Raw genomic sequence first — 113,810 nt, forward strand, 5'->3', positions numbered from 1 at the left:
GTCAGTGTTACTTCTTCTTCGACGAGACCGAAAAGACGAAAGCTCCACTCGGTGGACAGGTCTGTATATTCAGGAACCTCCCCGTAGTGCAGGACAGGAAAACCTGTCGTCTGCTTCTGATTAGGGGGAATACGGTCGCGTTTGGTGTCTGATGATGGATTAATAAACATGTTGTTTCCACTCCCCTCGCTGATCAGTGTTCTCGATTATTTCCCAACCCGCAGCAAGGCGTGATCTACCTTGATGCACATGTCCTGCACAACCTCAATGCCTTGATCGGCAACCAATTTAGCCGCTTCTTCGTTGGCAATGCCTTGTTGCATCCAGAACACTTTTGGCTTGTTCTGCATTTTCAATGCATCCTCGGCAACAGGCATCATGTCTTCGCTGCGACGGAACACATCGACGATGTCGACTGGCTGATCGATTTCAGACAGGCTGGCAACCACTTTTTCACCCAAAACCGTTTCACCCGCGATGACAGGATTGACCGGAATGATCTTGTAGCCCGCGTTCTGCATGGCTTGCGATACCATATAGCTGGTGCGGTCCGGCTTGTTGGACAGACCTACTACTGCGATCGTTTTTGCATCCTCCAGCAGTTGACGACGTACTTCATTGCTTGGATTTTGTGCCATGTGAAAACACTCCTCTTTTATATTGAAATGAAATATTGAACTACCTTTTATTCACTACGGCTGGAAACAAACTCAACAACGGTGCGGGTCATCGCTCCGGTACCGCCAGACGGTTGCATGTCGCCAGCACTTGCTGTGTACGCCGTACCCGCGATGTCCAGATGTACCCATGGTGTGTCACCAACGAATTCTTGCAGGAAAACACCGCCGATGATGCCGTGGCCATAACGTCCACCAGAGTTTTTCAAATCGGCAAAACGGCTCTTGTTCAGGCTGCGGTACTCATCGAAGGTCGGGAGTTGCCACAAACGCTCACCCGCCACGTCTGCTGCGTTCATCAGCTCATCCAACAGTGCTTTGTCGTTGGTCATGGCGCCAGAGCAGAAATGACCGAGTGCGACCACGATACCACCTGTCAAGGTAGCAGCATCCACCAGGCAAGACACTCCTTGCTCTTTTGCATAGGTGATGCAATCAGCCAGTACGAGACGACCTTCTGCGTCTGTCGTAATGATCTCTACCGTTTTGCCGCTCATGGTTGTGATGACATCGCCCGGACGGAATGCCGTTCCGGATGGCATGTTTTCCACGGTACCGACGACAGCCAGTACGTTTACTTTTGGTTTAATCTGTCCCAGTGCCTCCAATGCTCCGATCATCGTTGCCGCTCCACCCATGTCCGACTTCATGTCTTCCATGCCTGCTACTGGTTTGATGGAGATCCCACCTGTATCAAATGTCACGCCTTTACCGACCAAGCCAATGACATCGTCCCACGTGTCTCTTCCTTGATATTTGACTGCGACTACATAAGGCTCAAGCTCGCTGCCTTTTGCTACAGAGAGCACTCCGCCCATCCCCAGCTCTTCCAGCTTCGCTTTCTCCATTACTTCCACAGTCATGCCATGTCGCTCTGCTACCTCGACCATCGCATCCTTCAAAGCGCGTGGAGTCAAGTAGTTGGCTGGTTCATTGACGAGTGTACGAGCCAGATTCGTCCCGGATACGAGCGCTGAACCACGTGCAACGCCTGCCTGTACCAATGAAGTATCGGCATCTGCTGCCAAAATTTGCACCGTCGCAATTGGGTCAAACTCACGCTTTGCCTTTTGACGGTAGCCCTCGTAGTTGTATTCGGCAAGGCCAAAGGCTTCTGTCACTGCCTGTGCCAAACGATCAGCACTCAGATGCTCTGTTGTAGGCAAATCAATCACCACTGTTTTGCCGTTGCCTTTTCCCACAACCGTTTTGGCTGCACGTCCCCATGCATTTCGGGCTGCGACGAAATCAAATTTCCCTGGTTCACCCATCCCGACGATCACCAGTTTTTTTGCAGCTACGCTGTTCATTCCGTGGACAACCGTAATTTCCTTCGCCTCACCTGTTACTTCTTTGTCCTGCTGCAAGCCACTCAGACTTCCACCAAAAGCTTCGTCCAATTCCGGGTATACTTGCGAAATATCCTCGCCCTTCCATAGCGGGACAATCAGCTCATCACATGAGATATTCACAAGCTGTATGCGTTTTTCTACTGCTACTTTCATATACTCTTCCCTCTTTCTGTGTGGTAGGATACAATATGGGCACATTTGTTTAACACGATGTGTCGACATATAAGCGCAAGGGTGGAAACGTCATGGCTTTTGCCTCTGTGTAAGAAATGACATCCTTTTCCGGCAACAATTTCTCGCATTCATCTATGTAGCGAAGAACTCTTGTTACGTCCAGTCCCCAATGAACTGGCTGGTAACGAGTCAAATACTTTCGTGCATTGCCTAACATCCAGCGAGCACCTTTTATATTGCCGTACTCTTGGTGATACAGTCCGACTGACAATTGCAGCAATCCTTGCAAAAACTTGTCTGACTTGTCTTCCATCCAGATGTCTTCCAACAGATCGTGGCATTCGTAGTATTCTCCATCATTGAATTTTTCAATGAACTGTAAATACTGCTCGGGATACCCCATGGATGCATGCCTCCGTTTCGAACCTTCCGTCTTCATGGTAACACAGATTGGCAGTGACTTTACATCCAAACAAAAACTTCACGGATTAAGACAACGCCCTTCTGTTACAATAATCCTAGAGATAAGCGCACAGTAGAAAGGAATGGATTTTCCGTGGCGGATTTTTTTGAAAACTTCCCCTTATGGGCAGCACTGCTTGCCATAGGGATCGCCCAATTTATTAAAATTCCCCTCCATTTTTTCGCAACGAAAACGTGGCAATGGTCACTGCTCATGAGTACAGGCGGTATGCCCAGCTCTCACTCTTCTGCCGTGACAGCATTATCGACAGCCGTGGGACTGCGTGAGGGCTTTGGCAGCAACATGTTCGCTATTTCCGCCATTCTCGGTGTAATTGTGATGTTTGATGCCGCAGGTGTCCGCCGCCATGCCGGTATGCAAGCCGTTGTCTTAAATAAGCTGGTCGATGAATTCAACCATCTGTTAGAAGGAATGAAATCATTAAAAGTACGTCCTAGCCAGGAAAAAGCGAAAAAATTGAAAGAACTGCTCGGTCATCAACCAATCGAGGTATTAATCGGCGGTTGGTTAGGCGTCATGATTGCGTTATTGCTCCATCCGTTTTTTTAAAGGAGGGCTCCCATGCGCATTGTTTCCATCTGTCCCAGCAACACCGAAATCCTGTATTATTTAGGCCTGTATGAGCATGTCGTCGGATTGGATGATCACTCTGACTGGCCGCAGGAGTGGCAGCATCTCCCACGGGTTGGACCCGATTTGACAATCGATATGGACCGGGTCGCTGCCCTCCAGCCGGATCTGGTCGTAGCGTCGCTCTCTGTTCCTGGCATGGAGAATAATATAGAAGCTCTGCGCAACAGAGACATTCCTCATATCATCCTGAATCCTTCCCGGATCGGGGAAATCGCTCATGATATCCGACTCGTCGGTGAGGCGACAGGAACACAGAGGCAAGCCGAGCAGCTTGCGATCCAATTTGACGAAACCATTGAAAGCATCCGACAAAAGGCAGCGACATACGCTCAACGCCCCAAACTGTACTGGGAATGGTGGCCGAATCCCATTTACACACCCGGTCAGGAAAACTGGTTGACGGATGTCAGTGAAATTGCGGGTGCCGTCAATATTTTTGCAGACTATCCTGTCGCAAACGTCAAGGCTACGCGGGAAATGGTCATGGAACGTAATCCGGATCATATTTGCGTCGTCTGGTGCGGAATTGAATTGAAGCGAATCAAGCCTGACATGATCACAAACCGCCCAGAGTGGATCAACATGACCGCGATTCGAAACAATCAGGTCCACTTGTTGGAAGAAGGCCTCTATTGCCGCCCTTCTCCTCGCATTTTGGAAGGACTGGAGAAGCTGGTTGATTTGATTCATACAAAATGACACAAAAAACGTTCAAAGCCTGTGCCTTGAACGTTTTTTCTTTTTTTCTTCCATGCCACCTATGCGGCATCCATTCGTTTTCGTTACTTGCTATTCAATTTGTTGTTGACCGCTGACGGGTTCCGCCATGGCTGCGATTCCTTTTTCATTCAAGCTATTCAGAAAAGCTTCCGTTACTTTGCCTTCACCTTTTTTTACGATATACACATCCACCGATTTTTTCCCCCATTGCGAGAATACGTCCTGCTTGGTCTCGAAATACAGGTCAATCTTGTGGCCGCGAATCGCTCCACCCTTGTCAGCTACGACGCCATATCCGTAACCTGGGATGTACAAAATGGTCCCCAGCGGGAAAACGCGCAAATCAGCTGCAATCGTGGAATAGTCGTCTCTCCGTACTTTCACACCTGAATAGGTAATGCCATAGGACGGGTGAGATGGATTTTTGCCCGTCGACTCGTATCCTGCATAGTAGCCTGTCGCTACTACACGTACTTTTGGATATTGTTCGTGAAATACATCCGCTTTATCAATCACTTGAGTAAGAGAACTGGCAGATACCGTCCGTTTTTTGACGACACGTTGCCCCTCTTTCGTTTCCTTGATTCCAAAAGTGGATGAGACACCGTAGTCTCCCACAACATTATAGCTGTATCCATCGCTTGCGAAGGCCGTCAAGACCAGGATGAACAGCGCGATGATACTTACGAACTGCTTTCCATTCATTTCTTGGTAAACCTCCTCTCGTTTCTAGTCATGTCCCGACGAGGAGGAAAGTATACACAAATTTTGGTTGATTACAGAAATATTCAGTCAGTTGCCCATTTTTCCAATCAAATGCCAAAAGAAAAACAGGCCCGAAACAAAGGCCTGCTTGTACTTGTTTTAAAACATCCGATATCCTTTTTTGCGAAGCGTTTGAATGGTCCAGCCACTCGCCACTGTACCTGCCATGCCGCAGCCGAGAATGAGTGAATCCCAAATTCCCGGAACGATTTGTTGATAGACAAGTGCACCTACGACTACACCAACGCCGATCACAACTGGAAACCATGTTGTTTTCAAAATCATGTTTAAAATAAACCCAATGCCAAACCCTAGCACGGAGAACAAAACAATAGATACCATAAATTGCATCAAGTTCATCGACGAAAAAGACCTCCTGCCACCTTCTCCACCTTTTGCCACCTTTTCGGCAAATACAGGAAAGACGGGCTATTTTCGGTATTAAGTGTAGCAAAAAGGCGAGGGATCGGTCAATACGAGAAGCCTAGCCTATGTGTTGTATGCCTGACAGAAAAAACCGCCGATGCATTTGCTTCGACGGTTTTCTATGCGAGGTTAGTTACTCATATGGATGAGAAGAAACAGCTTCCTTCTGAGCGTCCTGTGTACCAGCTCCGTCACAGTTAGGGCAATTCTCCGAGCCCCCCAGGAGCAGTTGGAAATACCCTTGGCCATGGCAGTACGGGCACTGTTCTTGTTTTTGTCTCATGTTGAGCTCCCCTTTCGGCATACATGCGTGAAAATTAATTGCATTTATATTCAGATTATTTAGATGTATCTAACTATATCAGAATCTCCCCTTGGTTCACAATGCAGTTCATTGCGAAAAAACATAAAAAAACCGCAATGTAAGCGGAAACATTGTGGTTTATCTAGCTTATTCGCAGGATTACTTAAAGATTTTATAGGAAGTGTACTGAAAAACGGGATCGATAGCAAATGATTGACCTGTCATTCCCTGCTCCCGTTTGATATAGTCCGGCAATATGATTTTCAAATAAGTCGAAGACAGCGGATCACGAAGCAGTTCTTGTATCGGCATAAATTTCGCCTCCGCGATCTCACCTTCCTGCGGACGTGGTTCTCCCCCTATGTAATCCATCCAAAAAACGACCATATTGTCGCTAATGGACTCACGAATGACGCCTGAACGGATTCCCGCTACTTGTCGCACAACCGCCTCGACACCCGTTTCTTCCATCACCTCACGCACTGCTGCTTCATCTACAGTCTCGCCCTCCTGCACGAATCCTGCTGGAAACGACCATTGTCCTTTTAGTCCGCTGTACGTTTTTTTGACAACCAATGCTTCTTGCCCGCGAATAACAATCCCGCAAGCGCCTAGCCAAACCTTTCCTTCGCGCATCCAGCTCGCTCCTTCCACATCTTGCTAAACGAAACCCCCGGCTCTACTTCGCCGGGGGTACCTATCAATCATCCTCGTCATCTAGGAGCCCATTATCGATCATGTATCGCAGATTTTCCCGATCCCTCTCGCGGCCCTTTTCCTTGAGCCGTTCGATGGCAGGCAGGATGAGAATATCTACTTCACGCTGTACATGCCATGCCAAATCGTGTCGCCCCTGCTCCTCCAGAAAAGCTCCCACTTCCATCATAGCGTTGTACCGATCCATCTCTTCGCGGACCATAAGCCCCCGGACTTGAATGCTCGCGTGTCGCATCGTTTTACAGCTTTACTTTCTTCAGTGCGAGACCGACGCCGCCAATTTTGTACAGGTAGCGTAGGTCGCTCGCTTTTTTCATCATGGCTGCTGTGCTGCCGAACAGCTTTTTCGAACCAACTTGCCCGATACCCTCGCCTTTTCCAAGAGAGGCCAATGTCCCTTGCAGATGCGGAATGAACTTTTGTGGAAGATCGCCACGGACCAAGGCAGCGAGATTCTCACCCAGCGTCTCGCCTTCCTGGACCGCGATTTGCGCAGTTGGCGGGTACGGACGTCCTTCTTCGTTGAAAATCAAGGCACAATCTCCTACGACAAAAACATTCTCGTGACCAGGCGCACGCAAGTATTCGTCTACCTTGACGCGACCGCGCATGACTTCAAAGCCTGCTTTTTCCACGATGCTGTTGCCGCGGACACCTGCTGCCCAGATAACGGTCTTCGATTTGATTTCTTCTCCGGTGTTCAACAGTACGCCATCTGGGGTGCACTGCTTGATGGGTGTTCCAATTTTGAACTCGATGCCTTTTCTCTCCAATACATCTATTGCGTATTGGATCAGCTCTGGGTCAAAGCCAGGCAATGCAGTGGGTGCTGCTTCAATGCAGTAGACTTTCACCAGTTCTGGATCGACATCAAATTCCCGGCACAGCTCTGGCAAACGGTCGCCAAGCTCTCCGCAAAACTCAATGCCTGTAAAGCCAGCTCCACCCACAACAAATGTGAGGTAGTCCGTACGATCCGGCTCATTTTTAAATTTGGAGAACATGTATTCAATATGCTCGCGAATATTGCGGACCGCATTGATGCTGCGAATGCTAAACGCATGCTCCTTGAGTCCCTCAATTCCGAACGTTTCCGGCTCGCTGCCCAATCCGATGACGAGATAGTCGTACGACAGCACCTCGCCGTTTTCGAGCGTGACGGTCTGCTCCTCTGGCTGAATGGCTTGCACCGTTCCTTTGACAAAGTTGACTTTGTCCTTGTTCAAAATGCTATCCAAACTGACGCGGGCGTGATCCGCTGGTGCGGTGCCTGCAGCCGGCTCATGCAGCCAAGTCGTGATGTAATGATAGTTGTGCTTGTTGACCAAGGTGATTTCTGCCTCATTGTAGTTGAGCTTTTTCTGAAGCTGCAACGTTGTGAGCAAACCACCGTATCCAGCGCCAAGAATCAGGATTTTGGGTGTACCCATCAGTATCCCTTCCAATCATGTATGATTTCATTGTTCATGGTAACTTAAGGAAGATTGTGCGATTTTTCACGTGGTCTGGTACAAATTAAGATGCCCCAATTCATGATCCGGGTAGTATCGGAATTATTGCCCTGTGATGCCATCCGAACCACTCTGTGAAAAAATGCACAAAGTCAGCCATAGAAAAATGTGACAATTTCTTTACAGTCATCCTCATCTTATCGACAACCGATTGGATTTGCAAGGTTTTTTTGCCTATCATCTTTCGAATTTTTCTCCTGTTTTTCCACTTGTATGGGTTATAATGGTTGAGGAGTTCGCTTACGATTAATTCGGAGGTGCTTTGGATTGAATTTTCTGCAAAAGGACGAGCAAATCTACGACATTACAATCATTGGTGGAGGCCCTGCCGGGTTATTTACCGCTTTTTACGGCGGGATGAGGCAGGCCAGTGTAAAAATCATTGAGAGCATGCCCCAGTTAGGCGGGCAATTATCTGCTCTTTATCCGGAGAAGTACATATATGATGTAGCCGGATTTCCAAAGGTTTTAGCACAAGATTTGATCAATAATCTGAAAGATCAGATTTCCCGCTTTCAGCAGACCATTTGCCTGGAAGAAAAAGTGGAAAATGTCGTAAAAAAAGTAGACGATGTGTTTGAAATTACAACGGACAAAGGCACTCACTACTCCAAATCCGTTATCATCACTGCTGGGGTAGGAGCGTTCGAACCTCGCAGGCTGGAACACCCAGATGCCGTCAAATATGAAAAATCCAATCTGCACTATTTTGTTACCGATCTGAACTCCTTCAAGGGACAGCGTGTAGCTGTTATTGGCGGCGGTGATTCCGCTCTGGACTGGTCCCTCATGCTAGAACCTATCGCAAAAGAAGTACACCTCATCCACCGCAGAGACAAGTTCCGCGCACATGAACACAGCGTAGAAATGCTCATGTCCTCCAAAGTAAACGTCACGACACCTTACGAAATTTCAGCTTTGCACGGCGAGGAGCGCATCGAAAAGCTCACACTGGCCAATTGCACGACAAAAGAAGAAATCGATCTGGAAGTCGATGCAGTCATTGTCAACTTCGGCTTCATCTCCTCTCTCGGTCCGATCAAGAACTGGGGGCTGGAACTCGAAAAAGGCTCTATCGTAGTCGATACACGCATGGAATCAAACATCCCGGGTATTTTTGCAGCAGGCGATATCGCAACCTACCCCGGTAAGGTCAAGCTGATCGCTGTCGGATTTGGTGAGGCCCCTACCGCTGTAAACAACGCAGTTTCCTACTTTAATCCGGATGCAAAACTGCAGCCTGGTCATTCTTCTAGCATGGACAACTTCAAATCGTAAAAATGTTTCGTCCCTGTTGTTGCCTCCGATGGCTGCGACAGGGATTTTTAATTCCTTGCATAACGGCTTTTGTTGGCGCGCACAGTAGAAGCAACGAGGAGGCGATACGCTTTGAATCATCTCTGTCCAGTCTGCAATGGCTTTACGCCGCTCCAACAAGCGTGTTCAACGTGCGGTCAAGCTATGCAAGATGCAGGCCGACTTTATGACTTTTATGGGAGCTACAGCCCGTACCGGGAGATAGACGATGCCAAGATGGACAACGGTTACCTAGATCGGAAGCGCCACCAATGCATTCATACAGGCTGGTGTCCCTCCTGCCAATCCGAAGAGATGGTCTTTCTGGATGAATGGACCCCCGTTATGCTTGTAACCGATATGGAAAAGGACGCGTACCAGTAAGTTGGTCACGTCCTTTTTTGTTCGAAACGTTATTTTTTCTTCATGGCCAGCTTTTCCGCCATGCGAGAATTGTTTGCTTGCATTTGCTCCAGCATTTGTTGAAGTGACTCCTTAATCTTGGCTGTATCACCAGATTCAATCGCAGAGTCAAAAGCTTCGTGTGTTTTTTTCATTTGCTCGATCCGAGCTTTTCGGGCGTCACGCTCTTCTTTTGGCCCCATGTTTTTGTCTTTCCATTCCTTGAACTGCTTTTCCATCTGTTCGTTGGTGATTTCGCCCTTTTTGACTTTTTCATTCAGCTTATTGATCAGTTGCTTCCGTTCTTCACGCTTCGCCTGCCACTTCGGGTCATCACTCAACGTCTCGAACTCGCTCATTAAACGATCTCGTTCTTTAAACGCTGCCTGCCATTTCCCCACGCTATCCGGTGCATATTTTTCCGCTAGCAAGAGCATGTACATTTTTTGATGAACGCCTCTGTTTGAGCTGTTTCGCACCTTCATGTGCTTCTCTCCATGCTCATCATGGCTGTGAGTCGGCTTGATCACCTGGGCAACTGTTGCAGTCGCATCTTGGGCCAACGCGACACCCGGCATGGTGAGACCCATTAGCAACGCTGTTGTCATCATTCCTTGCTTCCACATCTTCATCCTATTCACTCCTTCTAGTAGATAACGTCTAACGTCTATGATTAATCCGTTAAAAAGGACGCAACTCTTCTCTATCCAGCCCCAATAGCTTTACGAGGCCCATTTGCTCCAGATCGCTTTTCGTTTTTTCGGTGCCATACTGATAAATAAGCTGGTAGATGGCCCGCAGGTTGTCATCGTATTCGTCGTTGTCCCGATCCGGCATGTCAGACCATAGCGTATGCCCATGCATCCACATCATGAAATCGCCGTGAACACAGTTATTGAACAGATCGCGCATCATGCCCACTTGTACGTCGGTCGCTTCGATCTCAAAATCGTACGTGGCGGAGCCTTTTTCATCGCGAATTTCTGCCACGGTCGTTCCCGCTTGCAAGGTCACGTAGTAGTGTTTCTTATCCAGTGTCACTCATCTCCTTTTTGGATCGTATCACCGACTTGAAAACTTTTCCTCCTTACCATGTGCAAAAATCGCAAAAACATGTATTTAACAAGCAAAAAAGCCCTCCATCAGGGGAGGACTCTTTCCTGCTTTCAATTTCGCCTGTACGTTATGATCGATCTTCTTTCCGCAAATTATGCCCGGTGTTCTCTCCTGTTTTCGGGGGAGTGCTGCGTGAGCCGGCGGATGCTTCCGTTGGGCGCTTGTCTTTGTTGTTGTGCTTGGACATGTAGTTCCCTCCCTTACTCGATGAGTAGCTGCCCATGTAGTATGTCCCCACCCGAGAAATGAAAAAACACCTTGACCAGCTAAGCAGGCCAAAGTGCTTGTTTGTTGATCTATGCCAATAAGAAAATCGAATTATTTCACGACTAATTTTGCTACCATCTTGGCATGATCTGGTCCACAGATCACGTTGCAAAAGATGGTGTACTCGCCAGCTGTATCGATTTTCATCGTTTTGCTGCCATCTTTTTGGAGGTCTACATCCAGCCCTTGGATACCAATACCGTGAAAGCCTTCTGTCGACTTGAAGTTGATCGTGAACTCTTCGCCTGCTTTTACTTCATAGGTTTCTTGATTGAATTTCCAGTTACTAGCTTCGATATTCACTTGTGTGCCTGTAGTCGCTGCAGTAGTCGCTGCACCCGTGCTAGCAGCTTCCTTGTCTCCGCCGCATGCTGTCATCAACATTGCAGACAATGCAACTGAAGAAATCAATAGACCCCACTTCTTGTTCACTTTTGACCCCTTCTTTCTTCTTTTTCTACACTTCCATCTTACTCGATGAGATCAATCCAAAATCTGACATCTTGTGAACGAACAGTGACGAATTGGGGAACGATTGTTGAACATGAGCGTTCATTTTGGATTGATCATGTATACCGTGATCTCTGGAAAGCAATTCAGCCGGATTGGCAGCCTGGAAGTACCTAGTCCGCGACTGATACCAAATACACCAACGGATTGATCCTCTTTTTGCCCGACATGAAAATGCTTGTAGGCGCCAACAGTCCGATTGAACAAGCGAATTTGTCCACCATGGGTATGTCCGCTCAAGAGAAGATCAGCCTTCAAATCCTCGTTGTAAATCAATGAGATTATATTGGGGGAATGGGCCAAAAATATCGTCATGTTCGCCTGCTGGATCTCTTGTTCCGGACGCTGTTCATTGCCGTAAATCGAATTATCGAAGCCATATATCCAAATGCGACGGCCGCCCTTTTCTATCACGGTACTCTCGTTTTCCAACACCTTCATTACCTGCTCCCAGGCCTCTTTTTGCGAATGGTAGGCAGCATCGGAATAGACGTTTTTGTGAAGTCTCCCCGCTTCTCTCTCGTAATTGCCAGGAACGAAGAATATTCCATCCCTGCTCTTTACTTTCGCTAGCTCGCTCAACACACGCGTCAACTGCCCGCTGTGCTGTGTCAAATCTCCCGTGACCATCACCAAATCGGGATCGTGGACATTCACCAGCTTGTGCAGCTCTCCATTCCAAAATCGTATTCGTCCATGAGGATCGGAAAGATGGACCAATGTAAGTGGAGGGACAGAAGGAATTGTCAGCTTCACTGTCGATGTTTTGACGTAAGTCGTATGGTAGGCGAGAAAGATTATTCCCACCAGGATACACATAATTGTCGTTGTCATCATTTTCGGAACAATCCTCGCTTTCTTCCGTCTTATGGTTTAGAGGAGTGGATCAGTGATGATTTTGAGGAACACTCAAGGTATTCTTACCGTTTTCTCGTTCATGCTTCTTTTCACCTTTTTCGTCCAACCTTTTCCTGCGTCTGCCTGTAGTTGTGCCAGACCTCCTGACCCTTTAACAGCAAAAGATCAGTCTGCTGCTGTATTTACAGGCAAGGTGCTCCAGGTAAATGAGCGAACAGACTGGCTTCGTTGGCTCCCCTTTTGGGATAAACCAGAGCGGGGAGGCTTTGATGTTATTTTCGAGGTGCAGTCCACGTGGAAAGGAGTAGATCAGACACAAGTTCAGATCGTCACCAGCAGCCTTGGAGGTGCATGCGGCATTCCTTTTCAACCGGGTCAAGAATATCTTGTCTATGCCTCTTATTGGGAGCTAAATGAGCTAGAAACCAATATCTGTACACGAACAGCCCTCAAAGCGGATGCAGGAGAAGACTTGCAAGTATTGGGGTCTGGTACAGTGCCTGTCCGTTCAGCAAATCTCGATTGGAATAATTATTTATCCATTGGAATTGTCATCATCATCGCAGGAGGAATCTTGTTCTATCTCTTTTTGTTTCAAACAAAACGGAGACGATAACTCCATCGTCTCCGTCCTCTAAATTCATTTCAGATAAGCTTTTGCCCGGTACTCCGAGAGATTAAAGGATTGCCAGGTATTGTCCTCATACAAAATCTCTTTCCGCTCTTGCAGCATCTCTATAAACCTTTCTTCTACCTTTCTATCCCGAACAAACTCCATAACTACTGGTATGGCATCATAAGACAGCTCGCTCAAATACTCGATGTCGATATGTCCAGTAGCATGATAGCGCTGTACATTGTTTTTGGCGATAATGACGTCCATATTCATGTAATTCAGAATAACGTAACTCACGAGTGTCACAATCGCGTAATACTTGATCAAGGAGAAACCGTCTCTCCAAATTTTCAAAAGAGCAATGATAAACAACACAAACAGAAAGATCATGAAAACGTGAGCTAACAGCCGCGTATGCGTATACCCGTAAGCATCCTCATACAGCGAGAGGCGAAAATAGGCGGACACAAGCATGAAGCCCGTACAAATCGTCAGCATACTCAGCAGAATTTGAATGATCTGGTAGAGCATTGGCTTTGCCCGTGATGCAAAGTGCATCGTACATAGGAGAATCAAGAAATTAATGACAGTGACGGTCACCAGCTCATTGAATCCATTTCTAGCATACTCGGCGTACGTCAATTCATCTGGTAAAACTCGCTTCGCCCCGATGAACAAATACGATATCTGAATGTATGTAAACGCTGTATACACAATATTGATGATCGCCAGAATCGTTACAAGGATAACTCCATCCCAGACAATCTTTTTGTCATGTACCGGCAGTTCCACTACTTCTTCTCGTTTCCCGAAAAGAGAATACATGTAAGCAAACACAAGGATCGTAATGAGCCCGATTAGCATCATTCGAAAGATTGCTTCAAGTGAATCGACATCAATCACCCTTCGCGGGATTTGCCCCAGAAAATGTCCAAACACACTATCCGCATTCGAAAGCAAGGAGAGTACAATCACCAGAAGAGGCACCGAAATGGCGATTCCGATGAAAACCTTCTTCATTACGCCATACTTCTCCTGGTCCACCCTGTCCTTGATCCGTTCCTTTGTCAGCCTAAATGGCAGGCGCGTATACTTCGGGGTGTAAAGGAGCAATGTCTCCACCATCTCCATGAAAAAGCCTGCTTCGTACCATTTCGCTTGATGACGCTTGGTGATTAGAATCGTTTGGATCACAAATAAAAACGGAATCAGTACCAGGTTGAACAGATGAAAATGAGGATTGGAAAATAGAAAAAAGGTTAGCGCCAGTAGAAAAATCGGAAGCGTCCATATCCAGTCGAATACTTGCTTTCGAGAAAAGCGTAAATGAATGCGTTGCCTAGCCTGCCAAATAAAAAGACCGTACAGGCCCATTACGAACAACAGATAAGAGATGCCAAAGCCTTTCCCGTAAAACATCCAGTCAAACAGTATGCCGATCCCAAATGCCCCTAGCAAAAGCCACTGCAAGCCTTTTTGTTCTTGCGTAACATCAGCCAAGCTCTTCACTCCTTACGACTTTTTGCCCCCAAAAATAACGTAAGAGCAGACTCCATAAAAGAGCTGCTCTTGTAAGTACGTGCGTAATTGGTTAAATGTTACAATTTTTACCCAAACTGTTTTTACTTTAAATTCTCGGCAATCAACAGCAATTCTTTTTTCGTCAACGCTGGATTCATGGCACCCACTTCAATGAGCCTGTTTTTGTCCTCTTGATAAACCTTTACAAGTTTTTGCTCGGTTCCATCCAATAGCTTCTGAGCTACATACATTCCCTCATATTTCTGGACTTTCACTTTTTCTACAATTGCATCCTCTCCTGCTGCTTCTTCGATCCATTTCACACCTTCAAAGTTCGTGATGGCAATGTACACGTCCCCGTCCGTCCCTGCTCCTTCACTCCCTTTGTACAACGTAAAGACTCTATTTATTGTCGGCTTAGGAGATACTTTTCGCATGACGATTTGTTTCTTGTCCTTCTCCGCCTCCTTGTGCATTTCTGCGAATAATTCTGGTTGGCTATAATCAAATGGATACTCGACATGTCCTTTTAAGAATTTGTAGCCACCCGCTATCTCTGCTGGTACCTCATAAAAGCTGCCCACTTCTTTCTGCAACGGTGGTGTGGCCAAATGTTCAACAGGAATATATGTGAAGGAAACACGTTTTTTCGGATTGTCCGGTCCAGGTATATAAATAGCTGCCCCTTCTCCTTGCTTAAGCGAGTTTCGTGCGTCTTCAAAAGTTTTCATTGTTTCAGCGCTGCTTTTTTCCTGTGGAGTAGTAGTCTGCTGCACTTTTACTACTGCTTCCCCTTTTTCATTCTTCAATTCGTATACCTTCATGGCTGCATATGCGGATGTTCCTCCAAATACAAGAATAGCAGCGACCAGTAATCCCAATCTTTTTTTCATCTGTTTTCCCTCCGATATATTTTTTCGTTCCTTGATTTTTTGAAGGACTTGATCCTTGACATCGAAATCATCGGCGGCTGCAAGTAACTGCTGTTTCCATTCATCGGGTTGCTGAGATCGAGTCATGTCTATCACCGCCTTCACTCACGAGCATGTAAGATTTACATTTTTTCAATGCACGCTCATACTGTTTTCGCAGCGTAGCTGGCTTTGTATCGAACAACAAGGCCAGCTCGTCGTAGCTGCGTTCTTCCACCACCCGCAAGATCAGGAGATTCCGCTCCTTTACGGATAGCTTTGATATCGCTACATGAAGAGGGTTGTTCAAGTACTCGGTATCTTCTATCTTCTTTTCACCCTCATGGCGACTAACCGTCTGAATTCCCGCTCGCAAAAAAGTGACCACGCGATTGAGCTTCGCCCTGTTTAACAAGTTCAAGCAATGATGATACGCGATCTTATACATCCATGCTGAGAAAGAAACGTTGTGTCGATAGCTGTCCAACTGCTCGAATGCCTTCAAGAAAACCTCCTGGACAGCATCCTCCGCTTCCTGTCGGTGTCCCAGCATGTGATAGCAATACACGAACAACGGCTTTTGCATCGCATCGATGATCAAACCAAATTGGTCGATATCCCCGGATCTGACCTCCTTTAGCACTTGCTCCATTTCCCTATGATCCAAGCCCTCTCACCTCCGATTCGCACGTATAACAAACAAAGGCGTCATTTTGTGACAGATTGCCGCAAAAAAAATCCATACCGAAGTATGGATTCCTTGTGTTATTTCCACTGAACCTTGTAAAGCTCATTGTTCGTTTTGGCATAAAGAATGTATTGTGCGGGTACGTTTATCTCTACAATCGCATCGCTCTTCAAGTCCATGATTTTCTCTGTTTGATCTGAAGCGAGCTGTGTCCGGTATAAAGCTTTGTCGCTGTCCAGATAGAAAATGTTTCCACCTACGACATCGACGATTTTTCCCTTGATCTGCTTGCCATCTTGCAAGTGTTTACCCTCTTTTGAAATCAGTACATGCCGAAAGTTGCTATCTACGTAGGAAATCGCGTCGGTATAAACCTCAAAGCTGCCGCCTTTACTTACATCTATTTTCGTGTCATCTTTTGTAAGCTTCGTTTTTTCTGACCCATTCAGCTTCATTTTATAAAGTCCGTGATCAAGGCTGTCATGGAAGTAATACCAGCCATTCGAAACCGTTGCTAAGTCTACATTTTCAAGCACTTCCTCTATTTTGTCCGAATTGGTTTTCGCTTTATACAGCATCGCGCGGTTGTCGTCCGTATAAGCCGTAAAGTACATATCGCTTTCATCCAAGACAAAGGACGTAATCTTGTCTCCCACAAATTTCACAGCTTCCGGCGTGCTGCTACCTTGCTTTACTTTGTAAAGAGAGCTTTGCTGCAGCCCTTTTTCCGCTGCTGGATCGTTGACCTGCAAGTAATAAATCTCTTGATTTCCTCGATAGATTTTACCGGTCACCTGATTGGCTGGAGTCACTTTCATCGGACTCTCATTGACCAATTTATCCTTGTAGATCGTACCCTTCAGCTTGCTGTCAGCATCTGCGACAAAGAAGAATTTCCACTCGTCTCCTACCCGAATGATGCCAGACGCCGCACCCTGTATCTCCTGCTTGTCCTCGCCCTTCATGGTTAGTGTGAGTTTAATCTCATATTTTCCTTTTTCCGAGGGAGTAAAGGTTCCTGTTATCTCATACTTCTCTTTTCCTTCCGTGACCTTCACGTCTTCCATCACGAGATCCTCATCAGGACCAGTGAAGTGAAACTCCGCATCCCCTTTTATCTTCCCGTGTTTTGCAATCGTTGCTGTTACCGTGACTTTCTCACCCACATTCACATCGAGTTGTGGAAATAACGTCAGATTGCCTGCCACATATCCTTTTGACTTCATCTGTGGTGCCGCGTCAATGGTAGCTGGAATAGCCGTACACAAAAGGATAGTCGAAAATACGCAAGCAGTAAGCCATTTGAATTTCTTCACCATAACAATCCTGCCCCTCATCCTTTCATTTCACTTCCGATTATTACCAACTATAAATGTCAGTTCATATTTTGTAAATTTCTTTTATTTCGTACAAAAAAATACCCCTTCAACTCGTGCGCAATCATTCACACAAGTCGAAGGGGTTCTGTCCTTATCCTTCTTAGTCGTCACATTTCTCCGCTTTTCCTTCAGCCAACGCTGTTTTGAACGAAGATCCACAGCCACAAGAAGCGACTGCATTCGGATTCTCGATGGAGAAGCCTCCACCCATCATCGATTCCTTGAAATCGATCTCTGTACCTTTAATGTATGGGTAGCTGTCCTTATCGACAACAATTTTCACACCGTTTTGCTCGAAGGTCTCGTCGCCTTCTTTCATCTCTTCGTCCCAGCCCATCCCGTAGGTAAAGCCGCTGCAACCACCAGTTCTGACACCTACCCGCAAAAACACATCGGGCTTGCCTTCTGCTGCCAGCATTTCTTTTACTTTCAGACTGGCGCGCTCTGTCAATGTAATCATGCTTCTTTCCCTCCTTCACAGGCTCATCATTCCTGCACTTGTTACAACCAGTATATTCAGTTTACTAAGAAACGCTTCTTCCCACAAGGTTCCCCTGCACTTTACGCGTTCATTCTCTCTTTCCAAATAAAAAAGAAGGGTTTCCCCTTCCTATGCAAAATGTGCATTGTTTTCCATTAAATAAAATCTATACGCTTTCTTCCGGTTCCCTGCCTTAGACAGACTATGATCGATCTGGTTCAGTTCGTTGTGTAGTTGATCAATTTGTATACTGTATTCTAGGACATCTGGATGATCTAACCCAAACTCTAACCCCATATATACCATACGCTGTCGAAGGAGTTCGATTTTCTCGAGCAAAACGTCCCGCATTTGAAGCTCCTCCTAATAATAGATCAGGCTTTCTTACTATATTTTACAAGAACAGCTAGAATTTCGCAAACGGAAAATTCCTACTTTCCCCAATTAATGCCGATATTTGTTAGTTTTTTACAATATTCCGTACATAGAAATAACGACTTTTCATGAACAATGGAGTGGAAAATCGGGCGAAGAGGAGCCGAGTGTAGAGTTGGAGAACTTATGATATTGTTCGTACTTACCAAGAGGTTTATAATATAGGTGCTCTTGTTGCCCGAGATTCGCTTTATTCCTAAGAGCTTATCCACTCCCATGGAACGAATATCGATTGGGTACGACTGGATTAAAGCTCTTTCATCTAAGAACCATTGACTTTGAAAGGAAGTGTTTGGAATGGCGCTTGAAACGATTGCCATACAAGACAAATCTCTCGCCGGAATTGCAGAAAAAGTTATGCATGGCGAAAGACTTACCTTGGAAGACGGTGTCACCCTTTTTAATTCCAACGATCTTTTGACGATTGGACAATTGGCTAACGTTGTTAACTATCGCAAGAATCAGGATAACGTTTACTTTTTGCAAAATCTGTACATCAACCCAACCAACGTATGTGAAGCTCATTGCAAATTCTGTGGCTTCCGCCGCGATGAAGGGGATGAAGGTGCCTACACGATGAGCATGGAAGAGTTGCTTCATTATGTAGAAACGCGCTTCCATCCGGGTATCCGTGAATTCCATATCGTTGGCGGACATAACCAGCACAAGCCATTTGAATACTACCTCGACACCCTTCGTACCTTGAGAAAAGCGTACCCGGATGTGACGATTAAATCGTATACAGGTGCTGAGATCGAGTTCTTCTCCCGTATTTCCGGTCTATCCATCCGCGAGGTTTTGCAAGAGCTGATGAAAGCTGGTCTGCAAAGTCTTACTGGTGGTGGCGCTGAAATTTTGACTGAGCGCTATCGTATGAAAATGAGCCCGGAAAAAGCAAGCACAGACATGTACCTGCAAGTACACCGCACGGCTCATGAGTTGGGCTTGAAAACACATACCACCATGCTGTACGGCTCCATTGAGACGTTGGAAGAGCGCGTGATTCACATGCTCCGCCTGCGCGAGCTGCAAGATGACACAAACGGCTTCATGGTTTTCATTCCATTGGCTGTTCAACCGATCAAAGCAACAGCTGGCATCAAACGCCGCAACTCTGCCATTGATGATTTGAAAACAATGGCAATCAGCCGTCTGATGCTCGATAACTTCCAACATATCAAAGCATACTTCATTAACATCGGTACCCAGCTCACACAGCTTTCTCTGCAAATGGGAATTTCCGATGCTCACGGAACCTTGATCGAGGAGCGCATCAGCCACTCAGCCGGTGCACTTACCCAGCAGGCTCTGACAGTAGATGAGTTGGTTTGGTTGATCAAAGGCGCAGGAAAACGCGCCCTGGAACGCGATACCTTCTACAACGTGATCAAAGAACATTAATCCATAAAAAAGCTGATGCTCCAAATCACTTGGGCATCAGCTTTACTATTTTGATACGTGCACGGTTGATCATGCTCCCCGATGAACATCCTAAGAGAACAATCTACAGAGGAAAATCTGCATCCAGCAGTTCTTCTTCCTCCCGTAATTTATTCTTGATTTTCACCAGTAATTCATCCGCTGTTGGAGCTTGTACCAATGTGCCGTTTACAAGCGCGAATGGCTCCATGTAGCATTCACCGCAATACCCTAGACAGCCGTACTCGAGTACGTCCACATCCAGATCAGGATCATTTTCCAATGCATCCACGACGGATTGCGTATAAGAGGAAACATTGCTCGCGCAAAATTCTACTAGTGGTTTCATCTATTGTCACCTACCGATTATTTCGACATCATCACGTACTTTATTGTACCGCGACTTTGATAAAAATCCAGCGGAGAAAACGGGAAAAAGATTCTGCTTGCATTTTTAGTGAAAGAGACTAAAAATAGAGTGGGTGCTGTAAAAAACGGACAGAAGAAAGGACTAGACCTTCTATGAAACGACTTGTGATCCTTGGAGGAGGATACGGGGGTCTTCGTATTATTGAGCGAGTCCTGTCCCCTGATTTACCAGATGACGTATTTATAACCCTCGTAGACCGTATGCCGTTTCATGGCTTGAAAACAGAGTATTACGCTCTGGCGGCAGGTACTACACCGGAATCTCACCTGCGTGTTACTTTTCCAAATGATCCACGCCTGACCGTCAAATACGGAGAAATTGCTGGCGTGGAATTGGACGAGCAGGTCGTCAATTTTGCTAACGGGGACACCCTCTCCTACGACTGGCTTGTAATCGGATTGGGTTGTGAGGATCGTTACCATGATATCCCTGGTGCTGATCAATTTACGTGTTCGATTCAAACCATGGGAGCTACTCGCAACACATACATGGCAATCAATAATGTGAACCCATACGGCACGGTTAGCGTTGTAGGCGGTGGTCTTTCCGGGGTGGAAATGGCTGCTGAGCTGCGCGAGAGCCGTCCCGACCTGAATGTACGCATCATCGACCGCGGTCAAAGCATTTTGAGCCCATTCCCGAAAAAACTTCAGGAATATGCTTCTCAATGGTTTATTGAGCACGATGTACAGCTTGTTTCCATGGCGAATGTCACTGGTATCGAGCAAGGGATCGTGTACAACCACAACCAGCCTGTTGAAAGTGATGTTATCGTATGGACAGCAGGTATTCAAGCGAACAAAATCGTGCGCTCTCTGCCGATCGAAACAGACAACATCGGACGCGCCAAACTAAATCAGTATCATCAAATCCCATCCCATACGAACGTGTATGTGGTAGGCGACTGCGCAAGCACCATCATTGCGCCGAGCGCACAAACAGCTGAGATCCAAGGCGATCAAATTGCCCTGATGTTGAAAAAAGACATCAAAGGTGAGGAGTATCCAGCCTCATTGCCTGTTCTCAAGCACAAAGGCTTCCTCGGTTCCCTCGGCAAAAAGGAAGGCTTTGCCAGCATGGGGAAAATGTCTCTGGTCGGTCAGATGGCTCGTGTCATCAAGAGCGGTCAGCTATGGATGTACAAAAAGCATATGGGATAGTGTACAAGCCTGTTGGCCGGATGGTCTAACAGGTTTTCTTTTTGTATATAATCTCCAAGCTGAATCGGCATAATATCGTAGACCGGAATAACCAGCTTGGAGGTTTTTTTAGTGGAATCAAACACATATGAGGATATGAATGATACGCTGGCTGACAACTACATGCCGATGACTTCCTTTCGAAGTGGAGTCGAAGAGACAGTCAGACCAGATGTAGCATGCTACACCATTCAAATTGTGAACATCGCGCTGGTCGGAGATTCACATTCATGGGTTCTGATAGATGCGGGGATGCCGCAATCGGCGGAACAAATCATCGAGATTGCCCGGGAGCGCTTTGGTGAAGAAGCAAAGCCAAGAGCCATCCTGCTCACTCACGGTCATTTCGATCATGGCGGGGCAGTCGTCGAGCTCGTAAAAGCGTGGAGGGTTCCCGTCTATGCCCATTCGCTTGAAATCCCTTATTTGACAGGTCAAAAATACTATCCGGAGCCAGATGGAACGGTTGAGGGCGGGCTGCTTGCGAAGATATCACCGTTGTTTCCAAATGAACCAATCGATTTGGGCAGCCATGTTCATCCTTTGCCCGAAGACGGGAGTGTTCCCGGAATGCCTGGATGGCGCTGGATACATACGCCTGGACATTCGCCCGGGCACATTTCGTTCTTTCGTGATGAAGACAGAACTCTTCTCGCAGGAGACGCTTTTGTTACGGTAAAGCAGGATTCGTTGTATCAAGTCGTGACTCAGCAACAGCAATTGACCGGTCCCCCTGTTTATTTGACAACCGATTGGCAGGCAGCTTGGCAATCCGTCGAAAAGCTTGCCAATCTCGCCCCTGCGTATGCAATCACTGGTCACGGTCCACCTATGTATGGCCAGGAATTGGCCGATGGATTGGTCCAATTGGTTGCTGAGTTTGATCGGATAGCTGTTCCCAAGTATGGACGATACGTGGATATGGAGATGTAGACTGGTACAAAAGCTGACGTCGGGATCGTATGGACGTCAGCTTTTTATGGTTGGTAAGAAGATACCTTTTCCTACTCAACCAACCTGGGCTGGAATCGCTGGGCCAATAATCGCGTAGCTTTCGCAGGATCAATCTCGAACACAAGCAGCTCTTCGCTCCCTGAAACCGCCACACAAAGCCGTTCCCCGGTCGGTGAGATCAAAGCTGTCGTCACTTGTTGATTTGGAATCGCGTAGTTCACACTGGCGAAGTAGATGTTGTTTTCCAAGCTTCGGCAAACCATTGCCCCGTTGTAAAAATCGGGATTGCTGACTTCTCCTGTAAACATCGGATGGAAAACGATGCTCGCCCCACGGCGTGCCGCCCACCGTACCGTCTCTGGATATCGCCATCCTTCATGGCAAATGACAATGCCAAACGCCACATCCTCTATCGTAAACATTTGCCGCCCTTCGCCGGGAATATAGTCAAACTGATCCTCATCTGGGTCGATCTGATTTTTTATTTGCAGCCCAAGGTCTTCTCCCTGTTTCCCCACCACAAAGGCGACTAGATGATAGCCGCGCTCATCCTTCCATTCCATCGGTAAAATGACGGCGAGCTGGCGTTCCTTCGCCAGAGCACGAATCTCTTCCAAAGCTCTCCGTTGTACCTCATGATCGTATGCTTCCACTTCATAGCCAACACCGCGCAGCCCCGGAATCATCGATTCAGGAAAGCAAATCAGATCGCAATTGTTTTGCGCAGCATTTATCATCTGCTGCTTAATGATTGCAAGCCCCTCCGCCGCTGATTGGGGGAACCTCGTCTGAGCCAGGCCTATTTTCATGGGAAATCCCTCTTTCTATAGAAAATTTCTTTTTAACCTCGTGAAAAATTCAAATCTATCAGCCTGTTCAGGCAGAGCAGACACCTGTGCATCCCCTAGCTCAAGGATGGTCCACGAGCCATTTTCCAGCTTGGCGATATCCATAGTAAAAAAGCGGCTCTTGATTTTTTTCGCTACCTCTAAAAATGGCTTGAGATCTGGCAGCGTTTCGTCATATTGTCCTTCCTCCCAGTAATTTTCCATGTACATGGGTTCACCATCCAAAAAGAAAACGCGATATTCCTGGGATAATGGCATGTTGCTCTGCGAGTGATGGGTCAAAAATTGAAGCTTCAGAAATTCTCGAAAGACGACTCCCTCATTCAACTCATCCTGTTGCAGCTCCAAAAATCGGCTTGTCACTTTCTGTACCTTTTCATTATCGGAGGCATCGGGAATATAGCAGGCCTCATTCCAATCGTGTTTTCGAGATTTCACAAAATCTTTGATCATGATCGGAGCCTGTCCAAATCTCTTTACAATCCGATACACGTTTTCAAATGACGCGTCTATCTCTTCTTTGTGCAGCCAGACCGACAGCGGGGTGAAATCTTTGATGATCTCATAAGATTCAGGCAGGTAATGGCAATGCACGTACTTTTCGGGTGTATTGATTAACTCTATATTTTTGGCTAGCAGCGCGTCGTACAATTTTTGGTACAGGAACGGCTTTAGCATCCATCCCCTGTAGATAGCCGTTACTTTTTCAGGAGAGGGTTGGATTTGTTTCACTGCCCCTAACGGGTTGTCCTGGTATATCAGTTGTTCCAAGCTGATCAGATGAATGTCCAAGCCGAGTTGTTTTGCGCACGTATACTCATATTCATAGGTTTCATCGACTTTGTTTTCTTGAAATGGTTGACCGCAAAATAGGACTTTCATCTGCACGATCCTCCTCTCAGAAAAATTGGAAATATCATCCCATTATACAAGATAACTCTTTGAACGTAAAAACCGTCAAGACTAATCCTGACGGTTTTCTCATCTTGCTATTTTATCTCTTTTGGACACGTAAAACAGGCACTTTTTTCGGTTCAAAGGTGTCTGCCAGTATCTTCTCTTGAATGACATTCAGCTTGAGCAAGCTCGAAATTTTCCCGGTATCCGCCTTCGACATGAGGCGCCAAAGCGAAGGATCGGGCAAGGCGTTGTAAAGGCGATCATCGTTGTATTCTCGCCGCTCCTGATAGGAGATCAGCAGCTTGTATTCGCCTTCTTCTGCGCTGCCTGCTTCGCTGTAAGCTTCAATCAGTTTACTCCGCAGCTCGTTCAACTCTTCCTCTACCTGCTTCTGAATTTCCTTCAACTCGTAGTAGCGAGCAATCGGTTGGTCCATCCGCTTTTCCTCCTTTAGTTACCCCTGTACCCAAAATCCTTATGAGGAAAAGTCCGTTGGCAGAACCATTCGCTGGCAACGAAAAACAGCCTCCTTTTTTATAGGAGGCTGCGGTCAAGCTCTGCCATTATTATTTTTCAATTATCGTGTTGATCGCTTCACCCGGGTGTTTTTTCAAGAAAGTAGAATACTCTACTTCCCATGGATTCCATTTGCCTTCCCCTTGGTAGCCCCATACGGAATTGATGCGGGAAACGGTATCTGTGTTGTTCATCCCTACAAGTCGTTGCTCCCCGACGAGCTCAAATGTGCCGTTCGCATCCATATCGACTGGAGTCAAAGAGCCGAATGGATAGGAGAATACAGAAACAGCATCTTCTGTTGGCTGCACTTTGCCTGCTTTGTCATACAGCTTGGCAGCTACGTATACATCCTGGTTCGCACTTACGTCAAGCGTCAGGGGCTTATCCAGGTGGGAGCCTTTGCCCTCTACTTTAAAGCCATCTACGAATTTCCCCTCGTAACGAATTCCTTCGTTTTCCTTTTCACCAAAAATCACGGCTGGTTTGCTGTTTTCAAAGGTAGCGATTACGTGATTGTAGACACCGCCGCTTCCGCCAGTCGCTGTTTTCACGAAAGCATCCGCAACATGATCACCCGTGAAGTCTACGAGAGTCAGCTCGCCTTCATAGCCGCCCAGCTCTTTGATATCGGTTTGGCTATAAGCGCCTGATTTTCCGTCTTTCACTACAATGTTCATATTGGAGGAATAGATGTCATCCGCTTTTTCTTTTTCACCAATCAGATATACGACATCATCCTTCTTATCGCCATTCACGTCAGCCGTTTTTTGATCGATCACATAGGTGTTTTTCGCGAGCTTCAATTCAGTTGCGGCAGAGAACAGCTTTCCTTTTTCAGAGTCTGCGTGAGCTACTTGTGTATTCATTGCAGAAAATCCAGTAACGCCTACAACTCCTGCGAGCAGCAAATATGTAACAGGCTTCATCCATTTTTTATTCATCGTTATGGCCTCCACTAGATGGTAAGTTATTGGTTACATTTACTACTATAGGACGAAGCCTGCTCTAGTTCGTTACAGAATGTTTACGAATGATATACAAAAAGTAAACAGCACGTTATTTGTCGTTATCCAGCACACTTTTGATATTGCTGTCTCGCGGCTCCAGTCCCATACGCAATTGAAAAAAGCGACCAGGCTCATGCATCTGGTCGCTATAAAAGATAATTGTCATTGCTCTTATGCTGTTATTCGGCATCTGCTGTCGAAGCAATCGGCTGCACGCCCATGCTCTCCAGCTTTTCATAGATATCCTTTAATTTCGGATTTCCCTCACCGACAATTTCCCCGGAAATTACGACAAGCGGATACCATAAATCTTCCTCGATAATGCGATTCGCCCAGCTTTTGTCATCGTCTGTCTGCGGCTGTTGAAAGTCACTATAAACGATGCGGATGCTGTCACTCCCATACTTGCGAGAGAGTGCCGCCTCCAGCCACTCGGCTGTTTCCTTTGCAGATGGCAAATTGACGCAGCTCGCGCACAATTGCTCTGTCCCAAAAACCTTGATATCGACAGTCACTATATCCGCCCTCCCCCGGGTCAGCTAGCTTAGGACAATGCTTGGTCGAGGTCCTCGATCAAGTCCTGAACATCTTCAATACCAACAGAGATGCGCACCAGGCCATCCGTAATGCCCAGCTCAGCACGACGCTCTGCCGGGATAGAAGCATGTGTCATGCGTGCAGGTACGCTGATCAAGCTCTCCACCGCACCCAGCGATTCTGCCAGCGTGTAGTATTTTACCTTTGCCAACACTTCGTCAGCACGCTCTGCGCTGCCTACGTCGAAGGAAATCATGCCACCAAATCCACGCGCTTGTTTTTTAATCAGCTCATGACCGGAATGGCTAGACAAACCAGGATAAATGACGCGTTTGATGTCGCTGCGCTCAGACAGCCATTTTGCCAGCGTACGAGCATTGTGCTCATGCTCTTCCATTCGAATACCCAGCGTCTTCATACCGCGGAGCAAGAGCCAAGAATCTTGTGGTCCAAGCACACCGCCGATTGCATTTTGTACAAAATGGAGGTCTTCGCCCACTTGCGCATCTTTTGCTACGACCAGACCTGCTACTACGTCGCTATGTCCACCCAAATATTTCGTTGCGCTGTGGAACACGATGTCAGCACCGAGATCCAGCGGATTTTGCCAGTATGGCGTCATGAACGTGTTGTCTACCACGAGAAGCACGCCTTTTGCTTTCGCGATGCCTGCCAGCGCGCTGATGTCGCTCACTTTCAGCAGAGGGTTTGTCGGTGTTTCCATGATGATTGCTTTGGTTTCCGGGCGAATTGCCGCCTCTACTGCTGCCAGATCGCTCGTATCTACGTAGGTTGCTTCCAGACCCATACGGGAGAATACGCGTGTAACGACGCGGTAAGTACCACCGTATACATCGTCACCTACCACGAGATGGTCACCTTTGTTGAACATGGAGAGGATGGTAGAGAGTGCCGCCATACCAGAACCAAATGCAAAGCCGCGTGCGCCGCCTTCGATTTCGGCGATGTATGTTTCCAATGCGTGACGGGTCGGATTCCCGGTACGGGAGTATTCAAAGCCCTTGTGAACGCCAATGGCTTCCTGTTTATACGTACTTACCTGGTAAATTGGAACGGATACGGCTCCTGTATGTGGATCTCCATCGATTCCGCCGTGGATCAGACGAGTTTTGATACGCATCTTAAATTCCTCCCTGGTAAATTTTCTTGCTTAGATAACGTTCGCTGCCGTCGGCAAACAATGTAACGATATTCGTCCCAGGAGCTGCCTCTCTTGCTTCGCGCAATGCCGCTGCCATGGCTGCACCTGAGGAGCTGCCTACGAGCAAGCCTTCCTTGGCAGCCAACTGCTTGACCAGATCGAATGCTTCCACATCGAGAATCGTGTGAATGGCGTTAAAGTAGCTCGTATCCATGAACGGAGGCAAAAACTCCATGCCGATCCCTTCTGTTTTATGCGGGCCGGATTCTCCCCCATTCAAGATGGAACCTTCTGGCTCGACAATGACCGTTTTTACGTTTGGGTTTTGTTCTTTCAAGTAGCGAGCAGCCCCCATGAAAGTACCGCCAGAACCCGCGCCTGCCACAAATACGTTTACCTGGCCGTCCATTTGACTCCAAATTTCCGGACCTGTTGTTTTGTAGTGTGCGTCTGGATTTGCCGGGTTAGCAAATTGCTGTGGAACAAAAGCACCTGGAATCGATTCTGCGAGTTCTTTTGCCTTCGCAATTGCACCCTTAATCCCCAGCTCTGTCGGTGTATTGACGACTTCTGCTCCGAGGGCGCGCATCAGCTCTTGTTTTTCTTCGGAAAACTTCGCTGGTACGCAGAAAATGACTTTATAACCAGTTCCTACAGCGGCCAGCGCTACACCAATTCCTGTATTTCCTGCTGTCGGTTCAATAATGGTACCACCTGGGGCCAATTGGCCGTTCTCTTCTGCGGCACGAATCAGCTCCATGCCCAGTCTGTCTTTTACGCTGCCCCCCGGGTTAAAATATTCCAGCTTGGCGAACAAGCGGACACCCTCTGGAAGCTCAAATTGAGTAATTTCGACGATCGGCGTATTACCAATCAGTTCCTTCACATTGCGAAATACGTTCACGAAGATCTGACTCCTTATATTGAAGTACTTGCTTCTTTCTTTTTCATTATAACATGCAAAGATTACAAAAAGTCCATGCTGCTAAACTTCGGTGTGCCAACTGAACTTCAAAGTGTCAACAGGGCATGTAAGCCATGGATTTCTCACCATGGTATGATTATAATAAAGGAGAGGTTGGAAAGGAGTGAATGTAACATGGATATCATGGATCAAGTACAAGAAGTTCTCGATAAACTGCGCCCTTACCTGCAACGTGACGGCGGAGATGTACAACTCGTTGATGTAGAAGATGGCATCGTGAAGCTGCGCCTGATGGGTGCTTGCGGTAGCTGCCCTTCCTCTACCATCACCCTGAAAGCAGGAATCGAGCGTGCACTGGTGGAAGAAATACCAGGCATCAAAGAAGTTCAACAAGTATTCTAATCCAGTCACATCGACATGAAAGCAGCTACAGCAACCGCGTAGCTGCTTTTTTCATTTTCCCTTTCCCATTCCTTTTTCCAAAAAGGCAATGACACGATTCTCATACTCTTCAGGAACTAACGCATAACTGCGGACGTGACCCGCCCGCGGTACGATCCAAATCTCGGAATCGTCGTCTTGGGTCAGCTCATACAGTCGTTCGCTGTTTACCATAGGAATCGTCGTATCGCCTGTCCCGTGTATAAAAAGAATCGGTTTTCTCGCTTGCTGGACTGCCTGATACGGATTGACGTCTCGCGGATTGGCTCCGAGCAAAACGGGGCACAAGGTCAGAATGAGCCAGTTGAATGGAAACCGGGGCAGGCCCGTCCACTGCGGCAAGTTTTCAGTCAAGTATTCACGCAAGGAATAGAACGGTGAATCTGCCACAATTGCTGTGATGCGTTCATCCACTCCACCAACCATCAAAGAGGTTGCCGCGCCCATAGAAAATCCGACGAGACCGAGTCTGTGCTCCGGCTTCTTCGCTGCTGCAAAATCGATGGCCCCAAGGAGATCTTGCTGTTCTCGAAGACCAATTGTAGTCAGTGCTTTGCTGGACTCTCCCGCATTGCGAAAGTCGAACATCAAAACATCAAAGCCGGCCTGAACCAGTTTTGCAGCTAGTGACAAAGCAGGCAGATGTGGCTCTAATCTGTTTTGACTGTACCCGTGAGCAAAGACCAGCGTACTTCCATTTGAAACCTGCCCATTTTTTTCTGCCGACACGTACCATCCAGCCAACGAAATCGTCGTTTCCCTGCTCGAAAAAACAACAGGCTCCACCTGTTCGATTCCAAAGTCTTTGGGTTCCATGTGAATCGGTTTTCGTACAGGATGCGTCAAGCGCCAGGTTACGTGAAACGAAACGGCTACTGCTGCAATCAAGAGAAGCACGAAGAGTCCTGAAATCAAAACAAAGAACGTGGTCATACCGCAGTCAGTGGTCCCCTTCCACTTAGCACCTCTACGATGTTAGCAGCAGCCAGCCTCGCCATCTCCGCCCTTGTTTGCACAGTTGCACTACCGATATGTGGCAAGGCGACTACATTCGGCAGTTGCAAAAGCGGGTTATCCATCGGGACAGGCTCGACCGCAAAAACGTCCAGGCCAGCCGCCCATATTTTTTTATCTACCAACGCCTGATACAGTGCGGACTCATCGACTGTCCCACCGCGAGAAACATTGATAAACACAGCGGTTCCTTTCATGAGCGAAAACTGTTTTTCCCCCATCAACATGCGCGTGTCCTCTGTCAGCGGTGTAAGCAGAACGACATAATCGGACTCTTGCAGAAGCTCCGCCAAATCGGCATACCGTGCTCCTGTCTCTTGCTCAGCCTGCGTTTTGCGATTCCGGTTGTGATACAAGATTCGCATGCCAAATCCTTTGGCGCGTCTCGCCACAGCTTCTCCAATTCGCCCCATCCCGATAATCCCCAGAGTCGAACCATATACATTTTGCCCAGCCATGAGGGTCGGACTCCACGATGTCCATTCCCCCTGCAATAAAAATCGGTTGGCTTCCGTCAATCGGCGGCCTGTCGCCATCAGTAAAGCGAAAGCCAAATCGGCTGTAGACTCTGTCAGCACATCGGGAGTGTTGGTTACGATGACCTCGTGTCGTCTGCACGCTTCCAAATCAATATTGTCGTAACCGACAGCCATGTTTGCCACGATACGGAGTCGTTTTGTACTTGCCAAAAATTCTTCGTCCACTCGTTCTGTCAGCATGGTCAAGACGGCATCTACATGTTTAATCTTTTCCAGCAACAACTCACGCGGGATCGGCGCATTTTTTGTCCATTGCTCGACCTCGGCTACTTTTTCAAGCATCGCGATCACTTCAGGATTGAGTTTCCTCGTTACGAAAACTTGTTGCTTGTTCATCTTTTTTCCTCCACAACCAATCAATTTGTGGAATGGATACGTCATAACGCTGGGCAATGAATAGCGGGTACTTTCGAAGTCCGTCTTCCATTTTGGTTAGCTCGTCTTCCAACTGCGTTTGCCATGCTTGGATGTTGACTTCCTGGCGCTCTTCTATCGGCAACTCCATATAAGTCTCCACGAGCTTCAAAAATCTGCCGGGGTAGAGCATGAGCGCATAAATCACGGCATATTCAGCTGGCAGCAGAGCAGAGACGCTGTTGTAGCCGTCGAGAAAGCTGGATACAGCCTCTTCATTCCAGCCGTTTCGCTTTGTCTCGGCTTTGATCCACTGCCCCACATCGCGAGTACGCATGTCAAGAACCCAGTTCCATTCACCCGCCATTAGACGTACATCCTTCTCTTTCCATAGCATATACCCTTGATCAAAATTTTGGTAGGCTACTTTCCCAAGACCAGCTGTTTCCTTCACGACTTTATCGTATCCAGCATCCAACAAATATTGAACGGACAATTCCCCGAGCTGAGTAATGTACGTGAAGCAGGTCAACAAATATTCATCCATTGGCGCGAGCTCTACATTTTCCTCATCCATCTCATCCCGATACTCATGAAAATTCCGCAGCTTTTTGCGCCACGAGCTGGGCCAGTTTCCAAGAGAGCTGTAGGGGATAAACATCTTGTCAGATGAAAAATCACTCGTAGCCAGATGGAACTGTGCGAGCGACTGCCCGCTGGCATAATGTGGATTTTCAGGAACCGCCTCTCGTACGCCTCTGTATAAATAGTAAAGCTGCTCATCATCAACGATGTGAGCCTGCCCACTTGTTGTGTTCACCAGCTTTAACAAGCGAATGTTTTGCTGTTGGCTTAAATGCATTTTTACTTTCTCAATAAACTTGCTTTTGTATTTATATCCGGCTGGCGCCTCGAACATGTAGTAAAGGCCTCGATCCGTTTCCAGTATCTTGCTTGCCCCCGACGTGCGATATCCCTGGAGTTCAAAACCGTACTTCTCCTGAAGTAGCTCTTTTTCTTCCATACACTTGTTCACCCTCCTTGCATACTGCTCTTCTGGCATTGTATGTCGGTAGATCGGGATAGGTGCCTATCTGTATGCAGATACTATATACATTCATGCCGAAAAGGAGGAACGACAAGCATGAGTGAGCATCCACTAAATAGCGAGAGTTGTCTGGATTTCGTTATTGAGCTGTTGGAAAAACGAGGAGTCAGCATGAACGACATTGCTGAAATTGTCATGTTCCTACAGTCAAAATATATCCCGGACATCACCTTGGACTTGTGTCTCGACAGTGTAGGGTCCGTCTTGAAAAAACGTGAGGTCCAAAACGCATTGCTGACCGGGATTCAGCTCGACATCCTCGCCGAACAAAAGCAACTGCTGCCCCCGCTCCAGGCGATTATTGAAACAGACGAGCCGCTATACGGCATAGACGAGGTACTCGCCCTCGCCATCGTCAACCTGTACGGGAGCATCGGATTCACCAACTTCGGTTATGTAGACAAGCTGAAGCACGGCAAACTCGCTGATCTCAACGACAAGCGTTTTGGTGTCCATACTTTTTTGGACGATCTCGTCGGTGCGGTCGCAGCAGCTGCCTCCAGCCGCATTGCCCACCGCCAGAAGCAGCAGGAAGAATGCGCTGAATCATAGGGAGATTCGCTGCTGCCATTCCGGCAAATTTTCCGCAATATGGGTTGGCGCAGCGTGATGCTGGTCTGCTTCTTCGCGGGTGGAATAGCCTGTCAAAACGAGCAAGCTGTCCAAGCCGCTGTTGGCACCTGCCTCAATGTCTGTATATAAATTGTCCCCAACGATCAGCGTGTCAGCCGCAGCAGTACCAAGCTGATTCAGAGCGTAACGGACGATAATGGACTCTGGTTTGCCAATCACGATTGGTTTGGTCGCGGAGGCAACGGAGACGGCTGCCACCAGTGAACCATTGCCAGGGAACAGACCAGCATCCGTCGGCAGGGCTGCATCTGCATTTGTAGCGATAAAAGCTGCTCCTGCACGGATAGCACGTGCGGCGATCGCCAGCTTTTCATACGTGAAAGCACGATCAATCCCGACAATGACATAAGCCGGATCTTCTTCTGTCACCACATAGCCTGCATCTGTCAGCTGATCACGCAAGCCTGCCTCTCCAATCACGTAGACGCGTGTACCCGCTGGTGCCTGCTCTTGTAAATAGGTAGCGGTCGCCATACTCGTGGTATACACGTCCCGAGCCTGTGCCTCTATGCCCATTGCTACCAGCCGTTCTGCGACGTGCTGTGCAGAGGCAGAAGAATTATTTGTCAGGAACAAATACGGGATCTGGTGAGTTTTTAAGTGGGTGATGAATGCTGCTGCTCCCGGAATCGCTTCTTTTCCCCGATAAATTGTCCCATCCAAATCTAGCAAATAGCCTTTATATTGTTTCACGTTGTTCCATCTCCCATCTGTTGTCGTAAGCTCTCCTCTCTTAGTGTAAACCTTCGTCCTTCCTATCGCAAAAAGCAGGAAACGGCCTTCTACCGCTCCCTGCTTTTTGTCTAGCTGCTCTTCATCTACTGGTATGAATACTCGAACGAAGTTGAGTGGGGCACAAATAAAGAGGACCCGATCGGCCCTCTTATGACGAACAATGCACCACAGTTCCGTTATTTCTTGAATTTGACCATGATTGGCGTGCCGTCTTCCAGGTTCATTTCCCCTTTATGACGGACATACACGACCTGGTTTCCTGGAAATGTCGGTGGATTTTCGGGATCAAAATCCCGCCATTTTTTTTGGTTCCCAACTGCGTACTCCATGTATTGGGTTGCGTTGACAAGCACATTGTTATCATCATCCGCCTGTACATCAGGCGGCAACTGCTCGATTTTTCCATTACGGATACTGAGCTTCTTAATGACTTTGTCGTGTTGGTAGTCATACGCTTGGATGACGACATCATTACCGTACACTTGCAAGCGAAGCCCTTGCTTGAAAGCCCCTCCATCCGGCGTGACTTTTTCGCCGCCTTCTGGACCTGCTGACATCCATCCCGTTTCAATACCGGCCGTGTTTACGACAGTAAAGCCTCGTTTGTCTCCGCCTTTGACTTTCTTTTTGCCTGCCCAGTCCGGCAGATTCAGGTCCCAATGGGTGTGGCTTGAGAAGAAAACAACTTGCGGATAGTCTTTCAAAATGTCAAGGAGCTTGTCCACATCCAGGTAATCGTTCGTGTATGGACTTTGTCTGGAGCCCGAGATACTGTCTGGGAGCACATGGTGGGAGAATACAAAAATGGGCTTATTCTTGTCCTTCTTGCTATAACGCTTCAGATTATCTTTCAGCCAATCCAGTTGCTCGTCGCTCATGTATACTTCATCCCACAATTTTGGATCGTGGTATTTCATGTATTTTTCTGTACCGAGGAAGAGAAAGGGATATCCGTTGATTTCTTTTTGGTGATAGACTTTGTCTTCTCCGCTAAATTGGTAGAAGTTATCGAACAACTCTTCTTCCGTTGTCCCGTTTGGCCAGCTACTTTGTGCAAGCGTTTGGGGATTCTTCCACTTCGGCACATAAAACTCATGATTACCGATGCTGTACCACACATTTTCAGGATGAGGATTTTTATCGAGCACATCTTGTACGGCTTGATATTCAAAATCGTAACCGCGAGGAGTAATATCACCGTTAATGATTAGCGCTTTGGACTTTGGATTTTCCTCATCGATGTCTTGCAAAACGTGACTAAAATCTCGGAGGTCTCCCTGAATGTCACTGATCACGTCAAATGTCATCGTCATCTTTTTCTCAGAAAATTTGTCTTTTGCATGAGCGGAATCAACGACTGGCAGAATTCCACCCAACAAAATGGCAGAAGCAGCTATACTAGATACCATTTTTTTCATTACGGATTTCTCCTCATCTGTTTTTCGTCAAGACGGCTATCCGGTTTTCTAGTATTTTCCTGATATCACTCCACCTTTCAATTGTTTTCATGTGTGTTTGGTTGTTTTCTTGCACCACAAATAATAAATGTCCAACATAAAGAAAACATTAAACCAACATTAAGATTGCGAGAATGACGAAAAAAGGTACTTAATGCCTGCTTGATTATAGAAAAAAAGGCACAGGACCCTAACCCAATCCTCTACCTCCCTTGTTTTTGATTCTATAAAATATCATTTTCTTATTTTGGGAATGCCTGAATAACAATTTCTAGATCTTTCTTAAATGAATCAACCTTTTGCTTATCTTTACTGAAAAGCCGATCATCATTTATTTTCCCCATAAGTTCACTAAGTTTCTTGAATTCATCTTGTTTCCCTTGGATCTCCATAAGGTTATTCTCATTTACTAATGACTGAATCTTTTTTAGATATTCTTTTTTATTCCAGTACAACGTCACGAATCAAATAGCTATCAATCATTCCTGATAAATATGCCAACCTCTCTTTGTCTTTTACATTGGAGAGTTCTTTCGTAATAAGTTCAAACTGATAGACAGAGGATGTGTGTTGATGTTTGAATACGTCGCTCAAAGTAATTTGGAATTGATTATGTGTAGGCTCCGACGATGTTGTGCTACAAGAGGCCAAAATGAGGGATAAACCAAATATGATGGAGAATGATCTCTTCATGAGGTGTTTTCTTCCTTTTTTAAATTTCATATTACAATACCACCAATGTATTACACCATCCTCCCAATATCAGGAAAATCCAGTAAACAAAAGAAAAAATCCACCCGGACTTGAGTGGACCTTCGCTATGGCTATTTATTTCGCTTCCTTAATGTGAAACACGCATTTGTCTCCGCCTTTTGCCATGCACGTGGTTTGCTCGACATTGGCTTTCAAAACCCGACGGAACAAGGAAAGCTCACAGCTACACGCTTGGTTGAATTCACGGGCTACTTGCGAGATTGGGCAATTGAACTCCTGAATCCGATAGCCGTCTCCATTTTCGTCCTTTTCCCATTCCACCATGTAGCCTTTATCGTTTTGCAGCTCGGCAAGCTTGGCTACACGGTTTTCCAAGTCGCCTTGCATGTGGGAGCGATAATTCTCCTCCAAGCGATTCTCGCGGCGTCTAAATAGCATTTCGATTTTGGACAAACCATCGATTTCCTTTATGTCCTGTAAAAAATCTAATGTCAAATGAGAATAATTGCGCGGGAACAGTTCGTCTGCTTCCTGCGACAATGAATAAACATTCGTTGGGCGTCCCATCGCTTGGCGAACAAGCGTAGACTTGATCAAATTATCTCTCTCCAGGGTGTTCAAATGACGCCGTACCGCCATTTCAGTAATCCCTAGCTCGACGGCCATGTCGCTGACAGGGAGTGAACCTTTGACCTTGAGCATGTGCAGGATTTGATCACGAGTGGACGTTCCTTCGTTTGTCATACGTATCACCGTCCTTTCTCCCTATTGTAGTGGATGAAGACGTTTTAGTAAACAAACGAAAGTCTTTTGTATAAAATATCCGCTACGTTGGTGATGGATTGAAAACACTTTTTAAAACAGTTCTTTTTTCAAGAAGGCTCTCACCTGTGGCTCAAACTGACGAATGGTACCAGCAGCTTCTTCTACCAGGCTGTACATTTCATTAGCCGGCACACTTGTATAATCATTGACCAGATGCTTGCGGAAATCGGTCACACGCGTCAGGATCAAAGCCTGTTCATCCGTGATGACTTGCTCATCCCGCAAAATTTCCACGATGTCGCTGTAGCTACCTGGATCTCGCATAATGAATCCATCGATCAGTGCATTTCCGACATCCACTATTCCTTCGATAGACAAGTGCAGGGCTCGCTCCATCGCTGCAACAGCTACTTCATCTGCCAAAACCGCTTTGGCCCCTCGTTCGCTGAGCTTGTCCAACAGATCCAGCATACGAGACATATGTTCCAATACTTGGTCGATTCGTTTTGTATTCACGTCGTACATATATTTCTCCTTACTTTCGCTTTTTTGATTTGCGTTTTGAGTAGTAAACGGTAAACACAAATGTTAGCACCAGGACGAGAAGCACCAATTCCCCTTCCTGCAAATAGGAATTGCTCACCGGTTTCACCTCTTTTCATCCCTCAGTATACCAAATTTGTACGACCTGTCACGAATCACGTTCGGTGCTGAAAAGACGACTTTTTGATCGTTCACTTTATGTTACAATGATGGGGTGAATTTTTGTCGGCAAGCATAAGGGGAGGAACACACTGTGGAACGCGAATTGGCTCTGGAAATTGTGCGGGTAACGGAAATGGCTGCACTTGCCTCTTCTCACTGGATGGGACGCGGGAAAAAGAATGAAGCAGATGGAGCAGCGACCAGCGCCATGCGCGCCATGTTTGACACGATCAACATGAGGGGTACCGTCGTTATTGGCGAAGGTGAACTGGATGAGGCCCCCATGCTCTATATCGGTGAAAAGCTCGGTAACCCGGAAGCAGGCGGGCCTGAGGTAGATGTGGCGGTTGACCCGCTGGAAGGAACGACGATTGTCGCCAAGGGTCACAACAATGCCATGTCTGTTATCGCCATCGGGGACCGTGGAACACTGTTGCATGCACCAGACATGTACATGATGAAAATGGCCGTCGGTAAACGTGCTGCCGGACAAATCAACCTTTACGATCCCGTGGATAAAATGATAGAGGTTGTAGCAAAAGCAAACAACAAGCGCGTGCAAGATGTGACGGTCATTATTCAGGAACGCGACCGCCATCAGGCGATTATTGACGCCATTCGTGAAAAGGGTGCGCGAGTGAAGCTTTTTGGAGATGGCGATGTGGGTGCTGCGATTGCTGCCTGTCTGCCGCATACAGGGATTGACTTGTTCTTGGGTATCGGTGGTGCACCAGAGGGTGTGATCAGTGCCGCAGCGATCAAGTGCCTGGGTGGCGACATGCAAGCCCAGCTCAAGCCGCAAAACGACAGCGAGCGCGAGCGCTGCATCAAAATGGGGCTCGACAATCCAGAGCAGCTCTTGACGCTGAACGATCTGGTAAAAGGCGATGATGCCATTTTTGCAGCAACAGGCGTTTCTGATGGAGAGCTGTTGCAAGGCGTGCGCTACCTCGGTGATGATATGGTGGAAACTCACTCGATCGTCATGCGTGCCCAAACCAAAACCATTCGCTTTGTCCGCGCTGTACACAATACCGAACACAAACCAAATCTTTTATGGAAGTAGAGGGACACCCATATGGCAAACGATTTGTTCTACTTGTACGACGAAGCGGAGGATACTCGAACGCGCTTCGTCAGCTTCACGGGCGAAGCTACTCGTTTTGACCTGGCGATTACAACGACTAACCGTTTTTATGGAAAGGCGATTGTCATCAACATTCAAAATGGACGCTCCGCTATTATTGGACATGATGATCTGGAAGAAGAAGGCTATCTGGAATTCGCGTTCAACTTGAATGAGCGTGAAGCCGAAGAATTGAAAGCATTTTTGGAAGCAGCTATCTAATTCACCGAAAGGAAGAGCTATTGCGGGCTCTTCCTTTTTTATTTGAAGCCCCCGCCCATTTCCTGCGGGACAATGCTCCTTACAGGCGTATGCCTCGTATACTGCTACTGCACAGATGCACAGACAGATAACGAGAGGAGTGCGAATCGCATCATGCAATCTTATCCATACGACCAAACTTATGAACAAAACCAATACGATCAAACTCAATATGATTCAAACGAATACGATCAAAACCACTTTGTTCCTGCACAATATGACCAGCCACCTTATTACTCAGCAGACCAGGATTTTCAATACATTCCAGAAGATCAGGCTCATCCAGTTTTTTTCCGTAGAAGACGCGGTCCTGAGGTCGTTGTCGTCCCACAGCCATATCCTTGGTGGGGATGCAGTACTTGCTGGCCTGGTTATTGGCCCACATGGGGCTGGCCTGGTTGGGGACCCGGTGGTTTTGGTGGACCTGGCGGTTTCGGTGGACCCGGCGGTTTCGGTGGACCCGGTGGTTTCGGTGGACCTGGTGGTTTCGGTGGACCTGGTGGCTTCGGTGGACCCGGTGGTTTCGGTGGACCCGGTGGTTTTTGAACCCCTGAAGGTTTTGGCGGAGGTTATTAAATCGAAAAACGAAAAGAGCCCTAGCATACAGGGCTCTTTTTAGCGTTTTTAGGAATCGCGCTTCGGTGCGTTTGGTCCTGTTGGGACTTTATCGCGTTCACGATTGGGTTTCAATTGATTGGGACGGCGCTCTCGCGAGTTGGAGTCCTTACCGTTTTTATCGGGGCGATCCTTTTGGAACTTTGGCTTCTCCCCGCGTTCGTTTCTACCTGCCCCATTGCGATCAGCGCCAGCATTGTTCTGGCGATCCTGTTTATTTTGACGCGGGTGATAGCGTCTGCGTTCTTTTCGTTCTACATAAGGCGAAGAGCCACCCTCTTCACGAGGAATGTCCTGACGAATATCAATGATGACATCAAAGCCAGCTTCGTCTTGCCCGCTTTGGTCGTCACTGTTGCCGACATTTGCTTTTACCTTGCGCAAAACGAAGTACGGACAACCAAAATTGCAGAACTCATGCAGGTACTCATCCAAAGCGGCGATCCGCTGCTCGAACGGTACTTTGCGATTAGCGTCAGTATAAAACCCACGAAGACGAAGCTGACCATAGCCCCAGTCCCCTACAATATAATCGTACTTGTCGAGGATGTCGCTATAGCGCTCCTTGAACGCTTCAAGGTTCCAGCCGTCTCGATTTACTTCCATGACTTCATAAGTACCGGCTTGCGTGCGAATCAAACTCGCTTCCTCCTTACGCATGTATACTATGTCCATCTTATCATATTTCGCGTAACATGAGCTAAATTTCCCACGATAACTGACCTGTACCTTTGGACATTCTATCGTGTAGGGGGTGTTACCATTGAAAAAGACATGGTTGTATCCTGCAATTGCAGGTATTGTGCTCTTGGCTTCTGGTTGTAACAACAATGCTGCGCCTAATTACACGCATCCGAACAAGACGATGTCGTACCAGTCTGCTCCGCACGTTCGAAATTTTGATGGAATGCACGTCCGTAACTACGATGGCATGCGCTCGACGAACTTTGACGGGTACCACCATAATCGTAATTACACCACTGGTGCTGGAACCACTAGTTTCGACGGGCTCCACGTCCGCAACTACGACGGCATTCGTGATGGACTTCACGTCCGCAATGGCATGGGACTGACCAACAATGCTGGGTATAACTATGGTGCATATCCAAATGGTACTTACCCGCATGTAAACAACTACAATGCCTACACGAGTGGAATGAGACCGTACAATGCCTTTACGGATCATAAAGCTGGTATGGGTACCACAGGTGTTTACAATGCGCCAACTGGTACACACCATTCTATTTATCAGCAGCATGGTACAAACCGTGGTGGAGCAGGTGTCATGCAAACTGGAATGCCACGCATGGGCTATGTGCAGACGGATCGTCAGCATGTGAGAACTGCCAGTGTCGCCAACGTCTATGTAGACCGTGAAGCATTGGCAAAAGCTGTAGGAAATGTCACTGCCAGCTGCCCTGGCGTACAGCGTTCTACCGTCTTGGTAACGGACAAAGAAGTTTTTGTCGGCTTACACACACAAGGAGCAGATGCGCACACAGCGAAAAAACAGGCAAGAATGAACGCCGAATCGGTGTCACCACGCTATTACAAAGTGTATGTCACCGATAATCCGAATGACATCCAAGAAATCGCTCGTGTAGCAAGTCGCTCCAGCAACGTGAGTACAGCGCGTACAGAAGATGCGAAAAGCATTGACACACTCGTCAAGCGTATGGGTGGAACATCTCATAACGCAAAGGCAACAACCAGTCGCTAAAGCCCTTCCCCCGGTAGTAAAAAACCCCCTCATTTCCGCTCGAATTGGGCGGCTGAGGGGGTTACTTATTATTGCGCTTTCGGCATGGATTCTTTCGCAATCGTTTCCTTCGCGGCACTCGCCTGCTCGTGAGCGTGATACGAACTACGCACCAATGGCCCTGACTCCACGTGGCTAAAACCACGCTTCATTCCTTCATCCTTCAAGCGAGCAAATTCATCTGGGTGGTAAAATTTCTCTACGTTCAAATGCTTCTTGGTCGGCTGCAAATACTGACCAATCGTCATGATGTTGACATCGACAGCACGCAGGTCATCCATCGTTTCGATGATTTCCTCCATCGTCTCGCCTACCCCAATCATCAGACTGGACTTCGTCGGAATGCTCGGCTGGAATTCCTTCGCCTTTTTCAACAGTTCCAGCGTCCGATCGTATTTGGCTCTTGCCCGTACGCGATCTGACATTCGGCGAACCGCCTCAATGTTGTGGTTTAGTACGTCAGGCTTTGCATCCATGACCACTTTTAGCGCATCCCAGTTCCCCATAAAATCGGGAATCAATACTTCTACGGAGGCAAACGGCAGTCGACGACGAATCGCACGGATCGTATCGGCAAAAATCTGTGCGCCTCCATCTGCCAAATCATCACGAGCAACGGAAGTCACAACGACATGCTTCAAACGCATTTGTTCGGCTGCTTCTGCTACACGTTCTGGTTCGGCTGTATCCAGCTCCGTAGGTAGTCCAGTTTTTACTGCACAAAACCGACAGGCACGGGTACATATATCACCCAAAATCATGAAAGTTGCTGTACCGCTTGCCCAGCATTCGTGAATGTTGGGGCATTTTGCTTCTTCACAAACGGTATGTAGCGTCTTCGTGCGCATGGTTTGCTTAAGCTCTTTAAAGCTGGCTAGTTCTGATCCTGAAACAAGGTTGATCTTGAGCCACTCCGGCTTGCGTTGCGTCATAGGGCTCACTCCTCATGTGACATCATGGTACAAGACAATAACAATCTCCATTATAGAGGTTGGATTTCGGAGGGGCAACCTCTTTCCTCCCCCGGAAACAATTACCCGATCCGATGCACGGCATGGCGGTTCCCTTTATGAAGCAATGGCCCAAGTATGCGCAGCTCTCGCTCATGACAGGTGAAAAGAAACACTTGATGTTCTTGTGCCAGCATCGCGATATAGTCAAGCGTTCGATGCAGACGCTCTTCATCATAATGGACAAAATGATCATCGAAAAAGAGCGGCAATGGCTCCGACTGCTTGGCATGATGCACCAATGCCAAGCGCTGGGCAAGGTATAGCTGATCGGCGGTCCCAGTGGAACATTGAGCCTGTTCGAGCACCATTTGGTTGGTCGGATCTAGCAAACGAACGGCAAATCCGTCACGCGGATCGAGTCTGACATCCCGATACGCTCCCCCTGTAATATGCCCGATGATCTCCGAAGCCTGCTGATTCACAGCGGGTGTGCTATCTCGTTGCCATTCCCCTACTGCCTCCTGCAACATTTCCCGTGCCAGCTGAAGAGCATCTCGCTTATTTTGCAGCTGACGAAGTGCTGCCTGCGCTTCCTCAAGCTCATCTGTCGCGCGAGCTAATGACAGGCTCTCATGAACCGCCATCTCCCCATGTCCTCTGGCCATGTGTTCTCGCAGCTCCTGTAGTCTCTCCTCAATCTCCACTATCTCGATGCGTAATTTTCCTTGCTCGGTCTCAAGCGCGGTTTTTTCCTGATCCAGCAAGTTCCGAAGTCCCTCACCCCAGATTGCAGACAGATCAGCCTCCCGCTTCGTTTTCTCCATTTCCGATAGAAGATGCTCAGATTGTTGTTTGCTTGTGCTTTTCAGTAGCTCTTCCCGTCTTTCCAAAAATGTATCCCAATTACTCGCCCCCCATCTCTGAACGAGTATGGCGATTTCAGCATCGATGGAGGCGATCTCTTCTTGTATCCTTTGACTTTCCTGTACCGCATCATGATCTTCTGTCTGTTTGGCTCCGCCCGTACTTGCGCCTACTCGCAACAAGAAAACCCCAAAGCCGAACAGCAACAAAGCGGCAGTCGCAGAAATTCCTCCCAGAATGGGATGTCCACTCACGAAGCCGATTAACCCGAGAACAGACAATATCCCTGCGCCGCCCCACATAAGGGCAGCCCCGCGCTTCCTTTTTGCCTGATTGCCTTGTCGGGTGCTGCGTGATGCTGATCTTCGCGGACTTGAAGAAAGGGCGGATACAGCCAATGTCGCCAAACGAATATGCAATGCTTCTCGCTGTCTGAGCAATTGTGTTCCTTTTTCATAATCGTGTTGTAAGGGAATGAGCTGGTCATCCCCCTGGTGTACAGTTACCGTCTGCATGTTTACCTGAGTGAGAGCTCGTCTTGCCTCTTCATGAATGGCCAACTCGTCCTCTGAACGAGCTGTTTGCTCCCACCACGACCAGTCTTGTTGACTGACGGGAGCATGGCTTCGTTGCCATCGTTCCTGCAACGCTTTTGCTTGTCCAGTTGAGCGATCCAGACGCTGCTGCAATCGTTCGCGGCGCAGTTCCAATTGCTGGCATTCTTCTGTGGCTTCCGCTATTTGTAGCGTCAGTTGGCTGATCGTTCGCCAAGCTGCCTTTGCGTTTTCCTTCTCCTGCTCTTTTTGCGCCACCTTCGTAGCGGCTTTTCCCAAAAGTGTATTTTCGGCCCGTTCTTTTTTGCCGATGAGGGCAATCTCTCGATCCAGCTCCGCCAAAATTTGTTGGACAGCCGGATTGGCTTCTTCCGCAGTCGTAAAGGTCGGAATCAAATGCTCAGCCGCTTGAAGCGGTTCTCTCCTGATCCACGTCAAATCCGTAAATAGACTGCGTGTAAGGCCCGTATGCTTTTCAATAAAATTCCTTTCCTTGCGCCTGTCTTCCAAATAAAGATCAGTCAGCTCCGTCCATTCCGGGTCCAAAAAGAGGCGCGCCTCCTCTCGTTCCTTCGTCAATTGACGGTGCAGACGATAGGTTCTGCCCGCTAATTTGTATGTAATGATCGTTTCATACGAGCCACTCTGCCACGGACGGTACTTTTCATATTCGGGCAAGTATCGCGACGATTTGACGTAATCGCGCTTCATCCCATACAAGGCAGCGAATATCCCATGAAGGATGGTTGATTTTCCTGACTCATTCGGGGCATAAAACAGATTGATGCCTGGAGCAAAACGGAAGGTAGCATCCTGCCATTTTCCGAAGCCCCTTAGCACTAGCTCCTCCATTTTCATCGAATGGTTCCTCCAATCCGAGCCAAAGCCTCTTGCTTCGCTAACCTGACGATTTCTCGTTCGTCCTCATTTTGCGCACGGGCCTCCGCCTCTGCCAGCTTGGAAAGCCATCTCCCCCAGACGCCACCATCTGCGATCAGCTTGTCCTCATCTACATCAGGCCAGGTCCGGTCTGTCAGCTGCAGCACAAAAAAACGTGAAAATCGCTGTTGAAGGACAGACAAGGGAGGCTGAAAATGGGCTGCGCGTTCCCCTGTCAGCGTGATGTGCATGATAGCGGAATCCTTTTCCTCTGCGAGTTGCTCCTCCATCCGATCAATGAGCTGCTCAGTCGTTTCGACTCCATTCGCTTTGATTTCCAGCTTTTGAATTTTGCGTGACTGGACAGGAATCGCCGTGAGCTGCAATCTGCCGTCATGATCCAGTTCTCCATACAAAACATGTCGTTCTCCCGCTTCCTTGCTCGTCAGCCCTTCCGGAGAGCCTGGATAAGCGGCAAGCGGTTGTTTTTTGACAGGATGCATGAATTGTTCCGGCTTGTGGATGTGTCCCATCGCAACATAGTCCATGCCCGTCTGTACGAGCTGCTGCAAGGTGACAGGCGCATACGGATGATGCTCTTCATTTCCTGAATTGGAAAGCACACTGGCATGCAAAACCATCAGATGATGGGCATACCCTCCCAATTTGCCTGGAAACGTATCGAGTGGCGACTCATACACATGTGGCTGTCCGAAGCCCCAGCCGTAGATCACGCATGACTTTTCGGGAAATTCATACACGCCCCACTCGGGTGTAAACCAGTAGACGTTCCCCGGCCATTCCAATGTTTGATAAAACGAATCCGCTCGCCACGGATCGTGATTGCCAGGTGCGATCACGACAGGGATTGGTGCGATGCTGGAAAAAAGATCGCGTAAAAACATCGCAGTGGATCGTCTTCCTCCGTGGTATTCCAGCAAATCTCCGGCTATGAGCCAGAAGTCTGCTTCCTTTTCGCGAACGAGGTCACGGATTCTTTTCATCGTTTGACGAAAATCATCCTGACGCAGTTCGTAACGCTCCCCCAACATTTGAAGCGGCGCATCCAGATGGACATCCGCTGTATGGATAAATGACAGCACAATCAATTCCACTCCTCACATAAAACAGACGAACATACTTTCCCTTTATGATACAGAGGAAAAGGCTGGATGAAAAGCATCTGTCAGAACGAAAAAACTTCCGCCAGCAATGACGGAAGTTTGGAGGACTGGTTGTTTACTTGAGCAAATGGAGGAATTCACGCATGAAGCCTGGAAGGTCTGGCCATGCATGTCCGGAAACAAGATTGCCATCGACATGGAGCGTTTCCGTTTGGTAGATCGCTCCGCACGCTTCTACGTCGGGTCTGCAAGCCTGGTAAGCTGTGATTTCACGACCGGCTAAGTGCTCGCGAACGATGGTCAATACTTGGGAGCCGTGGCAGATGGCTGCGACTGGCTTGTTCGTCTCGAAAAAGTGCGCCACAATCGGCTTCAAATGCTCATTGAGCCTGATATGCTCAGGTGCTCGTCCCCCCGGGATAATCAAGGCGTCAAACGCCTCAGGGTTAATGTCTGAGAATGCAACATGGGCGGGAAGCTGATAAGCTGGCTTTTCAGTGTACGTCTCACTGTGTGCTTCGAAATCATGGCAAACGGTGTGCAGGGTTTTCACGCTGGGTGCTGCAATGACCGTTTCATACCCTTCTTCCAAGCAGCGGTAATACGGATAGAAAACCTCCAGTGCCTCTACAGCGTCGCCTGTTACAATCAACACTTTTTTGCTCATCACACAGCCTCCTCATGACGATTTTTAAGGAATACACTCCTCCTGATTTCAATTCTTTGACGATATGGTGTGCTCCTGCCTCTTTTTACCGCAAATTTACAAAACTTCTCGATAACAACCAAAAGCTCTTCCAAAAGTATCTTGGATAATCCACTCCAACTGGCAGAAACTACAACAAAAGACTAGAAGCTGGAGGGAGACGGCATGCGAGTTTTCCGCCTAATCATTCAGATCAGCTTGTGCGTGGTTGCAGCTATTTCGCCACTAGAATCCGCCGCCGGAATCGCTCCGTCCGCCAAAGGACAAGACCCGGTTCTTCAAGAACGCTTGCAACTCTTTTTCCGCTTGGAATCGATGTACGGCATCCCGTGGAATTATTTGGCAGCCGTTGATCAATACGAGCGAACCATGAAAATACGCAAGAAGAAGCAGGAGCAAGAAAACGTCTCGCGGCTAACAGCCGTGGACATTCCAGGCGATCGTTGGGCAGGTGCGTTCAACCCCGATGCAGAAGATACGAATCCGGTATCCATTCAATTTTTTCAAGGGGTCGGGATGGATGGCGACGGCGATGGGCTAGCGGATCGGCACAACGATCTCGATGCACTCACTACTTTCATTCATTACCTATCTCAATACGGCTTCTCCGATGAAGATTGGCAAATTGGTCTCTGGTCTTACTACCAGCGGGATCGGTCCGTGAAGACGATCAGGCAGTTCGCGCAGGTGTATGCAAAGTACCAGCACCTGGCCCTAGAAGAGCGGCATTTTCCTATCCCCACGAGATACGAATACAGCTACCGCAGTACATGGGGAGCGCCACGCGGCTGGGGTGGACGTCGCATCCACGAGGGGACCGATATTTTTGCCAGTCACGGCACTCCCGTACTCAGCACAGCATACGGAGTCATTGAGGTACTCGGCTGGAACAGGTATGGCGGATGGAGGATCGGCATGCGTGACATGGGCAATGTGTATCATTACTTCGCACATCTGTCCTCGTTTAAAAAGGGTTTGAAGCCGGGTGACATCGTGGAACCGGGTGAAGTGATCGGATATGTCGGCAGTTCTGGTTATGGGAAGCCTGGTACTTCAGGAAAATTCCCTCCCCATCTGCACTACGGGATGTACAGAGAAACAGGTGGCGCGGATTGGTCATTTGATCCTTATCCGTATTTACGACGCTGGGAGCGACAAAAGAAGCGGCAATGAAGCCGCTTCTTTTTTATGGGCAGCTCTTCTCATTGACAGACATCATCCGTAAAAATACAATAAAAACAGAAAAACTGGACAGTCGTCCAAAAACGAGGTGAGAAAGTGACTACCCCAAAAAAAGCCGAAGCAAAACGGGCATTTTTGATTGAGCAAGCGACTGCTTGTTTGGCTGAAAAAGGGTATGCTCATGTTTCCTTGCGCGACATTGCCAAGGAATCTGGCGTCTCACTTGGCATTCTGCATTATTACTTTGCAAGCAAAGAAGAGCTTTTGCTCGCTGTAATCTCTAGCTACAAGGGACGTTTTATGGAGGAGTTGGAACGCGAAGTGCTCGCAGCTCCATCTGGAAAATGGTCAGCAGCTCTAGCCCGTGTCCTGTGCCGTAGTCTACAAGAGGATCGAAATCTGCATCGGCTCTGGTATGACTTGCAGGTACAGGCCATGTACGTTCCCGCCTTTGGTGAACAGGTAAAAATCATTCGAACCCGTCTGCATCAGCTCATCTCTCGTATGCTCGTACGGTTGCAGCGCGAAGAACAATCACCGTTGACCATTGACGAAAACTCCGCAATCTCACTCATCTACTCTGCAATCGACGGATTCCTTTTTCAATTTTTGCTCGATGACTTGCAGAAGCCGGAAGAAGCGATTGCTCATTTTGAACAGGCCTTTGCCCATTTGATGGATACACTCTTCTCTTCTGAATCTTTATCTCCTGAATCGAGGTGAATTAGGATGGCAGTCCTGTCCATGCAAAATCCCGCCACTGGAGAGCTGCTTGGCGCTTTACAGGAAGCGACTCCAGAACAAGTAGAAGACGCGATGGTACGTGCGCGTCTTGCCTTTCCAGCTTGGTCCACGACATCGTTGGCCGAGCGTCTGGACTATTTGACACGGTTGCGGCACTATTTAGTCGATCACGGCGAAGAAATCGCCCGAAAAATTAGTGAGGCTACCGGAAAAGTTACATTGGAAGCGTACATGACCGAAATTTTCGTCACTGTCGACACGATCCGCTTTTATGAAAAACATGCCTATCAGATGCTGGCCGATCAGCCAGTACCAACCTCTATCGTATTATGGCCGAAGAAATCGTATATCCACTACAAGCCGATGGGTGTCGTCGCGGTCATTTCTCCGTGGAATTATCCGTTTCAGCTTGCCATTATTCCCGTATTATCTGCGCTGGTAGCAGGCAATACCGTTATTTTAAAACCTTCCGAGGTGACTGCCTCTACCGGACTGCTCATGGAAGAGGTTTTTTCCGCTGTTTCTATGCCAGTTGGAGTCGTAACCGTCCTGCATGGGGGACGCGAAGCTGGACAGGCGCTGGTAGCTGCGCGCCCAGATAAAATATTTTTCACAGGCTCTGTTGCGACAGGCAAAAAAATTATGGCGGCAGCTTCGGAGCATTTGATCCCTGTTGAATTGGAGCTGGGCGGGAAGGACCCGATGATCGTATTTGAAGACGCTCATTTGGAACGGGCAGCAAATGGCGCGGTGTGGGGGGCTTTTACGAACTCTGGACAGGTGTGTATGTCTGTTGAACGTCTTTTTGTCCATGAAAAGGTATATCCTGAGTTTCTCAAGCTAGTCACTGAAAAAACAAAAGCATTGCGCCAAAGCTATCCGAATGAGGCCGAGGTCGGTTCGATGACGTCTTCCCAACAAATCGGCATTGTCCGTGAGCATGTGAGCGAAGCGCTGGCTGCGGGCGCGACTTCAGTCACCGGAGGACTTCCTTCCTCTGACAGCATGTATATCGCGCCGACCATTCTCACAAACGTGACGACTGAAATGAAAATCATGCGGGAAGAGACCTTTGGTCCAGTGCTGCCCATCATGACTTTTTCCACCGAAGAGGAGGCTGTCCGCCTGGCTAATAGCTCACCGTACGGACTGAATGCCTCCGTATGGTCAGCCGATAAAACAAAAGCGGATCGCGTAGCTCGTCAGCTCGACAGCGGCAATGTGTGCATCAACGACGTCATTATCAGCTACGCCAATCCCCATCTTCCTTTTGGCGGGGTCAAACAGAGCGGTATTGGCCGTTATCGTGGACCTTCAGGACTGCAAGCCTTTACGCACAGCATCTCTGTCATCCATGATCCGGGCAAACGCAAACGTGAGTTCAACTGGTATCCGTATACGAAAGATCAAGAGCTCACCTTCATCGGTTTGACGAACCTGTTATACGGCAAGCTCCAAAATGTAAATCGCCGGACTTTGGGTGCGATCTGGCGCGAATTCAGGCGTCTGTTCTAACCACACCAGTAGGCTGCTGCTCCTTATTTCAGTGTCCCAAAACCAACGATATCCACATGAACTCTGACATTAAATTTCGCTTTTTTATATAGGGCGAGACCCGTTTCGCGTGTCCATTTGCCATAATATTTTTGGCGAATGCTCTCCTCTAGCTGCGCCGGGTCAACCCCTTGCTTTTGAAAACGCACCAACATCTCCATGCTTTCCTTTTTGATCCGTTTCTCAAGCTCTTGAATCAAGGTCCGAAATTGAGTCCGCTTCTCCAAATCCTTGTTGCCTGAATAGCCTACCAGCATTCCTCTTACTTTAAGATCGATGTGGATGACAGGCTTTTTCAGGCTGCCTTCGCTTCTTACTTTCGTTTTTGCCCGCACAAAATCGAAGACGACCTTTTCCCTTTGTTTTTTACCTGTTTTCGTCTCGTGCTGGAACTCGAAGCTCATACGTGGCAAGCGTTCTCTTCCCAGAAACCCCTGAACCAGCTTCCCCTCTCGCTGTGAGTACATTCCGATCATCCTGTCCACTCGAAAAAGTGCAGCCTTGGTGATCTGAATCTCTCCGTCACTTTGAATGAGATAAGGAAGATTGGGGTCCATCGTGTTGCTGGTCATCATAAAAACAAAATCGTGAATGGTCGCAAATGACGAAAAGGCCGTTTCCACTCGCGGACGAAGCAAGCTGTTCAAATACGTGTTGATTTCCGGCCTGTGGTTATAGGTTTTTTTGATAACATCTTTCGCTTTTCCTTGTACGACGGCAATGTATACATTTTCTCCTACAATCGGATTGCGGTAGAGATCAAGGATGACTTTTCCGATCCCTACTTTGCGGGCGTATTCTTCACTGAACAAAATCACACGCAATTGAGAGAGAGACATGCTCCTCTCTGCTTTTGTCGCGAGATTCAGCATCGCCTCGCTCGTCATCGAAGCAAAAGTCGAGTAAACCTGCGTGGATTCCTTATTTTTGGAGGGAACCGGTACCGATACGGTGACATCTATTTTTTCACGATCTACATAATCGAAGCCCATAACCCCAATCATGGCCATGTCTTCCAGTGCTGGCCGTTCGAGTTCGCGTCCGCACCCGCAAAGGCTGAGTAAGAGGATAACCGTAACAATGAACCAGCTTGCCCTCTTCATGATACCCGCTCTCCTCTACCGAACTTCAAGGAATGAAGCAATAACAAAAAAATAGGCCATAAGATCAATCCATAGGCTATGTAAACAGTCACCTTGTCATAAATGTAGCGTTGTTTTTCTACAGATAATGGCCCCACAATGAATAAAAACGAAATGATGGTCGGTAAAAGCAGATGCCACAGCCGAGTCTTTTCTGCCATTTCTTCAAGCCCTGTACGCGCAACCCACAAATATCCCGTACTCGTGCTGAGAATGAGGAAGACCCAGAGACCAATCCCGAGATTTTCGATCCGCTCCAAAAAAGACAGCTCTACAGCCTTAAACAAATTCAAAATGGGATAAATGAGATTTTCCATTTGCCATTCGGAAAAATAAGCTATGCTTGTGAGCAAGACCATGACATACAACAAAACCACGATCCATACCCCAATCAGCACATGCTTGTGTGCCTTGTTCTTCTCTTGGATATACGGGTAGAAAAACAGAACCAATTCATACCCAAGCATACTCGCGTAAGAATTGTGCACGGTTTCGGCTATACTGCGCCAATCTGTATTAAATAGAGGAAAAATATGTGTGAATCCTCCCTTTTGAAATCCGTACTGCAAAAGAAAAACCATCCAGCCGGTAAAAAAGAAGGTTAGCAGGCAAAAACGCGCGATTAATTTGATGCCGCCATTTGTAATGTAGACCATCGTCAAAGTCAATCCGAGCAACGGCAATGTGGCTGTCTGATTGCTCAGCATGGAGGTTTGCACCAGCCTGACATATCCTTCATTGGCGGTAGATACATTCAGAATGGCGTAGACGATAATCAAGATATTGAAACAGCGTCCCAGCCATTTTCCCAACAGCTTTTCGTGAATCCGAAACAGATTATCCTCTGGATAGCGACGGCACAAGGCCATCATCGGAATTAACGTTAAGCTGACGATGCATCCCAACAAAATCGGAGACCACCACAGATTGTAGCCTAGTTTGCTGGCAGAATGAGCCAGTCCAAGTAAATTGACCCCCACCATCGTATTCATAATCAATCCGATTACCAGGATCGGATTCAGGCTGTGAATTCTCCCTCTATCCATCTCCCTAGTCCTCCCCAACTGGCCGGACATGCTTTTGCTTTGCCCGGGACATGCGGTTTCGATTGACGATAAACCTCAATGGCGCACGTACGAGACTATTCATCAAATCGGTCCATTGACGCGGAACTCCCGGGGTCATGTACGGAGTCCCGAGCGAAGTCAGATTGAGCAAATGCGCGAATAAAAACGACAGTGCCAGCATCTGGCCGTACATGCCCAATACGCCTGCCATCAAGATAAAACCATAGCGAACGAGCCGAATCGCATTACTCATCAAAAAATTGGGTGGCACAAAAGAAAGCAGCGCTGATACAGAAACAAGGACGATCAGGATATTACTGGCTAACCCTGCTTGTACGGAGGCTGTCCCGATCACGATACCGCCAACGATACCGATTGTTTGACCGATTTTAGTCGGCATGCGTATCCCTGCTTCTCTCAAAATCTCGATGACGAGCTCAATAATGAGCACCTCGATCACTGGCGGAAAAGGCACCCGACTGCGCGATTCAGACAAAATCGTCAGCAAAGCGGGTGGAAGCATTTCCGGATGATACGTCAAGACAGAGACATAGCTGGAGGTAAGCATGATGGTGATAAATAAACCGAAAAAGCGAATCATCCGCAGCAAGCTCGCCGTTGACCATCGATTGTAAAAGTCTTCGGGGCTGCTAAACATCTCCAGAAAGGAAGTCGGACAGATAGCAGCATCCGGACTGCCATTCAGCATGATCACGATTCTGCCGTCCAATAAGGCTGCTGTTGCATTGTCAGGCCGACCCGTCAAGCCAAATTGCGGGAACGGAGAGTACGGCTTGTCCTCCAGCATTTGCTTTAAGACAGGCATCCCGACAAATCCAGGGTAAATGACATTGTCGAGCCGTTTTTTCACGCGCTCCACATTTTCTGCGCTCGCGATGTTGTCCAGATAAATCACAGCTACCTTGTTGTGCGCCTCGGTGCCAATCGAGTAGCTCGATACTTTCAGATGAGGCGTAGCCATTCTTCTCCGAAGCAAGGACAAATTGATCTCCAGCATTTCAACAAAGGAATCTTGCGGTCCAAGGACGGTCGCCTCCGTCTCGGATTTCGTAATGGAACGATGCGCGACCTGAAATGTATTCACATGCAGAATGAGATCCCTTTCCAGGAAAAACAAGATGGTATGACCGCGTAGCAAGTTACTCATCAACGTCTCCATATCGTCAAGAAGACATTCCTGTGAGAAAGGGAGCACCTGCATCGGGTCTTTCCCGTCGGAACGCTGCAACGGAAGAAAGACATTCTCATAAATCTGGGACACATCCACCAGCGTATCGAGAAAAAAAACGTGTACCTCTTCGTCATTCATCTTCAATGACAAGCTGCTGAGGTCATCCACGTTTTGCATGCACTGTTTTACCATTTCAGGTGTAATTTGTTCGCTTCGCCGCGCTTGTACCGAACTGATGCGCCGCTTTGTTTGTATGGCCTCTACCTGCGCTCTCCACCAATCAGTCGGCTTCACGTTAGATCCCCCTTTTTTTCAGGAAAATCTTTCTTACTTTGACCTACCCGTGGTGATTTTATCCAAAAAAATAGAAAACGGGAGCCAAAGCCCCCGTTGAACTATCTCGCTACCCATATGAAATGATTAGGCGAACTGCTTAGATAAGTTAGCCATTTCGATCGCTGCCGTTGCGGCTTCCCAGCCTTTGTTGCCTGCTTTGGTTCCTGCTCGCTCGATGGCTTGCTCGATATTGTCTGTCGTCAAAACACCAAAAATAACGGGTACCCCAGTGGATAAAGATAGGGACGCGACTCCTTTTGCGGTCTCATTGCAGACATAATCGAAGTGTGGAGTGGAGCCACGAATGACAGCTCCCAATGTAACAACTGCATCATAGCGACCGGATTCCGCCATTTTTTTGGCGATCAACGGAATTTCAAATGCCCCCGGAACCCATGCCACGTCTACCTGCTCCTCTTCTACGCCATGACGCTTCAAGGCATCAAGGGCCCCTCCGACCAGCTTGCTTACGATCAATTCATTAAAACGTCCTGCCACAATCCCTACACGCAAACCTGTTCCAACCAAATGTCCTTCGAATGTTCTCATCGCTTATTCCCTCTCCTTATCTGTGCAGATGAAGCAGGTGGCCCAGCTTCTCTTGTTTTGTTGTCAGGTACTGTTTATTGTGCAGATGCTCCGGCATTTGAATCGGCACCCGTTCTTCTACTGTCAAACCGTAGCCAGTAAGCCCACGGATTTTTCGTGGGTTATTGGTCAAAAGCCGCATGCGTTGCACACCTAAATCCCGCAAAATTTGCGCACCAATACCGTAATCTCGCAGATCAGCGGCGAATCCTAGCTTTTCATTGGCCTCAACCGTATCCAAGCCTTCCTCCTGCAGCTTGTAGGCACGGAGCTTATTAATCAAGCCAATGCCTCTGCCCTCCTGGCGCATGTACAATAAAATGCCGCGTCCGTTCGCTTCGATCTGTTCCAATGCAGCGTGCAGCTGTGGACCGCAGTCGCAGCGGTATGACCCGAAAATATCGCCTGTCAAGCACTCCGAGTGCACGCGAACGAGAATGGGCTCATCCGGTCCGATCTCTCCCTTAATGAGAGCCACATGCTCTTTGCCATCCAGCTCGTTCGTATAGGCCGCTATTCGAAAATCACCGTAGGCGGTCGGAAGCTGCACTTCGATTTCCTTTTTCACCATGGATTCCGTCCGCATCCGATACGCTATCAGGTCTGCAATCGTAATCAGCTTGAACTCAAAGCGGCGTGCAATCTCTACCAATTCCGGCAGACGTGCCATGGAGCCATCCTCGTTCATAATTTCGCAAATGACTCCCGCTGGAATGCCCCCCGCCAAGCGAGCCAAATCAACTGCCGCCTCCGTGTGACCCGCTCTGCGCAATACACCGCCAGACTTCGCGATTAACGGAAAAATATGTCCCGGTCTGCGGAAATCTTCTGCGGTCTTCTGCTCATTGAGCATCGCCAAGACCGTTTGAGAGCGCTCGTGAGCGGATATCCCTGTGTGTGTGCTCCCTTCATCGATAGACACGGTAAAAGCCGTTCCTTGCTTGTCTGTATTGGCATTCACCATCGGAGCCAGCTGCAAGCGAGTTGCGTGCTCTTCTGTCACCGGCACGCACACGAGTCCCCTGCCATGCGTGACCATGAAGTTGATCATTTCAGGCGTAGCCGCTTCGGCCATGCAGACAAAATCTCCTTCATTTTCCCGATCCTCATCATCTACCACGATGACTGCCTTGCCCTGACGCAAATCTTCCAATGCTTCTTCTATGCGATGAAACATGCTTACTCCCTCCTACTCACGCGAAGCCATTTTCCTGCAAAAAGGCTAGACTGAGCCCGCCAGATTTTTCTGTACCGCCATGGTTTTGATAACCTAACAAGCGCTCCACATATTTGCCGATGACATCCGTTTCGAGATTCACCAAGTCCCCAGGTCGTCTGTCTGCAAGACTCGTATTCGCCAGCGTATGCGGAATGATCGAAACCGTAAAACCGCTATCGCTTACGTCCACCACGGTGAGACTGATGCCATCTATGCAAATCGATCCACGGGCAATGACGTACTTCAACAGCTGCGGTTTGGCCTCAATCCGGAACACAACTGCATTCGCATTCACCTCTCGTGAAGCAACTATTCCGGTCCCGTCTACATGTCCGGAGACGATATGCCCGCCGAATCGATCCCCCAGCCGCATCGCCCTTTCCAAATTCACTCGCTGTCCACTGCGTAATTTGCGCAAGCTCGTCTTATTCATTGTCTCTGGCATCACATCGACGCAAAACTGACGATTGGTATAAGAAGTAACCGTAAGGCAAATGCCATTGACCGAGATACTGTCGCCGAGCTTCACCCCTTCAAGTACCTGCTGTGCGCGGATGACCAGTCGGCTCGCCTGTTCGTTCCCTTGAATCGATTCCATCACGCCCACTTCTTCGACCAGTCCCGTGAACATGCTCTCTCCTCCTCACCTGCTACGTCTGATCCTCCCATTGTGGGTACCCGCTAATCTGTACATCGCCTTTCCCAATCGGAGTGATCATGACATTTGTCAGCTGCACTGCTTCTCCCATCGTTGCAAAGCCTTGACCACCGAACGGCGAGGGCGCACCGCTTCCTCCGATCAGCTTTAGCGCGATATGGCTCACGACCTTCTGAATCGCTCTCGCCTGCAAAAAGGAGCCGTTTACTTCCTGTCCGCCTTCCACAAGCAACGAGGTAATCCCCAGCTCCCCCAACGTATCTAGCACCTTTTCCACGCGAATTGGCCCTGCCGTTGTGATGACCTTAACTCCTCTTGCCGCAAGCAGTTCATGCTTTTCCCTTGGGGCTGCATCTGTCGTAAAGATCCATGTCTTCGCATCTGTATTCTGAACGACACGGGCATCCAGCGGCGTACGTAATTGGCTGTCCAAAATCACGCGAACTGGCTGGCTCCCAAAACGCTGCTCTCCCTTGCGAGCCGTCAACAGTGGGTCATCAGCGAGAATCGTCCCAACTCCAACCAGGATTGCATCATGCTGCCTGCGAAGTTCATGCACCTCTGCCCGAGCCTCTGCACCAGTAATCCACCGACTGTGTCCCGTGACCGAAGCAATTTTTCCGTCCAATGTACTGGCCGTCTTTACCGTCACAAATGGACGTCTGGTTTGGATGTAATGGAAAAAGACTTCATTGAGCGCCTTCGCTTCCTCTTCTCTCACGCCCACAGCCACTTCTACTCCTGCTGCCCGCAGCATCTCGATGCCTCGTCCCGCCACCAATGGATTCGGATCGAGCGTAGCTACAACCACACGACGTACATCAGCTGCGATCAACGCTTCTGCACACGGCGGTGTTTTCCCATAGTGACTGCAAGGCTCCAGCGTCACATATACGGTCGCACCTTGCGCTTTTTCCCCAGCCATCCGCAGTGCGTGCACCTCAGCATGGGGCTCTCCTGCCCGCAGATGCGCTCCCATTCCCACGATGGTTCCCTCTTTCACAATCACAGCTCCGACCATGGGATTCGGGCTGGTTTGGCCTCGTGCCGATCGTGCCAGCTCCAGCGCCAGATCCATGTACTTGCTGTCCTGTTCCATACCGCACTCCTTTCTGTTCCATCATTCCAGCCAAGCACAACGCAAAAAGCCCTTGAAACCTCACAACGTTTCAGGGCATAGGGAAAGAAGCCTTATCTCATCTGTTTTTGAAAAAACAAATGAAGAAAGCAAAAAATCTTCTTCCATCCGGACTGTACCGTCGGCTCTGGACTTTCACCAGATCAGTCGCTGCAAGCGTGGTCAGCGAGTCGCGGGCTCAGACGTACGTACGCCATTACCGCCGGTCAGGAATTTCACCTTGCCCTGAAGATTGTCGCTATGAAGTTTTATGAAAAATAAAAACGCCCATGAATATTATGCTCAGGGCGTTCAGAAAGAAGCCTCGCTTCTACCGTTTTTTGAAAAAAACAGCGAAACAGGCCGTTCCAAATACCTTCTCCCATCCGGACTGTACCGTCGGCCTTGGATTTGCACCAAGTCAGTCGCTATCAACTGCTTCGATAGCGAGTCGCGGGCTCAGACGTGCGTTCGTCATTACCGCCGGTCGGGAATTTCACCCTACCCTGAAGGCTGGTATTCAGTTAGGCAAAGTATAGCATATTTTTCGCTATTGTCTGTAATCATTTATTGGAGAAGTGCACTTTTACTCTTGCTCGCACATTTCGAGGACCGTCAGGAGTTCTTTCAAATCATTGATGTACGCTCTTGGCACAACACCATTTCGCTCCATGTCCAACTCATTCCCTTGATAGGCAATAAAAGCAACTTGTCCATCACAGGCCGCCTTGCCATCGATCCACGAATCTCCGATCATCGTCCAGGCCGAAACAGGCCAATCTGGCTTTCGGCTGCGAATATAGTGAACGCCAGAGGGAGATGGCTTCAATGTCGTCATCTGCTCGCGGGCGACGATTTCAGCGAAGTAGGAGGCGATTCCCGTCTCGTTCAAAGCCTCCATTGCAGCAGCATACGCGTTGTTGGTCAGGATATACAACTGGTAGCGGTTCTTCAACTCCTCCAGCACTTCTACCGCGTGTTGCTCCAGAACGGCACCATGCATCCCTTCCTTCTCGATCGTGGTTACTGCATCCCACATCGCTTGCTCCAACTCTGACGTCATCTGCTCCGCTTTTCGCCCGATCTCAATGAGCTGTGATGCGGTATGCTTTTCCCATTCAAATGTTGGGGAAACAATCCCATTGTCCACCCATAGCTGAAAAATGGCCCGCTTCATCTCGGTAAAATCGATCCTGGATTGCAACAAGGTGTTGTCCATATCGAAAATAATGCCTTTTTGAAAGGTTCTGCTCATTTTGTGCCTCCATTTTTGACAATAGTCGTGAATGATCCTTCCATTTTATCAAAAAAAGGACTATCCCTCCGTCATTTTATAACTTTTGGGACAGCCCCCTTTTTGGGGTTCGATATTGAGTTCCTATTGCTTCTTCTTGGCGCTATCTACTTCATACGGCACATCCTTTGGAACTCCTCCGGCTGGCCAGTCTTGTGCCTTTTTGGCAAAGTCCGGACGTGGCTTGGACAAAATATAGGCAGCTAGGTCCGCTGCTTCTTGATCGGTTAACGAGCCTTGCTTGATGCCACCCATTTCCCCTAAAGGCATATTACGCTGAATGTAGCCAGCCGCTTTGGAAATTCGAGCCATGCCTGCACCAATATTGAAGGAGTTATCCCCCCATAGTGCTGGGCCAGAGTTTGGACCTGTACCTGAACCATCAGCAGCATGACATTGTAAACACGATTTTTGGAAGAGGGCTTCTCCATTTGCCACATTCGGTTGAGGTACGGTCTTCATATCATTTTTCTCTATCCACGGGCGCTCTTTAATTCCTACTGGTACATCTGTTGAGATATATGTCAGATAGGCAACCATCGCTCTCATTTCGTCGCTGTTGTAAGGCAATGGCTTTCCGTTCATGCTTCGTTGAAAGCAACCATTGATCCGATCTTCAATAGTAATCACTTTTCCAGACCTTGGAATGTACTGGGGATAGACTGCGGTGACACCCGTTAATGGGGAGGTCGCATCCATTCCTGCATTACCGTGACAGCTGGAGCAGGAAAGCTTATTCCCTGTGTATTCAGGGATCACTGTGCTCGTTTCATTCATTAACTTATGTCCATACTTAATCGATTCTCCCAATGGCCCTTCTGGCACCTTGTCCATACTAGGCGGGGTGTAGGAATCTAAATTGATTGCTCCCGTTGCCCCACTCGCTGTTTTATCTTTGGCCTCATTCGGTGTTGAGGTGGGTTGAGCGGTCTGCTGTGTAGCGCAGCCTGCAAAGACCAGCATCGCCACTACAACCACAGACAGCTTCTTCCAGCCTGTCTTCTCTTTTTTGAACATAGGTCTCACTCCTCCATGTTGATCGTGCACTCACACCATGAGAGTAGCAAGAGGCGTGCCAAACCAAAGAAGCAGGAAAACGAACGACTTGGCGCTTCCAAACAGCAAGAAAAAGAAAAGACCATGCCAAAATGTCATGGTCAGTACGCGACAAAATGTCACGGTCGCAGCTCGTACTCTTCGATTTTTCGGTACAGATTACGCACGCTGATCCCCAGCTTCTCAGCTGTCTTGGTCTTGTTCCATTGCAGAACGTCCAGCACATGCTTGATATGTTCTCGCTCTACGTGTTTCAGTAAAAACGCCTCTTCCTCCCCCGATTCTGCAGAGAAAAGGAGCTTTCGATCTGACGGGTTGTGATGCACTGGCTGTTCATAAGGAAAGAGATCCTTGTCCTCAATCTCCTCTCCTTTTGCCAAAACGACAGCGCGTTCGATCATATGAGCCAACTCCCGGACATTCCCCGGAAATGAGTAGGCCAAAAGCGCTGCCTGGGCTTTCACAGAAAGGGGTTTGACTGGATACTTACGCTTCAGTCGATTCAAAAAGAAAGCCGACAATGGCAAAATGTCCTCTCTTCTCTGGGCGAGGGGTGGAATCGTTATATCCATGACATGCAGCCGGAAATAGAGATCGGACCGAAACGTTCCTTCTTCCACTTTCTTCTCCAGATCGGCATTGGTAGCAGCGATGATCCGAACATCCACCTTGTGCAAAATCGGGCTCCCTATTCGGCGAAATTCGCCGGTTTCCAGAAAACGGAGCAGCTTGACCTGCAAAGGAAAAGGCAAATCCCCTACTTCATCCAAAAAAAGCGTCCCCAGGTGAGCAATCTCTACCAGTCCCTTTTTTTGGGCAGTTGCGCCTGTAAAAGCTCCCTTTTCGTGTCCGAACAGTTCACTTTCCAGCATCGTTTCTGGTATCGCTCCCAAATTGATCGGTACAAATGCCTCTGCTGCTCGCTCACTACATTCATAGATGAGTCTCGCGATGACATCCTTCCCTGTCCCACTTTCCCCTTTCAAAAGAACGAGAAAATCCGTACTGGCTACTCGCTTGGCAGTTGCTAAGACCTCTTTTAGCTTCGGGCTTTCCGCAACGATTTGAAACGTCGTTTTCCCATTTGTCGACAGCGCTTCTCTCAACTGTTGGTTTTCCTCGGTCAACTGCTGTTTTTCTATGGCCTTGGAAATCAATACCTCCAATTCATTGAGGTTGTATGGTTTTGTCAAATAATCATAAGCGCCGCGTTTCATCGCTTCGATAGCTGTTTCGATGGTTCCGTGTCCCGTTACAACAATGATTTGAATGGCAGGAGAGGCTTCCTTGCACCATTGCAGAAAGGCGAGACCGTCCATCCCGGGCATTTTCAAATCAAGCAGAATCACATGAATCGTTTCGCTGGTTACTAGCTGCTGGGCGCTGATTCCGTCAGGTGCTTCCAGCGTGGTATATCCCTTTCTCTTTAATCGACTGGTTAATAGATGGCGGAAATCTGCTTCGTCATCAACAATGAGTATCCGAGTGTCAGTGTGCATCTTTTGTTCATTCCCCCTTTGCCGACGGCAGGATGACCGTAACAGTCGTGCCTATGTTTGGCGTACTTTCGATCTCGATTTCTCCGCCTAAATTCGTCACAATCCCATAGCAGACCGATAACCCGAGACCAGTCCCTTTTCCAGGAGGCTTGGTTGTATAAAAAGGCTCCAAAACATGCGGCAAATCTGCTGCAGGTATACCGCATCCATCATCTTTGATATACAGACGGAGCCGATCATTCGATGGAGAATCAGTTGCTATCTCAATATTTCCCCGCTCCTGGGTCGCGTACAGTGCATTGGTTAACAGATTGAGCAAGATCTGCTGAAGTTGTCCAGGGGTAGCGAGAAGAAACGGAGCAGAGGCCGACAGAGACTGGTTTACCGTTACCTGTTTGACACGTATTTCATGGGATAAAAGAATGAGAATGTCTGTTAGGACTTGATGAATATCTACTTGTTCTACGGTAACGGGTGATTTTCCCGAAAAGTGCAGCAACCGGGTCGTGATTTCCTTGCAGCGGTTAATTTGTTTGTCCATCGTGTCCAAGTATTGGGTAAGCTCTCCTGTGTCCTGTAAATCTCGAATATCCTCTTCCACGAGACGGTCCCGCAAGTCTTGTCCATACAACGACAGAATGCCTAATGGATTATTGATTTCATGGGCGATGCCCGATGCCAAGAGTCCAATAGCAGCGAGCTTGTCTGCTTGTGCGATTGCGGCTTCCAGCTCTCGTTTCTCCGTGATGTCTTCGATGACCTCCAGAAAAGCCGACGATTCTTTCTCCGGATGCAGAGGGAAAACCTGATGTCGATAAGAACGGACACGTCCATCCTGATCGACTCTGGAGGAAATAAGGTCAGTCTGATTTTGGTTTACCATTTGTCGTGTTCGGAGCATGCAACCACTGCATGAGCTGAAATGCTGACCAATCGTCTGATGGCAGTCTTTCCCCAGGAGATTTGCCGTATCCTGAAACCACGCCGACGCTGTTTGATTAATCCAGCGAATACGAAAACATTCATCTACGAGAATCAGTCCCATCCCCATGCCACTCACGACGAGATCAAGCCGTTTCTTTTCTTCCAGAAGCTGATTGGTCTTCGTCTCCAGACTCTGTGCCATTTCATTGCAGGACGCTGCCAGCCTGCCAATTTCATCTGAGGTCGTCACTGGTATTCGTACGGATAAATCGCCACCTGCGATTTTTTGCACAGCGGATTCGATCTTTTCCATTAATCGGCTAAATGAGACAGAAAACACAATGCTAATCCCCAACACGATAAGTGCGATGAATAAGGTCGTAAAGAGCAGAGATTGTTCCAATTTTGAAAAGGCAGCAAACGCCGTTTGGCTTGACTGTTCCAGCATAATGACCCAATGGGTGACGGAAGAACGCATGGCATAGTTGACCATGACCTCTTCATTGGAAGCCTGATACGTACGGATAACAGGCTTGTCAGTTCGATCTGGTAGTATCCAGGAGGGAGGAACCGCTTGTTCATAATAGGTCAAAGAGCCATCAGAAGGCTTACCCAACATAAACGGATCTGCAAACCTATTGCTTTTCCCATCCGTGACGAACAAATAGGCCTCGTTTTCATATCGAGCTCGCAGTGTGACCTGTTCGAGCAACTGTTTTACATTGAGCTTTGCGTACATGCCGCCTTTTACACCGTTGGCAGATACGTGAGGGATCGCGACCGTTACCAGCAGCTTCCCTTCCGCTGATCGGACAATGCTTCCGATGTATGGTTTTCCCGACTGGATGGTGGGAAGAAGCTTGTTGTCTTGCTCACTGACTATATCCACTCTTTGGTGTTTCCAGCGATTCAGCAAAAACTGCGGCCCTCCATCCTGATGAAAAAGCGCGACCTCCTCCATGTAAGGGGAGGTTTTTAATAACGTATTCAACAAAAAATAAGCATCATCATCGCTAGGGCGCTCTTTGAGAAAACGCTGCTGAACCACCTGCATGGATTGGGTCGTATGTAAAAAAAGCATATCCAACTGCGCCAATGTATTTTCCACGTAGATCTGATTGGCTCTGTCTACCTCTTCTCGAACCTTATCTTTACTCGTTTGCAAATTGATATAACCAAGAATCAGAAAAGGGATGATGGACATGCAAAGCCCAAACAGGAGCATCTTTGTCTTTAGTCGATTGATACGCGGTAGTCTGCTCCTCTTCATTTGTTCTTCACTCCATACCATTCTTGCGCCAATGACCACTGTTGATCGGTTACGGTAATAGGCAGCTTGGACAGGGAAGCAGCATTGACAACCAACCGCACGTCATCCGGCCATTCGATTGACAGATCGGTTGGAGGGACTCCATCCAACACCCGAGCCACCATATGAGCAGCCTGCATGCCTTGTGCATGAAAAGAAACGCCGTAAGCGGCAAACAAGCCAGCCTTCACCTGCTCGGGGTATGCGCCCATGACAAACAATTGCTTCTCGATCAAAAGAGGCAAGCAATCAGTAATCGCGTCTTCCAGAACATAGCTAGGTAAAGGAAGCATGGCGTCGTATTCTCCTGGAGAGAGCTTACTGAGCAATTGCTCCAAATCTCTTGAGGAAGCAACCTGCTCCACCTGCAAGCGAACACCAAGCAAGGAAGCGGCTGACCCTGCTTCTACGATTGCCCGCTCTGTCGTAGGAGCATGAGAATCGGCAATGATCAGAATCCGCTTGGCATCAGGCAACAAACGAGTTGTCAGCTCCAACCTTTTCCCAATCACATCCATTTGGCCATTGCTGATTCCACACGTAATTGTCCCCTCTGTCTCAACAAGCGGTAGCTCGACCAGTGAGGCGACACCGATAAAAACAATGGGAACCGTCGTTGTCTCCTGTTGAATCAAAAAGGTCTCGTGCGCCCCTGTCGTGACGACTACATCAGGCTTTTTGGAAATCAAGTCCTGGACAAGGGAGCGCTCCTCTTCAAGGGTTTGAGCCGCATTCAAATAGACAGGTGCATACTGAACACGTACTCCTTCACCTAGACCCAGCGATTGCAATCCCGCCTTCAATCCCGCTACTTTATCTTTTCGATCCTCATTGGCAATCACAATTCCTATCGTATATAGATCGACGTCCTGTTTTTGCTGACTACTGGACCAATCGAGCAAAGTTCCTGCCACTAACAAGATGAGAAAGAGGATTTTCCTTTGTTTTTTCATAGGTATCACATCCAACTCTCATCATAGCGGCAAATGATGGCAGAGAATGTGAATATTTAACAAACCTTGGTCAATGAATACGGACTTCCCTAAATAATATGTTTTTCCTGTTGTGTCAACGGTGGTTGCGTCATATTCAGTTGCTCGCAGCGTGATTGAAATGCAGTTCTTCTGCTACTGCAATATGTTAGCGCAGTTTTTTCAAGTCCATGCTTACGCTATTCCTTCTTTCCTAAGCCTTATAAAAAAAGCGACAGCAACGCGCTGCCGCTTTTTCCTATTCAGCGATTACGGAGTGCCGTCCGGTGTTTCCCCAGGAATCCGCGGCACATCCGGCTTGCCTTCCGGGTTGTTATACAAATACGTCGGTACATCGCCAATGATCAAGGAGTGGGTGATCGGGATTTTCGTCGTGACCGTCTGCTCCTCAGTTGCAAAAGGGATCACGATGCGCAGATCGACCTCCACAAAAATATATACTGTCGCCAGCACCATATTGATGCCTGCTTCCTTCAGCTCTGTCTCCAGCTTGGTTTTGACCGAGCCGATGGGCACGAAAGTCACCGGCAAATTCGGCCCCATTGATGCCAAAAAGGAGTTCCCGGTAGCCAAACCAAGCGGAATCGTGCGGTCTACTTTTTCTTGCTCGAACTCTTGGAGCTTGTTCTGGACTCTCGCTGTTGTTTCACCCACGATTCTTGCATATTCCTTGAAGTTGAACTGATACGCCTGAATCTGTCCCTCGTTGTTCTTCTCGATTTTGACAATCTGATTAAAGTCGACGCCCTGCTGCGAAATCCGCTTGGTTACGGCATCGGTTATCGCTTCTTTCGCCAATTGCTCGGCTTTTTGTGTCGCCAGGATCAAGAGAGTAGGCTCCAACCGATTTTGCAAAAACACAAGGGTCTGTATCGTCAAAACAAAAAAGATAACCAACGCGATCAAAAACGCTTTCGTACGTGAAAGCGGGTTTCTCCAACGCCGACGGGGTCGAAATACGGCCAATCCCGACACCTCCCAACTGGTACATCCTATGGTTAGGAGGTGGAAAAAAGACTACGTGTATCGAGAGCCCGGATTTCTATTTTTTTGAAAGAAAAACAAGATACAAGCCAAATCCGATCACCCCTGCGACAAGCATCAATTGGGCAAAGACCAGCATTCCGAATAAAGTGAAGGCACCCGCCAAGAATGGAGCCATAAGAAAACCAGCGAAATACCCGCTTCGACTCAAGAGCCCCTGCACCCCCATCACCTTGCCGCGCAGCTCGTTTTGGGCTTGTTGCAAAAGTGTGCTCTCATATACCTGTGCTGCCCCGGAAAAAAGACCAGCAAATACCAGAAGCATAAGCACAGACACAGCATGGTTTGCCGCGAATGCCCCTACAATCCCTACGGAAAAAACAGCATAAGCGATGAGCATCCCATTCACGAGCTTTACCCGCAAACGAGCTGCCACGTATGAGCCAATCAAGCCTCCGATACTCATCGCCGTCCACATCAATCCGTGCAGGGTAGCGTCACTACCGTGCAATTGATCCGCCAAAAAAGGCAACCCGTAATTATACGCAGACGTACTGAGCGATACGAGAAAGGCTAACAAGCTAATCGTCAATAGTACAGGCGTTTCCCGCAAGTAACGAAGGGTGACACGAAAGCTGCTTGCTGCTTTTGACGTAGCTAGCGCATTGTCCCCCTTCTCCTCCCACCGAAGTCCCGTCAGAATCCATGCTGAGAAAAGAAAGCTGGCGGCATCCAAAGTGATCACAATGGTATAACCATAGTGATCTGTCAGCCATCCTCCCAGCATGAAGCCCATGATGCCTACCAAAGACTCCAGCCTGACCTTTAATCCATTGATCTGAACCAGTTGCTCACTCCCAAATATTTGTGGCAAGGATGCCTGAAAGCTAATATGAAACAGCGTATACAGCATTCCGTTGAGAAAGGCCGCAGCGATTAATACATACGGTGTCGGATAAAAAGCGATAGCCAAAATAGCAAGACCGGCCCCCATGTCGCTTGCGATCATAGTGCGCCTTCTGTCCATTCGATCAGCCAACATGCCTGCCAGGGGACTAAACAGCATCCCCCCTAGCTGTCTTGCAACGAAAAAAGCGGTCATCCAATAAGCACTATGTTCAAATGTAAAAATCAACGCGCTACACGCGATCAAATTCATGCGTGATCCCAAGGATGACAACGCATTGACATACAAATACCATTTTATATTCATCTGCATCCAAACCTCCCGATCATGACAGGTGGTTTGAATCAACGCCCCCCTCTAGTGGGTGCGTACACTGATTATGGCAGTTGACATGCGCATGCCTCCTCAAAATTGAAATAAGAAGCTCAATTGTCCGGAACATTCTGACGGGGGCGCTTCCCCAAATCGTCCTGTACGGCATTTCTTGCCGCAATTACATGATAGGTGGTATATAGGCTAGTTGTCGACAAAAAAACGGCTGCCATCTCGACAGCCGTTCAACCTTACTTCCTTTATCATTTTGTAAACGTAAGAGAATTCGCTACTTTTTGCAGACGTTCTTCTGCGGCCTTTGTTTTAGCTGAATCCACCAGCGACCAATACAGTAAATACGTACTGTTTCCTTTTTCGATAAAGTAGAGGGTGCGTTCGAAGCCTACGCCCGCTTCGTTTCCTTTGACATGCAGCTTGTGAGCAGGCTTACCTGCCAGCGTCGTCGCTTTATTTTCTTTGATTGTAAATTTGATTGCTTTGCTCTCCTCAATGTTTTTGATGACGAGATCCTTTACGGTGCTCAATTTACCGGAGATTGCCTGGAAAGTAAAATCTCCACCCAAAAATGCATAATACCGTCCTCCGTTCTCTCCCCCTGTTTCCTGCCAATACTCTGGAATCTCCAGTGAATACGTGGCATTCTTGTCTTTGATGATGACCGTCTTATTCTTGTCGATTTGATCATCATCCGCGATTTGCCCAAGTGACGGATTCATTTTCGAGGGATCGATGGATAAAGACTGCTTGATCGTACGCGTGAGGTCGGTTATTTCCTCCGTGGGCTCATCCTTCATATACGCGATCGTAATCATATACTTGTACTTGCCTTTTGTGAAAAATAGATATTGATGCGTATACCAGGTCGTTCCATTCAAGAAACTGTATTCCTGTTCCTTTGCGGCCTCGCCTGCAATCGAGGTAGATCCTACTTCTGGACTGACCTTGATATAGTTTTCGTTCATATCTTCCCGATTGCGTTTTTCATGGTCTTTGACCCACTCGTCCAGCGTAAGACCTTGCTCCTTGGAGGTAATCTTGATCTTCATCCACTCTGTACCTGCATCATTGGAGAAGAACATGTCATCACTGTAGTTCGGGGTCCACTCGGCTGGTACCTTTACTTTTAAGGCAAAGTCATCGTTCGTGTACCAACGATAGTTTCCTTCCACTGTGGACAAGTCCTTCACTGACTTTTCACCGTTCGGAAAGTCTAAGGTGAAGCTATCTAACAAGCTTTTGTAGACACTGTATTTCGCAGGATTGCGGAAGTCGGCCTCGTTCTCTAGCGTGAGCGTAACGTAATAAATGTTGCTCCCTTTTTGATAGGCTCGTTCTTCATTCATATTGCCCTCAGAAGACTTCGTGATCAGACGTGCATACGGCTGTCTGTCATTGGCTATGTATTCTTTTGACAGGATAGAATTTTCCGTCATGTCAACCAAGCGGGTCAATAATCCGTTGCCTGAAAGGTTCTCAGGTTGGTTCGTCTCAATGTAAACATCGAGCCAATAGGTTGCTTCCTTGGCGTCTTTGAACAGGACGTAATTCCCTTGGAAGCTCTGATTCTCCTGAATCATGCCAGTAGGGTATTGCATCGACCAGCCATAATAGCTGTCACCAATCTTTGTTTTACCCACATCGCTATCGAGGGAGCTGTCCGCCTTGGGGGCATCTCCTTGCTTTGCCCCCATGATGCTTACGTCTTTTGTCTTGGCATCGATCACAATCGTAAGCCCCAAGCCTTGGGTAAGTACCGTGAGCGGCACCATTGTTTTGCCGTTTTTCGTCTCGGGCGATGCGGTCAGGGTCACGGCCTTGCCATTGATCCACACTTCCTTGCTGCCTGGCGCAAGCTTCACACTCTTTGTCTTGTAGATGAGCTCGATCAATTTCGTCTCGTTATCATACTGAAGCGCAACTCCAAATGCGGAGGTTAACAGACTGAGTGGAACCATCGTCGTTCCTTGTGAGAGATACGGCTCCTCGACTGTGACATCAACACCGTTTACCTTCGCATTACTCGCGTTTAATTTAAGCTTTACCTCTACTTTTTGCTCTGCTTGTGTATTTGCCGCCCAAGCTACCTGACTTGTTGTCAATGAGACAGCCAGCATTGTTGTTGCATAAAAGACCTTCCAATTCTTCTTAGCCATGACGCCCTCCCTATTTTCTTTTCCTCTACGGATGCTTGGTAAATTGCACTTTTCGTTTGATCATATCGCCACCAGACTGCACCATGAGCTCTACGGTTTGTCCTGGCAAGTATTTTTTAAGCAGCTCATTGAATTCAACCAATGTACTGAACGGAGCTTGGTTGATGGAATAAATGACGTCCCCCACTTGAAAGCCTGCCTTTGCCGCCGGTGAGCCCGGCTCAATGCGTGTAATGCGCAACGGCTCTTTCGTCGGAAGTCCGACCACAGCTGCCCAGCTCTCCTCCAATTCTGCACCCCAGTAAGGACGATTTACTTTGCCATACGTAAAAAAGTGGTTCATGACGTATTGCGCTGTATCTGCAGGGATCGCAAAGCTGAGATTATCTATTCCTACTGAAACGAATTTCATCGAATTAATCCCGACGACCTCGCCCTTTACGTTGACAAGTGGTCCCCCACTATTGCCCGGGTTGATGGAAGCATCTGTCTGGATCAAGCGATATGTCGAGCTGACCGACCGATTTGCTCCGCTAATAATTCCCAGCGTGGCTGAGTTTCGTAACGAAACAGAGATTGGTGTCCCAATCGCGATCACTGGCTCTCCTACACGGATCGCGTAATTGGATGCGAATTTTGCAGGCTTCAAGTCCGTTGCCTGAATCTTCACCAGAGCCAAGTCGCTCTCTTCATCCATATTCGTAACAGTTCCGCCGTATTGCTTGCCGTCTACCGTAATGACTGTGAGATTGCGCATATCCTTTACGACATGGGCGTTCGTCAATATCCAGCCGTCCGCTTTTACAATGACACCCGTCCCATGAGCGAGATTAAAACGGTTATCTCTACCGCTCTCATTCCCCTCCGGTTTCCCAACTATCGCTACCACACTCGCAGAAACACGCGCTACTACCCCCGGAATATCCGCTTCCACTATGGATGCGTAGGAAGTCTTTGATACAACTGGGACGTTTCCTTGAGCAAATGCCCCTTGCGATGCTCCAACTGTGAACATGAGCATGAGCATGCCTTTTGCTAGTAGCCCTTTCTTCCTCTCCATTTACAAATCCCCCAATGAAATCCAAGTCAAAAAAAAAAAAAGAAAAGAGGCGCTTTTTATTCTAAAGCGTCCCCTGATCAAACAAACGACTCTTCATTTTCAATGTGATAATAATAAATAATTCCCTGTTTCGAGACAAGCCAACCTTTTCGACAAACATCGACATAGGTGGTGAGTGAGCTAATTGTCGATAGCACAAAAAAGGACGCTTTTTCTCTAAAAGCGCCCTAAACTCAAGTAATCCTGTTGATTTACAATGTAAGAATAATGGTAAATAATTTCCTTTTGGACAAGCTCATGCTATCACTACTCTTGAAATTTGATCATATGGTGTAGGGAGTATGACTTTCGTTTGGGAGGTTATTTATGAATACGGAACGTTTGGAACAAGCATTTGGCTCCCTCGTTTCTCCTACTCCTGCCCAGCTTAGACACGCTCTCGTCTCCCTCTCTCCTTGCATGGAACAACTTGGTCCATACATCCCGGAGCCGCTAAACCTACCCTATGGACGCAAAGTATTATTCTCCACGCCACATGTAGAAGTTGTCTTGATCCATCTGCCGACAAATCAGGAATCCATCCCGCATAATCACGGTGATTCTTTTGGTTGGGAATTGGTAGTCTCAGGTACGCTAACGAATATGATTTATGTCCAAACGAATAATGAAAATGAAGTTCAACGAGCACAAACAACTCATGTCAGCACAGGTGAATACTATTTTGTAGAGCCTGGGGAAATTCATGCCATTCGCAACAATGGACAAAGTCCGGTTATTTCCGTGAACGTTTACAGTCCACCATTGCGTAATTGCCGCCAATATTGTCCCTTTGAACCACCATCTCAATACTGATTTACAGGTTTTCTGTTATTTCCGACAGCTCATCCGCAGAGCTGGCTACCTGTGCCACCGCTTGGTTCATATCTTCCATGACTTTGAAGAAGTTTTCCAGCTCCCGCTGAATCCGTGAGCTCTGTTCTTTACTGTCTGAGACAGCGCTCATGATTCCTTCAAAAAAGGCATTCGTCTCGTTTACTACCGCCGTGCTCGATTGGACTAGCGCCTGAATTTCTACCACGACAGATGAGAGGACTACTGTCTGTTGGTTCGTCTTCTCAATCAGCTCACGCACACCGAATACGGACTTTTTGGTCTGTTCTGCCAGCTTGCGTACCTCATCGGCTACGACGGCAAATCCGCGTCCCTGTTCGCCAGCACGTGCTGCTTCAATCGCGGCATTTAAAGCCAAGAGATTTGTCTGCTCGGCAATCGCCGTCACGACCTCTACAATCCCTTGGATTTTTTCGGCGTTTTCCTCCATCGCGTTCATTTCTTCCGAGATTTGCTTGACGCTACTCTGAATCAAGCGCATTTGTTCCTGTTGTTTTTCCAGCTTTTCTTTGCCTTCCCGGGACAGCTCTTGTGCTTTCGTGGAAAAGCCCGTGCCATTTTCAGCAAAACGAAGCACTTCTCTCGACTGTTCTGTCAATTGCACAACAGACGCGCTGTTTTCTTCTGAGACCGCTGCCAGTTCATGCGCAGAATTGGTCAGGAGGATTCGCAGCTCGTCCTTTTTGTCTTGATCCAATTGCCGCGCCTTTTCATGCTCGTTTTCATATTCCTCCAGCACAATTTGCTGTTCGATGTTGAGAATCTTCGTGACGGCCGTGACGGCTTGTACGAACTCGTCCTTGTCCGCGATGTTTTTATGCAAGAGATCAATCAAGGTAACCAGGATGTTTTGGAATGCGCTCAAGTACCATTTTGGTTCTAAGCCAATTCGCATATGAATAACCGCAATTCTACTACGCTGTTCAATGTAGGCGCTGTCGATGCGTCCGCTAAACATTTCACAGATATGGCGGTTTAGCGTTAATTTCAACCGTTCAATCGTGCTGTTTTGGTTTACAATCTTCATTAAAAGCGGTTCATTTTCAATACTGGCATAAAAATAATCTACAATAGCGTCAATATTTTGAATGATAAGTGGCTGAAGTGCTTTCACAATGCTCAATTCTTCTTCGGTCAGGTTGATCATTGCTAGTTGCTTCGCGAGAGTGCTTTTCCCTACAACGTTCACTTTCCCCTTTTCCTTCACCCCCTGAAAAAAAGATTCACTTTTTCCTTTCCCTTTCAAACCAAAAAAGGTGGAAAACGGACATGTGCTCATAGCCTGAACTCCTTTTATCCGAGTACATATATCTCTGGAATATCCTTTCAATTATATACTCCTTTACAAACGGGTGTAAACCGCCCACCTTGACCATGGGCGGTTGAATATGCCTAGCTAACTAACAGCTACATTTCCGCTTTTCTCACAACGACTCGTTGCAGCTTCCAGCTTGTCTTGTCCCATTTCCAGTACGACTCCACATACGCGATCGTATCAGCGTTGGCAACACCGCTGACTCTCTGCTCCCCTTTTAATTCACAGATGCCATCGCGGTTCTCATCGATGGGCTTGAGTACGCTAAACGTATTTGGCAAGACCTCTACTGGAGAAACCAGCTTCCCGTTCTTGTAGACACCATTTTCTTCATAGATTTTTTTGCGATCAGACAAATCGAGAACGACAGTCTCCCCCGTCTCCTTGATCGTCAACGGCACTTTGTATTGGTCCTGATAGGAGCCCGAAATCGTCAAGGGCTGCGGGACAGGCAAAATCGCCGGCTTATTGTCCTTGTCTGCGAACAAATAAAACTCAGACGTCCCTGCACTGCCCCCAGTCGGCGCCTGAAGCAAAATTTGTTGCACACCCCCTCCGGTAAAATCACAAAAGGACATCTCCGGCTGATAAGCGCCGTACGGTGTTGTAAAAAAGGTTGTTTTTTTCGCAACGGGGTCTTGAACCATGATTTTTAAGTGTTCAAAGTAAGGGCTGTCTGCCGCAAACCTCTTTCCTAGCAACGTGACGAGATCCGGTCGACCATCGCCTGTCACATCCTGCCGTTTGACCTGGATTTCCTCAAACACTGTCGGAGGAGGCTGTACATCTCTCGCCTCCAAGGCAAGAGCTGCTTGTCCCCACCCGGCTCCTGCCAACATCCATACGATACAGCCAATCATACCTGCCCTCTTGCTTGTCCACATGTCGCTACATCCACCTTTTCATCTGTTCAGCTTATCTGTAGTATGCAAAAAATGGCTTTGGTCATACCGTCCGAAACGGTAAAATAAGAGAGAGGGATCGAAGAAAGTGAGGAACACTAAGGCAATGAAACGAGCGGTATTATTTGGAGTGACCGGACTCGTCGACCTTGGCCTCTCTTGGACTGGCAGGTGCGCATGAGTACGAATCAAAAGACTTACCATAGCTAGCCGCAGCGGGAAAAAGGACGAGTTGACGTTCATACATATAGGATGAAGGCTTTCATCGAGGAGGCGAACTCGCATGACGACTCCAAAACAACAGCGCGCATCAAAGGCTCCGCCTAGCCGTCGAGCACTTCGCTCCGCTTATGAACTGATTCTCACACAAATCTGGCCCCGCCTACCCGCCGCAACCGAATCCACTTGCAGGAGAATCAAACATGAAGATCAGACTTGTACAAAACGGAATCATCACTGAGATAGAAGACATCGAAGAGACTGCTACTCCACCTGTAAACGGGTTTTACTGGATTCATGCTGCTCCATTCGATTTGGATATTTTACAGCCGCTGTTCGGACTGCATCATCTGGCTGTCGAGGACTGCATCGACGAGGAAGAACAGCGGCCCAAGCTGCAAAACTACGATGATCATTACTTTATAGTCATCAATGGCATTACCTTCCACAATCATGATATCTTCTTGCGTGAAATCAATATTTTTTTGGGCAGCAGCACCATCATCACCGTAACGAAGCAGGAGGCCCCCGAATTTACTACCATGTTTTCGATCATCCGGGAAAAAGAAGTCAATCGCCCCGATGCGTTTCTGTATTACTTGGTCGATCAAATTGTCGATCGTTATTTTGATGTGACTGAAAAAATTGAAGACCTGCTCGAAGATCTGGAAGAACAAATTTTGATGCACACGAAAAAATCCCATCTGGATCAAATTATCGGGCTGCGCAGTGAAATCTTGTACGCCCGTAAAATGCTTGTTCCCCAGCGGGATTTGATTGATGCCCTACATAAAAAAGAACTCCCGCTGATTCAACCTTATCTGCGGAAGTACTTTGGCGATATTGTAGAGGATGCCAGCAAAATTGTAGAGAGCTTTGAAGCTTTTCGCGAACTCATCGGGAACTTGCGCGAAGCATATCAAGCAGCGCTTGCTGGTAGAGCCAACGATATTATGCGTGTTTTTACCGCCTTGACAACGATTTTTATGCCATTGACAATTGTGACCGGTATATACGGGATGAACTTTGATGTGATGCCTGAGCTGCGTTCACCCTACGGCTATTACATCGTTCTGGGATGTATGGCGGCGATAGGCACGACGATGTATATCATTTTTAAAAAGAAGGACTGGCTCTGATTAGACCAAATCGCCACAGGCGATGATCATGAGCGTCAGCATTTTGGACAAGTCACACTCATAGGGATGCTCGATATCCCGCCCTTCCTCATCTACCAGAACTCTGACGATCGGGCGGCTCGGCATTCCTTTGTTCGAATCGACAACGACACCAGACAAACCATTGTTCAGCGTGACGGTCAGACCAACAGGGTAGAGTGCAATCGTATTTCGCAAAGCCTCTACATACGCCTGGTCGAACAGTTTGCCTGAACCGGAGTAGAGCACCTCCATCGCTTCATGAGGAAGCATTCCGCGACGGTACACCCGATGCGACGTCAGGGCATCGAAAACATCAGCCACTGCCATCAAGCGACCAAACGGGTGAATCTCTTCTTTTTTCAGGTGCCGTGGATAACCGGAGCCATCCCAGCGCTCGTGATGCTGAAAAGCGCAGTGGGCTGCAAGCAACGGAATGTCGTCTTGCCGACGAAGCATCTCAAAACCGATCTCCGTATGTCTTTTCATGATTTCAAATTCTTCTTGCGTAAGGCGGCCCGGCTTTTTCAAAATGTCGTCTGGGATATGCACTTTTCCGATATCGTGGAGCATACCGCCAATACTTATCTCCAACACATCTTTTTCCGAGCAGCCGGTATTTATGGCGAGAGCTGTGCTGTACAAGGCAACGTTAAATGAGTGCGTGAATATGTAATTGTCGAAGGCACAAGCATCTGCCAATAAATTCATGGCTGAATCACTGTTGTTCAATTCATCCGCAACGATTTGCATGACATCCCGGAGCTTACGTCCCAAACCCTTGTCCGAAAAAAGCTGCTGCCATTTGTCCGGGACTTGATGAACGGTTCGGAATGCATCGTGAATCATGGACATTGCTTGTCTGCGAGTATTTTCGGAAATGACTGTCTCCACGATAATATCATCGGTGCGCTTGTCTTGGATGTAGAGACTGTTCACGTTTTTATTTTTGAGTCGAGCTATCATTCGTTGGGTCAGTTCTACTCCAGCTCCAACGAGAATCGTTCCATTCTCTGTATAGATGGAACGAGCCAGTTTATCACCCGGCTGGCATTTTTGAATGGATTTCAGTCGCATTTCCTTTCCTTCCCTTTCCTCAGGGTATCCCTATTATAGCGTGATTCGACTTGATTCTACATGAAATTTTTTCTAGATATTCTTTTCGGAAGAATCCTTGTTTGCAAGGGAGATGATCGTATGCCGCTTATCGAAACAGAATTAACACAGCCTCTTTCATTATGTGACCAGGATGGCCGCTTGCTTCCCGAAGCGATTGGCTGGTCCCGCTATCCGTTGCACGACTGCCAATTTAGCGGGCATTGGCTTCGCCGGAAAAAATGGAATTTTTGGTTTATCACCGCGCCTGAATGTGCGATGTCGATTGCGATGGTCAATCTGGATTACGCTGGCATTGTCTTTGTCCATTTTATTGATCTGACGACAGGGGAAACCGCGGACAGTGCTGTTACGGTTCCTTTTGGTGCAGGGATTCGGCTTGGTGCCACCGTAGATGAGCCTTGCCATTTTGCGAGCCGCAAGCTCTCCGTCTCCTTTCAACCAGGAGCCAGCGGAACGAGTGTAGAAGCGACTGCCATTTGCCCCGGCAATAAGCCTCTCTCGCTCGACATCGTGATTGATCCGCCAGCCGAGTCCTTAAATGTCGTGATCCCGTGGAGTGCAGAGCGCTTTCAGTTTACATCGAAGCAAACGGCCCGACCCGTGCACGGCACCATTGCCTATAACGGGAAAACCTATGTGCTCGATCGGCAGAATGCTTTTGCCAGTCTGGATTTTGGACGTGGCGTTTGGCCGTATCACACTCGCTGGAACTGGACGACCTGCTCTTTCCGTCACGCGGAGGGTGTCGCAGGCTTTAACTTTGGCAAAGGCTGGACGGACGGAACCGGTATGACGGAAAATGGCTTGATGATTGATGGTGTCCTCTACAAGCTGAGTGAACAAATTCGTTTTTCTTACAATCCTGACAACCGGATGCTCCCTTGGACGCTTGCGAGTGAAGAATCTTCTGCGGTACGCCTCACCCTTACGCCGCTCTTTGCCCGAACCGAGCATAAAAATTTTGCGGTGGTGCGGACCACTCTGCATCAAGTAATCGGCCGATATGACGGGACACTCTCAACACCTGATGGAAAAACGATTGCGGTGCAAAGCAAGATCGGAATCTGTGAAGAACAAAATGCCCGTTGGTAGACAAGGCGCGAAAAAACTGAAAAACCTTTGTCCCGGGACAAAGGTTTTTTCTATAGGCAAACCGTTTGTTGTTTTACAGCATTTTCACGACAGCATCCCGCCCAATCATCCCAGCAGTAATCCCCTTCTTCTCCGCCGTCGTCGTCACGGACTCCAGCGGTGCATCCAGCAATTCCTGTATGGTCTTGACCCCCACCGCACGACCGGCAAGAATTTCTCTCGCTGCTAACCTTTCGTTTAATAGCCCCACATCCAGCGCTCCACACATGATGTATCCATGATCGGTCGTTACAGCCAATAGCGTCGTCTTGGGCAAACGAACGGTGACAGCAATAGCCGTCCCCTCTGGAAAGTGGATTGGCACTACCTCGACCATCAAGATTCCTCCCTTTTCTCTCCTGTCTGTTAGCGTTACCATCCTATGACATTTAGCAGAGAAAGGTGAGGTTTCAATGAGAGCTCCCTGATCGAATTTTAATGCATGATGCCTGTCGGAAAGTGCTCATCCTCCATCGCGACTTTCCGTTTCATGACTTCAATCATATACGTTGCAAGCATGTGAAACAGCTCTTCCTCGTCCATTTCCTCGACCAAGTCCAACAAATCATCTCGAGACTGCTCAGCGAGAATGCCAACGACAACTGCTGTAATGTCCTCTTCATCGCCATTAAAATGTCCTCTGTACAGCTCGTAAACTTCATCAATGAAGCGCATCACTCGTCTCCTCCCGTTTTTCGATAGCATTCCCGAAAAAACGGTCTCTACGATTGGTTTTTTGACGTGGGCGATATCTTTTCCCACCGAGGAAGAAACGCATTTTGCAGCATCTGCTGGTCCTGTATCGTGGTGGCGAGCACTTCACGCAGCATCTCGGGTAAGAAAAACGTAACCTCACTGCCGAGCAGCAATTCAGGAAACATGCGATTGTACATAAACATGTCGATCGTCCCGACTCGATACAGACGTTCGCGATCAAGCGGTTGCCCGTTGACTTCAATCTGGATAATTTGCGGTTGGTCATTCTCACTGTAGCGGATGTGCAATCCGTCCACACACATCCAGCCTTCTATTTTGCCGCGAAAACCGTACCCTCGCAGCTCCCGATGAACCATTTCCGGTTGAATGGCTTGCTCCAGAACAGTGGTGAGCTGCGCCCCTGTAATCGTGACAGCGCAGGCATTGATCGGGTGGGGAATACTGTGCAGCAAATCGGCAAAAGACAAGCTGCCCCGTGGCAAATCGGCAAGCAACAGCCCGCCATTTGCCATGCCGATCTCAGCACCCGTCCATTTGCGAATACTCGCTGCGATGAAGGAGCCATAGGGGGTCTCCTCCGTCCAGCCTATGTGCATGTCTTGCTCCAGTTGAGCAATTGGCTGAAACAAACGAGTTTCTGCCCATACTTTTTCACTCTCGATGAATTGGCTCAATGATTCGTCTACCTGATACTGTTCTGTGTGAAAAAGCTCTGCACGCACGTCTTTGATGCCATTATGAGTCCTGTCCCAGACGAGCTCTACATGACCGACATACTCGCCAAACCGCCCAGCTTGTGTGATCAAGGTGCCTCCCAGGTGTTCTCCATGAAGCAGTGCCCGGTGAGAGTGTCCGCCCAAAATGATATCCAGCCCATCGACTTCACTAGCCAGCACACAATCTGTCTGATAGCCGAGATGCGATAGCAAAATGACAACATCCACTGACGAGCGCAGTGCCGCAATCTGCTCACGCAATATCGGAATCGGTTCCTTGATTTCCCAGCCCATACTCTGATAAGAGGGTCCAAAGGGAATCGTCATTCCCAAGATCGCCAGCCGCAGCTCGCCTATGGTATGAATTGCGTATGGTACAGCCCAAGACGGGACAGAATTGGTTGTCGGTTCAAACAGATTGCCCGTAATGATCGGGAAGCGTGCATCTGTGTACAGTTCATTCAGCTTGTCTTTTGGGAGTGTGATGCCTTCGTTGTTTCCGATCGTCGCGTATTGAATCCCGCTGCGGTTCATGATCTCGACGTTTGTTTTCCCAAAGCTCGCTTCAGATCGGATATCCATTCGATCCATATGGTCCCCAATATCGACCGTCAGCACATGCTCTCCCCTGCCCTCCCACTCTTCTCGGTGTATGCTCAGGCAGGTTGCAATTCGCGGCATCGTATCAAAATGGCTGTGCAAGTCATTCGTGTGCAAAATGTGTAAGGTACAGGTGTCAGCCACGACTTTCCCCTCCCTCTCGTCTCATTATCCAAAAATCGCTTCTCCGATCATTTGTATGGCAATTCCCAATATCAGAACACGCAAAAACAGCACGATGGTGCGACCTTTCATTTTACTGGCAATAATCGCTCCGAGCTTTCCGCCCGCCCATGCCCCCGGCGCGAGCATCGCTGCATACAGCCAGTGTACGTTGTCGTGGAAGATATTCGTGATTGATCCAACCACCGCTGATAAAAAGATGACCACCATAGAAGTAGCCGTGGCAATGTGTGGCGGGAAACGAAACAAAATCATCATGGCTGGAACCATCAGGATGCCGCCCCCCACACCAAATAGCGACGAGGTAATCCCTACAAAGAAGGCAATCGTAATCACGGACCATTTGCTATACCCGTACACATATTCATTTCCTTCGTTGTCGACGAAGTGGCGTTGGACTTCCCACTTGATGCTGCGTGGTTTGATTTTGTCTTTGACCATCAATACAACGAACATACAGAGCTGAAACAAGCCAAACAGCAGCGAAAAGCCCTCCACTGCTAGTAATGTATTAAGATACACGCCCACAATAGCACCCGGGGCACTCCCGATGAAAAAGAGCATAGCACTCTCTTTATCTACTTTTTTTTGCTTGAAATAAGAAAGGGAGGAAGACAGGGCGGTTACCGCAATCACGATTAGCGAAGTAGCCGCTGCTACTTGCGGGTTCATCGATCCGGGCATGTACCAGTTCCCAAAATACAGCAGAGCAGGCACGAAAAAAATCCCACCACCCAGACCCGCGATACTGCCAATGACGCCAGCCACGACTCCGATGATGACAAACAAGATGGCAATTACTGCAAGCATGATACTCCCCTTCTTTCTTGCTACGTGGAGAACAGGTCCATCTGACGAGGATTCAGCCCAGTAGGTGCAAGGCCAAGCATCTCCGAAAACTGCTTCGCATTCGCTGCTGCATCTCCTCCAGAGTTATTGTTGAACAAAATGCAGACTTCATCCGCTTCCCGTTCGAGCAGTCTGATGTGTTCAACCCACTCTGCAAGCTCTGTCTCACTGTATCGATATAAATAACGGACATCTCGCCAATTTTGTCCCTCTCCGGGATCTCGCCAGCCCGCTTTGTTGCGCCCATGAAAGCGTACCAACGCCAAGGATGGCTTCGTTACGGCAGGAACAATCGGGACGGAGCCTTTTCCGACCTGCGGTTCATCACATACCACATGTGTCGCTTCGATCTTGTGCAAGAAATCAAGCGTTCGCTCTGAATACCGTGGTTCAAACCAGCTTTGATGGCGAAACTCCACCGCAAACGGATACGCCTGCATGGCTTGGCGGCAAGCAGTCACATACTGGACATGCTCCCGGGTACAATCGAACCACGGCGGAAACTGAAACAGCAATGCTTTGAGCTTGCCTGCCTCCACGACAGGCTGAATACTCTCCTCAAACAGACGAAACAATTCCCGTTTGCTTGCCGAAGCGTCCCCTCGTTGATGTCCCGTCATCCCTTGATGAGGCTTGACGATAAAGCCAAATCGTTCAGGCGTATCCTTCACCCACGATTCGTAATTTCGCTGTGGTAAAATAGCGTAAAAAGAACTATCCACCTCTACAATTGGAAAGTGGCTGGCATATACGGACAGCTTGTCTCGATTGCGCACACCTTGTACGTACAATTCGTGCTGATCTCCCCAGCCGCAAACTCCCACTTGTATTGTAGTCATCAAATGCTAACCTCCAAATCATAGCCGAATAGAGAAGAAGGACGAAAGCCGAATGAAAAATCCCGCTTGGTTGGGTGACCCCTTTGCGATTAAGGATAACAAAATATTCCTGACGAAAAAAGTAGCGAAACGCCTCCTGGCCGAAGCACAAGAGGCGTTTCCTTATGAGTATTCTGCTTTGCTCGCAGGTCATGGAGCAACGATTACGACCTGTGTACCAATGCCCATCTCCCCTGACAGGCACGTGTTCGCTTGGGATGGGACAACGTTTCTTCAAGCCTTGCAACACATCCGCAAGAACAATCTTCAATGGCTAGGTGTCTTGCATACACACCCACATACACTGCCAATCCCTTCTGCACGCGACATAGCAGGCTGGCATTATCCCACGCTCAGCTATTGGATTGTGGGACTCGCATCCGCACAGCCAGCATGGCATGTCTATCAATGGGTACAGAATGGCAATAGCGGATCATTTGAAGCACGCAGCTATACACTGACAGAAGCGGCTTGTGACGATGGGGAAACCACTGGTTCCTCTCCTCCAAAAAACTCTTGATACAAAGCAATCACAGCACGGTCTGCCTCTTCGGCTTTTACACCGAACATCATGCTTACTTCCGATGACCCCTGATTGATCATTTCCAAATTGATTTTCGCAGCAGCCAACGCCGTAGTGGCTCGCGCAGTTGTCCCCACAGATTGACGCATGCCCTCCCCGACAATCATGACGAGTGCCAGACTATGCTGAACAGCGACATCATCAGCGAGCAGCTCTCGGCGGATGCGCTCTACAATCCGCTGTTCCTTCTCTTCCGTGAGATCTCGCTCTCGGAGAATGACAGAAATGTTATCAATTCCAGATGGCGTGTGCTCATACGAAAGCCCTTCCTCCTCCAGAATTTGCAGCAGCTTGCGACCAAAGCCAATTTCGCGGTTCATCAAATACTTGCTGACGTAAATGCTGCAAAAGCCGCCGTCACTTGCAATCCCCGACACTCTGTTTGTAGCAGATCCTCTCTCCGCCACAATCATCGTACCAGGCGCAGACGGATTGTTTGTATTCTTGATGCATACTGGTATATCTGCTTGATATGCGGGAATCAACGCTTCCTCGTGGAACACACTAAAACCGGAATAGGACAGCTCCCTCATCTCTCGGTACGTAATCTCTGTCACTTTTTTTGGATCGGCAATCAGGTTTGGGTTGACCACATACACCGAGTCGACATCTGTAAAATTCTCGTAGACCTCTGCCTGAACTGCCGCAGCCAAAATCGATCCCGTAATATCCGAGCCACCTCGTGAAAAAGTAACCAGATCACCGGCACGCGAATAGCCGAAAAATCCTGGGAAAATGACGATTCCCTCCCGCTCTCGCAATGTCGCCAATTTGGTATACGCTTCAGGGAGGATATGAGCATTACTTGCTTCATCTGTAACCAGCATTCCTGCGTCCTTTGGATTGATGTAGGTCGCGACCTCACCCAGGCTCTGCAAATAACGAGCGACAACTTTGGCGCATGTATCCTCTCCGGCAGCTTTGACCGCATCCATGAATCTGTCTGCGGACAAGCCCGCCTTGTTTGCGAGAACCTCCTCGAGCTCCGCTTCGATCGCTTGGCCGATCTCGGCAGAAAGACCGAGATCGGCCACAATCTCCCGGTAGCGCAGGAAAATGGCTTGTTTTGCTTCCTCTGTAGGCTCCCCAGCCAAAGATCGCTCAGCATAGGCAATTAACAAATCAGTAACCTTCGTATCTTCCTTGTTCCGTTTCCCAGGTGCCGATACAACAATCAATCGTCTGTCCCGATCCGCCATAACAATTTGGCATACTTTTTTTATTTGCTCGGCATTCGCCAGAGATGTTCCCCCAAATTTTGCTACCTTCATGATTGATTCCTCCACCCAACTCTCACGTCTTTTGCTTTTACTAGCTTAATTTATCCACACAAAAAGAACAAGTGTCTTTTCCACAGAGACACACAGGAATATTCATCAAGATTTGTCGCATAGTAACGGTGAGTACATCATCACGTACAGCTACCTAGCAGCAAAGTCTCTGCAACGAGGTGAACGAATGAAAAAGCATATCCTCTTTTTCCCCCTTTTGCTAGCTGTCATTCTTGCTCCTTCCTTCAGCGAGACAGCCAATGCCATTCGGGGGAAAAATCGCGAGTATTACGAAACAAGAGGAGATATCGTTTGGGAAGTGCCGACAGAGAGCAAGGTGATTGCCCTTACCTTTGACGATGGTCCTGATCAGGTATACACTCCTCAGATCGCAGCGCTGCTGAAGCAGTATCAAGCGAAATCTACCTTTTTTGTCGTCGGCAATCGTGTGAGCGAGTACCCGGAAATTGTCAAATCTCTCGCGAATGATCAACATGAGATTGCCAATCACACTTACAGTCATCCTGATATACGAAAGCTGTCAGCGAAACGACTGTTAGAAGAGGTGCAAAAAACACAGGAGACGATTTATTCGGCAACAGGGGTTCGTCCCACCCTCTTTCGTCCTCCGGGGGGATATTATGACGAGACCGTAGTCGATACAGCCAAGCAAGCCGGTTTTCTCGTGATCATGTGGTCATGGCATCAAGACACACGTGATTGGAGCGACCCCGGTGTAAAAAAGATCGTCAACAAGGTTTTGAACAACGCTCGGAATGGAGACATCGTGCTATTTCACGATTACGGAGGCAATCGAAAACAGACTGTACAAGCTCTCGAGCAAATATTGCCTGAACTGAAAAATAGAGGGTATAAATTCGTCACGGTCAGCGAATTGTTGAGAGGATACGGACGCGCGAAACAGGTAGACTACCCTTGATTTTCTGCATAAAAAAGTGCCCCTCGCTAAAAAGGGGCACTTCTCCTCTGATGGATTTGATTATTTCTTTTCGTCCTCCGAAATAGAATCGGTCTCAACCTGAACTTTTACAGGTACAGGCGGTTGCTGCGCGGGCACGTTACCACCCTTTTGCATAAAGTCCGAGATCATTTTATTCATATCCAAACCAGACACGTCTTTTAACATCTCCGGCAGTTGGGCCATCAGCTTCGTAACATTCCCGCTCAGACGATTGACGCCATCTCCCTGACCGCCTCCTGCATCCACGATTGTTACTTTGTCAATCGCTTTCATTGGCTCGGCAACTTTCTCAGCCAGCTCAGGGAGCATTTTCGCAATAATATCGAGGACAGCCGCATGACCGAATTTTTCAAATGCTTCAGCCAGCTTCTCTTTCCCTTCTGCTTCGGCTTCGAGCTTGAGTCGCGTGACTTCTGCCTCAGCGCTACCACGGGCTTTTTCAGCCTCGGCAATCGCCAAGCCTTCCAGACGCTTCTGCTCGGCATTTGCTTTTGCCTCAGCTTCAATGCGGTACTTGATCGCGTCTGCTTCTCTCAGCTTCTTCGCTTTTTCCGCTTCTGCCGCCTGTTCCACTGAGTAGCGGTCGGCGTCGGCCTTTTTCTTCACTTCCGCATCATATTGCTTTTCGCGGCGAAGAATTTCTTTTTCCTCCAGCTCGATTTCCTTCTGCTTGCGGACGAGATCGATCTTCATCTCTTCTTCTGTCACCTGCTGCTTGGCGACAGCTTCTTGCAGCTTGTAGGCTTGGTCCGCGCTCGCCTTCGCTTTGTCCTGCTCTTGCTTAAACGCCGCTACCTTCAGTTCTTTTTCCTTTTCAGCTTCGGCAATGTTCGTTTCCTTCAGCAGCTCTGCCTTGCGTGCCTCTTCCTCTGCCTGTGCCTGCTTGATCCGCGCTTCTTTGTCCGCATCAGCCTGTGAGATGGTCGCATCTCGCTTCACCGCAGCGATTTGCGGTATTCCAAGCGCAGCTAAATAACCGTTTTTGTCCCGGACATCCTTGATCGTGAAGCTGACAACGGACAGCCCCATTTTCTTCAAATCCTTTGTCGCTACCGCTTGCACCTCTTGTGCGAATCGCTCACGGTTCTTGTAAATTTCCTCTACCGTCATACTGCCGAGGATTGCCCGCAAATAGCCTTCGAGAACCTCCTGTGCTTCTCCGCGCAGCGCCTCGTCACTCTTGCCCATAAATTGCTCGGATGCAGTCGCGATATCTTCAATCGAGCCGCCTACCTTGATGATTGCAACGCCATCTGCCATGACAGGAACGCCCTGCTCGGTGTACACCTCAGGAGTCGATACGTCCAGCTTATGAGACAGAAGACTCAGAAAGTTTGCTTGTTGAAAAATAGGGAGGATAAATGCGCCGCCTCCGCGGACGATCTTCATCTTGCGCCCGGATTCGTCACTGAGTACGTTTTTCGAGCCGAGATAGCTACCCGTCACGATCATGGCTTCATCTGCACCCACTGTTTTGTAACGGGCCCAAAAAGCAATACCCAAAACGAGAAAGACTGCGACGACAACACCTACTATCGTCAAAATGCCAGGATCTAACATCATTTCCCATCTCCTTCGCCAGATTCAGTGTAAAAGGGGATCACATACAAGACATGGTCACGGACCTCGACTACGACGACACGGGTTCCTTGCGGGATAATCTGGCCCTCCAGACTCGCTGCCATATGGTAAGTGGTTCCACTAATCATCGGCAGCAGCACCTCTCCCAGTCCTTCTGCCGGAATTGTCGTCCCGACTTCTCCCAGCTTTCCTCCTAGTTGACTCATGGAATAGCTCGTGGAATTTTCCGCATGACTCATCGGCTTTACCCACAGGAAGTAAGAGACAAGAGCCAAAGCGAAGCCAATGACAGCAGCTAGCATCAATCCGACAAGCGCACCAAGAGAAGTGTACCTGGACAACAGATACCCCGCTCCGCCAAAAGCAGTCATGCCGCTGACCAACAAAATGGGCTGAGCAAAAGGCAGATGCAGATGTCCCAGCCAATCCGAGAGCGTATCGCCGAACAACAGTGAGATGACCGTGTAGAGTAGACCAAGTACAAGGCAGACCATGTAGACGGTTTCAAGTACGCCCACGACTGTCCCCCCTTTCTAAAATTGCCTCTATAGTGCATACGAGTGAGGTGGAAATTAGTTTCATAAATAAGGAATTAATCCCTTTTCTTATCGCTTTTTCTGCTGTAGGACTCTTTGGATGCGTCGAATGCCTTCCTCGATATTCGTCGGGCACTCCCACGAATAGGTCAGGCGCAGCCAGCCCGCTTCCGCTCCATAGACGCTACCGGGTGTAAAGACAACGCCCTCTCTGATCGCATCATCCAGCAATTCCCTTTCGTCCCTGGGAGCCAGCAACCGACACCAAATATGATAGCTGCCACCCGGCTCCTTCCATACGGCGAAATCGGAGAGATGATTGTGCATAGCGCGTACCATTGTTAGTTGCTGCTCCAACAAGTAACGAGACATCCGCTCCTGCTGATTGTTCCAGCTCTCTCGCTCAACAAACCGCCGGGCGAATTGCTGGGAGACGCTGCTCGTGCCAAAGTCCATTTGCTGCTTGGCATCGGCTAGTCTTTCTACGACAGATCTAGGTCCCACCAGCCAGCCAATCCGCAAGCCTGGCGCAATCGTTTTCGAAAGACTCCCGACATACAGAACAGCCCCTGTCTTGTCGATGGCTTTGATCGGCTTGGGTGGTCTAGGGCTTCCAGCCAGTGTCAATGCGCCGTAAGCGTCGTCCTCCACAAGTGGCAGGCGCAGCTCCTGACAAATATCGAGCAACTGAGATCGCCGTGCCTCACTTAAAATCGTCCCGGTTGGATTATGATAGGTCGGGTTGGCGAAAACCATGCGAATGCGATGCTCCCGCTGCAAGTCGTAGACAGCCTCGGGTATAATTCCGTCCTCATCCATCGGCAAGCGAAATAAACGCAGCCCGGCTGAACTGAATAAGGGCAAGGAATACGAATAAGAGGGTCCCTCCATTGCGATTGCATCTCCTGGATTCAAGAGACACAGTGTAATGAGATGCAATGCCTGCTGCGCTCCTGACGTCACCAAAATTTCGTCGGGAGAAGCGTGAATGCCGTAGTTTTCTTGCAAATGCACAGACAGTGCCTCACGCAGACGCGGCTCCCCCTTTGGGTGCGCGTAGCCCAGCTCAAGTTTGATCTCGTTTTCTTCCCTCGGCGTCGTTGGTATCCATGACGGGATCATCGTCGTTGCCAATTCTGCCTTTGCCAGATTGATGATTGAAGAATCGAAGCACGCATCCTGAATTCGTTTCGCGAGTGGATAAGCTGGCAAGAATGCCCCGCCATTCGTGTAGGTATACCAGTTTGGCATTTGTTTGACGCCCCACAGATCCCGACTGACCCAAGTACCGCTCCCTTGCCACGATTGTAAAATCCCTTTTGCCCGCAATTCTTCGTACGCTGCCGATACCGTCCCACGATTGACGCCAAAGCGACGTGCCAACACTCTTTCCGGCGGCAGAGATGTACCGGGGGACAGCACTCCTAGCACAATCTGTCGTTCCAGCTCTTTGGCGATTTGCAAATAGATCGGAACTCCCGCATCTTTGTCCGGCTTCCATTCCATCCTGATCCGTCCCCCAAATTTCCTGTTTTCGTTTTCCTCACTTTCGACAAATTGGCTTACTGCTCCTGCTGCCAATTGGCTCTACCGTTTATGCTCGGTCGCCTCTAAGATAAAACAACAGAAACTTTTATTCGATAAAGGATGGGATTCGGATGAGTGCACAGCTTCCTATCGAGAAGCAAGCCTTACAAAAAGAGCAACCAATCACTCCTGAGCAGCTGCATACAGAGAAAATGGGCTTGCTGTATGGCTTCATCGGGGTGCTTAGCTTCAGCTTGACCTTGCCAGCAACGAAGGTGGTTGTTACCGTGCTCTCTCCCCTCTCGGCAGGGTTGGGACGAGCGTTGATCGCGGCTGTACTGGCTGCTTTGGTGCTCCTAATGAAACGTGTACCGTTTCCTACCTGGCAAGAGACCAAGAAACTGTTACTCGTATCTGCCGGAGTAGTAGCAGGCTTCCCGCTTTTCTCGTCGTGGGCGATGGAGAGAGTGCCCGCTACGCATGGTGCAGTCATCATCGCACTATTGCCATTGGCCACGGCAGGCGCAGCGATATTTTTTTCAGGCGAACGCCCCACCCGGAAGTATTGGATTTCAAGTGGGATCGCCTGTGTGACGATTATCGCCTACGCAATCAGTTCTGGCTTTGGTGCCCTCCAATGGGCGGATCTCGCCTTGCTCGGGGCGGTCATCAGCGCGGCGATCGGATACGCGGTCGGCGGTGAGCTCTCCAAGACGATGGGTGGTTGGCAGGTCATCAGTTGGTCGTTGATCTTTGCCTTTCCTTTTCTCGTCATTCCGCTCGCAGGGCCTCTGCTTGCTGAGTTAAAACAAGCCACTTGGACTGTCTGGATCGGTTTTGGTTACATTAGCGTAATCAGTATGTTTCTCGGTTTTTTCGCCTGGTATCACGGCCTGGCACTCGGTGGCGTCTCCAAGGTAAGTCAAATCCAATACCTTCAACCCTTTTTATCGATCATCGCCGCCTGGCTCCTCCTGTCAGAGACATTGACACTCGGTGCTGTTCTTTCCGCTGTCATTGTCGTGTTTGCTGTCGCAAAAGGAAGAAAAGCTTCCGTACAGCAAAAAGCGTAAGGAAAAAACACCGCTCCTCTTCACTAGGAAAAGGGCGGTGTCTCTTGTTTTTATTCTGCTTGTTTCAGCATATTTCCCAAGTACATCGGTTGATAAGTGGGATCAGACAAGACTTGCTTGACTTGATCCGGTCGTGTTTTGTGGTCATTCGGCAGTTGCTTCCACTCGTCTAGCGTGACCCAGCCCGCCCATTCGATTTCTTCATCGACGATACCACCTGGCGTAGGGTTTGTCTCTTCTCCGACGAGCTTCGCCAGAACTCCTACTCCGACTGTATGCTTTCCATTCCCTTCCTGATCGATCCGATCGTCTATCCAGATCAATCGCTCCATTTCCACGAGGAGTCCAGTCTCTTCCATCACTTCTCTTTTCGCCGCGTCTGGAATCGCTTCCAAATATTCTACGATTCCCCCTGGCAGATTGTAAAAGATGCCTCGTTGTGTCTGCTCACGGATGAGGAGGACCTTCCCTTCGTGTTCCACTACTACGGTGACTCTCAAGCGAATCGCTGACATTTCGCTCGCTCCCTTCTCAGATGGCAGGCGTACGCGTAACATTCAGGGAATCGACACCGGAGTGCGCTAACCATTCCTGTAATGCCATAAGTCCATATTGTTCCAAAAACTTTGCTTCAGAATCCGCGATTGCATGAAGCATCATGAACCTGATTACGTCCTTGCCGTTTGTATAATATTCAAGTCCAGCCTCTTCATAATAGGCAGGGGTCAGTACCATATGATTCAAAACCGATTTTTCCACGATTGTATCCCCGAGCGAAAAGATGCTCCCAGACTCCATACGGGTATATTGACTCTCCCACTGACGAATTACCTGGGCTGCTACTCTTGCCAAATGCGTAATCATTCTCTGCTCAAACTGATAGGAATAGACGAGGTACTCTGTGGCCCCCATCTTGTGCAGCTCAAGCGTGGCATACGTCCACCATCCTCGCTTGCGCGTAGCCGGATAGACGGCAATCAGGATATCCGCATCTTCCGATTGATACAGAACGCCTTGGCTCCCAAAAAAGCGGTGGCAATGATCCATTAATTCCTTCACCACTATCATATGTGCAACCCCGCTCCAAAAAGTATGAAAACCTCTACGGCTGCCTGCTCATAGAAGAGCAACTGCGCATTTGTGAAAAGGTTTGTGCTCGCCCGAAAAAAAGCATGCCTGGATACGTAGGCATACTTCGTTGATGCTGGGTAGCGTAATCTTGTATATACGAACATTTTATCATTGTGCGGAGTGAATGTACATGTTTGAACACGCACAAAAAAGCCACCGTTATCCCGAGGGAACTGTTCTAGTTTATTTCGTGACTTTTACCGAAATCGTCATGCTTTTTCCTTGGTACTTCACCTTGAGTTTCGTTGTTCCTTTTGTGATCTCTTCCTCTTCACCTTCTGCAATCGTGACAGATCAGCTCAGCCCCACCGACATAGACTGTCAGCTTGGATGTTTTTCCGGCATATTTGGCTGAAATAACGGTTACACCTGGCGCAAGCCCGATGATTTCTCCGTTCCCATTGAGCGTATCGAAAAAGTAACCATTATTATCCATTTGCGTAATAAAACGTGAAGGAGTGAATTCCGCATGACCGACTTCGTATCCATCATATTGATAACACTCCCCCTACTTAGTTGGGGTTTTATCGTGAATTCCCAGTCACTTCGTAAAAGATGGCTGTATGTACTGTTCACATTTATCCTTTTTTGGGGGATTGTCGGATTAGAATGTTACTTTGACCCTCCATCCCCTCACTATGAGTAACCGACTCAATAGTTAAACAGCGTGATAAGTGAAAACTGCTCGACCATTACGACTTTGACATGGTACGATTTAGGAAACGCTTTTGGAGGGTGCAATAAAAAATACGTATCTGAACGAATCAGACACGTATTTTTTCTAAGGCGTTATTCCTTCGTCAAGAACTGTTCACTACTTGTCTTTATGAGCTTTTGTCTCTGCAAGGTGCAAGGTTCCTTAAGATCATTACTCCCTCGTTCAAATGTTTTCGTTCTTCAACGAATTAACGATACTGTATTCTTTGTATTTTCTATTCGCATAAAAGATCGTCAACCCCACAATAAAAAACACACCTATCCCAGCAATGATAAGATCCGCCCAAGGCAACGTAAAAGCAAATTCAAAATTACGGTCAAGGATCTTGTAGATGAAAAACATCACGCATAAACTAATCGGTAGTCCGTAAATAAGCGACTTCATTCCATAAAAAAACCCTTCGAACCGTAGCATTTTCTTCACGCCCTTTGGCGTCATGCCGATGGAAGCCAACATCGCAAACTCACGTTTTCTCAAGGCCATCCCTGTCGATATTGTGTTGATAATATTTGCCATACAAATGAGTCCGATGAGAACCACAAACCCATAAAGGAATACGGATGTGACTGTGGCGCGATTCATTGCATCCTGACGCTCCTCAATCAGATTGGTCGTATAGACATGTACATCTGGATATCTGTTAATAATCGGGTTTATTTCATTTTCCAATGCCGCAGACTGCTCAGTTGTAAATTGAACCTCGCTAGTAACTTGCTCAGACAGCATATTGTTCCCACGTTCTCTTAACTTGTCAAATCCTCGTTCAGAAACAACAAATGTAACCATAAAAGCATCTTCCTGGTAGCGTAGCATAAAAGGTGGACGTTTATCCGTGATAGAAGCAATTCGGACTTTAGCTCCTTCAATCAAAGTGAGAGGCAGTTCTGATCCTTCTTGGACTGTTAATTGAGAGATATCTGTAAAATTATGTTCTTCTTTCAAGGTGAACCGATTGACAAGTATTGCAGAAATCTCGTCACCTTCCAATTTCTTTGCATCAATCCCAGCGGATTGCAGGTACGCTGCAAAAGAGGCCTCATCCAGAGAAACAATGTTTGCAGACATGAAGTATTTCCCTTCTGGATTAAGAGTATGGCGACTGGAGATGTCTGTGGTAACCTCGTTTTCGTTGAGTAATAGATCTGCACCGATAAGTTGGGTCCGCACCTTTGTTGTTGCGTTTTGGACAGACATCAATTCATTTGTTAATGACCTTACCCTTTCCAGATCGGCTCCCCTTGCGTTTACTGACAGATCATATGGTAGCGGTGCTTGTGCCATATTGTAGGACTTATCCATATACAACGAAAAGGAAGAAGCTGCTAGGTACAAGATTACACTGATCGCAAGAGAAAAGACAGTTGAGCGATAGTGATGTTTATTCCTTTTCAGATTTTTTAATCCTAATTCCGCTTCAAATCCAAACAACTTCCGGATCATTTTGGATGTACGAACATCTTTTCCTTTTATTTCGATATCCTTTGTCTGGCGGATTGCAGTTATCGGTGTAATTTTCGAAGCCCTCACTGCTGGTAACCATGCAGAAATGAGCAATGTCAAAACGGAAAACAAAACGACAGCAATCATACTGTACGGCTCTATCACCAGTCGCATCGGTTCACTAGCGACAAACATTTTTTGAATGAATGGGCTGAGCAAATGGAGAGTAACTCCAATGCCAATTGACCCAAAAAACAACCCGGCTGGAATAGCTATGATCCCGATTACCGCAGCTTCAAAAAATACAGAAGCCCTTTTTTGTTGTTTGGTTGCCCCTACGCTAGATAACATCCCTAAAGTGCGACTACGCTCTGAAAGTGAGATCGCAAACGCGTTGTAGATTAGTGAGACAGATCCAATCAGAATGATAATTCCCACGGAAAGAACTGCCAGATACATGGTGTTAAGAAAGTGGGAATCATTCGAAATCCCGGAATAAAGCAAAAGGTCCCGATTGTACTTGATTTTTACTCCATTCGATTTAACTTGATCCTTTACTCCGCTTACTTTACTAGCAATCGTGTCACTCGTTTCATAAATGTTATTTCCTAAACCTTTAAAATCCTTATATTCAACACTTACCGTATAGGGAAAACCCTCCTCTAAATCACCCTCGGAGAGTCCACTAAATGCACGGTATGCGGCCAGTGCATCCCGCTCTCTAGCTGGCGCTTGAACAATCCCGGTAATTGTGTATGTTCTTGTCTTTGTAGGCGTAAAGACTTCCTTTGATTGATAGACATAATCGGTGTCTAATGTCTCGCTCTTACCATCTATATTCAAGCTACGTTTACCAAAATCTAAGGTGACTACATCTCCAACCTTCCAGCTTACCCCTGCGGTTTGGAGAAACTGTGATGAGAGTGCCAGTTCATTTTCATTTTGAGGCAAACGCCCATCAATTAGGCTCACCCCTACTACATCATGCTTACTGTGTCCAGTAATATACAAATAAGGCTTCACGCTGCTTGGAGAGTTAGAAAGTCGTGCAAATCCGAGTTTCTGTTCAATGTCGTACCTTTCAATTCCTTCTGCATTTGTAATAACCGCAACATCTTCTCCTGCAACATCGAGAAAAGCTGCCTGCCATTTACCAGAGTAGGCAATCGCGTTTCTCTGCATCATTTCCATGAAAGAACTGCTAATCGAAAATACAGCTGTAAGCATTGCGACAGAAATGACAACCCCAATGATTGTAACAAGGGTACGGCTCTTATTCTTCTTCATATAACGTAAAGTGAGCTGATTTACGATATTCATCGCCTGATCACCTCATCTCTGGAAATCCTGCCGTCCTGAATGCCAATAATACGGTCCGCTTTCAAGGCAATGTTTTCGTCATGTGTAATAACGATCAGTGTTTGATGCCGTTCTTTGTGTAGTTTTTTCAAGAGCTTCACAATCTCAGCACTATTTTGGCTGTCTAAATTCCCTGTTGGCTCGTCAGCCAATACAATGGCGGGACTGCTAATCAAGGCACGGCCAATAGACGCACGCTGCTGCTGTCCTCCAGAAAGCTGGTTTGGCAGATGCTTTAATCGCTGTTGAAGGCCTAGAGTCTCTATGATACCGGAAAAGATATCTTGATTTACTTCTCTACCGTCCAACAGCAATGGCAGGGTGATATTTTCCTCCACAGTAAGGACAGGGATCAGGTTGTAAAATTGATAGATAAGCCCAATCTGTCTGCGCCTGAAGATGGCCAGTGCCGTTTCATCCATCGCGTACATATCAGTCTGGTCAACGATCACTTTACCCGATGTAGGCGTATCAACGCCCCCCAGAATATGCAAAAGGGTAGACTTACCTGAACCAGATGGTCCAATGATCGCCACAAACTCCCCTTTTTGTACGGAAAATGAGATATCGTTCAATGCAGTAACAGCTGTTTCGCCATCACCGTACGTCTTTGACAGGTTCTCTACTCGCAAAATCTCCATCATGATCCTCCCAGATAAGTTATTACGTTGAGAATAGCTGCCAAACATGTCTCTTCGGTGACATTCATTCTTACAATTTTGTCATCTAAATGATTTGCTTGTAAAATTTGATTCTGAATGTTGTACCTGCACCAATCTGACTTTCCATAAACACATCGGCGTTTTGACTTTGCAAGATTGTTTTAGACATCGCTAGCCCTATTCCAATACTATCCGCTCCCGCATTCTTCCCTTTATAAAATCGTTCAAAAATGTGTGGGGCATCTTCCGGACTAATCCCCTCTCCACTGTCGGCAATGACAATTTGTGTATACAAGGGTGTTTCCTCACACGAAATAGCAATCTGTCCCCCGACCGGCGTATGCTCAATCCCGTTTTTAATTACGTTCAAAATGGCTTCTACCGTCCAGTTTTCATCTCCATACACGAAAAGGTCTTCTTTACAGGAAAAAGAGAGCTCCTGATTTTTTAATTCCATGGGGACAAGGAGTGGTTCTACTGCCTTGTTTATCATTTTCTTGACAGATACGAGTTCCTTCTTGAAAATAACACTTTGCACTTCGATTTTGGACAGCTTGAGCAATGAGGTCACGAGCCATTCAATACGCTTCAACTGATTGATAATTTTGCCCAAGAATTCCTCCCTCTTGTCTGGGGGCAGACTAGGGTTGTTTAACAAATCAGCCATGACAAACATAGAGGTAAGTGGCGTTTTTAATTGATGGGAGATGTTCGAAAGAGTATCTGCCAAGTATTGTTTTTCCTTTTTCAGTAGAGTAGACTGCTCGGACAACGTTAATGTGACTTTATAAATATCATTTTTCAGAATGCTCAATTCACCCTCAACGTTATCCCTAATATCCATCGTGGGTTGGCCTGAATATACAGAAGCCAAATAATAAGCGAGCTTCCTGATGTCCTGATAACGTTTGCGGGTAAACAGGAAAAAAATTGAAAGGAGCAGAAATACCATAGCAACTCCGACAATCCCCGCTCTCCAGTCGATCATCCATAGAATAGTGATCCCAATGAAAGAAATAAACATGCTATACATGCATAACTTCCGTATTTCTTTGTTTTTAAGCATGGCTGCCACTCATTCGATAGCCCAGTCCGCGTACGGTTTCAATCACTTTAGGATTCTGGCTATCATCCTCCAACTTTTCTCGAAGCCGTTTAATGTAAACAGAAAGGGTATTGTCATTGATAAAGTTACCATCTATATCCCAAATGCCCTCCAACAACTGATTCCTGGACAGAACTTGTCCTCTATTATTTAGGAATGCTAACAGCAAACGGTATTCTAAGGCAGTCAGCATCACTTCCTCGGTTCCTTTGTACACTTTAGCCAGTTTTGTATTTACGACAATATCTCCAATCTTGACTTTGTCAGACAAGTTGGGTTCTTTTTGGTAATGTCTAAGGGATGACTTCATTCGGCTAATTAGCTCCCTGATACGAAACGGCTTTGTGATATAGTCGTCTGCCCCCATATCTAACCCTCGAACTACATTGATTTCATCATCACACGCCGTCAAGAAGATGACAGGTGCATCCTGATTTTCTTTTACATATTCGCAAATCTCATAGCCATTACCATCTGGGAGAGTCAGATCGAGTAAATATAGATCAAAACTGTGCTGTTTGATTGTTTCGAGTGCAGTTTGTTTTCCTTCGCAAAGAACTACTTCATAGCCCTCACTGGAAAGCGAATAGTGCAAACCATCTGCAATGGTCTTGTCATCTTCCACTATTAAAACCTTCATGGTTCATCCTCCCTCTACTACCATAAATCGCAATCAGCAACTCTTATCTTCCCATTTTAGTAATTATAATCGGTGTTTTCATAACAATTGGTATTAACCTAATTTACTTAATTGGTAAGATACTTTGCAAGTTGGGCTAACAGAATCGTATAAAATGGTTACCTTTTTCAATCTGCTCTCGTCTTGTTTGTTAGCAATTCCACTTTTTGGGAGGAATCAGGCACTTATGAAAAACAAGACAGCTTGTCTCATCCTTTCTATTACTCAAAGCATATATGCCATTTTCTTATTGGCTTGGGCCATTTCTGTTATTTTTACCATTGTGCTTCTACCTGAAGATAAATATGATACTGGAGCACCAGGGGTGTTCTATACGATCCTATCGTATCCGCTTGTACTACTTGCCTCAACGTTGGGCAGTTGGTACTACTATCACAAGTTGAAATTCAAAACGAGCTACGCACTCAACGCCATTCCTTTACTTTGGGTCATTCCGATGGCGTTATTTATGATCTTATTATGGAAATTTAGTAAGTCCTCATAAAAACAGCCCTCTGGCGAATTACCGTCAGAGGGCTGTTGCGTTTTCCTTCATCAAGCAGGGCACAAAAAATACGTGTCTGAACGAATCAGACACGTATTGTAACGTTATCGAAACGCTTATCCGATAGAGCCTTCCATCTCGAATTTAATGAGACGATTCATCTCTACCGCGTACTCCATCGGCAATTCTTTTGTGAATGGCTCGATGAAGCCCATTACGATCATCTCAGTTGCTTCTGCTTCTGACAAGCCGCGGCTCATCAGGTAGAAGAGTTGATCCTCGGATACCTTGGATACAGTCGCCTCATGCTCAAGCGTGATGCTGTCGTTCATGATCTCGTTGTACGGGATCGTGTCAGACGTGGACAGTTTATCCAGAATCAACGTATCGCATTTGATGTTGGACTTGGAGCCTTCCGACTTGCGTCCAAACTGCGACAGACCACGGTACGTTACTTTTCCGCCATCACGGGAGATCGACTTGGAAATGATCGTCGATGTGCAATCTGGCGCCAAGTGAATCATTTTCGCACCTGCGTCTTGGTGTTGTCCTTTTCCTGCTACTGCAATGGAAAGAACGGTACCTTTCGCGCGAGGTCCTTTCATGATTACTGCTGGGTATTTCATCGTCAGCTTGGAACCGATGTTACCATCGATCCATTCCATGTTCGCATCCGCGTATGCAACCGCACGTTTGGTAACGAGGTTGTATACGTTGTTGGACCAGTTTTGGATCGTGGTGTAACGGCAACGAGCGCGTTCTTTTACGATGATTTCTACAACAGCGGAGTGCAAGGAATCCGTGCTGTAGATTGGAGCTGTACAGCCCTCTACATAGTGAACGAAGGAATCTTCATCGGCGATGATCAGCGTACGCTCGAATTGACCCATGTTCTCGGAGTTGATGCGGAAGTATGCTTGCAGCGGAGTTTCCACTTTTACACCTTTTGGTACGTAAATGAAGGAGCCACCGGACCATACTGCCGAGTTCAACGCAGCAAACTTGTTGTCTGCTGGCGGAATCACTGTCGCGAAGTATTCTTTCACGATTTCTGGGTGAAGCTTCACCGCAGAATCCATGTCGCAGAAGAGAACGCCCAGTTTTTCCAGGTCTTCCTGCATGTTGTGATAAACTACCTCAGATTCATACTGGGCAGATACACCTGCGAGGAACTTTTGCTCTGCTTCTGGAATACCCAGCTTGTCAAAGGTTGCCTTGATTTCTTCCGGCACCTCATCCCAGCTACGGCCTTGCTTTTCAGAAGGCTTTACGTAGTAGGTGATGCTGTCAAAATCGAGGTCGTCCAGATCGCCGCCCCATTTTGGCATCGGCATGCTGTTGAAGATGTCCAATGCTTTTAGACGGAATTCCAGCATCCATGCTGGCTCATCCTTGATCTTCGAAATTTCTTCGACGATCTCGCGGGTCAAACCCTTTTTCGTACGGAATACAGAAACGTCCTTGTCGTGAAAGCCGTACTGATATTCCTGTATTTCTGGGCCTTTAACAGCCATCGTTGCTCACTCCTTCGTGTTCATTTCCCTTACCCATCACTAATCCTGCTCCGCCTGTTTGACACCTTGCTCCAATGCTTTCCAAGCCAGTGTCGCGCACTTGATACGCGCCGGGAACTTGGCTACGCCAGACAAGGCTTCGATATCACCAAGGTCAATTGAATCATCGATTTCTTTGCCTTGCATCATATCGGAGAATTTTTGCGACAGCTCCATTGCTTCTGCTACTGGCTTGCCTTTGACGGCATCTGTCATCATGGATGCAGACGACATGCTGATCGAGCAGCCTTCGCCGAGGAACTTCGCGTCCACCACTTTGCCGTCCTCCACTTTCAAGGAGAGCGAGATGCTGTCACCACAGGTCGGGTTATTCAAATTCACAATGAGTCCGTCGGATTCTTCCAGCTTGCCGCGGTTGCGCGGTTTCTGGTAGTGATCCATAATGACGCGGCGGTATAAATCATCAAGAGAAGACATTGCCGAAATACTCCTTCGTCTTCTTCAAGCCCGCGATCAGCACATCTACTTCTTCTTCTGTATTGTACAGGTAGAAGCTCGCCCGAGCGGTAGCTGTCACATTCAGCCAACGCATCAGCGGTTGTGCGCAGTGATGCCCGGCACGAACTGCGATTCCGTAACTGTCCAGCACCGTCGCCAGGTCATGCGGATGTACTGTATCCAGGTTGAATGTAATTAAACAGCTGCGGTCCTGCTGTGGGCCGTAAATCTTCAGTCCTTCTATCTCGCGCATTTGTTCCATCGCGTACTTGACGAGATGTTTTTCATGACGCTCGATATTGTCCATACCGATCTCTTCCAAAAAATCGATTGCTGCTCCCAATCCGATAGCACCTGCGATGATCGGAGTTCCTCCTTCAAACTTCCAAGGGAGCTCCTTCCACGTGGAATCGTACATATCTACGTAGTCGATCATTTCTCCGCCGAACTCCATCGGCTCCACACGCTCCAGCACCTCACGCTTGCCGTACAGGACACCTACGCCTGTCGGGCCTGCCATCTTGTGGGCTGAAAACGTATAAAAATCGCAATCCAAATCCTGGACGTCGATTTTCTTGTGCGGAGCACCCTGCGCTCCGTCAACAAACAAAAGTGCGCCATGCTGATGAGCGATTTGGGCAATTTCCTTGATTGGAGTAGTATCCCCCAATACGTTGGAAACATGGTGAATGGCAACGATCTTGGTATTGTCCGTAATCGTTTCCTTGACCGCCTCCAGAGTAACGGTACCGTCCTCTGCCAGCGGAATGAACTTAAAGGTCGCTCCGGTCGCCTTGGCTGCCTGCTGCCATGGAATGAAATTGGCGTGATGCTCCACCAATGTGGTCACGATTTCATCACCAGGCCCCAGGTACTTGCGAGCATAGCCGTACGCTACCGTATTACAAGCAGAGGTCGTACCACGCGTAAAGACGATTTCTGCGGCTTCACGGGCGTTGATGAAGGCGCGAACTTTTTCACGCGCGCCTTCGTACCCATCTGTCGCTATGTTACCCAAGGTGTGCACGCCACGGTGCACGTTGGAGTTATACTCCCTGTAGTATTTATCCATCGCCTCAATAACCTGAATCGGTTTTTGAGAGGTTGCACCATTATCCAAATAAACGAGCGGATGTCCGTTTACTTCCTGGTGTAGGATGGGAAAATATTTCCGAAGCTCCTTGGCGTTCATTAGCCTAACTTCCTTTCAAGCGCCTGACGGAGTCTGTTCTTCACTTCTTCTACTGGAATCTCAGCGACAACTGGCTCCAGGAAGCCGAGAATGATCAGACGTTCTGCGCCTTGACGGGAAATACCACGAGACATCAAGTAGAAGATAGACTCTTCACTAAAACGTCCTACCGAAGCTGCGTGACCCGCTTTAACGTCATCCTCATCGATCAACAGGATCGGGTTGGCATCACCGCGAGATTTATCGCTCAGCATCAGGATGTTTTCCGCCTGTACGCCGTTTGCCTTTTCAGCGCCTTTTTCGATTTTCGTGATACCGTTCAAGATACTCACTGCTTCATCCGTCATAACAGCCTTGCTCACCATGTCAGACTCAGTGTGCGTGCCGATATGCTGAACTTGGGAAGTGAGGTTTTGGCGTTGGGAACCAGTACCTACAGAAATGGATTTGGTCTCTGCAATCGAAGCAGTTCCCTTGAGGATGGTGGTGTTGTTGGCAACGGTATTGCCATCGTTCATCTCACCCAAAATCCATTCCATTTTTCCATCGCGCTCAACCGTTGCACGACGGAAGCTGTAGTCGTGAACGTCTACAGACAGAGAACGTACAGAAGCTACTTGCACAGATGCGCCCGCGCCTACATATACTTCAACTAGGCTGTTCGCAACCATGCTTTTGCCCTCGCCAGATACATATGTGTCCACGTAGGTTACTTTACTGTTCGCTTCTGCCACGATCAATACATGTGGAGCCAACAGAGCGTTGTCGCCTGCGATTTCATACACAGCTTGCAGGGGAACATCTACTTCCACGTTTTTCGGAACGTAGAGGAATACGCCACCATTTACAACTGCCGTATGCAAAGCAGTCAGCTTGTGCTCATCAAGTGCAATAACGTTCAGCAAATATTTTTGCACGAGATCGCCATGTGATTGCAGAGCATCAGCAAAAGTCGTGAAGATCACGCCTTGTGCCTTCAACTCATCGGATACTGCTTGAAAAACAGTAGAAGCATTTTTTTGTACCAACAGGTTTTTCACGCTGTCGACATCGATTTGTGCTTTTACCAAATCGCTGAGTTCATTCGCCGCTGCCACCTTCGCAGTGGTTTGGAACGGATCGAAATCAACGGTATTCCATTTATCAATCTTCGTTTTCTCCAAGGCAGGGAGCGCCAGCTCTCCCGCCGCCTTCAGTCCAGCGAGGCGCTTTTCCAGGAACCAGGCAGGCTCCTGATTAGCTTTGGAGTACTGGGTGATCGCCTCGGAATCGAAGCGTAGCTGTACATCCACACTCATTTCACTGCTGCCTCCTTCATCCTACACGTTGGCGTTTACGGTTTCGTCCTCGATGCCGAGCTCTTCCTTGATCCAGTCGTAGCCTTCTGCCTCCAGGCGTTCAGCCAGCTCAGGACCACCGGACTTCACGATACGACCTTGCATCATGACGTGTACGAAGTCAGGCTTTACATAGTTCAGCAAACGCTGGTAGTGCGTAATAATCAAGAATCCGCGGTCTGCGGAGCGCATTTCGTTTACGCCGTTCGCTACGATTTTCAATGCGTCGATGTCCAAACCGGAGTCGATTTCATCCAAAATACAGATGCTTGGCTCCAAGAGCATCATTTGCAGAATCTCGTTACGCTTTTTCTCACCGCCAGAGAAGCCTTCGTTTAGGTAACGGTGGGAGAAAGATTCATCCATTTCCAGCGTGTTCATCTTTTTGTCCATCTCACGGATGAATTTCATCAGGGAGATTTCATTTCCTTCGCCACGGCGCGCGTTGATTGCAGAACGCAGGAAGTCAGAGTTGGTTACACCGCTGATTTCGGACGGGTATTGCATCGCCAGGAACAGACCTGCACGAGCGCGCTCGTCTACTGCCATTTCCAACAAATCTTCGTCATTGATCAGCACTTCGCCATCGGTTACCTCATATTTTGGGTGACCCATCAGCGTGGATGCCAATGTCGATTTACCGGTACCATTTGGTCCCATGATCGCGTGCACTTCGCCGCCCTTGATCTCCAAATTCAGGCCTTTGAGGATCTCTTTGTCCTCGATCTTGGCGCGAAGGTTTTTTATTTGCAAATGCGGTACTGCTGTCATCTGAATTCCCTCCATACACGTCAAAAGTGAGTTGGTAAATTCTCAATCCATTCTCAATAACTATCTTATAATAAGAATAATTATAAATCAAGGAATGAAACATATCTGTATTTTTTATATCATTATATTTAGAAAGTCCGATTTTGCGCATGAATCCCTTCCTAAATATTCTTGCCTCCGCAGCATTTTTCCCTTTGTAACTTTTGGACATACATTTCCGTCCAAATTGCAGGTGCTTTTTGTAAAAAACACCAATGGATAACTGGAAATGGAAGGATCATTTTGAAAAAGAGTAACAAGAAACTTATGTATCGCTATCACTCTATGGAAGGGGTCCCTTCGGAAGCTTACCTGACTCTATTCCGACAGTCAAATGGAAAAGTTGTACCAATCCATACTTCGAAAGTATTCGATGGCAACAAGTAACGGATAAGCTCAAAACCTTCGGTCATACGTTGACGTTTTTTTCTGTTTTCACGAAGAAAAAACGGATAGACCTTATCGTCTACCCGTTTCTTTCCTGTTCGATTACTTTACTTTTGGACCCGCATTTGCAATATCTGCTGCATTCGGGAATTTCTTCTCGAAGTTTTCGATGAAGCGTGCAGCCAGATCAGCTGCTTGCTTGTCGTAATCTTCCTTGTTTGCCCATGTATTGCGTGGTTGCAGAACTTCAGCAGGAACGTTCGGGCAAGAAGTCGGCACTTGTACCCCGAAAATCTCATCAGCTACATAGTCTACTTTTTCCAGCTCACCGTTCAATGCTGCTGTTACCATCGCACGTGTGTAGGACAGCTTCATACGTTGCCCAACACCTACCGGGCCACCAGTCCAACCAGTGTTCACCAGGTATACTTGAACCTTGCGCTCGTCAATCTTCTTACCGAGCATTTCTGCATATACTACTGGATGCAGTGGCAAGAATGGAGAACCGAAGCAAGTAGAAAACTCTGTTTGCGGAGCAGTTACGCCACGCTCTGTACCTGCCATTTTGCTGGTGTAGCCAGACAGGAAGTGGTACATCGCTTGCTCTTTATTCAGCTTGGAGATTGGCGGCAATACACCGAACGAATCGGCTGTCAAAAAGACGATGACATTTGGTTGCCCGCCCACGCCTGGAATCACAGCACCCGGAATTGCTTCTACTGGGTACGCAGCGCGTGTATTCTCTGTATATTTGGTGCTGTCGTAGTCTGCTACACGAGTCGCTTCATTTACGTCTACATTTTCAAGTACGGTACCGAACTGGATTGCTTTCCAGATTTGCGGTTCGCCTTCTTCAGACAGCTTGACGCATTTTGCATAGCATCCGCCTTCGATATTGAAAACGCCATTGTCAGACCAGCCGTGCTCATCGTCACCGATCAAGAAACGGTCCGGGTCAGCAGACAGCGTTGTTTTTCCTGTGCCGGACAATCCGAAGAACAGGGCAACGTCTCCTTCTTTGCCTACGTTCGCAGAGCAGTGCATGGAGAGTACGTTGCGCTCTGGAAGCAGCATGTTCATTACGCTGAAGATCGACTTTTTCATTTCGCCAGCATACTCGGTGCCACCGATCAACACTGTCTTTTGCTCAAAGCTCAATACGATGAAGGTCTCGGAGTTCGTTCCGTGCACCGCAGGATTGGCCTTGAAATTAGGCGCATAGATCACCGTAAATTCTGATTCGTGCGCAGCCAGTTCTTCTTCAGACGGACGGATGAACAACTGACGTGCAAACAGGTTATGCCAAGCGAATTCGTTCACTACGCGGATTGGCAGGCGATAGGTTGTATCTGCACCCGCAAAGCCATCGAAGACAAACAGTTCATCTTTTGATTGTAAGTATTGGAGCACGTCTTGTTGAAGTGCTTGGAATTTTTCAGTACTGATTGGTTGGTTAACCGGACCCCAGTTGATTTTATCGTGTACGGAAGCTTCGTCCACCACAAATTTGTCCTTTGGCGAACGGCCGGTAAACTTCCCTGTTAGCGCATTGAGCGCCCCCTTGTCGGTCAAAATCCCTTCGCCACGCTTCACTGCCATCTCAACAAGATTAGCTACAGGCAAGTTATGATACACTTTCGTAGCTCCAAGAATGTCAGTAAGCTTTTGAACCGTATTGGTTTCCATGTGTGAACGATCTCCTTCCCAAAATGTGTATCATTTATTGTGACTTTCTAATTGTCGCTCGATTTGTAATTAGTATATCACATTTAGCTAAATAAGCTACATAATTTTATAATCTCTTATGGAGAATGTGTGAATAACCCTCCTCATGCGTATTATTCCCCAACAGCAGTATTTTGTCCACAAACCAATCAGTCTATCGACTATTCGTGGAGTACGCAGAGACATTTTCCCCACAAAAAGAGCAACACCAAGAGTTTACTCCCTTAGTGTTGCTCTCACAAGGCATAAAGATTTACGTATTTTCAAACGTTTTTACGACTGTCTGACACAAAATCGCCACACCTTTTTCCAATGCAGAGCGGTCAAAATGCATCTGCGGATGATGCAGCCCCGGTACCAAATCGCATCCAAGAGCCAGCATCGTCGCCTTGATATGAGGGCGCTCCACCGTATAGTAGTGGAAATCTTCCGCTCCCGGACTGACAGGCGCCGCTCGCAAATTCTCTTGACCGAGCACATCTACGATCGCCTGCTCCATAAATGCCTTCGCTTTCTCATCGACCTCTGCCGCTACCATGCGAGAACCGGACTCTACCTCTATGCGTGCCTGGAAAGACTCCGCGACTCCGTTAATCATTTGACGAACGCGATTCTCGAGGGTCTCCATCGCCTCATTCGTCTGCGCTCGTAGATCAAGAGCAAAACGCGCCTTGTCCGGAATAATGTTGTAGCTCTCTCCCCCGGCCTGCAGCATAGTCATTTTGACAGTGGCTGGCACCATCGGGTTGATATGTACTTGCCCGAGACCCGAAATAATCGCTCCCGCTACTTCAATCGCATTGATCCCGAGATGTGGTCTCGCACCGTGCGCCGCTACTCCTGTTATTTCTCCATAAAGGAACATAGCTGCTCCGTTGTAGATGGCGGGTCCTGCCGTGCCATTTGCCATCTCCTGAATCGGTCTTAAATGAACACCGTACAAATAATCGATGTCATCGACGACACCCTTCTCCACTAGCTTCAATGCTCCCGTTCCTTTTTCTTCTGCTGGTTGGAACAAAATTTTTAACGTTCCCGGCGGTTGATATCCAGCGGCAACCAATGCTTCTACCGTTTCCACGATCAATGTCATGTGGGCGTCATGACCACAGGAATGATTCGCGCGCCACTCACCGTTCACTTCTTGCCAGAGAGCATCGATATCTGTGCGCAAGCCGACAACTGGCTTTCCTTCGCCCCATTCAGCCACTAATCCTGTACAATCGTCAAAAGTCGTAACACGCAGTCCCAAGGCACGCATGCGCTCCGCCAAATAACGAGTCGTTTCTACTTCCTTCCAGCTTATCTCCGGATTCTCATGCAGATGACGGAATGTTTCGGCAATAGCATCTTTACGTGCAGCAACCGTCTGTTGCAACGACATAACAGTAGACATCAAAGCGCCTCCTCCAAAACCGTTTCTTCCTATTATATCACACCGCCCCATTGGACAGTTCACCGACAGGTTAGTCGCAAAATGGCATCGAGCTTCAATTGATCGCGCAATGTCCCTGCTATTTGCACCTTTTCTTTGGCTAAAACATAGACGAGCTCATCGCCACCAAAGAGCATGTGCATTTGTTTCTCCCCTCCTCTGATGATCAGATCGGCAGGCTGCTCTTCTGTCCATACATCCCAGGATGCAACGCCTTTTGCTATCGTCAATTGCCACTGTGACGGTGAATCATCCACTACAATTCCGATCCTGCGCTCCCATCCTGCCGTTATGAATCGCAAGTGTGCTTTTCCTTGCAGTCGCTCGCCCAGTTCAAAAAGCAGTCTGCCCATTCCGATCATCTGCACGCCACCCCTCTCTTCCCAATTGGGTTCGTGGCCTGTGAAGTCGAATCCTTTGGCGAGGAATGAGAGTCACTGTCGGCTGTTGTCAGGGGGAGCATCTTTTTCTCGACATTGTTAGAAAGGCCGTTTGAGCCAACATAGTGGAGGAGAAGAAAAAGCACAGTTCTCTTCGACTCTGACACGCCCGCAAGGAGGATTGACTGCTCGTCTCCACATAAAAAAGGGAACCGTCGAGCCAAAGCCACCCTACGGGCGGACGTTTCTCAGGGAAGAAGTGTTCGACAACCGGGTCCCCTTTTTTAAGTTCCGACTGGGTAGGCGTTGTCAAGGTCTACGAGCCCTGTGCTTTTTCTTCTCATCAGGTTTTGTGTGTTCGTCCCGCACCACAGCAGTAAGATGGCAAAAACAAAAAGCATCCGCTTTACGCAGATGCTTTTCGGAAACACTACTCATCGAACTCGTCTTTATCGAGTCGCACCTCAAGGTGGTGACCATCAGGTGTCTCAAAATACAAATTATAGCTGGTAGGCTGTGTAATTGGGCCACGATAGCAAATATTCTCTGCCTCCAGCTTATCAACCAGATAGTCCAGCTCAGCACGGCTCTGCACAGAGAAGGCGAGATGATCGACTTGCCCTACGCCGCCTTTCCCAGCTTCCCCGCCATGAGGATGAAGACCGATCCGTGTGTATGTGCCAATTTGAAAGTAGACAGGTGCTCCTTCCGTCATATTCTCTTCCGGGATAGGGACTTCCAAAATGTCCTTAAAAAAACGAGCTACCTTCACAACATCACTACAATTCAATGCGATGTGGTGAACGGCTTTCAAATGAAACATTCACACTGCCTCCCACGTCAACTCAGGTCATGCGCTCTTGTGCGACATTAGCTTTTCTTTTATTGTACTGCTTCAATCGCTCGCTTAACCGTCTTAAACGAATCATCAATGCTTCCCGCCAATCGTCATCCTGTAACTCCTTGGCGATCCCGAGCAGATCAAGTGATATATCAATCTGCTGCTTTAACACTTCGGCGAAGCTGGCTGCTTCATCCGTCATGGTACAATTCTCAAACAACTCGGATGTATTGTCAACACTCACAAAGTCAGCAAAATCCACTTCTGGAGCCTGATCTCCCTGAGCATATTCTACTAAAATTTCGTATTCTCCCTCAATACCAGGATGAACCTCAATTCTGTCACATACAGGACAAAACATGATCGGGACATTGTGTACAAGCGTTTTATAATGACGGACTGAGCCTACGGAACCTACCATTCCAGCACCACAACAAAAACTCATATAGTCTCCCTCCCTATTCGCCAAATGAAACGTCCATGTCCGTTTTTTGGTCGAAACTTTGTCTGTATCCGCATTGTAGCGTATATGCCCACTAACTCTCCACCCGCAAATGCTACCAATAAAGGAATCGAAGTAAGATTTGGTTTATCCATTTTACTCGATTTGCTTAGATTCCCGCAACATTTTCTGACTAGTATGAATACTTTACCTCATTTGCCTAAATCCATCATAAAAGGTAGTCTGAATCTATCCGATAATAAGGAATAATAATCATTTTAGCAAAAATTCAAAAAGGAGAGCGGTTTCATGCTTCGTTTTAAAAGTCTTCGTGCTCGAACACTAACCATTACTCTGCCTGTCATTATCTTGACTCTTTTGCTCGTCGTGGGCATCGGTTTCTGGTTCTCTGTCGACCAACTGAATCGGGAAATTGAAGACAAAATGAACTATCAACTAGATATGGTCGCCAGTAATGTGGAAAAGCAACTGGAAGCCCATAGCAAAGTAACGTTGAGTATGGCTCGCTTTATTGAAATGGGTCCTATTACAAATTCGCTGGAGCAGTTAGATTCCCTGCTGTCCAAAACCGTTCTCATTAATGATACGACGGTTGGAATGGGAATTTTCATGGAACCTTACGCTTTTGACCCAAACAAGAAACTCGTTGCTACCTACGGGGCTAAGAACGACGGCAAGGTTAACATTACAGGTGAATACAGCAGCGATTCTTACAACTATCCCAATCAAGACTGGTACAAGGTCGGTATTTCAACCAAGAAGGAAACCGATTATTCCGAGCCGTACTTTGACGAGGTTTCCAAGGTCTCCATGGTGACGGTAGTCGCCCCTTTTTACACTCCGGATAAAAAGCTTCTGGGTGTGGCCACAGACGATATTACACTCACTGACGTGGAAAAGCTCGTCTCCAGTACAAAAGTAGGCGAAACAGGCTGGGCCTTTTTGGTGGATCAAAAAGGGAGATACCTCGCTCATCCTCAAGCGGACAAACTGATGAATCATTCCGTTCAATCTGACGAGAATGCTTCCTTGGCAGCAATCGGTCCTTCTCTTCTGGAAGAGAAATCAGGGATGAAGACGTTTACCGATGAAAATGGCGCCAATCGTGTTTATTTTCAAGAGCTCGGAGATACAAACTGGACAATCGCTCTCGTGATGCCAGAAAAAGAAATTGCTGATCCACTCTATGACTTGTTCTTTGAGCTTTGTACGGTGAGTCTGATCGGTCTGTTGATCATGATTGCTGTCATTTATTACTTCAGTAAATACTTGACCAAACAAATCGATCGCGCGAACCAGCTGGCGCATGCCCTCTCCAGTGGCGATTTTACCGCTTCCATGGATATTCAGACAGCAGATGAGATGGGGGTTATGGCAAATCGCTTCAACTCCATGACGGCAACCTTGCGCGAAACGCTTGGGCAAGTCAGCTTCAACGCTCAACAGGTTGCTGCTACGTCAGAGCAATTGATGGCCAGTGCGGAACAGACAAGCAAAGCAACAGAGCAGATCGCTCAATCCGTTCAAGAAATTGCCTACGGTACGGAGCAGCAAGTGGATGCAACTGTTCAAGGCTATGAGGTCATCAACGAGATTGCCGTACACATCGAAGCAATGGAAAAAGGCATTGAGGATGTCAATCACTCTACACAAGAAGCGAACCGCCAAGCCACAGATGGCAATCAGATGGCAGCCAAAACGGTCGAGCACATGGATGTGATCCATAGCCAAATGGCCAAGACCTCTACCATTGTCAATACGCTAGGCCAACGCTCCCAAGAAATTGGAGAAATGATCTCACTCATCACGACGATCGCCAATCAAACCAACCTGCTCGCTCTGAACGCCGCTATCGAAGCAGCTCGCGCCGGAGAACAAGGACGAGGCTTTGCCGTTGTAGCTGACGAGGTGCGCAAGCTCGCTGAACAGTCCAGCTCCGCCGCCGAGCAGGTCAGTCACATCGTCACAGTGATTCAGCAGGACACAGGCTCAGCAATTGCGGCAATGAATCATGGCGCTTCGATTTTGGGAGAAGGCATGACTCTCGTTCGCTCAACAGGCAATGCGTTTGAACAAATTACCGACTCCACGTCCGGGTTGCTCGTTCGCATGAATGAAGTGACAACGGAAATGAGCAAGATCAGTCAGCAAATGCAAACGATTGTATCCGCCATTACACATATTACACAAATCGCAGAGCAATCAGCTGGCAACTCTCAAACGGTTGCAGCAGCAGCGGAAGAACAAACCGCTTCCATGGAGGAAATCTCTTCGGCTGCAACGATGCTGGCGAAAATGGCAGAAGAGCTTAATGATGCAGTACGAACATTCAAGTTGGAGTAGCCCGCCCATAAAAATAAGAAAAGCCGGAGCACAAAAGCCCCGGCTTTTTTGTTTCCTATTCTTTTACCATCGCTTCGTATTTGTCTGCATCCATCAGCTTGTCCAGCTCAGCTGTATCAGACAATTCGACGACGATCATCCATGCTTGCTCGTATGGCGAAGAGTTAACCAGTTCAGGTGCATCTTCCAGTTCGCCATTTACTTCTACTACTTTACCAGTTACAGGAGCGTACAGTTCAGAAACGGTTTTTACCGATTCCACGCTGCCAAACGGCTCATCCTGTTGGATTGTCGCGCCTACTTCAGGCAATTCGACAAACACGATGTCACCCAGCTCTGATTGAGCAAAAGAAGTGATTCCGATGTACGCCTTGTTTCCTTCTACTCGCACCCACTCATGCTCTTCACTGTAACGTAGATTTTTCGGGAATTCCATCGTTTACATATCCTCCTATCGGGTACAATCCATTACACATACATAATTAGACGAACATTCTAGGATTCCTCTTCGATCCCCAAAATTCTGAACAAGCGTTTTTTTACCAGTTGGAGACCCTTCTCTCCTGCCTGAAAATGACGTAACTGAAGAGCCTCGTCAAACAAATAAAAAGCGGGGACGTATTCATTCTGGAATGCATCGACTGTCTTTCTATCATTATCGATTGCAATAGGGTGTGTCAAATGTTGTTCTGCAATCGCTTTTTTGATCAGCTCGATATCAGTATCTTTTTCCGAATGAGGCGTATGAATTCCAATGACCTTCAAACCGTTAGCAGCGTATTGGTCTCGCCATTCATTTATGCTTGGCATCGATTCCTTGCACATGTAACAACTGACGGACCAGATATGCACCAAAACAGGACTTCCAGCCAAATCAGCTTTGGTTGTTTGCCCGTTGATCCACTCCGTAATCCCGGAAAAGTCAGGCATTTCTTCGCGCAAACGCATGAAAGCTCATCCCCTCTTTTTTGACTTCAACTGTTACACACTTGTGTTCATGCGGAGAATCCCAGATTGATCGATGGCAGCCACCGCCTCTAACAGAATATCAGGAGGTTGGACGAGAGCAATTCGTACATACCCTTCTCCTTCTTCGCCGAAGGCACTTCCCGGAACGACCACGACACCGGCTTTCTCCAGTAATGCGAAGGCAAACTCTCGTGACGTCCAGCCGTCCGGTACAGCTGCCCAGACGAACATAGTCGCCTTTGGAGATGGAATGCTCCATCCCGCCTTTGCCAATGCCCCCAGCAGCACATCACGTCGTTCCTGGTAAACGGAGGCGACTGTATTTGTCCTACCCGATTCCCGATCATTTCGCAAAGCCTCAATGGCCATTTGCTGCACAGGCAAAAAGACGCCGTAATCGATATTCGATTTTACAATCGCAAGCGGCTTAATGATGTCTGCGTTCCCTACAACGTAAGCGATCCGGCAGCCTGCCATGTTGAAGCTCTTGGAGAACGAATTAAATTCAATTCCCACTTTCTTCGCCCCTGGCACTTGCAAAAAGCTCGGCGCTTGATAGCCGTCAAACACCATTTCCGAATAGGCCAAATCATGAACCACGATAATGTCAAAACGCTTGGCAAAAGCCACAACCTCTTCAAAAAAGGCAAGGGTAGCGACCGCGGAAACCGGATTATTCGGATAGTTCAGAATCATAAACGTTGCACGAGACGCAATCTCCTCTGGAATGTCTGTCAGCTTTGGCAAAAATTCATTTTCTGCCCGCAGAGGCATCCGGTAAGGTACCGCTCCCGCCAAATAAACACTGCCTTCGTAGATCGGATACCCAGGATCGGGTACAAGTACGATATCTCCAGGATCGGTCCATGCCAAAGCAAAGTGAGCCAAACCATCCTGTGACCCCATCAAGGAATGAACCTCCCCATCTGGCGCCAGCTCCACTCCAAAACGATATTGATACCAGCGGGCGACCTCTTCTCGGAAGGCCGCCGTTCCATCGCTCAATGGGTAGCGAAAAGCGCTTGGTTGCTGGATGGCATGGATTAACGTTTGCAGAAGCTTCTCGTCAGGCTGCTGATCAGGACTGCCGATGCTCAAGTCGTATACCGTTTTTGTTTTGGCAACTTCCCTTTTGCGAGCCTCCATCTCTGAAAAAATATCGGCGGAAAGATGGTTCAGTCTCTTGGATGGTTGGCGCATCATGCCTTCCCTCCCCAAGCCTTCTCCAGTTCTTCTTCTTTAAAACCAAGAGTTACGGTACGATCACTTGCGATAAGAGGCCGTTTGATCAGCTTGCCATTGGAAGCCAACAACTCAAGCATTTCATCCTCGGACATCGTAGGCAGCTTGTCCTTCAAGCCCAGCTCGCGGTATTGGACACCACTCACATTGAAAAACTTGCGCAAATCGAGGCCGCTTGTCTGCCAAATTTGGCGCAGCTCTTCTTTGGACGGCGGTGCATCGACAATCGGAATTTCTTCGAAGCCAATATTTTGATCCGTGAGCCATTTTTTTACTTTGCGGCATGTATCACATTTGTTGTAAAGATAGGCTTTCATTGTCATATTCATTTCCTCGCTTTTTCGTTTCTGACAAAAACGACAGCCGTCCCTCTCTTCTGGCTGTCGTCATACGTTTACTCCTCATGTTGAAACTATTCTTCGGTGCGCTCGCTCTTTGTATCATCTTCTTCATTCGTCTGGTCAGGATTTACCTGCCACATTTGCGAAAGCGGCGAGAAGGGCACCCCTAGTTGCTTGGCATTCTGGTCTTCCACAGCCTCAGCCAGTGTCCCGGTTAAAGGCATGGTGTACTCAATGTGCTCATCCATTTGCCCATCCTCCTTCACATGTCCTAGTGTGAGGAGTTTGCAGGTCATTATGCAGACGTTTTAGCTTTAATCTCGACTTGGTATCCAGCGTGCTTTCTCACCTGAAATACACCATTTTCAAAAATCAAATACTGTGCTTTCACACCGATCAATCGTCCGCCGAGCTGTTCTTCTTTATCGAGCGTTTTGGAATTAATTTTATCCAGTGACTCCAAGATCGGATAAGCAATGTCTACCCATTCGTCTTCGCGATATTGGAATGCTTTAAACTGTTCAGGAAAATGACCGTACACTTCGTCCCGCATGGCGAGCAAGTCGATTTCCTTCACATCTCCCTTGAGCATTTTGCGCCAGTTGGTCTTGTCCGGCAAAAACTGACTCAAGTGAAATTCAAGCTCCCCAGCCATTCGACGAGTCGGAACCTCCGCAATCGGAATCGCGCGAATTGCGCCTTGATCTACCCAGCGTCTCAATTCATTATGCTTGCGAGTCAATCCTACCTTTATATCACTCGACACTGCCAGATAGACAAAATGAGGAATCATGCAATATCTCTCGCCAAAGCTCTCGTCCCGGCAAGTCCCCAAGTCAAAATGACATTCATGCGGCTTGACGATGCACAGGTCATTTTCCGGCAGTTTGGTAAAACAGGGATAGCAATACCCGCTGTTAAACGTCTTGTTTGTTTTGCGGCCACAGGCAATGCAGTTTTTTTCGCCTAAAAACGAAATCGTCAATTCACTGCCCAGCCATTCGTTAAGCGGAAGTCGATCGTCACCGATATTCAAATAGTAGTCTACCGGCTTGTCCCTTCCATGGTACTCGTGTGTTAGTCCTTGCAAAATACCGCGGAGTTCCACCAAACTCTCTCCTCTCCTATGTACGGTTCTTCCATTTTAACATAATCGCCACCTACTCTGACCGCTGTTTTCTTTTGGTAGCATGTTTTCCCTGGCAGGAGGTGAACCTAATCACATCCCAGAAGAAGGAGGCGATTGTTCATGCGCAAATGCATACGGTACGCCTTGCTACTCGCCTGCCTTCTTGGCTACGGCACCCTACCTGCTTTTGCCCAGCAAACACTGCCTTCATATGAGCCGATCCACAGAATCGACACAGAGAAAAAGGTCGTCGCTCTCACTTTTGATGATGGGCCAGATGCTATCTATACGCCCAAAATTCTTGAGGTGCTGCATCAGTACAACGTTCGCGCTACGTTTTTTGTCCTTGGCTCCCAAGTGGACAAGCACCCAAAGGTCATGCAGTGGATTTACAAGGCTGGGCATGAAATCGGCAACCACGGCTACCACCATTTTGATCTGAACAAGCTGACCGAGCATGAAGTGTACGAAGAAATCAAGCATGCAGAACGCTCCATTTTGAAGACGACCGGCATTTTGGCGCAATACTACCGTCCTCCCTACGGCATCCTGACACATGACGTCATGAATGCGGTTCAATCCAGTGGCTACGACATCATTCACTGGTCGATTGATCCTCGTGATTGGTCTTTGGCACGCACGGCTAACGTCATTGCCAAAAGCGTCAAGAGTAATGTCTCCTCCGGCGATATCATCCTGTTCCATGATGGGGGCTTAAACCAACGGCAAACAGTCGCTGCACTCCGGGAGCTCATCACGGATTTGCGTTCGCAGGGCTATCGATTTGTCACGGTTAGTCAATTGTTGGATGCAGCAAAATAATACGGCACCAGTGCCTCGTTTTTCATGATACGAAACGAAGCAACTGGTGCCCTTCTTTTTTACGCCAATACCTTGCCCAAGAACGAACGCAAGCGATCGTTGACGTTATTGCCAAATACCTCACTGGGATGACCTTCTGCCATGATGATACCTTGATCCATAAAAATGATTCGGTCGCCCACTTCCTTGGCAAAATTCATTTCGTGCGTCACAATCACCATTGTCATGCCTTCTTTGGCTAAATTTTTGATGACGGCAAGCACCTCTCCCACCAGTTCTGGGTCCAGAGCGGATGTCGGCTCATCAAACAGCATCACCTTTGGATTCATGGCGAGCGCCCTTGCGATTGCCACCCGTTGCATCTGCCCCCCAGAAAGCCGCTCGGGATACACATCGGCCTTGTCCTGAAGCCCTACCTTCTGCAAAAGAGCCAAGCCTTGCTTGCGGGCTTCTTCCTGAGACATCTTCTTTACTTTTACAGGGGCCAGCATGACGTTTTCCAGCACCGTTTTATGCGGAAAGAGATTAAAGCGCTGAAAAACCATCCCGACCTCTTCTCTCACTTTATTGATATCGGTTTTGGGGTCTGACAAATCATGGCCGTTGATGACAATCTTTCCGTTGCTCATGTCCTCCAACTGATTCAAGCAACGTAGAAACGTGCTTTTGCCCGAGCCTGACGGTCCAATGACACAGACTACTTCCTTTTCTGCTACCTGAGTCGTAATGCCCTTTAATACTTTCAGATCGCCGTAGTTCTTCGTCAAATTCGACACCTGTATAATCATTTGTCTGTCCCCCTATTGCGATAAAACAAGCTTGATTGTGATTCTTGCTCTCTATTTTACCGCAATAGTCTAAAAATTGCATGAATTTACTGTTCAGTTGTTGGAAGCCAGCCTTATGTACGATTAGCTCCATCCCATTTTTTCCAGTGCTTGTCGCATGCGTAACTATGCTCCCGGCGGCTCATTCTAAGTGTGAGGTGGTTTTCATGCATCGAAAAAAATGGATCGCTCTTGTAATTGTACTGGCCGTTTTTCTATTAGGGCTTTTGGTGGAAGGGATTTACGGGACTTATACAGATCTCGTCGACCATCCCGGGTTCGCTTGGGAAGAAAATGTGGTATCGGGCTATGGCAACAGCAAAATTGTGCAGCTGTTTGTGAACGGCGTTATTTCGGGGCAACAGAATAGTGCTGGGGTACCTTCGATGACAGAGCTATTAACTGAACAGCTGCGCCGAATTGAAGAGGATGATCTGGTGAAAGGCGTGGTCCTTCGCATTGATAGTCCAGGTGGAGAAGTCGTCGCTACCGATGAATTACACAGACGCTTGTTGCGGCTCAAGCAGGTCCGCAATCTTCCCATCGTCGTCAGCATGGGTTCCACGGCAGCCTCTGGCGGCTATTACTTGGCCACGACAGGCGATGCGATTTTTGCCAATCCCAACACACTGACCGGCAGTCTCGGCGTGATTTTCAATCTGTTTAACTATAGTGAAGCCGCGAACAAGCTTGGTGTGCATCAATACGCAATCAAAAGCGGACGCTTCAAAGACATCGGCAGTCCATCCCGGCCGCTGACGGACCCAGAACGGCAAATTTTCCAAACACTCGTCAACGAAAGCTACAACAATTTCGTCGACGTCATCGTCAAGGGCCGCAACCTCTCCCGTCAACGCGTACTGGAAATCGCTGACGGCCGCGTTTATTCCGGTGAGCAAGCAAAACGCCTGGGACTCATCGATGAATTCGGTGACTTGGAGGAAGCGACACGCTACGCGCTTTCTTT

General features: G+C 47.9%; 120 protein-coding genes and 2 riboswitches (2 of these 122 running past the window's edge). Of the genes, 27 read left to right on the plus strand and 93 right to left on the minus strand.

The window, feature by feature from the left end:
* The 4 genes in view from FO446_RS23250 to FO446_RS23265 are tightly spaced (at most 49 nt apart) and all read right to left on the minus strand, a layout consistent with a single transcriptional unit that may run on beyond the window.
* Nucleotides 1-170, minus strand: the beginning of a protein-coding gene (locus FO446_RS23250) for a sulfite oxidase-like oxidoreductase (protein ID WP_047074928.1). The gene continues 427 nt to the left of window position 1, outside the view; 170 of the gene's 597 nt are visible here — the first part of the coding sequence; it begins with the start codon at nucleotides 168-170; the stop codon falls past the left edge of the window.
* Nucleotides 171-206: 36 nt separating this feature from the next.
* Nucleotides 207-638, minus strand: a complete 432-nt coding sequence (locus tag FO446_RS23255) for a CoA-binding protein (protein ID WP_173610083.1) — start codon at nucleotides 636-638, stop codon at nucleotides 207-209.
* Between the two features lie 47 nt (nucleotides 639-685).
* Nucleotides 686-2,182 carry a leucyl aminopeptidase gene (locus tag FO446_RS23260; RefSeq protein ID WP_237899219.1) on the minus strand — a complete coding sequence of 499 codons (1,497 nt, stop codon included), beginning with the start codon at nucleotides 2,180-2,182 and terminating at the stop codon, nucleotides 686-688.
* A gap of 49 nt (nucleotides 2,183-2,231) precedes the next feature.
* Nucleotides 2,232-2,606 (minus strand): DUF309 domain-containing protein, encoded by a 375-nt coding sequence (locus FO446_RS23265; RefSeq protein WP_017251328.1) that lies wholly within the window; start codon nucleotides 2,604-2,606, stop codon nucleotides 2,232-2,234.
* 153 nt (nucleotides 2,607-2,759) lie between these two features.
* Here FO446_RS23265 and FO446_RS23270 point away from each other — a divergent pair, with 153 nt between their 5' ends.
* Both FO446_RS23270 and FO446_RS23275 read left to right on the plus strand, forming a co-directional pair.
* Entirely contained in the window at nucleotides 2,760-3,236 is a 477-nt protein-coding gene (locus FO446_RS23270; protein ID WP_015892987.1) for a divergent PAP2 family protein, read from the plus strand.
* Between the two features lie 12 nt (nucleotides 3,237-3,248).
* A complete protein-coding gene (locus FO446_RS23275) occupies nucleotides 3,249-4,019 on the plus strand; it encodes a cobalamin-binding protein (protein WP_221867903.1) in 771 nt (256 codons plus the stop codon).
* A 90-nt stretch (nucleotides 4,020-4,109) separates the two neighbouring features.
* On the opposite strand, the gene FO446_RS23280 is transcribed toward FO446_RS23275, so the two are convergent.
* The 6 genes from FO446_RS23280 to FO446_RS23305 form a co-directional block, all read right to left on the minus strand.
* Nucleotides 4,110-4,745, minus strand: coding sequence for a 3D domain-containing protein (locus tag FO446_RS23280; protein WP_173610080.1), 636 nt, complete (start codon nucleotides 4,743-4,745; stop codon nucleotides 4,110-4,112).
* A gap of 159 nt (nucleotides 4,746-4,904) precedes the next feature.
* Nucleotides 4,905-5,165, minus strand: coding sequence for a YuiB family protein (locus FO446_RS23285; protein WP_017251331.1), 261 nt, complete (start codon nucleotides 5,163-5,165; stop codon nucleotides 4,905-4,907).
* Between the two features lie 199 nt (nucleotides 5,166-5,364).
* Nucleotides 5,365-5,535 (minus strand): YuiA family protein, encoded by a 171-nt coding sequence (locus FO446_RS23290; RefSeq protein ID WP_419466134.1) that lies wholly within the window; start codon nucleotides 5,533-5,535, stop codon nucleotides 5,365-5,367.
* Nucleotides 5,536-5,694: 159 nt separating this feature from the next.
* Complete coding sequence (locus FO446_RS23295) at nucleotides 5,695-6,171, minus strand: NUDIX domain-containing protein (protein WP_221867902.1); 477 nt, start codon at nucleotides 6,169-6,171, stop codon at nucleotides 5,695-5,697.
* A gap of 64 nt (nucleotides 6,172-6,235) precedes the next feature.
* On the minus strand, nucleotides 6,236-6,487 hold the full coding sequence (locus FO446_RS23300) for a hypothetical protein (protein WP_237899222.1): 252 nt from the start codon (nucleotides 6,485-6,487) through the stop codon (nucleotides 6,236-6,238).
* A 4-nt stretch (nucleotides 6,488-6,491) separates the two neighbouring features.
* A complete protein-coding gene (locus FO446_RS23305) occupies nucleotides 6,492-7,682 on the minus strand; it encodes an NAD(P)/FAD-dependent oxidoreductase (protein WP_173610076.1) in 1,191 nt (396 codons plus the stop codon).
* A gap of 348 nt (nucleotides 7,683-8,030) precedes the next feature.
* On the opposite strand from FO446_RS23305, the gene FO446_RS23310 reads away from it, so the two are divergent.
* Together FO446_RS23310 and FO446_RS23315 are read left to right on the plus strand one after the other, a co-directional pair.
* Nucleotides 8,031-9,041 carry an NAD(P)/FAD-dependent oxidoreductase gene (locus tag FO446_RS23310; RefSeq protein ID WP_173610075.1) on the plus strand — a complete coding sequence of 337 codons (1,011 nt, stop codon included), beginning with the start codon at nucleotides 8,031-8,033 and terminating at the stop codon, nucleotides 9,039-9,041.
* A gap of 111 nt (nucleotides 9,042-9,152) precedes the next feature.
* Nucleotides 9,153-9,443, plus strand: a complete 291-nt coding sequence (locus FO446_RS23315; RefSeq protein ID WP_173610074.1) for a hypothetical protein — start codon at nucleotides 9,153-9,155, stop codon at nucleotides 9,441-9,443.
* A gap of 29 nt (nucleotides 9,444-9,472) precedes the next feature.
* Here FO446_RS23315 and FO446_RS23320 read toward each other — a convergent pair whose 3' ends face one another.
* The 4 genes from FO446_RS23320 to FO446_RS23335 form a co-directional block, all read right to left on the minus strand.
* Nucleotides 9,473-10,093 carry a hypothetical protein gene (locus tag FO446_RS23320; protein WP_237899224.1) on the minus strand — a complete coding sequence of 207 codons (621 nt, stop codon included), beginning with the start codon at nucleotides 10,091-10,093 and terminating at the stop codon, nucleotides 9,473-9,475.
* A gap of 49 nt (nucleotides 10,094-10,142) precedes the next feature.
* Nucleotides 10,143-10,502, minus strand: coding sequence for a hypothetical protein (locus FO446_RS23325; protein ID WP_007716752.1), 360 nt, complete (start codon nucleotides 10,500-10,502; stop codon nucleotides 10,143-10,145).
* 393 nt (nucleotides 10,503-10,895) lie between these two features.
* Complete coding sequence (locus FO446_RS23330) at nucleotides 10,896-11,276, minus strand: cupredoxin domain-containing protein (RefSeq protein ID WP_173610072.1); 381 nt, start codon at nucleotides 11,274-11,276, stop codon at nucleotides 10,896-10,898.
* Between the two features lie 120 nt (nucleotides 11,277-11,396).
* Nucleotides 11,397-12,191 carry a metallophosphoesterase gene (locus FO446_RS23335; protein WP_237899226.1) on the minus strand — a complete coding sequence of 265 codons (795 nt, stop codon included), beginning with the start codon at nucleotides 12,189-12,191 and terminating at the stop codon, nucleotides 11,397-11,399.
* Between the two features lie 55 nt (nucleotides 12,192-12,246).
* Here FO446_RS23335 and FO446_RS23340 point away from each other — a divergent pair, with 55 nt between their 5' ends.
* Nucleotides 12,247-12,828 (plus strand): hypothetical protein, encoded by a 582-nt coding sequence (locus FO446_RS23340; RefSeq protein ID WP_237899228.1) that lies wholly within the window; start codon nucleotides 12,247-12,249, stop codon nucleotides 12,826-12,828.
* A 24-nt stretch (nucleotides 12,829-12,852) separates the two neighbouring features.
* Here FO446_RS23340 and FO446_RS23345 read toward each other — a convergent pair whose 3' ends face one another.
* The 6 genes from FO446_RS23345 to FO446_RS23370 form a co-directional block, all read right to left on the minus strand.
* A complete protein-coding gene (locus FO446_RS23345; RefSeq protein WP_419466135.1) occupies nucleotides 12,853-14,328 on the minus strand; it encodes a DUF4153 domain-containing protein in 1,476 nt (491 codons plus the stop codon).
* A 122-nt stretch (nucleotides 14,329-14,450) separates the two neighbouring features.
* A complete protein-coding gene (locus tag FO446_RS23350; RefSeq protein ID WP_221867899.1) occupies nucleotides 14,451-15,368 on the minus strand; it encodes a hypothetical protein in 918 nt (305 codons plus the stop codon).
* Complete coding sequence (locus tag FO446_RS23355) at nucleotides 15,343-15,927, minus strand: RNA polymerase sigma factor (RefSeq protein ID WP_173610067.1); 585 nt, start codon at nucleotides 15,925-15,927, stop codon at nucleotides 15,343-15,345. The genes FO446_RS23350 and FO446_RS23355 overlap by 26 nt, the downstream gene beginning before the upstream one ends.
* Before the next feature lie 98 nt (nucleotides 15,928-16,025).
* A complete protein-coding gene (locus tag FO446_RS23360) occupies nucleotides 16,026-17,267 on the minus strand; it encodes a DUF5050 domain-containing protein (protein WP_173610066.1) in 1,242 nt (413 codons plus the stop codon).
* 160 nt (nucleotides 17,268-17,427) lie between these two features.
* Nucleotides 17,428-17,787 carry an iron-sulfur cluster insertion protein ErpA gene (erpA, locus tag FO446_RS23365; RefSeq protein ID WP_007716763.1) on the minus strand — a complete coding sequence of 120 codons (360 nt, stop codon included), beginning with the start codon at nucleotides 17,785-17,787 and terminating at the stop codon, nucleotides 17,428-17,430.
* Nucleotides 17,788-17,937: 150 nt separating this feature from the next.
* Nucleotides 17,938-18,159: an aspartyl-phosphate phosphatase Spo0E family protein gene (locus tag FO446_RS23370; protein WP_017251347.1), complete on the minus strand. Its 222-nt coding sequence runs from the start codon at nucleotides 18,157-18,159 to the stop codon at nucleotides 17,938-17,940.
* A gap of 381 nt (nucleotides 18,160-18,540) precedes the next feature.
* Between FO446_RS23370 and mqnE the strand changes: the two genes are divergently transcribed.
* Nucleotides 18,541-19,644 carry an aminofutalosine synthase MqnE gene (gene mqnE / locus FO446_RS23375; protein WP_047072973.1) on the plus strand — a complete coding sequence of 368 codons (1,104 nt, stop codon included), beginning with the start codon at nucleotides 18,541-18,543 and terminating at the stop codon, nucleotides 19,642-19,644.
* Between the two features lie 103 nt (nucleotides 19,645-19,747).
* Here the strand turns inward: mqnE and FO446_RS23380 are convergent, their stop codons facing one another.
* Entirely contained in the window at nucleotides 19,748-20,011 is a 264-nt protein-coding gene (locus FO446_RS23380) for a DUF1450 domain-containing protein (protein ID WP_047072975.1), read from the minus strand.
* Between the two features lie 173 nt (nucleotides 20,012-20,184).
* Here FO446_RS23380 and FO446_RS23385 point away from each other — a divergent pair, with 173 nt between their 5' ends.
* Nucleotides 20,185-21,252: an NAD(P)/FAD-dependent oxidoreductase gene (locus FO446_RS23385; RefSeq protein WP_173610065.1), complete on the plus strand. Its 1,068-nt coding sequence runs from the start codon at nucleotides 20,185-20,187 to the stop codon at nucleotides 21,250-21,252.
* 111 nt (nucleotides 21,253-21,363) lie between these two features.
* Entirely contained in the window at nucleotides 21,364-22,224 is an 861-nt protein-coding gene (locus tag FO446_RS23390) for an MBL fold metallo-hydrolase (RefSeq protein WP_237899232.1), read from the plus strand.
* 71 nt (nucleotides 22,225-22,295) lie between these two features.
* On the opposite strand, the gene FO446_RS23395 is transcribed toward FO446_RS23390, so the two are convergent.
* The 7 genes from FO446_RS23395 to cysK all read right to left on the minus strand — a co-directional run bounded on the left by FO446_RS23395 (nucleotide 22,296) and on the right by cysK (nucleotide 28,122).
* Nucleotides 22,296-23,054 (minus strand): carbon-nitrogen hydrolase family protein, encoded by a 759-nt coding sequence (locus FO446_RS23395; RefSeq protein ID WP_173610064.1) that lies wholly within the window; start codon nucleotides 23,052-23,054, stop codon nucleotides 22,296-22,298.
* A gap of 15 nt (nucleotides 23,055-23,069) precedes the next feature.
* Nucleotides 23,070-23,975 carry an ATP-grasp domain-containing protein gene (locus FO446_RS23400; RefSeq protein WP_173610063.1) on the minus strand — a complete coding sequence of 302 codons (906 nt, stop codon included), beginning with the start codon at nucleotides 23,973-23,975 and terminating at the stop codon, nucleotides 23,070-23,072.
* A gap of 112 nt (nucleotides 23,976-24,087) precedes the next feature.
* Entirely contained in the window at nucleotides 24,088-24,429 is a 342-nt protein-coding gene (locus FO446_RS23405) for a hypothetical protein (protein WP_173610062.1), read from the minus strand.
* Nucleotides 24,430-24,559: 130 nt separating this feature from the next.
* The gene (locus tag FO446_RS23410) at nucleotides 24,560-25,453 is read right to left on the minus strand and encodes a hypothetical protein (RefSeq protein ID WP_173610061.1); all 894 of its coding nucleotides are present in this window, start codon (nucleotides 25,451-25,453) and stop codon (nucleotides 24,560-24,562) included.
* A gap of 245 nt (nucleotides 25,454-25,698) precedes the next feature.
* Nucleotides 25,699-26,034 (minus strand): YuzD family protein, encoded by a 336-nt coding sequence (locus FO446_RS23415; RefSeq protein WP_047072988.1) that lies wholly within the window; start codon nucleotides 26,032-26,034, stop codon nucleotides 25,699-25,701.
* 29 nt (nucleotides 26,035-26,063) lie between these two features.
* Nucleotides 26,064-27,197: a bifunctional cystathionine gamma-lyase/homocysteine desulfhydrase gene (locus FO446_RS23420; RefSeq protein WP_047072990.1), complete on the minus strand. Its 1,134-nt coding sequence runs from the start codon at nucleotides 27,195-27,197 to the stop codon at nucleotides 26,064-26,066.
* Nucleotide 27,198: 1 nt separating this feature from the next.
* Nucleotides 27,199-28,122 (minus strand): cysteine synthase A, encoded by a 924-nt coding sequence (gene cysK, locus FO446_RS23425; protein ID WP_007715789.1) that lies wholly within the window; start codon nucleotides 28,120-28,122, stop codon nucleotides 27,199-27,201.
* Nucleotides 28,123-28,317: 195 nt separating this feature from the next.
* On the opposite strand from cysK, the gene FO446_RS23430 reads away from it, so the two are divergent.
* Complete coding sequence (locus tag FO446_RS23430; RefSeq protein ID WP_007715787.1) at nucleotides 28,318-28,545, plus strand: NifU family protein; 228 nt, start codon at nucleotides 28,318-28,320, stop codon at nucleotides 28,543-28,545.
* A 51-nt stretch (nucleotides 28,546-28,596) separates the two neighbouring features.
* On the opposite strand, the gene FO446_RS23435 is transcribed toward FO446_RS23430, so the two are convergent.
* Genes FO446_RS23435 through FO446_RS23445 form a run of 3 tightly spaced genes read right to left on the minus strand, consistent with a single transcriptional unit; the run spans nucleotide 28,597 to nucleotide 31,515 of the window.
* Entirely contained in the window at nucleotides 28,597-29,517 is a 921-nt protein-coding gene (locus FO446_RS23435; RefSeq protein WP_173610059.1) for an alpha/beta hydrolase, read from the minus strand.
* Nucleotides 29,514-30,473 (minus strand): 2-hydroxyacid dehydrogenase, encoded by a 960-nt coding sequence (locus FO446_RS23440; RefSeq protein WP_237899233.1) that lies wholly within the window; start codon nucleotides 30,471-30,473, stop codon nucleotides 29,514-29,516. The genes FO446_RS23435 and FO446_RS23440 overlap by 4 nt, the downstream gene beginning before the upstream one ends.
* The gene (locus FO446_RS23445) at nucleotides 30,430-31,515 is read right to left on the minus strand and encodes a protein kinase family protein (protein ID WP_237899235.1); all 1,086 of its coding nucleotides are present in this window, start codon (nucleotides 31,513-31,515) and stop codon (nucleotides 30,430-30,432) included. The genes FO446_RS23440 and FO446_RS23445 overlap by 44 nt, the downstream gene beginning before the upstream one ends.
* 120 nt (nucleotides 31,516-31,635) lie before the next feature.
* Between FO446_RS23445 and FO446_RS23450 the strand changes: the two genes are divergently transcribed.
* Nucleotides 31,636-32,151: a phosphatidylglycerophosphatase A family protein gene (locus FO446_RS23450; protein WP_232773501.1), complete on the plus strand. Its 516-nt coding sequence runs from the start codon at nucleotides 31,636-31,638 to the stop codon at nucleotides 32,149-32,151.
* Here FO446_RS23450 and FO446_RS23455 read toward each other — a convergent pair.
* From FO446_RS23455 to FO446_RS23475, 5 genes are all read right to left on the minus strand, one after another.
* Nucleotides 32,146-32,925 carry a TIGR01457 family HAD-type hydrolase gene (locus FO446_RS23455; RefSeq protein WP_232773500.1) on the minus strand — a complete coding sequence of 260 codons (780 nt, stop codon included), beginning with the start codon at nucleotides 32,923-32,925 and terminating at the stop codon, nucleotides 32,146-32,148. The genes FO446_RS23450 and FO446_RS23455 overlap by 6 nt on opposite strands.
* A 218-nt stretch (nucleotides 32,926-33,143) precedes the next feature.
* Complete coding sequence (locus FO446_RS23460; protein ID WP_237899236.1) at nucleotides 33,144-34,385, minus strand: DUF4073 domain-containing protein; 1,242 nt, start codon at nucleotides 34,383-34,385, stop codon at nucleotides 33,144-33,146.
* A 281-nt stretch (nucleotides 34,386-34,666) separates the two neighbouring features.
* Entirely contained in the window at nucleotides 34,667-34,816 is a 150-nt protein-coding gene (locus FO446_RS23465) for a hypothetical protein (RefSeq protein ID WP_229088159.1), read from the minus strand.
* 436 nt (nucleotides 34,817-35,252) lie between these two features.
* Nucleotides 35,253-35,882, minus strand: coding sequence for a helix-turn-helix transcriptional regulator (locus FO446_RS23470; protein ID WP_173610248.1), 630 nt, complete (start codon nucleotides 35,880-35,882; stop codon nucleotides 35,253-35,255).
* A gap of 111 nt (nucleotides 35,883-35,993) precedes the next feature.
* Nucleotides 35,994-36,428 carry a DUF86 domain-containing protein gene (locus tag FO446_RS23475; RefSeq protein WP_173610053.1) on the minus strand — a complete coding sequence of 145 codons (435 nt, stop codon included), beginning with the start codon at nucleotides 36,426-36,428 and terminating at the stop codon, nucleotides 35,994-35,996.
* A 271-nt stretch (nucleotides 36,429-36,699) separates the two neighbouring features.
* Between FO446_RS23475 and glpX the strand changes: the two genes are divergently transcribed.
* From glpX to FO446_RS23490, 3 genes are all read left to right on the plus strand, one after another.
* Nucleotides 36,700-37,674 carry a class II fructose-bisphosphatase gene (gene glpX / locus FO446_RS23480; RefSeq protein ID WP_173610052.1) on the plus strand — a complete coding sequence of 325 codons (975 nt, stop codon included), beginning with the start codon at nucleotides 36,700-36,702 and terminating at the stop codon, nucleotides 37,672-37,674.
* A 12-nt stretch (nucleotides 37,675-37,686) separates the two neighbouring features.
* Nucleotides 37,687-37,956 (plus strand): DUF3055 domain-containing protein, encoded by a 270-nt coding sequence (locus FO446_RS23485; RefSeq protein WP_048034538.1) that lies wholly within the window; start codon nucleotides 37,687-37,689, stop codon nucleotides 37,954-37,956.
* A 153-nt stretch (nucleotides 37,957-38,109) separates the two neighbouring features.
* Nucleotides 38,110-38,541, plus strand: coding sequence for a hypothetical protein (locus tag FO446_RS23490; protein ID WP_173610051.1), 432 nt, complete (start codon nucleotides 38,110-38,112; stop codon nucleotides 38,539-38,541).
* 78 nt (nucleotides 38,542-38,619) lie between these two features.
* Here FO446_RS23490 and FO446_RS23495 read toward each other — a convergent pair whose 3' ends face one another.
* Nucleotides 38,620-39,285, minus strand: a complete 666-nt coding sequence (locus FO446_RS23495; protein ID WP_173610050.1) for a YutD family protein — start codon at nucleotides 39,283-39,285, stop codon at nucleotides 38,620-38,622.
* 79 nt (nucleotides 39,286-39,364) lie between these two features.
* Here FO446_RS23495 and FO446_RS23500 point away from each other — a divergent pair, with 79 nt between their 5' ends.
* Nucleotides 39,365-40,330, plus strand: a complete 966-nt coding sequence (locus tag FO446_RS23500; protein ID WP_232773497.1) for a YhcN/YlaJ family sporulation lipoprotein — start codon at nucleotides 39,365-39,367, stop codon at nucleotides 40,328-40,330.
* A gap of 68 nt (nucleotides 40,331-40,398) precedes the next feature.
* Here FO446_RS23500 and lipA read toward each other — a convergent pair whose 3' ends face one another.
* From lipA to FO446_RS23520, 4 genes are all read right to left on the minus strand, one after another.
* A complete protein-coding gene (lipA, locus tag FO446_RS23505) occupies nucleotides 40,399-41,301 on the minus strand; it encodes a lipoyl synthase (protein WP_173610048.1) in 903 nt (300 codons plus the stop codon).
* Between the two features lie 101 nt (nucleotides 41,302-41,402).
* Complete coding sequence (locus FO446_RS23510; protein ID WP_221867889.1) at nucleotides 41,403-43,598, minus strand: ATP-binding protein; 2,196 nt, start codon at nucleotides 43,596-43,598, stop codon at nucleotides 41,403-41,405.
* Nucleotides 43,595-44,722, minus strand: coding sequence for a metallophosphoesterase family protein (locus FO446_RS23515; RefSeq protein ID WP_173610046.1), 1,128 nt, complete (start codon nucleotides 44,720-44,722; stop codon nucleotides 43,595-43,597). The genes FO446_RS23510 and FO446_RS23515 overlap by 4 nt, the downstream gene beginning before the upstream one ends.
* Before the next feature lie 136 nt (nucleotides 44,723-44,858).
* A complete protein-coding gene (locus tag FO446_RS23520) occupies nucleotides 44,859-45,410 on the minus strand; it encodes a DJ-1/PfpI family protein (protein ID WP_015893041.1) in 552 nt (183 codons plus the stop codon).
* 204 nt (nucleotides 45,411-45,614) lie between these two features.
* Here FO446_RS23520 and FO446_RS23525 point away from each other — a divergent pair, with 204 nt between their 5' ends.
* The 3 genes from FO446_RS23525 to FO446_RS23535 all read left to right on the plus strand — a co-directional run bounded on the left by FO446_RS23525 (nucleotide 45,615) and on the right by FO446_RS23535 (nucleotide 48,890).
* Nucleotides 45,615-46,622: a M23 family metallopeptidase gene (locus FO446_RS23525; protein WP_237899239.1), complete on the plus strand. Its 1,008-nt coding sequence runs from the start codon at nucleotides 45,615-45,617 to the stop codon at nucleotides 46,620-46,622.
* A gap of 105 nt (nucleotides 46,623-46,727) precedes the next feature.
* Entirely contained in the window at nucleotides 46,728-47,354 is a 627-nt protein-coding gene (locus FO446_RS23530; protein ID WP_173610044.1) for a TetR/AcrR family transcriptional regulator, read from the plus strand.
* A gap of 6 nt (nucleotides 47,355-47,360) precedes the next feature.
* Nucleotides 47,361-48,890, plus strand: coding sequence for an aldehyde dehydrogenase family protein (locus tag FO446_RS23535; RefSeq protein WP_237899240.1), 1,530 nt, complete (start codon nucleotides 47,361-47,363; stop codon nucleotides 48,888-48,890).
* Between the two features lie 23 nt (nucleotides 48,891-48,913).
* Here FO446_RS23535 and FO446_RS23540 read toward each other — a convergent pair whose 3' ends face one another.
* The 16 genes from FO446_RS23540 to FO446_RS23615 all read right to left on the minus strand — a co-directional run bounded on the left by FO446_RS23540 (nucleotide 48,914) and on the right by FO446_RS23615 (nucleotide 68,759).
* Nucleotides 48,914-50,032 (minus strand): Ger(x)C family spore germination protein, encoded by a 1,119-nt coding sequence (locus FO446_RS23540; RefSeq protein WP_237899241.1) that lies wholly within the window; start codon nucleotides 50,030-50,032, stop codon nucleotides 48,914-48,916.
* Complete coding sequence (locus FO446_RS23545) at nucleotides 50,029-51,117, minus strand: GerAB/ArcD/ProY family transporter (protein WP_237899244.1); 1,089 nt, start codon at nucleotides 51,115-51,117, stop codon at nucleotides 50,029-50,031. The genes FO446_RS23540 and FO446_RS23545 overlap by 4 nt, the downstream gene beginning before the upstream one ends.
* A gap of 4 nt (nucleotides 51,118-51,121) precedes the next feature.
* Entirely contained in the window at nucleotides 51,122-52,624 is a 1,503-nt protein-coding gene (locus FO446_RS23550; RefSeq protein ID WP_173610040.1) for a spore germination protein, read from the minus strand.
* Between the two features lie 126 nt (nucleotides 52,625-52,750).
* Nucleotides 52,751-53,215, minus strand: a complete 465-nt coding sequence (ribE, locus tag FO446_RS23555) for a 6,7-dimethyl-8-ribityllumazine synthase (protein WP_173610039.1) — start codon at nucleotides 53,213-53,215, stop codon at nucleotides 52,751-52,753.
* A gap of 16 nt (nucleotides 53,216-53,231) precedes the next feature.
* Nucleotides 53,232-54,431, minus strand: coding sequence for a bifunctional 3,4-dihydroxy-2-butanone-4-phosphate synthase/GTP cyclohydrolase II (locus FO446_RS23560; protein ID WP_237899246.1), 1,200 nt, complete (start codon nucleotides 54,429-54,431; stop codon nucleotides 53,232-53,234).
* Between the two features lie 16 nt (nucleotides 54,432-54,447).
* Nucleotides 54,448-55,104, minus strand: coding sequence for a riboflavin synthase (locus FO446_RS23565; protein ID WP_237899248.1), 657 nt, complete (start codon nucleotides 55,102-55,104; stop codon nucleotides 54,448-54,450).
* A 19-nt stretch (nucleotides 55,105-55,123) separates the two neighbouring features.
* Complete coding sequence (gene ribD, locus FO446_RS23570) at nucleotides 55,124-56,230, minus strand: bifunctional diaminohydroxyphosphoribosylaminopyrimidine deaminase/5-amino-6-(5-phosphoribosylamino)uracil reductase RibD (protein WP_237899251.1); 1,107 nt, start codon at nucleotides 56,228-56,230, stop codon at nucleotides 55,124-55,126.
* Nucleotides 56,231-56,361: 131 nt separating this feature from the next.
* A riboswitch (FMN riboswitch) is annotated at nucleotides 56,362-56,506 on the minus strand.
* 112 nt (nucleotides 56,507-56,618) lie between these two features.
* Nucleotides 56,619-56,766, minus strand: a riboswitch (FMN riboswitch).
* 68 nt (nucleotides 56,767-56,834) lie between these two features.
* Nucleotides 56,835-57,503 carry an HAD family hydrolase gene (locus FO446_RS23575; RefSeq protein WP_173610035.1) on the minus strand — a complete coding sequence of 223 codons (669 nt, stop codon included), beginning with the start codon at nucleotides 57,501-57,503 and terminating at the stop codon, nucleotides 56,835-56,837.
* Nucleotides 57,504-57,626: 123 nt separating this feature from the next.
* Entirely contained in the window at nucleotides 57,627-58,559 is a 933-nt protein-coding gene (locus FO446_RS23580; RefSeq protein WP_237899253.1) for a c-type cytochrome, read from the minus strand.
* Nucleotides 58,560-58,717: 158 nt separating this feature from the next.
* On the minus strand, nucleotides 58,718-60,097 hold the full coding sequence (locus FO446_RS23585; protein WP_237899255.1) for a sigma-54-dependent transcriptional regulator: 1,380 nt from the start codon (nucleotides 60,095-60,097) through the stop codon (nucleotides 58,718-58,720).
* A gap of 7 nt (nucleotides 60,098-60,104) precedes the next feature.
* Nucleotides 60,105-62,291 (minus strand): ATP-binding protein, encoded by a 2,187-nt coding sequence (locus FO446_RS23590; RefSeq protein WP_237899258.1) that lies wholly within the window; start codon nucleotides 62,289-62,291, stop codon nucleotides 60,105-60,107.
* Nucleotides 62,288-63,283, minus strand: coding sequence for an ABC transporter substrate-binding protein (locus FO446_RS23595; RefSeq protein ID WP_237899259.1), 996 nt, complete (start codon nucleotides 63,281-63,283; stop codon nucleotides 62,288-62,290). Before FO446_RS23595 ends, FO446_RS23590 begins: the two co-directional genes overlap by 4 nt.
* A 288-nt stretch (nucleotides 63,284-63,571) precedes the next feature.
* The gene (gene yunB / locus FO446_RS23600) at nucleotides 63,572-64,297 is read right to left on the minus strand and encodes a sporulation protein YunB (RefSeq protein ID WP_173610030.1); all 726 of its coding nucleotides are present in this window, start codon (nucleotides 64,295-64,297) and stop codon (nucleotides 63,572-63,574) included.
* A gap of 67 nt (nucleotides 64,298-64,364) precedes the next feature.
* Nucleotides 64,365-65,519, minus strand: coding sequence for an MFS transporter (locus tag FO446_RS23605; RefSeq protein WP_237899260.1), 1,155 nt, complete (start codon nucleotides 65,517-65,519; stop codon nucleotides 64,365-64,367).
* A 269-nt stretch (nucleotides 65,520-65,788) separates the two neighbouring features.
* Nucleotides 65,789-67,699, minus strand: coding sequence for a stalk domain-containing protein (locus tag FO446_RS23610; protein WP_237899261.1), 1,911 nt, complete (start codon nucleotides 67,697-67,699; stop codon nucleotides 65,789-65,791).
* Nucleotides 67,700-67,724: 25 nt separating this feature from the next.
* Nucleotides 67,725-68,759 carry a S1C family serine protease gene (locus FO446_RS23615; RefSeq protein WP_237899262.1) on the minus strand — a complete coding sequence of 345 codons (1,035 nt, stop codon included), beginning with the start codon at nucleotides 68,757-68,759 and terminating at the stop codon, nucleotides 67,725-67,727.
* A gap of 366 nt (nucleotides 68,760-69,125) precedes the next feature.
* Between FO446_RS23615 and FO446_RS23620 the strand changes: the two genes are divergently transcribed.
* Nucleotides 69,126-69,611, plus strand: coding sequence for a cysteine dioxygenase (locus tag FO446_RS23620; RefSeq protein ID WP_237899263.1), 486 nt, complete (start codon nucleotides 69,126-69,128; stop codon nucleotides 69,609-69,611).
* A gap of 1 nt (nucleotide 69,612) precedes the next feature.
* Here the strand turns inward: FO446_RS23620 and FO446_RS23625 are convergent, their stop codons facing one another.
* Nucleotides 69,613-70,929 carry a globin-coupled sensor protein gene (locus FO446_RS23625; RefSeq protein ID WP_237899264.1) on the minus strand — a complete coding sequence of 439 codons (1,317 nt, stop codon included), beginning with the start codon at nucleotides 70,927-70,929 and terminating at the stop codon, nucleotides 69,613-69,615.
* Nucleotides 70,930-71,057: 128 nt separating this feature from the next.
* Nucleotides 71,058-71,849 carry a hypothetical protein gene (locus FO446_RS23630; protein ID WP_237899265.1) on the minus strand — a complete coding sequence of 264 codons (792 nt, stop codon included), beginning with the start codon at nucleotides 71,847-71,849 and terminating at the stop codon, nucleotides 71,058-71,060.
* A gap of 440 nt (nucleotides 71,850-72,289) precedes the next feature.
* Between FO446_RS23630 and corA the strand changes: the two genes are divergently transcribed.
* A complete protein-coding gene (corA, locus tag FO446_RS23635; protein WP_173610025.1) occupies nucleotides 72,290-73,225 on the plus strand; it encodes a magnesium/cobalt transporter CorA in 936 nt (311 codons plus the stop codon).
* Here the strand turns inward: corA and FO446_RS23640 are convergent, their stop codons facing one another.
* The gene (locus FO446_RS23640; protein ID WP_173610024.1) at nucleotides 73,226-74,320 is read right to left on the minus strand and encodes an HD-GYP domain-containing protein; all 1,095 of its coding nucleotides are present in this window, start codon (nucleotides 74,318-74,320) and stop codon (nucleotides 73,226-73,228) included.
* Nucleotides 74,321-74,440: 120 nt separating this feature from the next.
* Between FO446_RS23640 and FO446_RS23645 the strand changes: the two genes are divergently transcribed.
* Nucleotides 74,441-75,454: a DUF2804 domain-containing protein gene (locus FO446_RS23645; protein WP_237899266.1), complete on the plus strand. Its 1,014-nt coding sequence runs from the start codon at nucleotides 74,441-74,443 to the stop codon at nucleotides 75,452-75,454.
* Nucleotides 75,455-75,527: 73 nt separating this feature from the next.
* Here FO446_RS23645 and FO446_RS23650 read toward each other — a convergent pair whose 3' ends face one another.
* The 5 genes from FO446_RS23650 to FO446_RS23670 form a co-directional block, all read right to left on the minus strand.
* Nucleotides 75,528-75,830 (minus strand): YunC family protein, encoded by a 303-nt coding sequence (locus FO446_RS23650; protein WP_047073052.1) that lies wholly within the window; start codon nucleotides 75,828-75,830, stop codon nucleotides 75,528-75,530.
* Between the two features lie 98 nt (nucleotides 75,831-75,928).
* Nucleotides 75,929-76,168, minus strand: coding sequence for a DUF6154 family protein (locus FO446_RS23655; RefSeq protein ID WP_173610022.1), 240 nt, complete (start codon nucleotides 76,166-76,168; stop codon nucleotides 75,929-75,931).
* Between the two features lie 47 nt (nucleotides 76,169-76,215).
* Nucleotides 76,216-77,670: a bifunctional metallophosphatase/5'-nucleotidase gene (locus tag FO446_RS23660; protein WP_173610021.1), complete on the minus strand. Its 1,455-nt coding sequence runs from the start codon at nucleotides 77,668-77,670 to the stop codon at nucleotides 76,216-76,218.
* A gap of 24 nt (nucleotides 77,671-77,694) precedes the next feature.
* Nucleotides 77,695-78,519, minus strand: coding sequence for a sulfite exporter TauE/SafE family protein (locus tag FO446_RS23665; protein ID WP_173610020.1), 825 nt, complete (start codon nucleotides 78,517-78,519; stop codon nucleotides 77,695-77,697).
* A gap of 20 nt (nucleotides 78,520-78,539) precedes the next feature.
* Nucleotides 78,540-79,397, minus strand: coding sequence for a DUF72 domain-containing protein (locus FO446_RS23670; protein WP_173610019.1), 858 nt, complete (start codon nucleotides 79,395-79,397; stop codon nucleotides 78,540-78,542).
* A 52-nt stretch (nucleotides 79,398-79,449) separates the two neighbouring features.
* Here FO446_RS23670 and FO446_RS23675 point away from each other — a divergent pair, with 52 nt between their 5' ends.
* Nucleotides 79,450-79,956 carry a M67 family metallopeptidase gene (locus FO446_RS23675; protein ID WP_173610018.1) on the plus strand — a complete coding sequence of 169 codons (507 nt, stop codon included), beginning with the start codon at nucleotides 79,450-79,452 and terminating at the stop codon, nucleotides 79,954-79,956.
* Here the strand turns inward: FO446_RS23675 and FO446_RS23680 are convergent.
* On the minus strand, nucleotides 79,887-81,290 hold the full coding sequence (locus FO446_RS23680; protein WP_232773475.1) for an aspartate kinase: 1,404 nt from the start codon (nucleotides 81,288-81,290) through the stop codon (nucleotides 79,887-79,889). The genes FO446_RS23675 and FO446_RS23680 overlap by 70 nt on opposite strands.
* 187 nt (nucleotides 81,291-81,477) lie before the next feature.
* Between FO446_RS23680 and FO446_RS23685 the strand changes: the two genes are divergently transcribed.
* Complete coding sequence (locus FO446_RS23685; RefSeq protein WP_237899269.1) at nucleotides 81,478-82,230, plus strand: polysaccharide deacetylase family protein; 753 nt, start codon at nucleotides 81,478-81,480, stop codon at nucleotides 82,228-82,230.
* Nucleotides 82,231-82,290: 60 nt separating this feature from the next.
* Here FO446_RS23685 and FO446_RS23690 read toward each other — a convergent pair whose 3' ends face one another.
* The 3 genes from FO446_RS23690 to FO446_RS23700 form a co-directional block, all read right to left on the minus strand.
* Nucleotides 82,291-83,832 (minus strand): flotillin lipid rafts scaffold protein FloT, encoded by a 1,542-nt coding sequence (locus FO446_RS23690; protein ID WP_221868015.1) that lies wholly within the window; start codon nucleotides 83,830-83,832, stop codon nucleotides 82,291-82,293.
* Entirely contained in the window at nucleotides 83,832-84,371 is a 540-nt protein-coding gene (locus FO446_RS23695; protein ID WP_221867872.1) for an NfeD family membrane protein, read from the minus strand. Before FO446_RS23695 ends, FO446_RS23690 begins: the two co-directional genes overlap by 1 nt.
* 87 nt (nucleotides 84,372-84,458) lie before the next feature.
* Complete coding sequence (locus tag FO446_RS23700) at nucleotides 84,459-85,895, minus strand: aminotransferase-like domain-containing protein (protein WP_237899272.1); 1,437 nt, start codon at nucleotides 85,893-85,895, stop codon at nucleotides 84,459-84,461.
* Between the two features lie 152 nt (nucleotides 85,896-86,047).
* Here FO446_RS23700 and FO446_RS23705 point away from each other — a divergent pair, with 152 nt between their 5' ends.
* A complete protein-coding gene (locus FO446_RS23705) occupies nucleotides 86,048-86,989 on the plus strand; it encodes a DMT family transporter (protein ID WP_173610013.1) in 942 nt (313 codons plus the stop codon).
* Between the two features lie 50 nt (nucleotides 86,990-87,039).
* On the opposite strand, the gene FO446_RS23710 is transcribed toward FO446_RS23705, so the two are convergent.
* From FO446_RS23710 to FO446_RS23740, 7 genes are all read right to left on the minus strand, one after another.
* Complete coding sequence (locus FO446_RS23710) at nucleotides 87,040-87,504, minus strand: NUDIX domain-containing protein (protein ID WP_229088160.1); 465 nt, start codon at nucleotides 87,502-87,504, stop codon at nucleotides 87,040-87,042.
* Nucleotides 87,505-87,520: 16 nt separating this feature from the next.
* Nucleotides 87,521-88,057: a suppressor of fused domain protein gene (locus FO446_RS23715; protein ID WP_173610011.1), complete on the minus strand. Its 537-nt coding sequence runs from the start codon at nucleotides 88,055-88,057 to the stop codon at nucleotides 87,521-87,523.
* Nucleotides 88,058-88,391: 334 nt separating this feature from the next.
* Entirely contained in the window at nucleotides 88,392-88,556 is a 165-nt protein-coding gene (locus FO446_RS23720; RefSeq protein WP_173610010.1) for a hypothetical protein, read from the minus strand.
* A gap of 444 nt (nucleotides 88,557-89,000) precedes the next feature.
* Complete coding sequence (locus FO446_RS23725; protein WP_237899274.1) at nucleotides 89,001-91,598, minus strand: ABC transporter permease; 2,598 nt, start codon at nucleotides 91,596-91,598, stop codon at nucleotides 89,001-89,003.
* Nucleotides 91,595-92,278 (minus strand): ABC transporter ATP-binding protein, encoded by a 684-nt coding sequence (locus FO446_RS23730; protein WP_237901087.1) that lies wholly within the window; start codon nucleotides 92,276-92,278, stop codon nucleotides 91,595-91,597. The genes FO446_RS23725 and FO446_RS23730 overlap by 4 nt, the downstream gene beginning before the upstream one ends.
* An 85-nt stretch (nucleotides 92,279-92,363) precedes the next feature.
* The gene (locus FO446_RS23735; protein WP_237899275.1) at nucleotides 92,364-93,365 is read right to left on the minus strand and encodes a sensor histidine kinase; all 1,002 of its coding nucleotides are present in this window, start codon (nucleotides 93,363-93,365) and stop codon (nucleotides 92,364-92,366) included.
* Nucleotides 93,358-94,044 carry a response regulator transcription factor gene (locus FO446_RS23740; RefSeq protein ID WP_173610007.1) on the minus strand — a complete coding sequence of 229 codons (687 nt, stop codon included), beginning with the start codon at nucleotides 94,042-94,044 and terminating at the stop codon, nucleotides 93,358-93,360. Before FO446_RS23740 ends, FO446_RS23735 begins: the two co-directional genes overlap by 8 nt.
* Nucleotides 94,045-94,270: 226 nt before the next feature.
* On the opposite strand from FO446_RS23740, the gene FO446_RS23745 reads away from it, so the two are divergent.
* Nucleotides 94,271-94,588, plus strand: coding sequence for a hypothetical protein (locus FO446_RS23745; RefSeq protein WP_173610006.1), 318 nt, complete (start codon nucleotides 94,271-94,273; stop codon nucleotides 94,586-94,588).
* Between the two features lie 116 nt (nucleotides 94,589-94,704).
* On the opposite strand, the gene sufB is transcribed toward FO446_RS23745, so the two are convergent.
* From sufB to FO446_RS23795, 10 genes are all read right to left on the minus strand, one after another.
* Nucleotides 94,705-96,102 (minus strand): Fe-S cluster assembly protein SufB, encoded by a 1,398-nt coding sequence (sufB, locus tag FO446_RS23750; protein ID WP_048034589.1) that lies wholly within the window; start codon nucleotides 96,100-96,102, stop codon nucleotides 94,705-94,707.
* Nucleotides 96,103-96,141: 39 nt separating this feature from the next.
* Entirely contained in the window at nucleotides 96,142-96,579 is a 438-nt protein-coding gene (gene sufU / locus FO446_RS23755; RefSeq protein WP_173610005.1) for a Fe-S cluster assembly sulfur transfer protein SufU, read from the minus strand.
* Nucleotides 96,566-97,792, minus strand: coding sequence for a cysteine desulfurase (locus FO446_RS23760; RefSeq protein WP_047073086.1), 1,227 nt, complete (start codon nucleotides 97,790-97,792; stop codon nucleotides 96,566-96,568). Before FO446_RS23760 ends, sufU begins: the two co-directional genes overlap by 14 nt.
* A complete protein-coding gene (sufD, locus tag FO446_RS23765) occupies nucleotides 97,792-99,090 on the minus strand; it encodes a Fe-S cluster assembly protein SufD (protein ID WP_047073087.1) in 1,299 nt (432 codons plus the stop codon). The genes FO446_RS23760 and sufD overlap by 1 nt, the downstream gene beginning before the upstream one ends.
* Nucleotides 99,091-99,111: 21 nt before the next feature.
* On the minus strand, nucleotides 99,112-99,900 hold the full coding sequence (gene sufC / locus FO446_RS23770; protein ID WP_237899276.1) for a Fe-S cluster assembly ATPase SufC: 789 nt from the start codon (nucleotides 99,898-99,900) through the stop codon (nucleotides 99,112-99,114).
* Between the two features lie 528 nt (nucleotides 99,901-100,428).
* Nucleotides 100,429-102,012, minus strand: a complete 1,584-nt coding sequence (pckA, locus tag FO446_RS23775; RefSeq protein ID WP_237899277.1) for a phosphoenolpyruvate carboxykinase (ATP) — start codon at nucleotides 102,010-102,012, stop codon at nucleotides 100,429-100,431.
* A gap of 292 nt (nucleotides 102,013-102,304) precedes the next feature.
* Complete coding sequence (locus FO446_RS23780; protein ID WP_173610001.1) at nucleotides 102,305-103,447, minus strand: M20 peptidase aminoacylase family protein; 1,143 nt, start codon at nucleotides 103,445-103,447, stop codon at nucleotides 102,305-102,307.
* Between the two features lie 59 nt (nucleotides 103,448-103,506).
* Complete coding sequence (locus FO446_RS23785; protein WP_173610245.1) at nucleotides 103,507-103,848, minus strand: SCP-2 sterol transfer family protein; 342 nt, start codon at nucleotides 103,846-103,848, stop codon at nucleotides 103,507-103,509.
* Between the two features lie 448 nt (nucleotides 103,849-104,296).
* Complete coding sequence (locus tag FO446_RS23790) at nucleotides 104,297-104,689, minus strand: VOC family protein (protein ID WP_007726371.1); 393 nt, start codon at nucleotides 104,687-104,689, stop codon at nucleotides 104,297-104,299.
* Nucleotides 104,690-104,711: 22 nt separating this feature from the next.
* Entirely contained in the window at nucleotides 104,712-105,152 is a 441-nt protein-coding gene (locus FO446_RS23795) for a hypothetical protein (protein WP_007726368.1), read from the minus strand.
* Nucleotides 105,153-105,458: 306 nt separating this feature from the next.
* Between FO446_RS23795 and FO446_RS23800 the strand changes: the two genes are divergently transcribed.
* Nucleotides 105,459-107,513, plus strand: coding sequence for a methyl-accepting chemotaxis protein (locus FO446_RS23800; protein ID WP_173610000.1), 2,055 nt, complete (start codon nucleotides 105,459-105,461; stop codon nucleotides 107,511-107,513).
* A 55-nt stretch (nucleotides 107,514-107,568) separates the two neighbouring features.
* Here the strand turns inward: FO446_RS23800 and gcvH are convergent, their stop codons facing one another.
* From gcvH to FO446_RS23830, 6 genes are all read right to left on the minus strand, one after another.
* Nucleotides 107,569-107,949: a glycine cleavage system protein GcvH gene (gene gcvH, locus FO446_RS23805; RefSeq protein ID WP_047073101.1), complete on the minus strand. Its 381-nt coding sequence runs from the start codon at nucleotides 107,947-107,949 to the stop codon at nucleotides 107,569-107,571.
* A gap of 59 nt (nucleotides 107,950-108,008) precedes the next feature.
* Nucleotides 108,009-108,461 carry a redoxin domain-containing protein gene (locus tag FO446_RS23810; protein WP_173609999.1) on the minus strand — a complete coding sequence of 151 codons (453 nt, stop codon included), beginning with the start codon at nucleotides 108,459-108,461 and terminating at the stop codon, nucleotides 108,009-108,011.
* Between the two features lie 33 nt (nucleotides 108,462-108,494).
* Nucleotides 108,495-109,685, minus strand: coding sequence for an aminotransferase class I/II-fold pyridoxal phosphate-dependent enzyme (locus FO446_RS23815; protein ID WP_237899280.1), 1,191 nt, complete (start codon nucleotides 109,683-109,685; stop codon nucleotides 108,495-108,497).
* Complete coding sequence (locus FO446_RS23820; protein WP_221867861.1) at nucleotides 109,682-110,047, minus strand: arsenate reductase family protein; 366 nt, start codon at nucleotides 110,045-110,047, stop codon at nucleotides 109,682-109,684. The genes FO446_RS23815 and FO446_RS23820 overlap by 4 nt, the downstream gene beginning before the upstream one ends.
* Before the next feature lie 89 nt (nucleotides 110,048-110,136).
* Complete coding sequence (locus FO446_RS23825) at nucleotides 110,137-110,313, minus strand: hypothetical protein (protein WP_237899281.1); 177 nt, start codon at nucleotides 110,311-110,313, stop codon at nucleotides 110,137-110,139.
* Between the two features lie 47 nt (nucleotides 110,314-110,360).
* The gene (locus tag FO446_RS23830) at nucleotides 110,361-111,173 is read right to left on the minus strand and encodes a DUF2797 domain-containing protein (RefSeq protein ID WP_232773469.1); all 813 of its coding nucleotides are present in this window, start codon (nucleotides 111,171-111,173) and stop codon (nucleotides 110,361-110,363) included.
* Between the two features lie 141 nt (nucleotides 111,174-111,314).
* Between FO446_RS23830 and FO446_RS23835 the strand changes: the two genes are divergently transcribed.
* Nucleotides 111,315-112,016: a polysaccharide deacetylase family protein gene (locus FO446_RS23835; protein WP_106785280.1), complete on the plus strand. Its 702-nt coding sequence runs from the start codon at nucleotides 111,315-111,317 to the stop codon at nucleotides 112,014-112,016.
* A gap of 59 nt (nucleotides 112,017-112,075) precedes the next feature.
* Here FO446_RS23835 and FO446_RS23840 read toward each other — a convergent pair whose 3' ends face one another.
* Nucleotides 112,076-112,804: an amino acid ABC transporter ATP-binding protein gene (locus FO446_RS23840; RefSeq protein WP_217367100.1), complete on the minus strand. Its 729-nt coding sequence runs from the start codon at nucleotides 112,802-112,804 to the stop codon at nucleotides 112,076-112,078.
* Between the two features lie 206 nt (nucleotides 112,805-113,010).
* Between FO446_RS23840 and sppA the strand changes: the two genes are divergently transcribed.
* On the plus strand, nucleotides 113,011-113,810 hold the 5' portion of the coding sequence (sppA, locus tag FO446_RS23845; protein ID WP_173609994.1) for a signal peptide peptidase SppA. Its footprint extends 166 nt past the window's final position; only the first 800 of its 966 coding nucleotides appear in the window; it begins with the start codon at nucleotides 113,011-113,013; its stop codon lies off the right edge, out of view.

The sequence above is a fragment of the Brevibacillus brevis genome, assembly GCF_022026395.1.
Classification (GTDB): domain Bacteria; phylum Bacillota; class Bacilli; order Brevibacillales; family Brevibacillaceae; genus Brevibacillus.

Excerpts from the sequence above, each read along its gene's own strand:
- FO446_RS23490 (WP_173610051.1), top strand. The coding sequence starts at position 38,110 with ATGCAATCTTATCCATACGACCAAACTTATGAACAAAACCAATACGAT.
- FO446_RS23485 (WP_048034538.1), top strand. The coding sequence starts at position 37,687 with ATGGCAAACGATTTGTTCTACTTGTACGACGAAGCGGAGGATACTCGA.
- FO446_RS23710 (WP_229088160.1), bottom strand. The coding sequence starts at position 87,504 with ATGTCAGCGATTCGCTTGAGAGTCACCGTAGTAGTGGAACACGAAGGG.
- FO446_RS23575 (WP_173610035.1), bottom strand. The coding sequence starts at position 57,503 with ATGAGCAGAACCTTTCAAAAAGGCATTATTTTCGATATGGACAACACC.
- FO446_RS23590 (WP_237899258.1), bottom strand. The coding sequence starts at position 62,291 with ATGAAGAGGAGCAGACTACCGCGTATCAATCGACTAAAGACAAAGATG.
- FO446_RS23545 (WP_237899244.1), bottom strand. The coding sequence starts at position 51,117 with ATGGATAGAGGGAGAATTCACAGCCTGAATCCGATCCTGGTAATCGGA.
- sufC (WP_237899276.1), bottom strand. The coding sequence starts at position 99,900 with ATGACAGCAGTACCGCATTTGCAAATAAAAAACCTTCGCGCCAAGATC.
- FO446_RS23640 (WP_173610024.1), bottom strand. The coding sequence starts at position 74,320 with ATGCGACTGAAATCCATTCAAAAATGCCAGCCGGGTGATAAACTGGCT.
- FO446_RS23265 (WP_017251328.1), bottom strand. The coding sequence starts at position 2,606 with ATGGGGTATCCCGAGCAGTATTTACAGTTCATTGAAAAATTCAATGAT.
- FO446_RS23730 (WP_237901087.1), bottom strand. The coding sequence starts at position 92,278 with ATGGAGATTTTGCGAGTAGAGAACCTGTCAAAGACGTACGGTGATGGC.
- FO446_RS23810 (WP_173609999.1), bottom strand. The coding sequence starts at position 108,461 with ATGCGTTTGCGCGAAGAAATGCCTGACTTTTCCGGGATTACGGAGTGG.
- FO446_RS23800 (WP_173610000.1), top strand. The coding sequence starts at position 105,459 with ATGCTTCGTTTTAAAAGTCTTCGTGCTCGAACACTAACCATTACTCTG.
- FO446_RS23275 (WP_221867903.1), top strand. The coding sequence starts at position 3,249 with ATGCGCATTGTTTCCATCTGTCCCAGCAACACCGAAATCCTGTATTAT.
- FO446_RS23335 (WP_237899226.1), bottom strand. The coding sequence starts at position 12,191 with ATGATGACAACGACAATTATGTGTATCCTGGTGGGAATAATCTTTCTC.
- mqnE (WP_047072973.1), top strand. The coding sequence starts at position 18,541 with ATGGCGCTTGAAACGATTGCCATACAAGACAAATCTCTCGCCGGAATT.
- FO446_RS23825 (WP_237899281.1), bottom strand. The coding sequence starts at position 110,313 with ATGGATGAGCACATTGAGTACACCATGCCTTTAACCGGGACACTGGCT.
- FO446_RS23725 (WP_237899274.1), bottom strand. The coding sequence starts at position 91,598 with ATGAATATCGTAAATCAGCTCACTTTACGTTATATGAAGAAGAATAAG.
- ribD (WP_237899251.1), bottom strand. The coding sequence starts at position 56,230 with ATGGAACAGGACAGCAAGTACATGGATCTGGCGCTGGAGCTGGCACGA.
- FO446_RS23260 (WP_237899219.1), bottom strand. The coding sequence starts at position 2,182 with ATGAAAGTAGCAGTAGAAAAACGCATACAGCTTGTGAATATCTCATGT.
- FO446_RS23560 (WP_237899246.1), bottom strand. The coding sequence starts at position 54,431 with ATGTTTCATCGCATAGAAGAAGCATTGGAAGATTTGCGTCAGGGCAAG.
- FO446_RS23780 (WP_173610001.1), bottom strand. The coding sequence starts at position 103,447 with ATGTCTACTGTTATGTCGTTGCAACAGACGGTTGCTGCACGTAAAGAT.
- FO446_RS23280 (WP_173610080.1), bottom strand. The coding sequence starts at position 4,745 with ATGAATGGAAAGCAGTTCGTAAGTATCATCGCGCTGTTCATCCTGGTC.
- FO446_RS23835 (WP_106785280.1), top strand. The coding sequence starts at position 111,315 with ATGCGCAAATGCATACGGTACGCCTTGCTACTCGCCTGCCTTCTTGGC.
- FO446_RS23290 (WP_419466134.1), bottom strand. The coding sequence starts at position 5,535 with ATGCCGAAAGGGGAGCTCAACATGAGACAAAAACAAGAACAGTGCCCG.
- FO446_RS23440 (WP_237899233.1), bottom strand. The coding sequence starts at position 30,473 with ATGAACAAGCAACAAGTTTTCGTAACGAGGAAACTCAATCCTGAAGTG.
- FO446_RS23385 (WP_173610065.1), top strand. The coding sequence starts at position 20,185 with ATGAAACGACTTGTGATCCTTGGAGGAGGATACGGGGGTCTTCGTATT.
- FO446_RS23650 (WP_047073052.1), bottom strand. The coding sequence starts at position 75,830 with ATGGTCGAGGTAGTGCCAATCCACTTTCCAGAGGGGACGGCTATTGCT.
- FO446_RS23745 (WP_173610006.1), top strand. The coding sequence starts at position 94,271 with ATGAAAAACAAGACAGCTTGTCTCATCCTTTCTATTACTCAAAGCATA.
- FO446_RS23445 (WP_237899235.1), bottom strand. The coding sequence starts at position 31,515 with ATGGAAGAAAAAGAGCTACTTCAGGAGAAGTACGGTTTTGAACTCCAG.
- FO446_RS23840 (WP_217367100.1), bottom strand. The coding sequence starts at position 112,804 with ATGATTATACAGGTGTCGAATTTGACGAAGAACTACGGCGATCTGAAA.
- ribE (WP_173610039.1), bottom strand. The coding sequence starts at position 53,215 with ATGAGAACATTCGAAGGACATTTGGTTGGAACAGGTTTGCGTGTAGGG.
- FO446_RS23305 (WP_173610076.1), bottom strand. The coding sequence starts at position 7,682 with ATGGGTACACCCAAAATCCTGATTCTTGGCGCTGGATACGGTGGTTTG.
- FO446_RS23665 (WP_173610020.1), bottom strand. The coding sequence starts at position 78,519 with ATGCTTGCAGTAATTGCCATCTTGTTTGTCATCATCGGAGTCGTGGCT.
- FO446_RS23735 (WP_237899275.1), bottom strand. The coding sequence starts at position 93,365 with ATGCTTAAAAACAAAGAAATACGGAAGTTATGCATGTATAGCATGTTT.
- lipA (WP_173610048.1), bottom strand. The coding sequence starts at position 41,301 with ATGACGCAACGCAAGCCGGAGTGGCTCAAGATCAACCTTGTTTCAGGA.
- FO446_RS23460 (WP_237899236.1), bottom strand. The coding sequence starts at position 34,385 with ATGAAAAAAATGGTATCTAGTATAGCTGCTTCTGCCATTTTGTTGGGT.
- FO446_RS23360 (WP_173610066.1), bottom strand. The coding sequence starts at position 17,267 with ATGGTGAAGAAATTCAAATGGCTTACTGCTTGCGTATTTTCGACTATC.
- FO446_RS23410 (WP_173610061.1), bottom strand. The coding sequence starts at position 25,453 with ATGAATAAAAAATGGATGAAGCCTGTTACATATTTGCTGCTCGCAGGA.
- FO446_RS23620 (WP_237899263.1), top strand. The coding sequence starts at position 69,126 with ATGAATACGGAACGTTTGGAACAAGCATTTGGCTCCCTCGTTTCTCCT.
- FO446_RS23705 (WP_173610013.1), top strand. The coding sequence starts at position 86,048 with ATGAGTGCACAGCTTCCTATCGAGAAGCAAGCCTTACAAAAAGAGCAA.
- sufD (WP_047073087.1), bottom strand. The coding sequence starts at position 99,090 with ATGAGTGTGGATGTACAGCTACGCTTCGATTCCGAGGCGATCACCCAG.
- FO446_RS23645 (WP_237899266.1), top strand. The coding sequence starts at position 74,441 with ATGCCGCTTATCGAAACAGAATTAACACAGCCTCTTTCATTATGTGAC.
- FO446_RS23420 (WP_047072990.1), bottom strand. The coding sequence starts at position 27,197 with ATGCGTATCAAAACTCGTCTGATCCACGGCGGAATCGATGGAGATCCA.
- FO446_RS23350 (WP_221867899.1), bottom strand. The coding sequence starts at position 15,368 with ATGACTCGATCTCAGCAACCCGATGAATGGAAACAGCAGTTACTTGCA.
- FO446_RS23520 (WP_015893041.1), bottom strand. The coding sequence starts at position 45,410 with ATGAGCAAAAAAGTGTTGATTGTAACAGGCGACGCTGTAGAGGCACTG.
- pckA (WP_237899277.1), bottom strand. The coding sequence starts at position 102,012 with ATGGAAACCAATACGGTTCAAAAGCTTACTGACATTCTTGGAGCTACG.
- FO446_RS23815 (WP_237899280.1), bottom strand. The coding sequence starts at position 109,685 with ATGATGCGCCAACCATCCAAGAGACTGAACCATCTTTCCGCCGATATT.
- FO446_RS23510 (WP_221867889.1), bottom strand. The coding sequence starts at position 43,598 with ATGAAAATGGAGGAGCTAGTGCTAAGGGGCTTCGGAAAATGGCAGGAT.
- FO446_RS23340 (WP_237899228.1), top strand. The coding sequence starts at position 12,247 with ATGATTTTGAGGAACACTCAAGGTATTCTTACCGTTTTCTCGTTCATG.
- FO446_RS23535 (WP_237899240.1), top strand. The coding sequence starts at position 47,361 with ATGGCAGTCCTGTCCATGCAAAATCCCGCCACTGGAGAGCTGCTTGGC.
- FO446_RS23715 (WP_173610011.1), bottom strand. The coding sequence starts at position 88,057 with ATGATAGTGGTGAAGGAATTAATGGATCATTGCCACCGCTTTTTTGGG.
- FO446_RS23285 (WP_017251331.1), bottom strand. The coding sequence starts at position 5,165 with ATGAACTTGATGCAATTTATGGTATCTATTGTTTTGTTCTCCGTGCTA.
- FO446_RS23320 (WP_237899224.1), bottom strand. The coding sequence starts at position 10,093 with ATGAAGATGTGGAAGCAAGGAATGATGACAACAGCGTTGCTAATGGGT.
- FO446_RS23565 (WP_237899248.1), bottom strand. The coding sequence starts at position 55,104 with ATGTTCACGGGACTGGTCGAAGAAGTGGGCGTGATGGAATCGATTCAA.
- FO446_RS23585 (WP_237899255.1), bottom strand. The coding sequence starts at position 60,097 with ATGCACACTGACACTCGGATACTCATTGTTGATGACGAAGCAGATTTC.
- FO446_RS23395 (WP_173610064.1), bottom strand. The coding sequence starts at position 23,054 with ATGAAAATAGGCCTGGCTCAGACGAGGTTCCCCCAATCAGCGGCGGAG.
- FO446_RS23610 (WP_237899261.1), bottom strand. The coding sequence starts at position 67,699 with ATGGCTAAGAAGAATTGGAAGGTCTTTTATGCAACAACAATGCTGGCT.
- FO446_RS23475 (WP_173610053.1), bottom strand. The coding sequence starts at position 36,428 with ATGTACGACGTGAATACAAAACGAATCGACCAAGTATTGGAACATATG.
- FO446_RS23785 (WP_173610245.1), bottom strand. The coding sequence starts at position 103,848 with ATGATCGGAATGGGCAGACTGCTTTTTGAACTGGGCGAGCGACTGCAA.
- FO446_RS23255 (WP_173610083.1), bottom strand. The coding sequence starts at position 638 with ATGGCACAAAATCCAAGCAATGAAGTACGTCGTCAACTGCTGGAGGAT.
- FO446_RS23580 (WP_237899253.1), bottom strand. The coding sequence starts at position 58,559 with ATGTTCAAAAAAGAGAAGACAGGCTGGAAGAAGCTGTCTGTGGTTGTA.
- FO446_RS23430 (WP_007715787.1), top strand. The coding sequence starts at position 28,318 with ATGGATATCATGGATCAAGTACAAGAAGTTCTCGATAAACTGCGCCCT.
- FO446_RS23435 (WP_173610059.1), bottom strand. The coding sequence starts at position 29,517 with ATGACCACGTTCTTTGTTTTGATTTCAGGACTCTTCGTGCTTCTCTTG.
- sufU (WP_173610005.1), bottom strand. The coding sequence starts at position 96,579 with ATGTCTTCTCTTGATGATTTATACCGCCGCGTCATTATGGATCACTAC.
- sufB (WP_048034589.1), bottom strand. The coding sequence starts at position 96,102 with ATGGCTGTTAAAGGCCCAGAAATACAGGAATATCAGTACGGCTTTCAC.
- FO446_RS23450 (WP_232773501.1), top strand. The coding sequence starts at position 31,636 with ATGAGTGAGCATCCACTAAATAGCGAGAGTTGTCTGGATTTCGTTATT.
- FO446_RS23685 (WP_237899269.1), top strand. The coding sequence starts at position 81,478 with ATGAAAAAGCATATCCTCTTTTTCCCCCTTTTGCTAGCTGTCATTCTT.
- erpA (WP_007716763.1), bottom strand. The coding sequence starts at position 17,787 with ATGATTACATTGACAGAGCGCGCCAGTCTGAAAGTAAAAGAAATGCTG.
- FO446_RS23605 (WP_237899260.1), bottom strand. The coding sequence starts at position 65,519 with ATGAATATAAAATGGTATTTGTATGTCAATGCGTTGTCATCCTTGGGA.
- corA (WP_173610025.1), top strand. The coding sequence starts at position 72,290 with ATGAAGATCAGACTTGTACAAAACGGAATCATCACTGAGATAGAAGAC.
- FO446_RS23820 (WP_221867861.1), bottom strand. The coding sequence starts at position 110,047 with ATGACAATGAAAGCCTATCTTTACAACAAATGTGATACATGCCGCAAA.
- FO446_RS23370 (WP_017251347.1), bottom strand. The coding sequence starts at position 18,159 with ATGCGGGACGTTTTGCTCGAGAAAATCGAACTCCTTCGACAGCGTATG.
- FO446_RS23405 (WP_173610062.1), bottom strand. The coding sequence starts at position 24,429 with ATGGACCAACCGATTGCTCGCTACTACGAGTTGAAGGAAATTCAGAAG.
- FO446_RS23300 (WP_237899222.1), bottom strand. The coding sequence starts at position 6,487 with ATGCGACACGCGAGCATTCAAGTCCGGGGGCTTATGGTCCGCGAAGAG.
- FO446_RS23295 (WP_221867902.1), bottom strand. The coding sequence starts at position 6,171 with ATGCGCGAAGGAAAGGTTTGGCTAGGCGCTTGCGGGATTGTTATTCGC.
- FO446_RS23525 (WP_237899239.1), top strand. The coding sequence starts at position 45,615 with ATGCGAGTTTTCCGCCTAATCATTCAGATCAGCTTGTGCGTGGTTGCA.
- FO446_RS23700 (WP_237899272.1), bottom strand. The coding sequence starts at position 85,895 with ATGGAATGGAAGCCGGACAAAGATGCGGGAGTTCCGATCTATTTGCAA.
- gcvH (WP_047073101.1), bottom strand. The coding sequence starts at position 107,949 with ATGGAATTCCCGAAAAATCTACGTTACAGTGAAGAGCATGAGTGGGTG.
- FO446_RS23795 (WP_007726368.1), bottom strand. The coding sequence starts at position 105,152 with ATGAGTTTTTGTTGTGGTGCTGGAATGGTAGGTTCCGTAGGCTCAGTC.
- FO446_RS23595 (WP_237899259.1), bottom strand. The coding sequence starts at position 63,283 with ATGAAAAAACAAAGGAAAATCCTCTTTCTCATCTTGTTAGTGGCAGGA.
- FO446_RS23690 (WP_221868015.1), bottom strand. The coding sequence starts at position 83,832 with ATGTTAGATCCTGGCATTTTGACGATAGTAGGTGTTGTCGTCGCAGTC.
- FO446_RS23740 (WP_173610007.1), bottom strand. The coding sequence starts at position 94,044 with ATGAAGGTTTTAATAGTGGAAGATGACAAGACCATTGCAGATGGTTTG.
- FO446_RS23495 (WP_173610050.1), bottom strand. The coding sequence starts at position 39,285 with ATGGACATAGTATACATGCGTAAGGAGGAAGCGAGTTTGATTCGCACG.
- FO446_RS23760 (WP_047073086.1), bottom strand. The coding sequence starts at position 97,792 with ATGAACGCCAAGGAGCTTCGGAAATATTTTCCCATCCTACACCAGGAA.
- FO446_RS23615 (WP_237899262.1), bottom strand. The coding sequence starts at position 68,759 with ATGGAGAGGAAGAAAGGGCTACTAGCAAAAGGCATGCTCATGCTCATG.
- FO446_RS23790 (WP_007726371.1), bottom strand. The coding sequence starts at position 104,689 with ATGTTTCATTTGAAAGCCGTTCACCACATCGCATTGAATTGTAGTGAT.
- FO446_RS23670 (WP_173610019.1), bottom strand. The coding sequence starts at position 79,397 with ATGACTACAATACAAGTGGGAGTTTGCGGCTGGGGAGATCAGCACGAA.
- FO446_RS23380 (WP_047072975.1), bottom strand. The coding sequence starts at position 20,011 with ATGAAACCACTAGTAGAATTTTGCGCGAGCAATGTTTCCTCTTATACG.
- FO446_RS23655 (WP_173610022.1), bottom strand. The coding sequence starts at position 76,168 with ATGCGCTTCATTGATGAAGTTTACGAGCTGTACAGAGGACATTTTAAT.
- FO446_RS23540 (WP_237899241.1), bottom strand. The coding sequence starts at position 50,032 with ATGAAGAGGGCAAGCTGGTTCATTGTTACGGTTATCCTCTTACTCAGC.
- FO446_RS23630 (WP_237899265.1), bottom strand. The coding sequence starts at position 71,849 with ATGTGGACAAGCAAGAGGGCAGGTATGATTGGCTGTATCGTATGGATG.
- FO446_RS23465 (WP_229088159.1), bottom strand. The coding sequence starts at position 34,816 with ATGGAGATCCAAGGGAAACAAGATGAATTCAAGAAACTTAGTGAACTT.
- FO446_RS23625 (WP_237899264.1), bottom strand. The coding sequence starts at position 70,929 with ATGAGCACATGTCCGTTTTCCACCTTTTTTGGTTTGAAAGGGAAAGGA.
- FO446_RS23400 (WP_173610063.1), bottom strand. The coding sequence starts at position 23,975 with ATGAAAGTCCTATTTTGCGGTCAACCATTTCAAGAAAACAAAGTCGAT.
- FO446_RS23675 (WP_173610018.1), top strand. The coding sequence starts at position 79,450 with ATGAAAAATCCCGCTTGGTTGGGTGACCCCTTTGCGATTAAGGATAAC.
- FO446_RS23680 (WP_232773475.1), bottom strand. The coding sequence starts at position 81,290 with ATGAAGGTAGCAAAATTTGGGGGAACATCTCTGGCGAATGCCGAGCAA.
- FO446_RS23720 (WP_173610010.1), bottom strand. The coding sequence starts at position 88,556 with ATGGATAATAATGGTTACTTTTTCGATACGCTCAATGGGAACGGAGAA.
- FO446_RS23470 (WP_173610248.1), bottom strand. The coding sequence starts at position 35,882 with ATGACAAACGAAGGAACGTCCACTCGTGATCAAATCCTGCACATGCTC.